Raw genomic sequence first — 115,343 nt, 5'->3', positions numbered from 1 at the left:
GACATTATCCCCGTCGAGATGCCGGAAGACATGGTCATGCGCGCCAATGGCGTGCCGGCCTTCAAGGTCAAGATGGGCTCTCACAAAGGCAACCTGGCGTTGCAGGTGATCGAGCCGATCGAACGCCGCTGAGCGGTGTCGAATTTTTAAGTTTGCGTTTTTAACTGATTTTTGCCCGCCGAGGACACATGATGGCTGACGATATGAATACCCAGGATGACCAGGCGCTGGCCGACGAATGGGCTGCGGCCCTGGAAGAAACCGGCGATGCCGGGCAAGCCGACATCGACGCCTTGCTGGCGGCCGACACTGGCGCCCATGCGTCCAGCCGTCTGCAGATGGAAGAATTTGGCAGCGTGCCGAAGAGTCATGAGCCGGTGACGCTCGATGGCCCGAACCTGGATGTGATTCTCGATATCCCGGTGTCGATTTCCATGGAAGTGGGCAGCACCGACATCAACATCCGCAACCTGCTGCAGCTCAACCAGGGCTCGGTGATCGAACTGGACCGCCTGGCCGGCGAGCCGCTTGATGTGCTGGTCAACGGCACCTTGATCGCCCATGGCGAAGTGGTGGTGGTCAACGAGAAGTTCGGCATTCGCTTGACGGACGTGATCAGCCCGAGCGAACGCATCAAGAAGTTGCGCTGAGTGAAAGGTTTCTTCGCTGTAGCCGCGATGCTGCCATTGAGTGTGCTGGCGGCCGAACCGGTTGCCACGGCCGCCGCTGCGCCGGCAGCAGGCAGTGGTGTCGCCGGGCAATTGGCGCAATTGGTGCTCGGTTTGCTGCTGGTGCTGGGCTTGATCTTCTTTCTCGCCTGGCTGTTGCGGCGTGTGCAGCAGGCGGGGCCGGCTGGCAAGGGGCAGGTCATCGACATCGTCGGTACCCGCGCGCTCGGGCCACGCGACCGGCTGGTGCTGGTGCAGGTCGGCAATGAGCAGATCCTGCTGGGCCTGAGCCCGGGCACCATCACCGCCTTGCACGTCCTCAAGGAGCCGGTGCAGGTGCCCTCCGCCGAGCAGGCCAGCCCCGAATTTGCCCAGCGTCTCATGGAACTGTTGGGTAAAGACCAGAAGGATAGAAAGTAATGCCGTTGCGCATTCTGTTGGCATTGGCCCTGATGCTGGCCGCACCGTTGGCGTTCGCCGCTGATCCGCTGTCGATCCCGGCGATCACCCTCGGAACCAACGCCGAAGGGGCCCAGGAATACTCGGTCAGCCTGCAGATCCTGCTGATCATGACCGCGCTGAGTTTCATACCGGCGTTCGTCATGCTGATGACCAGCTTCACTCGGATCATCATTGTCTTTTCGATCCTGCGCCAGGCCCTGGGCCTGCAACAGACGCCCTCGAACCAGATCCTCACCGGCATGGCGCTGTTCCTGACCATGTTCATCATGGCGCCGGTGTTCGACCGGGTGAACCAGGATGCGTTGCAACCTTACCTGGCCGAAAAAATCACCGCCCAGGACGCCGTGGCCAAGGCTGAAGTGCCGATCAAGGATTTCATGCTGGCCCAGACTCGCAGCAGCGACCTGGAGCTATTCATGCGCCTGTCCAAGCGCACCGATATCCCCAGTGCCGATCAGGCGCCGCTGACTATCCTGGTGCCGGCGTTCGTGACGTCCGAACTCAAGACAGCGTTCCAGATCGGCTTCATGATTTTCATCCCGTTCCTGATCATTGACCTGGTGGTCGCCAGTATCCTGATGGCCATGGGCATGATGATGCTCTCGCCGCTGATCATTTCCCTGCCGTTCAAGATCATGCTGTTTGTGCTGGTGGATGGCTGGGCGCTGATCATCGGTACCCTGGCGGGCAGTTTCGGCGGTGTTTAGGCCTTTTGTGCGGGTAGGACGATATGACGCCTGAAGTAGCGGTAGACCTGTTCCGTGAAGCGCTCTGGCTGACGACCATGATGGTTGCCATCCTGGTGATTCCCAGCCTGCTGGTGGGGTTGCTGGTGGCGATGTTCCAGGCCGCGACCCAGATCAACGAACAGACCTTGAGCTTCCTGCCGCGCCTTCTGGTGATGCTGGTGACGTTGATCGTTGCCGGCCCCTGGATGGTACAAACCTTCATGGAATACATCCTGCAGTTGTACGGCAGTATTCCGCAGTTGATCGGCTAACCTCATGTCGATGCTCGCGCTGACGGACACCCAGATCAGTTCCTGGGTGGCATCGTTCATCCTGCCGCTGTTTCGCGTCACCGCAGTGTTGATGAGCATGCCGGTCTTCGGCACGACCCTGGTGCCTCGGCGCGTGCGTTTGTATTTCGCCCTGGCGATCACGGTTGTCATCGCGCCTGGGCTACCACCGATGCCGCCGGTCAATGCCCTGGACCTCAGCGCGCTGATGTTGGTCGCGGAGCAGATTCTCATTGGTGTCTTGATGGGGTTCTCTTTGCAGCTGTTTTTTCAGGCATTCGTGGTCGCCGGACAAATCATTTCGGTCCAGATGGGCATGGCCTTCGCGTCCATGATCGACCCTACCAACGGCGTCAACACAGCGGTGATCGGTCAGTTCCTGACGATGCTGGTGACGCTTTTGTTCCTCGCCATGAACGGGCATCTGGTGGTGTTCGAGGTCTTGACCGAGAGCTTTACCACCATGCCGGTGGGCAGTGCGTTGCTGGTCAATCATTTCTGGGAAATCGCCGGCAAGTTGGGCTGGGTCCTGGGCGCGGCGATGTTGCTGGTATTGCCGGCGATCACCGCGTTGCTGGTGGTCAACATCGCGTTTGGCGTGATGACTCGCGCGGCGCCGCAGTTGAACATTTTCTCCATTGGCTTCCCGCTGACGCTCGTGCTGGGCATGGTGATCTTCTGGGTCAGCCTGGGGGATATCCTCAACCAGTATCAGCCGCTGGCGATTCAGGCCTTGCAGCTGCTGCGTGACATGGCGCAGGCGCGCTGAACCATGGCCGAGAGCGAGAGTGGTCAGGACAAGACAGAAGACCCCACGGAAAAGCGCCTGCGCGAGTCCCGGGAAAAGGGCGAGATCGCCCGCTCCAAAGAACTCAACACGCTGGCGGTGATGCTGGCCGGGGCGGGTGGGTTGCTGATTTATGGCGGCGGTCTGGCCCTGGACCTGCTGGAAATCATGCGCCTGAATTTCTCCCTGCCCCGTGAGGTGCTGCTGAGTCCTGGCGCCATGGCGCAGTATCTTTTGCATTCTGGCAAGATCGCGATCATTTCGTTGCAACCGATCCTGATTTTTTTGCTGCTGGCAGCTTGTCTGGGGCCGATTTCCTTGGGGGGGTGGTTGTTTTCCGGCAAGACCATGGCTCCGAAATTCAGCCGGATGAACCCTGCGGCGGGCCTCAAGCGGATGTTTTCCACCACTGCGGTGATGGAACTGCTGAAGGCGCTTGGGAAATTCTTCCTGATTCTCTTCGTCGCGTTGACGGTTTTACAAGCCGATATCGACGACCTGCTGCGCATCGCTCACGAGCCGCTTGAACAGGCGATCATCCACAGCGTGCAATTGGTTGGCTGGAGCACGTTGTGGATGGCTTGTGGCCTGATGCTGATCGCCGCTATCGACGTGCCGATCCAGCTGTATCAGAGCAAGCAGAAGCTGATGATGACCAAGCAGGAGATACGCGACGAGCACAAGGACCAGGAAGGCAAGCCGGAGGTCAAGCAGCGGATTCGCCAATTGCAGCGCGAAGTGTCCCAGCGGCGGATGATGGCAGCGATCCCAGACGCCGATGTGGTCATCACCAACCCGACCCACTATGCCGTGGCGCTCAAGTACGACCCCGAGAAAGGCAACGCTCCGGTGTTGCTGGCCAAGGGCAGTGACTTCCTGGCGCTGAAGATCCGTGAGATCGCCGTGGCCAATGAGGTGATGCTGCTCGAGTCCCCGGCGCTGGCACGGTCGATTTACTACTCCACTGAGCTCGACCAGGAAATCCCTGGCGGCCTGTACCTGGCCGTGGCCCAGGTGCTGGCCTACGTCTACCAGATCCGCCAGCACCGCGCCGGCAAGGGCAAGCGCCCCGAACCGCTCAAGGATCTGCCGATCCCGCCGGATTTGCGCCGCGATTCGTAGGAGCTGCCGAAGGCTGCGATCTCTTGATCTTGATATCTCGACTGCGAGGTGAAAGATCGCAGCCTTCGGCAGCTCCGACAAAAGTTGGAAGGCTTCTTGCAATACCCCGTCTGCGCCCCCTCCGGGCGTCAAAAGTTTGCTTCACAGGAACGGGGATTATTGGTGGATCGCTCTCAGTTACTCAACACCGCGCGCAGCAATGTAGCCGACCTCAGCCGGGGCAATCTGGGCGTGCCGGTGTTGCTGCTGGTCATGCTCGCCATGATGATGCTGCCGGTGCCGCCGTTCCTGCTGGACGTGTTCTTCACGTTCAACATCGCCCTGTCGATCGTCGTGCTGCTGGTGTGCGTCTACGCCCTGCGGCCGTTGGACTTTGCGGTGTTCCCGACCATTCTGCTGGTGGCGACGCTCATGCGTCTGGCGCTCAACGTGGCATCCACCCGGGTGGTCATGCTCCATGGCCAGGACGGGCACGCCGCCGCCGGTAAAGTGATCCAGGCCTTTGGTGAGGTGGTGATCGGCGGTAACTACGTGGTCGGTATCGTGGTCTTCGCCATCTTGATGATCATCAACTTCGTTGTAGTAACCAAGGGCGCCGGGCGGATTTCCGAGGTGAGCGCGCGTTTCACCCTCGATGCGATGCCCGGCAAGCAAATGGCGATCGACGCTGACCTCAACGCCGGCCTGATCGACCAAAGCCAGGCCAAGGCACGACGCCTTGAAGTCGCCCAGGAAGCCGAGTTCTACGGTTCCATGGACGGTGCCAGCAAATTCGTGCGCGGTGACGCCATCGCCGGTCTGCTGATTTTGTTCATCAACCTGATCGGCGGCATGGCCGTCGGTATCTTCCAGCACAACATGACGTTCGGCGACGCTGGCAAGGTCTACGCCTTGTTGACCATCGGTGACGGTTTGGTGGCGCAATTGCCATCACTGTTGTTATCCACAGCTGCCGCGATCATGGTGACCCGTGCTTCGGGCTCCGAAGACATGGGCAAGCAGATCGGCCGGCAAATGTTCGCCTCGCCCAAGGCCCTGGCGGTTGCCGCCGGCCTGATGGCAGTCATGGGCCTGGTGCCGGGGATGCCGCATTTTTCCTTCCTGAGCATGGCTGCCCTGGCTGGCGGCGGTGCCTACCTGTTCTGGAAGAAGCAGAACGTGCAAAAAATCCAGGCGCTGCAAGAGGTCAAGCGCCAGCAGGAACTGCTGCCGTCGCCGGCTCGCGCCATGGAAACCAAGGAGTTGGGCTGGGATGACGTGACGCCAATCGACATGATCGGCCTGGAAGTCGGTTACCGCCTTATTCCATTGGTCGACCGCAACCAGGGTGGTCAGTTGCTGGCGCGGATCAAGGGGGTGCGCAAGAAGCTGTCCCAGGACCTGGGCTTCCTGATGCCGACCGTGCATATCCGCGATAACCTCGACCTGGCGCCAAGCGCCTACCGCCTGACGCTGATGGGGGTGATCCTGGCCGAAGCCGAGATCTACCCCGACCGCGAACTGGCGATCAACCCCGGGCAGGTCTACGGCACCCTCAACGGCATCACCGCCAAGGATCCGGCTTTCGGCCTGGAGGCGGTGTGGATCGAAATCAGCCAGCGGGCCCAGGCCCAGTCCCTCGGCTATACCGTGGTGGACGCCAGTACGGTGGTGGCGACCCACTTGAACCAGATCCTGTACAAGCACTCCAGCGAGCTGATAGGCCACGAAGAAGTCCAGCAACTCCTGCAAGTACTGGCCAAAGGCTCGCCGAAGCTGGCCGAAGAGCTGGTGCCAGGTGTGGTTTCGTTGTCGCAGTTGCTCAAGGTGCTGCAGGCGCTGTTGGCCGAACAGGTGCCCGTGCGCGACATACGCAGTATTGCCGAGGCTATCGCCAACAACGCCTCCAAGAGTCAAGATACCGCCGCCTTGGTGGCTGCGGTTCGGGTCGGCGTGTCCCGCGCAATCGTCCAAAGCATTGTAGGCACTGAGTCTGAGCTGCCTGTGATCACCTTGGAGCCAAGGTTGGAACAGATATTGCTCAATAGTCTGCAGAAGGCAGGACAAGGCTCGGAAGAGGGTGTCCTGCTGGAGCCAAGCATGGCCGAGAAGCTGCAGCGTTCGCTGATCGAAGCAGCCCAACGGCAAGAGATGCAAGGCCAACCGGTGATCCTGCTGGTGGCCGGCCCGATTCGCGCGATGCTCTCGCGATTCGGTCGCCTCGCGGTCCCGGGGCTGCATGTGCTGGCGTACCAGGAAATACCGGACAACAAGCAAGTGACCATCGTTGCGACAGTAGGGCCCAACGGCTGAGGTAGTGGTTTATGCAAGTGAAGCGTTTTTTCGCCGCCGACATGCGTCAGGCCATGAAACTGGTTCGTGACGAGCTGGGCGCTGAAGCAGCCATCATTGGCAACCGTCGTATCGCCGGCGGTGTCGAGCTGACGGCGGCCCTGGATTACAAACTGTCTGCGCTGGCCCCGCGGGTTCCGAACATGGAACTCGAAGATGAGCTGCGCAAGACTCAATCGCGCATCGCCAGCGCCCAGGCCGAGCTGAGCCTGCGCAGCAGCGAAGGCGAGGCCGCGGCAGGCACCAATCGTCAACTGTTCGCCGGTCAGCCGCTGACGGCCGGGCTGCCGTTGACCGCTGCCGAACCACTGGTCGAGCAGGCCCACGCCGAACCGCGTCGTCCTGAGCCGGCGCCCGCAGCGCCTGCCCGGGGTGTCGATCCGCGCGCGCTGGACTCGATGCGTTTTGAACTCAACAGCCTGCGCGAGCTGATGGAAGTCCAGCTCGGCTCCCTGGCCTGGAACCAGCTGCAAGGCAGCCGTCCAGCCCAGGCTAACCTGTGGCGTCGCCTGCAACGCATCGGCCTGTCCGGCCCGTTGTCCCGGGACCTGCTGGCGCTGATCAATGGAATCGAAGAGCCTCGTCAGGCCTGGCGCATGTTGCTGGCGCACCTGGCACGAATGATCGCGACCCCGGAAGTCGAGCCACTGGAAGAAGGCGGGGTAATTGCCATGGTCGGTCCTGCCGGCATGGGCAAGACCACCACCTTGGCCAAGCTCGCCGCCCGTTATGTACTCAAGTACGGCGCCCAGAGCATTGCCCTGGTGAGCATGGACAGTTTCCGCATCGGTGCCCAGGAGCAACTCAAGACCCTCGGCCGGATCCTCAATGTGTCGGTGACCCATGTGGATCCCGGCCAGTCCCTGGCCCAGGCGCTGGAGCCGCTGCTGCGCAAACGCGTCGTGCTGATCGATACCGCAGGCCTGCAAGCCAGCGATCCAGCCCTGCGCATGCAGCTCGAAAGCCTGGCCGGACGCGGTATCAAGTCAAAAAATTATCTCGTGTTGGCAACCACCAGCCAGAAACAGGTTCTAACCGCCGCATACCACAGCTACAAACGCTGCGGGCTGGCCGGCTGCATCCTGACTAAGCTGGACGAAACGGCAAGCCTGGGCGAGGTGTTGAGCCTGGCGATCGGTCATGAATTACCGGTGGCCTACCTGACCGACGGGCCGCGGATCCCGGATGATTTGCATCTGCCGCGCCGTCATCAACTGGTCAGTCGTGCCGTGAGTGTGCAAATGCAGGAAGAACCCAGCGAAGAAGCCATGGCTGATATGTTCGCTGATATCTACCACAGCCCGACCAAGCAGGTCGGCTGAGGTAATCATGAATATTTTTTGTACCTACATCGATGGTCTGCCATGCATTAGTTCCGTATGCGAACGCGCAGCCAGTAATGTGGCCTCCGTCTAAGTAAGACAAGGTAAAGAACGAACATGGGCAGCATGCATCCCGTACAGGTGATCGCGGTGACCGGCGGCAAAGGTGGCGTCGGGAAGACTAACGTGTCAGTGAACTTGTCCCTGGCTCTGGCAGAGCTTGGCCGACGGGTCATGCTGCTGGACGCCGACCTGGGCCTGGCGAACGTCGACGTGTTGTTGGGGCTTACACCCAAACGCACGCTGGCGGACGTGATTGAAGGGCGCTGTGAGCTGCGTGACGTGTTGTTGCAGGGGCCGGGCGGGATTCGCATCGTGCCGGCTGCCTCAGGCACCCAGAGCATGGTTCACCTGACCCCGGCCCAGCACGCGGGCCTGATCCAGGCTTTCAGCGACATCGGCGACAACCTCGATGTGCTGGTGATCGACACCGCAGCCGGTATCGGTGACTCGGTCGTCAGTTTCGTCCGCGCGGCCCAGGAAGTGCTGCTGGTGGTCTGCGACGAACCGACGTCCATCACCGACGCCTATGCCCTGATCAAGTTGCTTAACCGCGACTATGGCATGAACCGCTTCCGCGTCCTGGCCAACATGGCCCAGAGCCCGCAGGAAGGACGCAACCTGTTCGCCAAGTTGACAAAGGTCACGGATCGCTTCCTGGACGTCGCCCTACAATACGTCGGCGCAGTGCCTTACGACGAAAGCGTACGCAAGGCCGTCCAGAAGCAACGTGCCGTTTATGAAGCTTTTCCACGTTCCAAATGCGCGCTGGCGTTCAAGGCCATCGCCCAGAAGGTCGATACCTGGCCACTGCCGGCCAACCCTCGCGGGCATCTGGAATTTTTCGTCGAGCGTCTTGTGCAACAAACAGCAGGGCCCGTGCTATGACAGCCAGCGGTTACAACCATCTCTACAAAAAATCGGCACGGGACGCCCAATACGAATTGATCGAGCGTTACGCGCCACTGGTCAAGCGTATCGCCTATCACTTGCTGGCGCGGTTGCCGGCCAGTGTCCAGGTTGAAGACTTGATCCAGGCGGGCATGATCGGCCTGCTCGAAGTGGCGAACAAATACGACGCGAGCAAAGGCGCGAGTTTCGAGACGTATGCCGGTATTCGCATTCGCGGTGCCATGCTCGATGAAGTCCGCAAGGGCGATTGGGCGCCGCGTTCGGTACACCGCAATACCCGCATGGTCAGTGATGCAATTCGGGCAATTGAAGCTAAAACCGGGCGTGACGCTAAAGATCACGAGGTTGCGGCCGAACTCCAGTTGAGTCTCGACGATTATTACGGGATTTTGAACGATACCTTGGGCAGCCGCCTGTTCAGTTTCGACGACCTGTTGCAGGACGGCGAACATGAAGGGCTGCACGAGGATAACGCGAGTGCTCACATGGAGCCGTCGCGTGACCTGGAAGATGAACGTTTCCAGAGCGCGCTGGCGGATGCGATTGCCAATTTGCCGGAGCGTGAGCGGCTGGTCTTGGCGCTGTACTACGACGAAGAGCTGAACCTCAAGGAAATCGGTGAGGTCCTGGGGGTCAGCGAATCGCGGGTCAGCCAGTTACACAGCCAGTGCGCGGCCCGTTTGCGGGGGCGTTTGGGGGAGTGGCGAGCGCGTTGACAGGCAGTGTGGGGACACTGCGAACGAGGCTGGACTGGCGAATGCTGTACCAGTCTCCATCCGTTGTGCTCCAGACCGTTGTCGAGTGTTGTGTCGGATTGATTGAAATGGCGCGTCCAGGTGCTGGGCGCGTTTAAGACTGCTTGGAGGTCGAATTGGACAAGAACATGAAAATCCTCATCGTTGATGACTTCTCAACGATGCGGCGGATCATAAAAAACCTGTTGCGTGACCTTGGGTTCACCAACACGGCCGAAGCAGATGACGGGACCACTGCGCTCCCGATGTTGCACAGTGGCAACTTCGATTTTCTGGTCACCGACTGGAACATGCCGGGCATGACTGGTATCGACCTGTTGCGCCAGGTGCGTGCCGACGAAAAACTCAAGCATCTTCCGGTGCTGATGGTTACTGCCGAAGCCAAGCGCGAGCAGATCATCGAAGCGGCCCAGGCCGGTGTAAACGGCTATGTGGTCAAACCCTTCACGGCCCAGGCGTTGAAAGAGAAGATTGAAAAAATCTTCGAACGCATCGGTTAACGGCGCCACGGGGGAGCTATGGATAACGAATCTTCAATGGGCGATTTCGAATCGACCCTGAAAAAACATGCCCGCGAACTGGTCGACAGCCTTGAAAAAGGTCGCTTTGGCGATGCGGTTCAAATGATCCATGAGCTCAACCAGACCCGTGACCGCGGTCTGTATCAGGAGGTGGGCAAGCTCACGCGTGAATTGCACAGCGCGATTGTCAATTTCCAGATCGACCCGAATATGCCGCAGGCCGAGGAAGTCTCGCAGATCACCGACGCCACCGAGCGTCTGGGTTATGTGGTCAAGCTGACCGAGGCCGCGGCCAACCGGACCATGGACCTGGTGGAAAGCGCAACGCCCCTGGTCAACGGCCTGAGCGACGAAGCCCAGGCCTTGAGTACCGACTGGGGTCGGTTCATGCGGCGCGAAGTCGGCGCCGAAGAGTTTCGGGAGCTGGCCCGTCGGGTCGACGGTTTCCTGACGCGCAGCAGCACCGAGAACCGCGCGGTGGCAAGCAACCTCAACGATATTCTGCTGGCTCAGGACTATCAGGACCTGACCGGCCAGGTGATCAAGCGTGTGACCCAGCTGGTCACCGAAGTGGAAAGTAACCTGCTCAAACTGGTGTTGATGGCCAGCCAGGTAGACCGCTTTGCAGGCATCGAACACGACCGTGAAGCGATGCTTGCTGAAAAAGATCCACAAAAACATCTCTCTCAGGGTGAAGGTCCGCAGATTCATGCCGATAAAAGAGAAGACGTTATGTCCGGTCAGGACGATGTGGACGATTTGCTGTCCAGCCTTGGATTTTGATTTAGCCCTATTTTAGGAGCAGCCATTAATGAGCTTCGGCGCCGATGAAGAGATCCTTCAGGATTTCCTGGTTGAGGCCGGCGAGATTCTAGAGCAACTGTCCGAACAGCTGGTCGAGCTGGAAAGCCGACCAGATGATGCGGATCTGCTCAATGCAATTTTTCGCGGTTTCCACACTGTAAAAGGAGGCGCCGGCTTCCTCCAGCTCAACGAGCTGGTGGAGTGCTGTCACATTGCCGAAAACGTGTTCGACATCCTGCGCAAGGGTGAGCGTCGCGTTGATTCGGAACTGATGGACGTGGTGCTTGAGGCGCTGGATGCGGTCAACAGCATGTTCAGCGAAGTGCGTGAGCGCTCGCCGATCACCGCTGCCACCCCCGAGCTGCTCGCTGCACTGGCGCGCCTGGCTGAGCCGCAATCGGCTGACGAAGCGGCTCCGGTTGCCGAGGCAGTGGCTGAAGAACCGGTCGCCGAAGAGTCGGGCGACATTACCGATAACGAATTTGAACAACTGCTGGATTCGCTGAACGCCGTCAAGGCCCAAGCCGAAGCCCCGGCGGCACCTGCTGCGCCGCCCGCCAATGCAACGGCTGACGCCAGTGATGAAATCACCGATGCCGAGTTCGAGTCACTGCTCGACCAGCTTCATGGCAAAGGCCAGTTCGCTCCCGATGCGGTCACGCCAGCGGCGACTCCGGCTGCCCCGAAAGCGGCGGGCGACAACTCCGACATCACCGACGACGAATTCGAAGCCTTGCTCGATCAGTTGCACGGCAAGGGCACGTTTGCCGTTGACGCGCTGGATTCAGCCATCGCTTCCGCGCCGACGCCAGCCAAGCCGGCTGCCGCGGCGGCTGGCAGCGACCTGATCAGCGATCACGAATTCGAATCGCTGCTCGACGAACTGCACGGCAAAGGCAAGTTCACAGAAGTCGGGAAGGCCGCGGCTGCTCCTGCTGCCGGCACTACCGCCACTGCTGTTCCAGCGGCCAAGGCTGCGCCCAAACCCGCTGCCAAGGCAGCGGAACCGAAGGCCGAACCCGCCAAGCCTGCTGCTGCCGCTGCTGCTCCGGCGCCAGCCCGTGCTGCGGCGGCTGCGCCTGCGGACAAACCGGCCAGCGAAGCCGAGACCACCGTTCGGGTCGATACCGCACGCCTGGACGAGATCATGAACATGGTCGGCGAACTGGTGCTGGTGCGTAACCGTCTGGTGCGCCTGGGTCTCAACAGCCAGGACGAAGCCATGTCCAAGGCCGTGTCGAACCTCGACGTGGTCACGGCGGACCTGCAGACCGCGGTCATGAAGACCCGGATGCAGCCGATCAAGAAAGTCTTCGGGCGCTTCCCGCGTCTGGTTCGAGACCTGGCTCGCCAGCTCAAGAAAGAAATCAACCTGGAACTGGTGGGTGAAGAGACCGACCTCGACAAGAACCTTGTCGAGGCCCTGGCCGACCCGCTGGTCCACTTGGTGCGCAACGCGGTCGACCACGGCATCGAGTCGCCGGAAGAACGCGAAGCCTCGGGCAAGGTCCGCAGCGGCAAGGTGATCCTGGCCGCCGAGCAAGAGGGCGACCACATCTTGCTGTCGATCTCCGACGACGGCAAAGGCATGGATCCGAACGTGCTGCGCTCCATCGCGGTGAAACGCGGGGTGATGGACAAGGATGCCGCCGACCGCCTGAGCGACACCGAGTGCTACAACCTGATCTTCGCCCCGGGTTTCTCGACCAAGACCGAGATTTCCGACGTGTCGGGCCGTGGCGTGGGCATGGACGTGGTGAAAACCAAGATTTCCCAGCTCAACGGTTCGATCAATATCTACTCGACCAAGGGCCTGGGCTCGAAGATCGTCATCAAGGTCCCGTTGACCCTGGCGATCATGCCGACCCTGATGGTGATGCTGGGCAACCAGGCCTTCGCCTTCCCGCTGGTCAACGTCAACGAGATCTTCCACCTCGACCTGTCGCGCACCAACGTGGTGGACGGCCAGGAAGTGGTGATCGTACGGGACAAGGCACTGCCACTGTTCTACCTCAAGCGATGGCTGGTCAGCTCCGCCGCTCATGTAGAGCAGGGCGAGGGCCATGTGGTGATCCTTTCGGTGGGCACCCAGCGGATCGGCTTCGTCGTCGACCAGTTGGTGGGCCAGGAAGAAGTGGTCATCAAGCCGTTGGGCAAGATGCTCCAGGGCACCCCGGGCATGTCCGGCGCCACCATCACCGGCGACGGCCGCATCGCGTTGATTCTCGATGTGCCAAGCATGCTCAAGCGTTACGCCGCCCGGCGTATTTGATTCTGGAGGGGCGTGGCCCAGGGCCGCGCCTCGTCTAACGGAGTGTTTATGGTAGTTAAAGTCCTGGTGGTGGACGATTCGGGGTTTTTCCGCCGCCGCGTCTCGGAAATTCTTTCGGCGGACACGAGTATTCAGGTCGTCGGTACCGCGACCAATGGCAAAGAGGCGATCGATCAGGCCCTGGCACTCAAGCCGGACGTGATCACCATGGACTACGAGATGCCGATGATGGACGGCATCACGGCCGTGCGGCATATCATGCAGCGCTGCCCGACGCCGGTATTGATGTTCTCGTCCCTGACCCATGAAGGCGCTCGGGTGACCCTCGATGCGCTGGACGCCGGGGCGGTGGATTTCCTGCCGAAGAATTTCGAAGACATTTCGCGCAACCCCGACAAAGTCCGGCAGCTGCTGTGCGAAAAGGTCCACAGCATTTCCCGCAGCAATCGCCGTGTCGGTGCCTACAGCGCACCGGCGCCAGCCCCTGTTGCGGCGCCAAGCCCGGCGCCGACTGCATCGAGCAGCTTCAATCCGGCACCGGTACGCAGTACACCGGCACCAGCCCCTGCGCCGGCTCGCCCAGTGCCCGCCAGTACGTCGTCGCCGGCGCCCAAGCGCAAAGCCTACAAGCTGGTCGCTATCGGCACGTCCACGGGTGGCCCGGTGGCGCTGCAACGGGTCCTGACCCAGTTGCCGGCCAACTTCCCAGCCCCCATCGTGCTGATCCAGCACATGCCGGCGGCGTTCACCAAGGCTTTCGCGGAGCGCCTGGACAAGCTGTGCAACATCAGCGTCAAGGAAGCCGAGGATGGCGACATCCTGCGTCCAGGCCTGGCGTTGCTGGCACCCGGTGGCAAGCAGATGATGATCGATGGCCGCGGCGCGGTGAAAATCCTGCCGGGTGACGAGCGTCTGAACTACAAGCCTTGCGTGGACATTACCTTCGGTTCCGCGGCCAAGTCCTACGGTGACAAAGTTCTGGCGGTGGTGCTCACCGGCATGGGCGCCGACGGTCGCGAAGGCGCGCGCCTGCTCAAGCAGGGTGGCAGTGCGATCTGGGCCCAGGACGAAGCCAGCTGCGTGATCTACGGCATGCCAATGGCCATCGTAAAAGCCGATCTTGCCGACGCGGTGTACGGATTGGACGACATTGGTAGACACCTGGTCGAGGCCTGCCTGTAATGGATGTGCTCAGCCTGATCGGCATCATCATGGCGTTCGTCGCCATCATTGGTGGCAACTATCTGGAAGGCGGTCATCTGGGTGCGCTGGCCAACGGCCCGGCGGCGTTGATCGTGCTCGGTGGCACCATTGGCGCGGCGCTGTTGCAGTCGCCCATGAGCGCTTTCAAGCGCGCCATGCAAGTGCTGATCTGGATTCTGTTCCCACCCCGTGTCGACCTGGCCGGTGGTATCGATCGGGTGGTGAACTGGAGCCTGACCGCTCGCAAGGAAGGCCTGCTGGGGCTGGAAGGGGTGGCCGATGCCGAGCCCGACAGCTACTCACGCAAAGGCCTGCAATTGCTGGTGGACGGTGCCGAGCCGGAAGCCATCCGCAGCATCCTGGAAGTGGATTTCTACACCCAGGAAAGCCGCGATATCGAGGCGGCCAAGGTGTTCGAAAGCATGGGCGGCTACGCGCCGACCATCGGCATCATCGGTGCGGTGATGGGCCTGATCCACGTGATGGGCAACCTTGCCGATCCATCGCAACTGGGCAGCGGCATCGCCGTGGCGTTCGTCGCCACGATCTACGGCGTGGCGAGTGCCAACCTGGTGCTGCTGCCCATCGCGGCCAAGCTCAAGTCCATCGCGTTGCGCCAGTCGCGCTATCGCGAAATGCTGCTGGAAGGGATCCTGTCGATCGCCGAAGGTGAAAACCCGCGCTCCATTGAGTTGAAGCTCCAGGGCTTCATGGACTGATGGGAGACAAGGAACATGGCACGTCGCAGGCACACCGAAGAACACGTCAACCATGAACGCTGGCTCGTTTCCTACGCCGACTTCATCACGCTGCTGTTCGCCTTTTTCGTGGTCATGTATTCGATCTCGTCGGTCAACGAAGGCAAGTACAAAGTCATTTCCGAGGCGTTGATCGGCGTCTTCACCGACTCCGACCGCGCGCTAAAACCGATTCCCATCGGCGATGAGCGCCCCAAGACCACCACGCCGGCCAAACCCTTGGTCAAGGACAGCGAGCAGGTCGATGCCGGTATCGCCGGCGGTAGCGATCCGTTGAAAAGCATCGCCGACGATATCAGCGCGGCGTTCGGTGACCTGATCAGCGCCAACCAGATGACCGTGCGCGGCAACGAGTTGTGGGTCGAGATCGAGCTCAATTCCAGCCTGTTGTTCGGCAGCGGCGATGCCATGCCCAGCGACATGGCGTTCAACATCATCGATAAGGTCGCGGCGATCCTCAAGCCCTTCGATAACCCGATCCATGTCGAAGGCTTCACGGACGACCAGCCGATCCGTACCGCGCAATACCCGACCAACTGGGAACTGTCCTCGGCCCGTTCGGCGAGCATCGTGCGCATGCTGGCGATGCAGGGTGTGAACCCCGGTCGCCTGGCCTCGGTGGGCTACGGCGAGTTCCAGCCGGTCGCCAACAACGCCACGGCCGAAGGGCGTGCGCGCAACCGCCGGGTGGTGCTGGTGGTGTCGCGCAACCTCGATGTGCGTCGCAGCCTGACCGGTACCGGTACGGCCAAAGCAACTCCGGATGCGGCATTGAAGCGGGCTGGCACACAAACTGCACCGGCTCCGGTCAAGTCGCCGGGAAGACAGAGTGCCGTCAATTCTCCGTCACCCGCTTTATAACCGAGCTATTTCTCGGTCGAGCCTGTTTCGGCCGGGAGGAACGATCCGAATGAGAGTCTGGGCAGTCGCCAATCAAAAAGGTGGTGTGGGCAAGACCACATCTTCCATCGCTTTAGCCGGGTTGCTGGCCGAGGCGGGCAAGCGCGTGGTCATCGTTGATCTGGATCCCCATGGCTCGATGACCAGCTATTTCGGCTACGATCCCGACAGCCTGGAGCACAGCAACTACGACCTGTTCCTGCACAAGGGCGTTGTGCCCGAGGGCCTGCCGGGGCAGTTGCTGTTGTCCACCAGCGACGAGCGGATTTCCCTGCTGCCATCGAGCACCGCCCTGGCCACCCTGGAGCGCCAGTCGCCGGGGCAGGGCGGGTTGGGCCTGGTGATTGCCAAGAGTCTGGCGCAGCTGTGGCAGGATTTCGATTACGCGATCATCGACAGCCCGCCGTTGCTGGGTCTGCTGATGGTCAATGCCTTGGCGGCCAGCCAGCAGTTGGTCATTCCGGTGCAGACCGAGCATCTGGCGGTCAAGGGCCTGGAGCGCATGGTCAATACACTGGCGATGGTCAACCGCTCGCGCAAGCAGACGCTGGCCTTCAACATCGTGCCAACCCTGTTCGATCGTCGTACCCAGGCCTCCCTGGGCACCTTGCGGGTGTTGCGGGACAAGTACCCGGAGGACATCTGGCAAGGCTATATCCCCGTTGATACTCGCTTGCGGGACGCCAGCCGCGCCGGTGTGACCCCGTCGCAGTTCGATGGCAAGAGCCGCGGCGTGCTGGCCTATCGGGCGCTGCTCAAGCACCTGTTGACCCAACAGCTTGTTCCGCAGCAGGTGGCTTAAGTGACGAGGCTTTCCACTGGCATCGTGTTCGCTTGCGAGCGCTCAAGTCCTGCCGCATTCATGCCGATAACCTCTTCAAGTGGCGCACTGTTCCTATGAGCCGCCCGATAAAGACAACCTCGCGTCCGCAAATGGCCCTGCAGTCCTATCTGGATGGGCTGCTGCAGGAAGCGACCGAAGAATTGCCACCACAGCCAAGCGTAATCGAGGCGTTGCCCGAGCACGTCGAAGCCAAGGGTGTGCTGGATGAATTTCAAGCGGCCGTGCTCGAAGAGCAGGCCCGTGACGCACAGAAAGCAGTAGTGGCAGCAGCGGTCGAGGCACCGTTTATCAAGCCTCAGGTGGCGGTCATGGACGCGCCTGCGCCGATCCTGGCGCCGGTCTCGACCGTTGCCCCGCTGCTGCAAGGCCTGGTGACGCCGGTGGTGGAAATCCACCTGCCACCGAGCAATCCGCCGCCACCGGTGCCGGGCGACGACCGTCCGGCCTGGGCTGCCGAGCCGTTCGAGTGTCTGTTGTTCGATGTGGCCGGGTTGACCCTGGCGGTGCCGCTGGTATGCCTGGGGTCGATTTATTCCCTGGCCGGGCAGGAATTGACGCCGTTGTTTGGCCAGCCGGAATGGTTCCTCGGAATCCTGCCGAGCCAGGCCGGCAACCTGAAGGTACTGGACACGGCACGCTGGGTCATGCCGGACCGTTATCGCGATGACTTTCGCCAAGGCTTGCAGTACGTGATTTCAGTGCAGGGTTACGAATGGGGTTTGGCGGTGCATCAGGTCAGCCGTTCGCTGCGTCTGGACCCGAACGAGATCAAGTGGCGCAGCCATCGAGGGCAACGGCCATGGCTGGCCGGTACGGTGATCGAGCATATGTGCGCCTTGCTGGACGTTTCCGAGCTGGCGGAGCTGATCGCCAGCGGCGGGGCAAAACACCTGGGCGGCAGCAAGACGCCGGTCCAGAAACCGAAATAAGACAACCGGCGGCGCACAGCGTCGCCGGACAGAATACACGCCGCCACAGGCGGTTTTTCGAGGGGTCAGGGTATGAATGATAAGGCGTCGTCTCAAAAGGGTTCTGAAGATCCGATTCTGCAATGGGTGACCTTCAAGCTCGATAACGAAACCTACGGCATCAACGTGATGCGCGTTCAGGAAGTGCTGCGCTATACCGAGATCGCCCCGGTACCGGGTGCACCGAGCTACGTGCTGGGCATCATCAACCTGCGTGGTAACGTGGTCACGGTGATCGATACCCGCCAGCGCTTCGGCCTGATGAATGCCGAGATCAGCGACAACACCCGGATCGTCATCATCGAAGCCGACAAGCAAGTGGTTGGCATCATGGTCGACAGCGTCGCCGAAGTGGTTTATCTGCGCCAGTCGGAAATCGAGACTGCGCCGAACGTGGGTAACGAGGAATCCGCCAAGTTCATTCAGGGCGTGTGCAACAAGAACAACGAGTTGCTGATTCTGGTTGAACTGGACAAGATGATGAGCGAAGAAGAGTGGTCGGAACTGGAGAGTATCTGATTTGATTCTTGAGGTAGCAGTCATTGTCCTGTTCCTTTTCTGGGCAGGCACGCTGGCGATGTTCTTGGCGTACATACGTGGCCAGCGGCAGATCGCCGCTCAGCAGGCCCAGGGCGATGCGCTGCGCGATCAGCGCATCAAGGACCTGGCCAAGCGTGTCGATGATTACCAGAACGGCACCGTGCGCATGGGCGAAGCGCTCCATGAGCTGCGTGCCGTGGTCGCGCCGTTGCCGGATAAACTCGCCCAGTTGGAACAGCGCGACCCCTCCAGCCTGTCCTTCGCCCAGGCCGCCCGCCTGGTGGGCATGGGCGCCAGTGTCGACGAACTGACCCAAGCCTGCGGCCTGACCCAGGCCGAGGCGGAGTTGATGAGTAAGCTGCACAAGGGCGGCTGATCGTCTTCACCCAGGTCCAATGTGGGAGCGAGCTTGCTCGCGATAGCGGTGTGACAGTCAATAGCGATGTTGAATGTGAGTCCGTCATCGCGAGCAGGCTCGCTCCCACAGGTTTTTCTGGCGCTTGCAGATTGATCATTTCCAACCCAAAACGCAGCCCAGGTGGCTAATACCTGTCAGTTAAACAGCAAACCCGTGGGAGCAAGCTTTGCTCCCACAGGATTATGCCGTTTGCTCCTAACTGACAGGCATTAGTCCAGATGGCTGTGATTAATAATCGTCGCCGCGGTCGGTTACATCCTTCTCGACACTCGGCGCATTCGGGTCGTAGCCCTGGGGGAACTTGCCCTTGAGGTTCCAGGCAAACGCGATGATCTCGGCAATCGTGCGGTACAGCTCTTCCGGGATGCTGTCACCCAACTCCATCCGTGCCAACAGCTTCACCAGCTCGGCATTTTCATAGATCGGTACTTCGCTTTCGCGGGCGATGCGCAGGATTTCCTCGGCCAGGGCTTCGTCGCCCTTGGCGGTGAGGGTCGGGGCGTGGTGGCCGTCGTACTTGAGGGCGATGGCCTGGCGGGGTTCGGTATGGGTTGTCATGCGGTTTCGTCTACCCAGCGTTGTTCCAGGCGAGTCTTGGGGCCTTGGGGCGGGGTGCCGAGGTGGCAGTCCAGCTCGCCGACGTTCAGGCCACAGGTCACCAGGCGTTCGCGCAATGCTGTCAGGTTGCTTTCAATCAAGCTCGCGGTGTATGGCCGTTCCGCCCACAACTGGCTGGACAGGCTGCCGCTGAGCAACTGGGCCTGAACCTGCAACGGTCCGAGCGGTTCCATGTCGAACGCCAATTCGACCCGCCAGAGCTGCTGTTTTGGCTCGCGTTCTTCCCGGCGCTCGTTGGGTTGCTCCCGGGGCGGGGTTTCCTCGCGCTGGAACTTGACCTGCAACGGCACGATGTCCTGCAGATTGCGCATCGGGATTTCCAATTGCCAGGTGCTCATCAGCCGACCGTCGTCGGTCAGGCCGGTCTGCTCCAGGCTCGACAACTGATGGCTTTGCAGGCGTGACACGGCGGCAGCGGCCAGGCGCAGCAGGTGTTCCAGGTCGCCTTCTTCGTCCTGGCCTTTCATCTGGCGCGAGGGCAGGGGGAAGCTGGTGGGTTGCGGTTTGGCGCTGACCTGGCCGAGGGTTCCCAGGGCGTTGCGGACAAAACTGGGCAGCACCTGGGCCAGGGTGTTGGCGGCAATGACGGCCGTGAGGTTGGTGGAGGCGGGCAGGGCTGGCGTCAGTTGGGCGATCAGCTTGAGCAGGTCGCCTTTGAGGTCCGGTGCCGGGCCCGGCGGCTGCCCGGCGAGCAACTTGCTTTCCAGGAACACACCGCTGGCGACCATGGCCTGGGCCAGCCCCTTGGGCGTGCTCAGTTGCTGGACATCCGGCAGGCTGGCCAACAGGCGTGTCACCGCGGCGCGCAGCTCGGAGCCGGTGTCGTCAGTGGCCGGCAGGTTTTGCAGGGCAGTAATCAGGCCGTCCAGCGAGCCCTGGCGACTCACTTGGGTGACCAGTTGCTGGCTCACCGCCAGTTGCTCCTGGCGGTTGCTCAGCGGAACGAATTTCAGTGTCTGGGCATCTTGCACCTGGGCACTCAACAGCGTGCCGATGCGCAGCGGCTGCGGGCTGTCGATGTCCAGGGTGCTGCCCGCCTGGGCGGTGTTGAGCAAGCTTACCAACGACCGATACACCGCCGGTTGCCCCGGCAACTGCGGCAACGCCTGGCTGGTCAGCACTTTGCCTTGCAGCAGGGTGCCGACCGGCAACTGCGCGGTGTCGATTCGGGTGAGGGTGGCGACGCTGGAGGCCACGGCCTGTTGCACGGCAATCGCCAGGTTGCTGGCGGACGGCTGGGTCACGGCCAGGCTGGTGCCTTGGGGCAACGGCTGGGTGCTGGTGGCCTGCACGGTGGTCTGGCGGCCGCTCTCCAGGGTGACCTTGAGCAACAGCTGGAAAGTCTGGTCAGCCTGCTTGAGCGACAGCACTTCGGCCTGGGCAATCTGGCCCGAGCTGATCAGGCCTTCGGTAGGCACCAGCAGTTTGAGCAGCTCGCCACTGACCGCCGGCATGCGCGGGGTTGCCGTGGGCTGGGGTAGCGGCAGGATGTTCATGTCGCCTGTCATTTGCAGTCTTACCTTGGGGAAATAAGCTCTCTTGAGAGTAGGTTAGGGCATGTATAATGCCGCCCGTCTTTCAGGGAGTGGCGAAAACCTTGCAATTGTTTGACGCAGCTCTGTGGAACAGGCCGTCAATGCATCTATGCTGCATCTCTTTAACGGCCGCAGCACCGCCGACTTGAACCGTATAAGGCCCGCGATCCCTTGACCAGTCCTCTCCTGCAAACCGTCGGCCTCGCCTGTGAGCGAGACTTGCGACTGCTTTTCGAAAATCTCGAATTGAGACTCTCGCGTGGCGATATGGTGCAAATCAGTGGTCCCAACGGCAGCGGCAAGACCAGCCTGCTGCGCCTGCTGGCCGGGTTGATGCAACCCACCGCAGGCCAAGTGTTGCTCAATGGCCAGCCCTTGCACAGCCAGCGCAGCGAACTGGCCCGCAACCTGCTCTGGATCGGCCATGCCGCCGGTATCAAGGATTTGCTGACCCCCGAAGAGAACCTCAGTTGGCTCTGCGCGTTGCATACGCCGGCCGGCCGCGAAGCGATCTGGCCGGCGTTGGCGGCGGTAGGGCTGCGCGGCTTCGAAGACGTGCCGAGCCACACCCTGTCTGCCGGCCAGCAACGCCGCGTGGCCCTGGCCCGGCTGTACCTGGACAGCCCGCCGCTGTGGATTCTCGACGAGCCATTCACCGCCCTGGACAAGCAGGGTGTCGCGCAGCTCGAGGAACACTTGGCCCAGCACTGTGAAAACGGTGGCATGGTGCTCTTGACCACCCACCACACGCTGGCGCGGATGCCGGCCGGTTATCGCAACATTGATCTGGGGAACTGGGCCGTATGAGTGTGTTTGGCCTGTTGCTTGCCCGCGAGGCGCGCCTGCTGTTCCGTCGTCCGGCCGAATTGGCCAATCCGCTGGTGTTCTTCGCGATTGTCATTGCATTGTTCCCGTTGGCGGTCGGGCCGGAGACTCAATTGTTGCAAACCTTGTCTCCGGGACTGGTCTGGGTTGCCGCGCTTTTATCGGTCCTGCTCTCGCTGGACGGGCTTTTCCGCAGTGATTTCGAAGACGGTTCACTGGAACAGTGGGTCCTTTCGTCGCACCCCCTGGCCCTTCTGGTTTTAGCCAAGGTACTGGCACACTGGGTTTTTTCCGGGCTGGCACTGGTATTGCTCTCGCCACTGCTGGCGATGATGCTGGGACTGCCCGGCGCGTGCATGCCGGTGCTGCTGGTGTCGCTGCTGCTGGGCACGCCGGTGCTGAGCTTGCTCGGTGCGGTGGGCGCGGCGTTGACGGTGGGGTTGAAGCGCGGCGGCCTGTTGTTGGCGCTGCTGATCCTGCCGTTATATATCCCGGTCCTGATCCTGGGCAGTGGTGCCTTGCAAGCGGCGCTGCAAGGCATGCCCGCGACCGGTTATCTGCTGTGGCTTGGGAGCCTGACCGCCCTGGCGATAACCCTGACACCCTTTGCAATAGCCGCTGGCCTGAAGATCAGCGTCGGCGAATAATAACGAGGCCTGGTCAAAAAACGACCACTTCTTTGGAAGTAAAGGCTGCCCCGGCGGTTCGTGACGGCGAGCCGCAACCGTGATGGAAACAGCAATGAACTGGACCTGGTTTCACAAGCTCGGCTCACCCAAATGGTTCTACGGCATCAGCGGCAAACTGCTCCCATGGTTGAGCATCGCTGCATTGTTGTTGATTGGTTCTGGCGTGGTCTGGGGCCTGGCCTTCGCACCGCCGGACTACCAGCAAGGCAACAGCTTCCGCATCATTTACATCCACGTGCCCACGGCGATGCTGGCCCAGTCCGTCTACGTGATGCTGGCGGTGTGCGGTGTGGTCGGGCTGGTGTGGAAGATGAAGCTGGCCGACGTGGCCCTGCAATGTGCCGCGCCCATCGGTGCCTGGATGACCGCCGTGGCGCTGGTCACCGGTGCGATCTGGGGCAAGCCGACCTGGGGTTCGTGGTGGGTCTGGGATGCGCGACTGACGTCGATGCTGATCCTGCTGTTCCTGTACTTCGGTCTTATTGCGCTGGGCAACGCCATCAGCAATCGTGACAGTGCCGCCAAGGCCTGCGCGGTACTGGCGATTGTCGGCGTGATCAACATCCCGATCATCAAGTACTCGGTGGAGTGGTGGAATACCTTGCACCAGGGCGCAACCTTCACCCTTACCGAAAAACCGGCGATGCCCGTCGAAATGTGGCTGCCGCTGTTGCTGACTGTGTTGGGTTTCTACTGTTTCTTCGGCGCGGTGCTGTTGCTGCGCATGCGCCTGGAAGTGCTCAAGCGCGAGTCCCGGGCCAGTTGGGTGAAGGCCGAAGTGCAGAACAGCCTGGAGGCCGCTCGATGAGTTTCGCTTCATTCGGCGATTTCCTCGCCATGGGCCATCATGGCCTGTATGTCTGGTCAGCCTATGGCATCTGCCTGGTAGTGCTGGCCCTCAACGTGGCGGTGCCGATCCTGGCCCGCAAGCGGTATCTGCAACAAGAGGCGCGTCGTCTGCGCCGGGAGAACGGTCAGTGAATCCGCTGCGCAAAAAACGTCTTGTCATCATTCTTGCGATCCTGGTGGGTGTCGGTGCCGCGGTCGCCCTGGCCCTGAGCGCCCTGCAGCAAAACATCAACCTGTTCTATACCCCGACCCAGATTGCCAACGGCGAAGCCCCCAAGGACACCCGCATCCGCGCTGGCGGCATGGTGGAAAAAGGCTCGCTGGTACGCTCCGGGGATTCGCTGGACGTGAAATTCAATGTCACCGACTTCAGCAAGACCGTGACCATCACCTATCGCGGCATTCTTCCGGACCTGTTCCGCGAAGGGCAGGGCATCGTCGCCCTCGGCAAGCTCAACGCCGACGGCGTGGTGGTGGCCGATGAGGTGCTGGCCAAGCACGACGAAAAATACATGCCGCCGGAAGTGACCAAGGCGCTGAAAGACAGCGGCCAGTCGGCGCCCGCTCCCGTGAAGGAGGGTTGATCGATGACTACCGGCATCTTTATTCCCGAGTTGGGCCACCTGGCGATGATCCTCGCCCTGTGTTTCTCCCTGGTACAGGCCGTGGTGCCCTTGCTCGGTGCCTGGCGCGGCGACCGCCTGTGGATGAGCCTGGCCCAGCCGGCGGCGTGGGGGCAGTTCGCCTTCATGCTGTTCGCCTTCGGTTGCCTGACCTATGCGTTCATGACCGATGACTTTTCCGTGGAATACGTCGCCAGCAACTCCAACAGCGCCTTGCCCTGGTACTACAAGTTCAGCGCCGTGTGGGGCGCCCACGAAGGCTCGCTGTTGCTTTGGGCGTTGATCCTGGCCGGCTGGACCTTCGCCGTCTCGGTGTTCTCCCGGCAGTTGCCCCAGGTGATGCTGGCCCGGGTGCTGGCAGTGATGGGCATGATCAGCACCGGTTTCCTGCTGTTCTTGATCGTCACCTCCAATCCGTTCGAGCGCATCCTGCCGCAGATGCCGACGGATGGCCGCGACCTCAACCCGCTGTTGCAAGACATCGGCCTGATCGTTCACCCGCCGATGCTCTACATGGGCTACGTCGGCTTCTCCGTGGCCTTCGCCTTCGCCATCGCCGCGTTGCTCGGTGGGCGCCTCGATGCTGCGTGGGCACGCTGGTCGCGTCCGTGGACCATCGTCGCCTGGGCCTTCCTCGGCATCGGCATCACCCTCGGTTCATGGTGGGCCTACTACGAACTCGGTTGGGGCGGCTGGTGGTTCTGGGACCCGGTGGAAAACGCCTCGTTCATGCCTTGGTTGGTGGGCACGGCGCTGATCCACTCCCTGGCGGTCACGGAAAAACGTGGTGTGTTCAAGAGCTGGACCGTGCTGCTGGCCATCGCGGCGTTCTCGCTGAGCTTGCTGGGGACGTTCCTGGTGCGCTCCGGCGTGTTGACGTCGGTGCATGCCTTCGCCTCGGACCCTGAGCGCGGCGTGTTCATCCTGATGTTCCTGCTATTCGTGGTCGGCGGTTCGCTGACGCTGTTCGCCCTGCGTGCGCCGGTGGTCAAGAGCCAGGTCGGCTTCAACCTTTGGTCGCGGGAAACCCTGCTGCTGGGCAACAACCTGGTGTTGGTGGTGGCCGCGTCGATGATCCTGCTGGGAACGTTGTACCCGCTGGTGCTCGACGCGCTGTCCGGCGCCAAGCTGTCGGTGGGGCCGCCGTACTTCAATGCGCTGTTCATCCCGCTGATGGCGATCTTGATGGTGGTGATGGCCATCGGCATGCTGGTGCGCTGGAAAGACACTCCGGTCAAGTGGCTGCTGGGCATGTTGACCCCGGTGCTGCTGGGCACCGCCGCCCTGGCCGTGGTGGCCGGCGTGGCGTATGGCGACTTCAACTGGGCGGTGCTGGCGACGTTCGTGCTGGCGGCCTGGGTGTTGCTGGCGGGGGTACGGGACATCTTCGACAAGACCCGGCACAAAGGCCTGATCAAGGGCCTGCCGACCCTGACCCGCAGTTACTGGGGCATGCAGATCGCCCACCTGGGCATCGCCGTCTGTGCCCTGGGCGTGGTGCTGTCCAGCCAGAACAGCGCCGAGCGCGACCTGCGCCTGGCGCCGGGTGAGTCCATGGACCTGGCCGGCTATCAGTTCGTTTTCGAGGGCGCGAAACATTTCGAGGGCCCGAACTTCACGTCCGACAAAGGCACCGTGCGAGTTCTTCGCAACGGCCAGGAAATCACCGTGCTGCACCCGGAAAAACGTCTCTACACCGTGCAGAACTCGGTGATGACCGAAGCCGGCATCGATGCCGGTTTCACCCGCGATCTCTACGTGGCGCTGGGCGAGTCCCTGGGCGACGGCGCGTGGGCGGTGCGGGTCCACGTCAAGCCGTTCGTACGCTGGATCTGGTTCGGTGGCTTGCTTACCGGCCTGGGTGGGGTACTGGCGGCGCTGGATCGGCGTTATCGAGTCAAGGTGAAAACCCGGGTGCGTGAAGCCCTGGGCGTGACGGGAGCCACTGCATGAAACGTTGGTTGATGTTGGTGCCGCTGGCGCTGTTCCTGTTGATGGCGGTGTTTTTGTACCGGGGGCTGTACCTGAATCCGACCGAGTTGCCCTCGGCGATGATCGGCAAGCCGTTCCCGGAGTTTTCCCTGCCCTCGGTGCAGGGCGATAAAACCTTGACCCGTGCCGACCTGCTGGGCAAGCCGGCGCTGGTCAACGTGTGGGGCACCTGGTGCATCTCCTGCCGGGTCGAACACCCGGTGCTGAACAAGCTGGCCCAGAACGGCGTGGTGATCTACGGCGTCAATTACAAGGACGTCAACGCCGATGCCTTGAAGTGGCTGGCCGAGTTCCACAATCCGTATCAACTGGACATTCGTGATGAAGACGGCTCCCTGGGCCTGAACCTGGGCGTCTACGGTGCGCCGGAAACGTTCTTCATCGATGCCAAGGGCGTTATCCGCGACAAGTTCGTCGGCGTGATCGATGAACAGGTCTGGCGCGAGAAACTGGCCGCCAAGTATCAGGCACTGGTGGACGAGGCCAAGCCATGAAGCGCTGGTTAGCCGCCGCCATCCTCGGCCTGAGCCTTGTCGGCGTGGCCCACGCCGCCATTGATACCTACGAATTCGCCAACGACGGCGAGCGCGAGCGGTTTCGCGAACTGACCAAGGAACTGCGCTGCCCCAAGTGCCAGAACCAGGACATCGCCGACTCCAACGCGCCGATTGCCGCCGACCTGCGCAAGGAAATCTTCCGCATGCTCGGCGAGGGCAAGGACAACCAGCAGATCATCGATTTCATGGTCGATCGCTACGGTGAGTTCGTGCGCTACAACCCCGCCCTGTCCTCCAAGACGGCGCTGCTCTGGTTCGGCCCCGCCGGGCTGCTGTTCGGTGGTTTCGTCGTCATTGCAGTGATCGTGCGCCGCCGTCGGGTCCAGCGCACGGCCGCCCCGGACACGCTTTCTGTCGAAGAGCGCCAGCGCCTCGACCAACTGTTGGATAAAACCAAGCATGATTGATTTCTGGCTCGCCGCAGGTCTGCTTCTTCTGGTTGCCCTGAGTTTTCTGTTGATCCCTGTACTGCGTGGTCGCCGCGCCCAGTTGGAGGAGGACCGTACCGCGCTCAACGTGGCGCTGTACCAGGAACGCGTCGCCGAGTTGCAGGTTGAGCGGGAGGAGGGCGTGCTCAACGCCGCGCAACTGGACACCGGTCGCGCCGAAGCCGCCCGTGAACTGCTCGCCGACACCGAGGGCGCCGATGCGCCGCGCGAATCCCGGTTGGGCAAGCCGTTGCCGTTGCTCGCCGCTGTGCTGGTGCCGGTGTTGGGCCTGGCGCTGTACCTGCATTTCGGTGCCAGCGACAAGGTCGAGCTGACCCGCGAATTCGCCCAGGCGCCGCAGTCGATGGAAGAGATGACCCTGCGCCTGGAACGTGCGGTGGCGGCGCAACCGGATAACGCCGAGGGCCTGTATTTTCTCGGGCGTACCTACATGGCGCAGGATCGGCCCGCAGACGCGGCGAAGGTCTTCGAGCGCACCGTGGCGGTGGCCGGTCGACAACCCGAACTGCTGGGCCAATGGGCCCAGGCGCAGTATTTTGCCGATGGCAAGAAATGGTCGGACAAGCTCCAGGCGCTGACCGACGAAGCGCTGAAACTCGATCCGAAGGAAGTCACCAGCCTCGGCCTGCTGGGTATTGCCGCTTTTGAGAGCGAGCGCTATCAGGACGCGATCGATTACTGGGGACGCCTGTTGGTGGAACTGCCGGAGGGCGACAAGTCCCGTGAAGCGCTGCAGGGCGGCATCACCCGTGCCACCGAGAAGCTGCAAGCCAGTGGCGGCAAGGTCGCCCAGGCGCCGGTGGCCAAGGTTGCGGCACTGCTCAAGGTGCGCGTCGACCTGGCGCCGGCCCTCAAGGCCAAGGTGCAGCCGGGCGACAGCGTGTTCATCTTCGCCCGCGCCGTTTCCGGCCCGCCCGCGCCGCTGGCCGCCAAGCGCCTGACGGTCGCCGATCTGCCGGTCACGGTAGAGCTGGGTGATGCGGACGCAATGATGCCGCAGTTGAAACTGTCGAACTTCCCCGAAGTCCAACTGGTGGCGCGCATCTCCCGGGCCGGTCAGCCGACCGCGGGTGAGTGGATCGGCCGCAGCCAGCCCCTGGCAAGCAGCACCACGGCGCAGCAACAATTGACCATCGACAGTCCGGACAAATAACAGGAATTCGCACCATGACCGCCATCGCTCGTATCACCCTGCTCACGCTCGTCATGGGCCTGAGCGCTTGTGCGGTCCAGCGTCCGTCGGAGCCCTCGGCACCGCTGCCACCGATCCCGCCGTCGACCCCGACCACCAAACCGGCCCCATCCACACCGCCGGGCAAACCTGTCATCCCGAACAAGCCGGCCAAACCGCTGCCGCGCACCTCCGCCAGCTTCGCCCCACCGCCGGGTGGCAACAGTCACTGGGACGCCAAGCTTGGGGTCTATGTGCTGGACAACCAGACGAACACGTTCTATCGCCAGCGAACCTATTACCGCTGGAACAACGGTTGGAGCCGTTCCGTCAGCCCGAATGGTCCCTGGGAAGACACCACCATCGAAGGCGTGCCGGCGGGCTTGGGGCGTCAGTTCCATTAAGCACCGGGAACCCCTGGAGCCAGGGGGCATCTGTGGGAGCAAGCTTTGCTCCCACAGATAAATCCCCTTGCTACCATAGCGTTCGGTTGAGCCGCATCGCCAGGCCGGGCTTTTTGTGTTTCTGAATATTCTTTGAACGAAATTTTCACCAAGTCTTGCGGACAATCCCCCGCGCTCATATCGCCGCCGGTTATTTAATGGCAATGCCATAGCCGTTCGTGCAACATTTGCGCACTCGCGCAAGCCCCGAGGCCAGGCTTTGGTCAACAGAGGGCGCGCCGTTGTTTCTTTTTGTCACTCCAATTCCGATAGGGTCCTTAAACGACATGGCAATCCCGGACGCCCTGAGTCAGCAGCGTACTACGCATCGCCTGCTGCAACCGACCGTCAAATCGCACCTGGCCTACACGTTGCTCTGTGCCCTGGTGATGATGGTCATGTTCAGCCTGCTGCGCGTGGCGCTGCTGGTCTATAACCGCGAAATGATCCTCGACACCCCGGCCTCGACCTTCGTTGAAGCCTTCGTCAATGGCTTGCGTTTCGACTTGCGCCTGGTGGTCTACCTCTGCATCCCGTTGTTGCTGGCGTTGTTCAGCGCCAGGGCCATGGCCGCCCGTGGGTTCTTTCGTTTATGGCTGACCGTCACTTCCAGCATCGCGCTGTTCCTCGGCTTGATGGAAATGGATTTCTACCGTGAATTTCACCAGCGCCTCAACGGCCTGGTCTTCCAGTATGTGAAGGAAGACCCGAAAACCGTGATGAGCATGCTCTGGTACGGTTTCCCGGTGGTGCGCTACCTGCTGGCCTGGGCCGGCGGCACCATCATCCTCAGCCTGGCGTTCAAGGGCGCCGACCGCGCCACGCGTCCCCGTGGGCCGTTCAGTGGCGGCACCATTGGCACCCGGCAGATCGCCCCGTGGTATGGGCGTGTCGCGGTGTTTGTCGTTTGCCTGCTGGTCGCCGTGACCGCCGCGCGCGGTACCTTGCGCCAAGGGCCGCCCCTGCGCTGGGGCGACGTCTACACCACCGATTCGAACTTCGCCAACCAGTTGGGCCTCAACGGCACCTTGTCGCTGGTGGCCGCGGCCAAGAGCCGGATGTCCGAAGACCGCGACAACATTTGGAAAGCCACCATCGAGCAACCGCTGGCGCAGCAGACCGTGCGCGACATGCTGGTGATGCCTGACGATAAACTGGTGGACACCGAGACAGCCGCCGTGCGCCGCGACTACACGCCGCCGGCGGACAAGACCCTGCCGATCAAGAACGTGGTCGTGATCCTCATGGAAAGCATGGCCGGTCACTCGGTGGGCGCCCTGGGTGCGCCGGGCAACATCACGCCTTACCTGGATAAACTGTCCAAGGAAGGCCTGTTGTTCGACCGTTTCTTCTCCAACGGTACCCATACCCACCAAGGCATGTTCGCCACCATGGCGTGCTTCCCGAACCTGCCCGGTTTCGAATACCTGATGCAGACGCCGGAGGGCAGCCACAAGCTGTCCGGCCTGCCGCAACTGCTCAGCGCCCGTAACTACGACGACGTGTATGTCTACAACGGCGATTTCGCCTGGGACAACCAGTCGGGTTTTTTCAGCAGTCAGGGCATGACCACGTTCATCGGGCGTAACGACTTCGTGAACCCGGTGTTCTCCGATCCGACCTGGGGCGTGTCCGACCAGGACATGTTCGACCGTGGCCTGATCGAGCTCAAGGCGCGGGAAAACGGCAAGCCGTTCTATGCCTTGCTGCAAACCCTGTCCAACCACACCCCTTATGCGTTGCCGACGCCGTTGCCGGTCGAGCGGGTCACCGACCGTGGCAGCCTGAACGAACACCTGACCGCCATGCGTTACTCCGACTGGGCGCTGGGCCAGTTCTTCGAGAAGGCCCGCAAGGAGCCTTACTTCAAGGAAACCCTGTTCGTCGTGGTCGGCGACCATGGCTTTGGCAACGAACGCCAGATCACCGAGATGGACTTGGGCCGTTTCAATGTGCCGATGCTGTTGATCGGCCCGGGCGTCCAGGAAAAATTCGGCCAACTTGACCACACCGTGGGTACCCAGGTCGACATCGTGCCGACCATCATGGGTCGGATCGGTGGGCAAGTGCGTAACCAGTGCTGGGGCCGTGACCTGTTGAACCTGCCGCAAGGCGATCCCGGTTTTGGTGTGATCAAGCCGTCAGGCAGTGATCAGACCACCGCGATCATCCGGGGTGACACCGTCCTGATGCTTCCGAAGGAAAAGGAAATGGCGCCGAAGATGTATCGCTATGAGCTGGGCGCCAATCCGCGTGCGCAAATCATCCAGGATGCACCTGACGCTGCCGAGATGAAGCTCAAGCTCGAATCCTTCCTGCAAACCGCGACCAAGAGCCTGCTGGATAACACCGCCGGCGTCGTTGACGGCAAGCCGGACTGATAAACGGCGCACATAAAAAAGAGGCCTGCGAAGGCCTCTTTTTTTTTGCGCTTACTTAATGGTTTATATCTTGCCCAGTAGTAGCAGGACCAACAGCACCACCAACACCACACCGATGATACCGGACGGGCCGTAACCCCAACTTCTGGAGTGCGGGAAGACTGGGAGACCACCGATCAGCAGGAGGATCAGGATAATGATAAGTATTGTGCCCATTGTAGATTTCCTTATTGGTCAGTTCTGGAGTGATGCAACTTCCAACTACCAGCGCGCATGCGTTAAATCCGGGCGGCTTAATAAGTCCGACCGTGGCGCCTTGTAGAAAATTCAAAGTTTTTGTAGCGCCTACGGTTTGCCCTCGCCATTCAGCAATCTGATGGAGCGTGGGTCCGCCGAACGCCTTCGCTACACTCGGCCTATCTCTCCCGGAACAACAAGGCTGTCTGCTATGCAAAATCGCATGATGATCACTGGTGCCGGCTCCGGCCTGGGTCGCGAAATCGCGCTGCGCTGGGCCCGCGAAGGATGGCGCCTGGCCCTATCGGATGTCAGCGAGCCGGGCCTCGTGGAAACCCTCAAGCTAGTGCGTGATGCCGGTGGCGACGGCTTCATCCAGCGCTGCGATGTGCGCGACTACAGCCAATTGACTGCGCTCGCCCAGGCCTGCGAAGAGAAGTTCGGCGGTATCGATATCATCGTCAATAATGCCGGCGTGGCCTCGGGCGGCTTCTTCAGCGAGCTTTCCCTGGAGGATTGGGACTGGCAGATCGCGATCAACCTCATGGGCGTGGTCAAGGGCTGCAAGGCGTTCCTGCCGCTATTGGAAAAAAGCCGCGGCAAGATCATCAACATCGCCTCCATGGCAGCCCTGATGCAGGGCCCGGCCATGAGCAACTACAACGTAGCCAAGGCGGGCGTCGTGGCGTTGTCGGAAAGCCTGCTGGTGGAACTGGCGCAACAGGAAGTTGGTGTACACGTGGTGTGCCCGTCGTTCTTCCAGACCAATCTGCTGGACTCCTTCCGCGGCCCGACCCCGGCCATGAAAGCCCAGGTTGGCAAGTTGCTGGAAAGCTCACCGATCAGCGCCACGGACATTGCCGACTACATCTACCAGCAGGTCGCCCAGGGCCAGTTCATGATCCTGCCCCACGAACAGGGACGCATGGCTTGGGCCCTCAAGCAGAAGAACCCACAGTTGCTGTACGACGAAATGACCGTCATGGCCGACAAGATGCGCGCCAAGGCCCGGCAAAACCTCAATTGACCTGGATGCCCGATGTCCTCAGGATGGCGCCATTCGGCCTTCCTGATGGACATCTGCATGCTCAATTACCTGTGGTTCTTTCTCGCCGCGCTGTTTGAGATCGCGGGCTGCTACGCCTTCTGGATGTGGTTGCGCCAGGGCAAGAGCGCCTGGTGGATCGCCCCGGCGTTGCTCAGCCTCACCTTGTTCGCCCTGTTGCTGACCCGTGTCGAAGCGACGTACGCCGGGCGTGCCTACGCTGCCTATGGCGGCCTCTATATCGTTGCCTCGATCGGTTGGCTAGCGGTGGTTGAGCGGGTGCGGCCACTGGGGTCCGACTGGATTGGCGTGGCGCTCTGCGTGTTGGGGGCGAGTGTGATTCTATTCGGCCCGCGGTTCTCGGCGCCCTGAAATACCGGCGGTCCGACAGGGTTTTGCAGGAAATTTCCGTCAGTCACAGGAGCTTTGCTTGTAGGGCCTTACTGAATTCTCGTGGGTGTCTTGAGAACGGGAAACAGGCCGGGCATGGTCAGGGTCCAGACATTCTTAAGGACAAGAACCATGCTTGTATTAAGCCGCGCTGTAGGTGAGTTGATTTCCATCGGTGACGATATTTCCGTCCGTGTGCTGTCGGTCAGCGGCGGCACGGTGCGTTTTGGCGTGGAAGCGCCACGGCACGTCGACGTCCATCGTTCCGAAATCTACGACAAGATCCAGAAGAGAAAGGCCCAGGCCACTCGCAAGGCCTGTTCAGTCGAATAGGTGTTTGGGCACGTCGTGCTTGAGCATCAGTTGACACTGTTCACTTTCGGGGTCGAAGACGATCAACGCCTGGCCTTTGGTCAGGGCTTGCCTGACCCGCAGAACCCGCGTTTCCAGGGGGGTGTCGTCACCATTGTCGGTGCCGTCGCGGGTCACGAAATCCTCGATCAGGCGGGTGAGCGTGTCGACTTCGAGTTGGTCGTGGGGGATGAGCATGGGGTACCTCGGCTAGACAATAGGGCGATGCTACGGCCAATGGGCTTTTGCGGCTAGCCTTGGGTTTTGCGGCGTTTGTTCAGACCTCATCGCGAGCAGGCTCGCTCCCACATTGGTTCTGCGTCGAGCACAAAGTTCAAGCCCAATGAAGATCAACCTGTGGGAGCGAGCCTGCTCGCGATGGCGATATGCCTGGCAATGAAAATGCTGGGTCAGTTATCGGAGCGCTGCCCCACCAGGCTATCCACCGACGGCACCCGGGTATCGCTTTCCATTTGTGCATCGTGCTCGATCTGGTGACTGAAGCGGTCCAGCGAACCCTGGGCCGGTTGCGCGTCGCTGGCGAACACCGGCGGGCTGAGGATGTAGGCGCCGAGCAGGCGACTGAGGGCGGCCAGGCTGTCGATGTGGGTGCGTTCGTAGCCATGGGTGGCGTCGCAGCCGAAGGCGAGCAGGGCGGTACGGATATCATGGCCGGCGGTGATGGCCGAATGAGCGTCGCTGAAGTAGTAGCGGAACAGGTCGCGGCGTGCCGGTACCTCGTTCTCCTTGGCCAGTTTCAGCAAGTGTCGCGACAGGTGATAGTCGTAGGGGCCCCCGGAGTCCTGCATGGCCACGCTGACTGTGTGTTCGCTGGAATGCTGGCCAGGCGCGACAGGCGCGATGTCGATGCCGACGAATTCGCTGACATCCCAGGGCAGTGCGGCCGCCGCGCCACTGCCGGTTTCCTCGGTGATGGTGAACAGCGGGTGACAATCGATCAGCAGTTCTTCGCCGCTGTCGACAATCGCCTTGAGCGCCGCCAGCAGCGCCGCGACCCCGGCCTTGTCGTCCAGGTGCCGGGCGCTGATGTGGCCGCTTTCGGTGAATTCCGGCAGGGGATCGAAGGCGACGTAATCGCCGATGCCCACCCCCAGGGTTTCGCAATCGGCGCGGGTGGCGCAATAAGCGTCCAGGCGCAGCTCGATATGGTCCCAACTGATAGGCAATTCATCCACGGCGGTGTTGAACGCGTGTCCGGACGCCATCAACGGCAGCACGCTGCCACGGATCACGCCGGTGTCGGTAAACAAGCTGACCCGGCTGCCTTCGGCAAATCGGCTGGACCAGCAACCCACCGGTGCCAGGGTCAGGCGGCCGTTGTCCTTGATGGCCCGCACCGAGGCACCGATGGTATCCAAGTGCGCCGACACGGCCCGGTCGGGGCTGCTCTTGCGCCCCTTGAGCGTGGCGCGGATGGTGCCACGGCGGGTCATTTCAAAAGCGATACCCAGCTCTTCGAGCCGCTCGGCGACATAACGCACGATGGTGTCGGTAAAGCCGGTAGGGCTGGGAATGGCGAGCATCTCCAGCAGGACCTTTTGCAGGTATTCGAGATCCGGTTCGGGAATTTTGCTGATCATGGAAACTCCTCACGGAACATTAAGTTGAATTAGGGGAACCTTGTGGCGAGGGAGCTTGCTCGCGCTGGACTCTGTAGGAGCTGTCTTTCGCTTGAGATTCAAGTGTCTGGGGAAAGATCGCAGCCTCGTTGCACTCGACAGCTCCTACACAGCTCCTACACAGCTCCTACACAGCTCCTACACAGCTCCTACACAGCTCCTACACAGCTCCTACACAGCTCCTACACAGCTCCTGCAAGTCCAGCGCGAGCACGTCCCCTCGCCATAGAAGCAGGGCTAAGCCACCGGCTGGCTATGGGGAAACAACAAGTCCACAAAGCGCTCGGCGGTGGGTTGTGGTTCGTGGTTGGCCAGGCCTGCGCGTTCGTTGGCTTCGATGAACACGTACTCGGGTTGATCGGCCGCTGGCACCAGCAGGTCGAGGCCGACCATGGGGATGTCCAGCGCCCGCGCGGCGCGCACCGCCGCATCGACAAGGGTCGGATGCAGGATGCCGGTGACATCCTCCAGCACCCCGCCGGTATGCAGGTTCGCCGTACGCCGGACGAACAGGTGCTCCCCGGCGGGCAGCACGCTGTCGTAGTCGAACCCCGCCGCGCTGAGCGTGCGCAGGGTCTCGGCATCCATCGGGATTTTGCTTTCGCCGCCCGTGGCCGCTTGGCGTCGGCGGCTCTGGGCTTCGATCAACGCACCGATGGTGTGCCGGCCATCGCCGATCACCTCCGCGGGGCGCCGGATCGCCGCCGCCACCACTTCAAAGCCGATCACCAGGATGCGCAGGTCCAGTCCCTCGTGGAAGCTTTCCAGCAAGACCTGGCTATCGAACTGTCGGGCCGCTTCGATGGCGCTCTGCACCTCCTCAATGGTGCGCAAATCCACCGCCACGCCTTGGCCCTGTTCACCGTCCAGCGGCTTGACCACCACCCGTTCGTGCTCGTCGAGAAACGCCAGGTTGTCATCGGCATTGCCCGCCAACTGTTGGGCCGGCAGGTTCAGGCCGGCGTTTTTCAGCACTTTGTGGGTCAGGCTTTTGTTCTGGCACAGCGTCATGCTGATGGCGCTGGTCAGGTCGCTCAAGGATTCTCGGCATCGGATCCTGCGGCTGCCGTGGACCAGGGTGAACAAGCCGGCCTCGGCATCGTCCACCTGTACGTCGATGCCTCGGCGGTGAGCTTCTTCGACAATGATTCGCGCATAAGGATTGAATTGCGCTTCGGGGCCTGGCCCCAGGAACAACGGCTGGTTGATGCCGTTCTTGCGTTTGATGGCAAAGGTCGAGAGATTGCGAAAGCCGAGTTTGGCGTAGAGGTTTTTCGCCAGGCGATTGTCGTGCAACACCGACAGGTCGAGGTAACTCAAGCCACGGCTCATGAAATGCTCGATGAGGTGACGCACCAGCACTTCGCCAACACCGGGTCGCGGACATTGCGGGTCCACGGCCAGGCACCAGAGGCTGCAGCCGTTTTCCGGATCGTTGAAGGCTTTCTGGTGATTCAGGCCCATGACGCTGCCGATCACCGCACCGGTGTCGTCATCTTCGGCCAGCCAGTACACCGGGCCGCCCTCATGGCGCGGGGTCAGGCGTAGCGGGTCGATGGGCAACATGCCCCGGGCCTGGTAGAGCTGGTTGATGGCCTGCCAGTCGGTCTCGCTCTGGGCCCGGCGAATCCGGAAACCGCGAAACACCCGGGTGGACTGGCGATAGTCGCTGAACCACAAGCGCAAGGTGTCGGACGGATCGAGGAACAGTTGTGCCGGCTCCAGCCCCAGCACTTGCTGGGGCGCAGCCACGTACAAGGCAATGTCGCGTTCGCCGGGTTGTTCGTTGAGCAGTTCCTGGGCCAGGCTTGCCGGGTCCGGGAAGGTGTGGCCGATCAACAGTCGGCCCCAGCCGCAATGCACTGCGATCGGGTCGGCACCCAACTCGCTGCCGTCTTCGGCCAGGCGTGCCTGCAGGCGTTCGTAGGAGGGCGCCTGGCCGCGCAAGAGGCGTTGGTTGTGAACCGTTGCATGAGGTTTCATCGATCAGATTCCTTGCTCGCTGAGCCACAGGTTCAGCGCCGCCAGTTGCCACAGTCGCGAGCCGCGCAACGGCGTGAGCTGGCCGTTGGGGTCGGTCAGCAGGCGGTCGAGCATGGCCGGGTTGAACAAGCCGCGGTCCTGGCTCGGATCCAGCAGCAGCTCGCGAACCCAGGCCAGCGTATTGCCTTCCAGGTGCTTGAGGCCTGGCACCGGGAAATAGCCTTTCTTGCGGTCGATCACCTCGCCGGGGATCACCCGCCGGGCGGCTTCCTTGAGCACCTGCTTGCCGCCATCGGGCAGCTTGAACTTCGCCGGGACTCGGGCCGAGAGTTCCACCAACCGGTAGTCCAGGAACGGCGTGCGCGCTTCCAGGCCCCAGGCCATGGTCATGTTGTCGACGCGCTTGACCGGGTCATCCACCAACATCACCGTGCTGTCCAGGCGCAGGGCCTTGTCCACCGCGGCATCGGCGCCGGGTTGGGCGAAATGTTCTTTGACGAAGTCACCGGCCGCGTCGTTGGCCAGCAGCCATTTGGGCTGCACGGTGGCGGCATATTCTTCGTAGCTGCGGTCGAAGAACGCGGCGCGATAGGCCGCGTAGGGATCGCTGGCGCCATCGACTTGCGGGTACCAGTGGTAACCGGCAAACAGCTCGTCGGCACCCTGGCCGCTTTGCACCACTTTGCAGTGCTTGGCCACTTCCCGCGACAGCAGGTAGAAGGCGATGCAGTCGTGGCTGACCATCGGCTCGCTCATGGCACGGAACGCTGCCGGCAGTTGCTCGATGATCTCTTTCTCGTCGATGCGCAGTTGGTGGTGGCGGGTGCCGTAGTGCTTGGCGATCAGATCCGAATACTGGAACTCGTCACCGCGCTCGCCGCCGGCATCCTGGAAACCGATAGAGAAGGTCGACAGGTCTTCCACGCCGACTTCCCGCAGCAAGCCCACGAGCATGCTCGAATCCACGCCACCGGAAAGCAGCACGCCAACATCCACGGCAGCACGTTGGCGAATGGCGACCGCTTCACGGGTGCTGTCGAGCACGCGGTCGATCCAGTCTTCCAGGTTCAGGTGCTGTTCGTCGGCCCGTGGGCCGTAGGGCAGGGTCCACCAGGTTTTCTGTTCGGTGCTGCCGTCGGCTTCGATGCGCATCCAGGTGGCGGGCGGCAGTTTTTCAACACCCGCCAGCAAGGTACGGGGCGCCGGGACCACCGCGTGGAAATTCAGGTAATGGTTGAGAGCCACCGGGTCGAGCATCGGGTTGATATCGCCGCCCTTGAGCAGCGCCGGCAACGCCGAGGCGAAACGTAGCCGTTGGCCGGTGCGCGACAGGTACAGCGGCTTCACGCCGAGGCGGTCGCGGGCGATGAACAGGCGCTTGGCGTCGCGTTCCCAGATGGCGAAGGCGAACATGCCGTTGAGCTTGGGCAGCAGCGCTTCGCCCCAGGCGTGGTAGCCCTTGAGCAGCACTTCGGTGTCGCCACCGGAATAGAAGGTGTAGCCCAGGCCTTCGAGCTCGCTGCGCAGTTCCGGGTAGTTGTAGATCGCGCCGTTGAAGGCCAGGGACAGGCCTAGCTGATTGTCGATCATCGGCTGGGCCGAGCCGTCCGACAGGTCCATGATTTTCAGGCGCCGATGGCCCAGGGCAATTGGCCCTTGGCTATGAAAGCCCCAGGCGTCGGGGCCACGAGGGGCCAGGTGATGGGTGATTCGCTCTACGGCCGCAAGGTCCGCAGGTTGTTGATCGAAACGTAACTCTCCAGCTAATCCGCACATAAGTCCTTACCGGTTTTTCCGTTGGGGAGGGGTCAAGCCGCACCCGCCAAAAGGGCGGGTACCCTGAAACTGACCGGAGGGATTGCTGTGAGTTTTAGATCGATGCGTTATAAGCCGGCGGGGTGGGCCCCGTTTGGTCGGATGTTGCAGGGTTCCTTGTGGGAGCGAGCCTGCTCGCGATAGCGGTAGGTCAGTTGGCATCTAAGCGACTGACACACTGCAATCGCGAGCAGGCTCGCTCCCACAGCAATTGTGGTGGGCCAGTGCACTAGTGCACTGTGTTAGGCCTTGCCTCGAATCAATGCCCGCAACGCGAACCGGTTCGGATGGCAGGCCTCGGCCACGCTGCGAGGCAGTGGCAGGGGTTCGTTGTCCAGCCAGGCGGCGATCAGTTCGCCCGACAGCGGGGCGGTGATCAGGCCGCGGGAGCCGTGGCCGCTGTTGATGTACAGGCCATCGAGCCACGGGCAGGGAGCGTCTGGCACCTGGCGGGCGTCCTTGCCCAGGGCCGCATAGGTCTCGGTAAAGGCCTGGCGGTCCGCCAATGGGCCGACAATCGGCAGGTAATCCGGGCTGGTGCAACGGAACGCCGCGCGACCTTCGAGGCGTTCCGGGGCCAGGCTGCCGGCGTTCAGGCGGTCCACCAGGTCTTGGGAGATTTCTTCGAGCATCTGCAGGTTGCCGGCGTGCTCGGCGGCGGTGGGCGTCAGGTCGTCACTGTTGAAATCGAAACTGGCGCCCAGGGTGTGCTCGCCCAGCCGCGGCGGGACCACATAACCTTCGGCACAAACCACGGTGGTCAGGCTCTGGCTGCGGGTGGTTTGTGGCAACCGGGTGATTTGCCCACGAATGCGCTTGAGCGGCAAGTCGGCGGCCGGTTCGAAACGTTTGATCTCGGCGGCGCTGGCGAGGATCGCCACCGGCGCGCTGGCCAGGCAACGTTCGCCGTCCCACGCCTGCCACTGGCCGTCCACGCGGCGCAGTTGCAGCACTTCATGATGGGGCTGCACATCAATCGCCGACCCCGATGCCTGCCAGCGACACAACGCCGGCGGATGCACCCAACCGCCTTCGGGATAAAACAGACCACCACAGGCCAGGCCGATGCCGGACCGCACCTGCGCCTCGGACTGATCGAGGGGGTGCAGCAAATCCCTTGGGAACGCTTCGGTCAGTTGCGCCTGACGCTCGGCCTCCTTGCTGTTGAAGGCCAGTTGCAAGACGCCGCAGGCGTCCCAGTCAACGCCGCGTTGCAACTGCTCCAGCACGCGTCGGGTGTAACCGAAGCCGCTGAGGATCATCTGCGACAACGCCGTGCCGTGGGCCGACAGCTTGAGGTACAGCACGCCCTGGGGGTTGCCGGAAGCTTCCTCGGCCAACCCGGCATGACGCTCCAGCAGCGTCACCTGCCAGCCACGCGCGGCGAGGCTGGCAGCGCTGGCACAACCGGCCAGGCCGCCGCCGATCACCAGTGCCCGGCGTTCGCCGGTCAGCGCGGTGGGGCGGGCGTACCAAGGTTTTGCCGGGGACGGCGCCGGTGTCTGCTCCGGCCAGCCGAGAAACACACCGCGCAGGATTTCCCACTTATGGCCGATGCCCGGCGTGCGCTTCATCTTGAAGCCCGCCGCGTTCAACAACCGCCGAACCCAGCCGGTGCTGGTGAAGGTGCTGAGGGTGGCGTCGGGTGCGGCCAGCCGGGCCAGTTCGGCGAACAGCTCGGCGGTCCACATCTCGGGATTCCTGGCCGGCGCGAAGCCGTCGAGGAACCAGGCGTCGATCTGCCCGTCCAGCTGCGGCAACTGCTCCAGGGCATCACCGATCAACAGGGTTAGCGTCACCCGTCCGTTCGCCAGGACCAGGCGCTGGAAACCCTGGTGGATCGCCACGTACTGCTCAAGCAATTGCTCCGCCTGAAGGCTCAGTTGCGGCCACAAGGCCAAGGCCCGGCGCAGGTCTTCGGGGCTCAAGGGGTACTTCTCGACACTGACGAAATGCAGCCGGGCGCCTGCCGGTGCGCACTGTTCGAACAGTTGCCAGGCGCAGAGGAAATTCAAGCCGGTGCCAAATCCGGTTTCGCCGATCACCAGCCGCCCGTCATCGGCCAGGGCCGCGAAACGCTCGGCCAGGTTGTTCTGCTCAAGGAACACATAACGGGTTTCTTCCAGCCCCGACTGGTCGGAAAAATACACATCGTCGAACACCCGCGAACGCGGGCGACCCTGATCATCCCAGTCGAGTTGGGCGTGTTGCTGGATGGGCGTCATGGCTGGCTCGGTCAAAACTGAGGGGCCATTCTAGCCGATCGATCGCCAATTGCTCCGGTGCATACGCATCTGTAGGAGCTGTCGAGTGCAACGAGGCTGCGATCTTGTCCCAAACAATTGAGTCGAAAGCGAACGGTCAAGATCAAAAGATCGCAGCCTCGCTTCGCTCGGCAGCTCCTACACACAATCACACGGGCCGCGTCCAATCCGCTAGTCTTGGCCCATCCCCGGAAGGAGCTGCCCATGTTTGAATCCGCTGAAATCGGTCATGTCATCGATAAAGACACCTTTGAGGCCGAGGTGCCGGCCCTGCGTGAAGCGCTGCTGGAGGCGCAATTCGAGTTGCAGCAGCAGGGCCGGTTTCCGGTCATCGTGCTGATCAACGGCATCGAAGGTGCGGGCAAGGGCGAGACGGTGAAATTGCTCAACGAGTGGATGGACCCGCGGCTGATCGAGGTGCGCACCTTCGACCAACAGACCGACGAGGAACTGGCGCGGCCTCCGGCCTGGCGCTACTGGCGGATGCTGCCGGCCAAGGGGCGCATGGGGATTTTCTTCGGCAACTGGTACAGCCAGATGCTGCAGGGCCGGGTCCATGGCGAGATCAAGGACCCGCGGCTCGACCAGGCGATTGCCGGTGCCGAGCGCCTGGAGAAAATGCTTTGCGATGAAGGCGCGCTGATTTTCAAATTCTGGTTCCACCTGTCCAAGAAACAAATGAAGGCCCGGCTCAAGGGGCTCAAGGATGACCCGTTGCACAGCTGGCGCATCAGCCCGCTGGACTGGCAGCAGTCCCAGACCTACGACAAGTTCGTCAAATACGGCGAGCGTGTGTTGCGCCGCACCAGTCGCGATTACGCGCCTTGGCATGTAATCGAAGGCATGGACAGCTGTTATCGCAGCCTCACCGTCGGGCGGATCCTGCTCGACGGCTTGCGCCAGGCCCTGGACCGGTCGAAGATCAGGCCGCAAAAGGTCAACGTGGCGCCGTTGCCTGCGCTGGACGGCCAGATCACGCTGCTCGACAGCCTGGACATGACCCGGCGCCTGGACAAGGCCGACTACGAAGAACAACTGATCACCGAGCAGGCCCGGTTCGCCGGCCTGCTGCGGGATAAACGCATGCGCCAGCATGCCTTGGTGGCGGTGTTCGAAGGCAATGACGCGGCAGGCAAGGGCGGGGCGATCCGACGGGTTGCGGCGGCCCTGGACCCGCGCCAATACAGCATCGTGCCGATTGCCGCGCCCACTGAAGAAGAGCGCGCCCACCCCTACATGTGGCGCTTCTGGCGGCATATTCCCGCGCGAGGCAAGTTCACCATGTTCGACCGCTCCTGGTACGGCCGGGTGTTGGTGGAGCGGGTCGAAGGGTTTTGCAGCCAGGCCGACTGGCTGCGGGCCTACGGAGAAATCAACGACTTCGAGGAGCAGGTCGCCGATGCCGGCTTGGTGGTGGTCAAGTTCTGGCTGGCCATCGACAAGGAAACCCAGCTGGAGCGTTTCCAGGAGCGCGAGGACATTCCGTTCAAGCGCTTCAAGATCACCGAGGATGATTGGCGCAACCGCGACAAGTGGGGCGCTTACCGCGCGGCCGTGTGCGACATGGTCGACCGCACCAGCACCGAGATTTCTCCTTGGACATTGGTGGAAGCCAACGACAAGCGCTGGGCGCGGGTCAAGGTGTTGCGCACCCTCAACCAGGCGCTGGAGGCGGCTTTCGAGCGCAGCGCAAAACAGGCTCGCAAGAAGAAGCGCTAGCCCGATGGGCACGCATACGCGGGGTGAATGATTGTCGCGGTCGGTTATGCAGTGGATTTATGCTCGATCCACTCTCAACCGACTACAACAATGAGGTACAGCCATGCGTGAAGTGGTGATCGTCGACAGCGTACGGACCGGCCTGGCCAAGTCCTTTCGCGGCAAGTTCAACATGACCCGTCCGGATGACATGGCGGCCCATTGTGTCGATGCCTTGCTGGCGCGCAACGACATCAACCCGGCCAGTGTCGAGGACTGCATCGTCGGGGCCGGCTCCAATGAAGGTGCCCAGGGCTACAACATCGGGCGTAACGTGGCGGTGCTCTCGCAATTGGGCACCGGCACCGCCGGCATGACCCTCAACCGTTTCTGCTCCTCGGGCCTGCAAGCCATTGCCATCGCCGCCAACCAGATCGCTTCCGGTTGCAGCGACATCATTGTGGCGGGCGGCGTGGAATCCATCAGCCTGACGATGAAAAGCGTCAACACTGACAACCTGATCAACCCGCTGCTCAAGGAACAGGTGCCCGGGATCTATTTCCCCATGGGCCAGACGGCCGAGATCGTTGCCCGTCGTTACCAGGTCAGCCGTGAGGAGCAGGACCGCTACGCCTTGCAAAGCCAGCAACGCACCGCCAAGGCCCAGGCGGCGGGGTTGTTCGATGACGAAATCATCCCGATGGCGGTCAAGTACCGGGTCGAGGACAAGAACACTGGCGCTGTGCAGGTCCTCGACGGTGTGGTCGATCGCGACGATTGCAACCGCCCTGACACCACGTACGAAAGCCTGGCCGGCCTGAAACCGGTGTTTGCCGAAGACGGTTCGGTGACGGCGGGCAACTCGTCGCAGTTGTCCGACGGGGCCTCGATGACCTTGGTGATGAGCCTGGAAAAAGCCCTGGCGCTGGGGCTCAAGCCCAAGGCGTTTTTTCGCGGCTTCACCGTGGCCGGTTGCGAGCCGGACGAGATGGGCATCGGCCCGGTGTTTTCAGTGCCCAAGTTGCTCAAGGCGAAGGGCTTGCAGATCGCCGATATCGATCTGTGGGAACTCAACGAGGCCTTTGCTTCCCAGTGCCTGTACAGCCGCAACCGACTGGAAATCGATCCTGAGAAATACAACGTCAACGGCGGCTCGATCTCCATCGGCCATCCGTTCGGCATGACCGGCTCGCGGCAAGTGGGGCATCTGGTGCGCGAGCTGCAACGACGCAACCTGCGCTACGGCGTCGTGACCATGTGCGTGGGCGGCGGGATGGGGGCTACGGGGTTGTTTGAGGCGGTGAGGTAACCACGAGCTTATGGCGTCAGAGGCTTTTGTGGCCAGAGATTGCTCCCGCTTGGCTCTGTAGGAGCTGGCGAAGCCTGCGATCTTTTGATCTTTCGCTTGGGATTCAAGTGTCTTTGGAAAGATCGCAGCCTCGTTGCACTCGACAGCTCCTACGGGGCTGTCGATGAACAATGCTTAGCTGGCAACCTGAGTCAACTGCTGCATCCGCTGGATATACGCTTCTATCTCCACTTCTGCCGCTTCGCGGGTGGCGAACGGACCCTCTTGGGTGCCCTCACGTGTATTGAAATAAAACTCGCCGTTAACCCGGCAGATCCGGTCACTGCGAAAAATAGTCGTAGGGGCGGGATCCAAGGCGCGTTTTCCAAGCATGTCGGGTCTCCAGAGTGCAGCGAGGTCTGTTTCAAATGAGCATATGTGTTGTCCCAGATTCCCGCCTGTCCAGCCGATCGACGGCTACGACCCATACAATCCCATGGGCGGCCTCTGCCCAACTGTCCCTGTGTCGTGACGCAATAGACGCCTAGAATGGATGTCCTTTGTCTTGGGCTTCGAGGGTTGCATGCACATATCGTCCGGTCGCTGGGTCTACGGCCTGTTCCTCGCCCTGTTGACTGCCCTGCTCTGGGGAATCCTGCCGATCAAGCTCAAGCAAGTGCTGCAAGTGATGGACCCGGTCACCGTGACCTGGTTTCGCTTGCTGGTGTCCGGCGGTTTGCTGTTCATCTATTTGGCCGCCACCCGGCGCTTGCCTAGTCGCAAGGTCCTTGGCCCACGCGGCGGCTGGCTGGTGGCGATGGCAGTGCTCGGGCTGGTGGGCAACTACGTGTTGTACCTGATGGGCCTGAATCGCTTGAGCCCCGGCACCGCGCAATTGGTGGTGCAGATGGGGCCGATCATGTTGCTGGTCGCCAGCCTGTTCGTGTTCAAGGAGCGGTTCAGTGTGGGGCAGGGCATCGGCCTGCTGGTGTTGCTGATCGGTTTCGCGCTGTTCTTCAACCAGCGCCTGGGCGAGTTGCTGACGTCCCTGAGCGACTACACCGCCGGCGTGCTGATGGTGTTGCTGGCGTCGACGGTCTGGACGTTTTATGCCCTGGGCCAGAAGCAATTGTTGACGGTGTGGAATTCGTTGCAGGTGATGATGGTGATCTACCTGTTCTGCGCGTTGCTGCTCACGCCCTGGGTGCATCCGTTGGAGGCGCTGCAATTGAGCCCGTTGCAAGGCTGGCTGTTGCTCGCATGCTGCCTCAACACGCTGATTGCCTATGGCGCGTTTGCCGAAGCCTTGGCTCATTGGGAGGCGTCGCGGGTCAGCGCGACGCTGGCGATCACGCCGCTGGTGACGTTCGCCGCAGTGGCGATGGCGGCTTGGTGGTGGCCTGATTATGTCCATGCCGAGCAGATCAATCTGCTGGGGTATGGCGGGGCGGTGCTGGTGGTGCTGGGGTCGGCGCTGGTTGCCCTGGGCCCGTCGCTGATCGCCGGGCTCAGGGCCCGGCGCGAGCGTTTGGCTGTCGGGCGTTAGCCCGCTGTGGGAGCGAGCTTGCTCGCGATAGCGGCCTATCGATCAACGCAAGACTCAGCCCTGGCTACCGGCCTCCAGCATATTTTCCGGCCGCACCCAGGCATCGAACTCTTCATCGGTCAGGTACCCCAGTTGCAGCGCCGCCTCACGCAGGGTCAACCCTTCGCCGTAGGCTTTCTTGGCGATTTCCGCCGACTTGTCGTAGCCGATGTGCGGGTTCAGCGCGGTCACCAGCATCAACCCACGCTCCAGGTGCGCGGCCATCTGCTCGGCATCCGGCTCGAGCCCGGCGATGCAGTGCTGCTGGAAGTTGCTGCAGCCATCGGCCAGCAGGCGAATCGATTGCAGCAGGTTGTGGATGATCACCGGTTTGAACACGTTCAGCTGCAAATGCCCCTGGCTGGCGGCAAAACCGACGGTCACGTCGTTGCCCATGACCTGGCAGGCCAGCATCGACAAGGCCTCGCACTGGGTCGGGTTGACCTTGCCGGGCATGATGGAACTGCCCGGTTCGTTGGCCGGCAGTTTCACCTCGGCGAACCCGGCCCGGGGGCCGGAGCCCAGCAGGCGCAGGTCGTTGGCAATCTTCATCAAGGTCACGGCGAGGGTTTTCAGTGCGCCGGACAGGGACGTCAGAGGTTCATGTCCGGCCAGCGCGGCAAACTTGTTCGGCGCGGTGACGAACGGCAGGCCCGACAGCGCCGCCAGTTCAGCGGCAATCGCTTCGCCGAAACCATGGGGTGAATTGAGCCCGGTGCCGACCGCCGTGCCGCCCTGGGCCAGTTCGCAGACCGCCGGTAGCGCGGCGCGGATCGCCCGTTCGGCGTAATCGAGTTGGGCAATGAATGCCGACAGTTCCTGGCCAAAGGTGATTGGCGTGGCATCCATCATGTGGGTACGGCCGGTCTTGACCAGTTTCATGTGGCGCGCCGCCAGTTCCGCCAGGCCGCCGGACAGCTCACTGATGGCTGGGAGCAATTGCTGGTGGACAGCCTGGGCGGCGGCAATGTGCATCGCGGTGGGGAAGCAGTCGTTGGAGCTCTGCGAACGGTTGACGTGGTCGTTGGGGTGCACGGGGCTCTTGCCGCCGCGGGGGTTGCCGGCCAGTTCGTTGGCGCGCCCGGCGATCACCTCGTTGACGTTCATGTTGCTCTGGGTTCCGCTGCCGGTCTGCCAGACCACCAGTGGAAACTGGTCGTCATGCTGGCCGGCCAGCACTTCGTCGGCAGCCTGTTCGATCAGGCGGGCGATATCGGCGGGGAGATCGCCATTGCGATCATTGACCCGCGCGGCGGCTTTCTTGATCAGTGCCAGGGCATGCAGCACCGACAGCGGCATGCGTTCGTTGCCAATGGCGAAGTTGATCATGGAACGCTGCGTCTGGGCGCCCCAGTAGGCGTCGTCCGGGACTTCAACCTGGCCAAGGCTGTCGGTTTCGATACGGCTCATCGGGTCAAACTCCTTAAGGGCTGAATGCGCAGTTTAGGCCCAGATGGGCGGCACCGGTTCCCTCAATCATCCTTCAATCCAGGGACGGCGGGTTCGGCCCGTCAATCGGACCTGGCAAGCATCGGGGTTGAGGCCCAGCGTTTTTTAGGCGCAGAATGGTCGCCCTTGGGGTTTTACCTCGCCTGTAATGAAAGGAAACTCGATGACCCGTCTTCGTGCCATCTGTACCGCAGTTGCTCTGGTGTGTGCCAGCGGCCCTGTTTTCGCCGATACCGCCAGCCACAACGCCAGCGCCGAAGCGTTCCTGACCCTGGCGCACGCTGACAAACTGGGCACTCCGGTATACATGCAAGTGCAGCAGATGTTTGCCCAGCGCTTTGAACAGACCAAGGCCCCTGAGTCGAAAAAAGCCACCCTGGAAACCTACCAGGCCAAAGCCAATGCCGCGCTGGACCAAGCCATCGGCTGGAACAAGCTCAAGCCGGACATGGTCAAGCTCTACACCAGCAACTTCAGCGAATCGGAGCTCAAGGACCTGGTCGCTTTCTACCAATCGCCATTGGGCAAGAAAGTCCTCGAGAAAATGCCGCAGTTGACCCAGCAATCGGCCCAACTGACCCAGGCCAAGCTTGAAAGCGCGGTCCCGGTGGTCAACAAACTGCTTGCGGACATGACGGCCGAGCTCGAGCCAAAAGCCGCCCCAGCCAAGAAAAAGCCGTAAGCGGAGCCCGGTATGAGCATGCAACAACGCATCGAATCGACACTCGGGCTCCTGCAGCCCGAGCACTTGCAAGTGCTGGATGAAAGCCACATGCACAGCCGTGGCCTGCAGACCCACTTCAAGGCCGTGGTGGTCAGCCAGCAGTTCGAAGGGCTCAATCGCGTCAAGCGTCACCAGAAGGTCTACGGCACGCTGGGCGAGCTGATGGGTGAGTTCCATGCGTTGGCGCTGCACACCTATACCCCCGAAGAATGGGCGCAGATCGAAGCGGCCCCGGCTTCGCCGACGTGTGCCGGTGGCAGCAAGCACTGATCGATAGGGCGATGAGGCTTTTTGTGGCGGGCTGTAGGAGCTGTCGAGTGCAACGAGGCTGCGATCTTCTCCTTACACTTGAATCTCAAGCGAAAGATTAAAAGATCGCAGGCTTCGCCAGCTCCTACAGAGCAGCCGGGAGCAAGCTCCCTCGCCACGATAAGCGCTTCGCTCCAGGGCACTTTGCTCCTAAAGCCACATTGTTTTTGTTAGAATCCGCAACGCGCCTTCCCGGGCGCGTTTTTTTTCGCATCCGGTTCACCCTTTACGAGGGTAGCCACCTGGAGAAACACCCATGACACAACCCATTGTCGTGGCGGCACTGTATAAGTTCGTCACCCTTGAAGATTACGTCGAGCTGCGTGAGCCCTTGCTCAAGGCCATGCTCGACAACAGCATCAAAGGCACGTTGCTGATCGCCGAAGAAGGCATCAACGGCACGGTCTCCGGCACTCGCGAAGGCATCGACGGCCTGCTGGCCTGGCTCAAGAACGATCCACGCATGATCGACATCGACCATAAAGAGTCGTACTGCGATGAGCAGCCGTTCTACCGCACCAAGGTCAAGCTCAAGAAAGAAATCGTCACCCTCGGCGTCGAAGGCGTGGACCCTAACAAGCAGGTCGGCACCTATGTCGAACCGCAGGACTGGAACGCGCTGATCAGCGATCCGGAAGTGTTGTTGATCGACACCCGTAACGATTACGAAGTGTCCATCGGCACCTTCGAGGGCGCCATCGACCCCAAGACCACCAGCTTTCGTGAATTCCCTGAGTACATCAAGGCCAACTTCGACCCGGCCAGGCACAAGAAAGTCGCGATGTTCTGCACTGGCGGCATTCGTTGTGAAAAGGCCTCCAGCTACATGCTCGGCCAGGGTTTCGACGAGGTTTATCACCTCAAGGGCGGCATCCTGAAATACCTCGAAGAGGTCCCCCAGGAAGAAACCAAGTGGCGCGGTGACTGCTTCGTGTTCGACAACCGCGTGACCGTTCGCCACGACCTCAGCGAAGGGGACTACGATCAATGTCATGCTTGTCGTACCCCGGTAAGCGTAGAAGACCGCGCCTCGGAGCACTATGTGCCTGGCATCAGTTGCCCGCACTGCTGGGATAAACTGAGCGAGAAAACCCGTCGCAGCGCCATCGATCGGCAGAAGCAGATCGAGTTGGCTAAGGCTCGCAACATGCCGCATCCGATCGGCTACAACTACAAGCAAACATCTTCCGAGGCTTGAACCATGGCGTCGCGCCTGCTCTATGTGATGGACCCGATGTGTTCCTGGTGCTGGGGCTTTGCGCCGGTGGCCGAGGCGTTGGTAGAGCAGGCGCATGCCGCGGGGGTGGAGTTGCACCTGGTGGTGGGCGGTTTGCGCACCGGCAGCGGTTCGGCGCTGGAGCCGACCACCCGGCGCTACATTCTTGAACACTGGCAGGCCGTTACCCAGACCACCGGCCAGCCCTTCAAGCTTGAAGGCGCATTGCCGGACGGTTTCGTCTACGACACCGAGCCTGCCTGCCGGGCACTGGTCACGGCTCGCAGCCTGGCCCCGGACCTGGCCTGGAAGTTGGTGAAGCTGATCCAGCAGGCTTTTTATGTGCAAGGCCGCGACGTGACCCATGCCAGCGTGCTGGTGGAACTGGCCGAACAGGCCGGGTTGCCACGCATCGAATTCGCCGCGGCCTTCGACCGCGCCGACCAACATGCGGCCACCGCTGCGGATTTCACCTGGGTACAGGACTTGGGTATTGCCGGGTTCCCCACACTGTTGGCCGAGCGTGATGGCCAGTTGGCCTTGCTGACCAACGGTTACCAGCCCCTCAGCCAACTGTCGCCTTTGCTTGGCCGCTGGCTGGAGCGCGCGACCTGTGCCTGACCGGCCACCAGATACATCGGCCTCGCAGCGCATCGACCGGTTGAGTTGGGCCGAAATCCGTCGTCTGGCCCTCAAGCATAAAAAAGCCCTGTGGATTGCTAACGGCGTGGCCGTGCTGGCGACGCTGTGCAGCGTACCGATCCCGTTGCTGTTGCCGTTACTGGTGGATGAAGTCCTGCTGGGGCATGGCGATGCGGCCCTGAAAGTCATGAACCAGGCGCTGCCCATAGGCTGGCAGCGCGCGGCCGGCTACATCGGGCTGATGTTGCTGGTAACCCTGGCCCTGCGCTGTGGCGCATTGCTGTTCAACGTGGTGCAGGCGCGCTTGTTCGCCCGCTTGGCCAAGGACATCGTCTATCGCATTCGCATCCGCTTGATCGAACGTCTCAAGCGAATTTCCCTGGGCGAATACGAAAGCCTGGGCAGTGGCACCGTGGCGGCCCACCTGGTCACCGACCTCGACACCCTGGACAAATTCATTGGCGAAACCCTCAGCCGTTTCCTGGTGGCGATGTTGACCCTGGTGGGCACCGCCGGGATCCTGGTGTGGATGCACTGGGAGCTGGCGCTGCTGATCCTGCTGTTCAACCCGCTGGTGATCTACGCCACGGTGCAGTTGGGCAAGCGGGTCAAGCACCTCAAGAAACTGGAGAACGACAGCACCTCGCGCTTCACCCAGGCCTTGACCGAAACCCTGGATGCCATCCAGGAAGTGCGCGCCGGTAACCGCCAGGGTTATTTCCTTGGCCGCTTGGGAATGCGCGCCAAGGAGGTGCGTGATTACGCCGTGAGTTCGCAGTGGAAAACCGACGCCTCGAACCGCGCCAGTGGTTTGCTGTTCCAGTTCGGCATCGATATTTTCCGCGCGGCGGCGATGCTCACCGTGGTGTTTTCCGACCTGTCCATCGGCCAGATGCTGGCGGTGTTCAGCTACCTCTGGTTCATGATCGGTCCGGTCGAGCAACTGTTGAACCTGCAGTACGCCTATTACGCCGCTGGCGGTGCCTTGAACCGGATCAATGAACTGCTGGCCCGGGCCGACGAGCCCCAGTACACGGGCGTCGTCGATCCGTTCAAGGGCCGTGACACGGTGGGCATCGAGATCCAGGGGTTGAGTTTCGGCTACGGCGAGGAGCTGGTGCTCAACCAGTTGAACCTGTCCATCTCGCCGGGCGAGAAAGTCGCTATCGTCGGGGCCAGCGGCGGCGGCAAGAGCACCCTGGTGCAGTTGTTACTGGGGCTGTACACGCCACAATCGGGCAGCATTCGTTTTGGTGGCGCCACGCAACAGGAGATCGGCCTGGAGACCATCCGGGAGAATGTTGCAGTGGTGTTGCAACATCCGGCGCTGTTCAACGACTCGGTACGGGCCAACCTCGCCATGGGCCGAGAGTGCAGTGACGACGACTGCTGGCGGGCACTTGAAATCGCCCAGCTCGATGCTACCGTACGGGCGCTGCCCCAGGGCCTGGAGAGCGTCGTTGGACGTTCCGGGGTGCGGCTGTCGGGCGGGCAGCGTCAACGGCTGGCCATCGCCCGCATGGTACTGGCCGACCCACGGGTGGTGATTCTCGACGAAGCCACTTCGGCACTGGACGCTGCCACCGAGTACAACCTTCACCAGGCACTGGCGCGCTTTTTGAGCGCACGCACCACGCTGATCATCGCCCACCGGCTCTCGGCGGTGAAGCAGGCCGATCGGGTATTGGTGTTCGACGGTGGGCAAATCGCCGAAGACGGAGACCATTTGCAACTGATTGCCGAAGGTGGCCTGTACGCCCGACTCTATGGTCATTTGCAACAGATTCAGCAGCCTTGAGTTTCCCGAGTTTTTCTGCGCTTAGTATCGGAAAAAAAGCAGGCAAACACGCCGATTTTTCTGAATTCCACGCAAAGTCTGTCGATCTGTTCATCCATTCATTCGAAGGGTCGAAAACTAGCCTAGGCTATTGAGTCAGGAGCGGAATTCTGGCGGGTGTTCATCCGGCAATACCTGTGCAAGGGACCTCATGAAGCAAAAGCAGACTCTCGGAACACCACGGCTGCTGGGCATCGTCTGGCCCTTTATCGCCGTCGTGCTATTTCAGGCATTGCTTGGCGGCGTCAGCCTTTACGTGCTGTCCGCCGTTCGCGGCTATGTGGCGGGGGAGAGTCTCTGGTCCAAGGGCCAGAAAGACGCCATCTATTACCTCAATCTCTACGCCGACAGCCGAGACGAGGCGATTTTCCGCAAATACCAGCAAGCCATCGCCGTCCCCGAGGGCGGCCATAAGTTGCGGGTGGCGCTGGACCGCGAACCGCCGGATCTCGAAGCCGCACGGGCTGGGATTCTCCAAGGTGGCAACCATCCTGATGACGTGTCCAGCGTGATCTGGTTGTACCTCAATTTTCGCCACTTCAGTTATCTGGAAGAAGCCATCGATCTCTGGACGGTGGGCGACGGCTACCTGATCGAGCTGGATAACGTCGCCCGGCAGATGCACAGCAGCATTACCGCAGGGCAGGCGTCGGAGGTGGATGTCCGCGGCTGGAAGGCGCAGATATTTGCGATCAACGATTCCGTGACCCCGGCTGCCAAGGCATTCAGCGATGCACTGGGGGAGGGCTCGCGTTTCATCCTGCGGCTCTTGTTGGTGACCAATTTTGCCACCGCCCTGGGGTTGATCGTCCTGGCGTTGTTGCGAACCCATAAATTGCTCACTCAGCGGCAGGTGTTCGCCAATGCGTTGCAGATGGAGAAAGAGCGGGCGCAGATCACCCTGCAATCCATTGGAGACGGGGTCATCACCACCGACGTCGAGGGCGCCATCGCCTACATGAACCCCGCTGCCGAAGCGATGACCCATTGGAAAGCCGAACACGCCACGGGCTTGCCCCTGGCCGCGTTGTTCAATTTGCTCGATGACAATGCCCAGACCGAGGGGCTGACCCTGATAGAGCACATCCTCAGCGGCCGGCTCAGCGGTGCCAGCGAGCATTCGAAACTGATCCAGCGCCTGGATGGCAGCACCGTGTCGGTCACCCTGGTGGGCGCGCCAATCCGTCATGCGGGCAAGGTCAGCGGCGCCGTGTTGGTGTTGCATGACATGACCCAGGAACGCCAATACATCGCCAACCTGTCGTGGCAGGCCACCCATGACGCCCTGACTGGCCTGGCGAACCGCCGGGAATTCGAATATCGCCTCGAGCAGGCCTTGCACAACCTCACTCGCCAGGTCGGGCGTCATGCCTTGATGTTTCTCGACCTGGATCAGTTCAAGCTGGTCAACGACACCTGCGGCCATGCAGCGGGTGACGAATTGTTGCGTCATATCTGCGCCTTGCTGCAATCAGGGTTGCGGGAAAACGACACCTTGGCCCGGCTGGGCGGGGATGAGTTCGGGATCTTGCTGGAGAACTGTTCGCCGGAAGCGGCGGAAAAGATTGCCGAAGGGCTGCGCCAGACCGTGCAGAACCTGCACTTTGTCTGGAAGGGCCGGCCGTTCGTGACCACCGTGAGTATCGGCCTGGTGCATATCGCCCAGACGCCGACGACCCTCGAGGCGTCCCTGCGGGCTGCCGACATGGCCTGCTACATGGCCAAGGAAAAGGGCCGCAACCGGGTCCAGGTCTATCATGCCGACGACTCGGAGCTGTCCCTGCGTTTTGGCGAAATGGCCTGGGTCCAGCGCTTGCACATGGCCTTGGAGGAAAATCGCTTCTGCCTCTACGCCCAGGAAATCGCCGCGTTGGGCCCAGGCGAACATGGCGGCGGGCACATTGAGATCCTGTTGCGCCTGCATGACGAAGCCGGGCGGATGATCCTGCCGGACAGCTTCATTCCCGCGGCGGAGCGCTATGGCCTGATGACCTCCCTGGACCGTTGGGTGGTGGAGAATGTCTTCAAGATCATCCGCCAGTGCCTGAATGATTCACGACAGGGGCCCATGGCGATGTGTGCGATCAATCTGTCAGGCACAACGATCGGAGATCAAGCATTTCTCGACTTTTTGCGTAAACAGTTCGCGGCTTATTCGATTCCGCCAGAAATGATTTGTTTTGAAATTACAGAAACCAGCGCTATTTCGAATTTGGGCAGTGCGATTCGCTTTATCAATGAACTCAAGAGCTTGGGATGCTACTTCTCGCTGGATGACTTTTGCGCCGGAATGTCTTCATTCGCTTACCTGAAACATTTACCTGTAGACTTCCTGAAGATCGACGGGAGTTTCGTAAAGGATATGCTGGACGACCCGATTAACCGTGCAATGGTCGAAGTGATCAATCACATCGGTCACGTCATGGGTAAGCGCACGATTGCCGAGTTTGTTGAAACCGCCCAGATCGAGCAGGCATTGCTGGAAATAGGGGTGGATTACGCTCAGGGGTATGTGATCGAACGCCCGCAATTGTTTACCTGTGACACGTTGCAATGTCGGCCGGCCCGGCCCCAGCCGTTGTTATTCAAGGCCCCCGGCACGTTCCGCTGAACCTCTTGTTGATCCGGAAAATCACAATCAAAAGGAGCCCGACAGTGATCGACACATTCAACCGAACAGGCCCGCTCATGGACGCCACGAGCTATCCGAAATGGGCACAGCAGCTCATTACCGATTGCAGCGAGAGCAAGCGCCGGGTTGTCGAACACGAACTGTATCAGCGCATGCGCGACAACAAGCTCAGCGCCAGGACCATGCGCCACTACCTCATTGGTGGTTGGCCGGTCGTCGAACAGTTCGCTTTATACATGGCACAGAACCTCACCAAGACCCGCTTTGCCCGCCACCCCGGCGAGGACATGGCGCGTCGCTGGCTGATGCGCAACATTCGTGTCGAACTCAACCATGCCGACTACTGGGTCAACTGGAGCGCCGCCCATGGCGTGACCCTGGAAGACCTGCAAGCCCAGCATGTGCCGCCTGAGCTGCATGCCTTGAGCCACTGGTGCTGGCACACCAGTTCCTCGGATTCGCTGATCGTGGCCATCGCCGCGACCAACTATGCCATTGAGGGGGCCACGGGAGAGTGGTCTGCGCTGGTGTGTTCCAGCGGTGTCTACGCGGCCGCTTTCGCCGAGGAAGACCGCAAGCGGGCCATGAAATGGCTGAAGATGCATGCCCAGTACGACGATGCCCATCCTTGGGAAGCCCTGGAAATCATCTGTACGCTGGCGGGGATGAACCCAAGCAAAGCCCTGCAAACGGAGCTGCGCCAGGCCGTGTGCAAGAGCTATGACTACATGTACCTGTTCCTGGAGCGTTGCATGCAACTGGAGCACTCGGAGACGGTGAGCAAGTCTTCATCCACCCGCGAGCGCCTGGCACTGGCGGAAAGCTGATTTCTACCCCAACAGATAGCCACAACCCATGTGGGAGCGAGCCTGCTCGCGAAGCGGTCTGACAGTCGACGGGGAGGTTGACTGCCAGACCGCTTTCGCGAGCAAGCCCGCTCCCACAGTTGTTTTTCAGCCTGCCATTGCCAGTCGATTACGTCCTTCGCGTTTGGCCACGTACAGTGCGCTGTCAGCCCTGCGCAGCAGGCTTTCCGATGATTCCCCTGGTAGCAGGGTGGCGCAACCCAGGCTGACCGTCAGCTCGATCCTTGTGCCTGCGGCGAAATAATCCTGGGTCTGGGCGGCATAACGCAGCCGTTCACCGACCATGGCCGCAGCGTCCCGGCTGGTATTGGCCAGCAGGATCAGAAACTCTTCGCCGCCGAACCTGAACACCATGTCCACGTTGCGCAGCTGGCTCTTGATCGACTCGGCCACGGCCTTGAGCACTTCGTCGCCAACGCCGTGACCATGGCTGTCGTTGATGCGCTTGAAATGGTCGATGTCGAGCATCAGCACCGACAAGGGTTGCGAATGACGCTTGGCCATGTCGATCTCACGCATCAGCGTCTGGTCCATGGCAATGCGGTTGCCGGTACCGGTCAGCGGATCGCGCAGGGCGCTCTGGGTGGCGGCGCGATAGAGCAATGCGTTGCGCAGTGGGTACAGCAGCGTCGACATGATGGATTCAAGGTCGCTCTGTTCCGCTTCAGTGAAGCGCTGGTTGCGACGGAATACCAGTTCACCCAGGTGTTCGCCTTCATGGCTGAGGTTATAGCTGAGGGTGTGATGCCCGCGTTGTCCGAACTCCAGGCGCAGATCACTGGCTTTGTGCTGGTAGGCCAACGCATCCAGGGGCACCAGCCGCTGGATTTCCCGGAAAAACAGGCCGAGGATTCGCTGTGGCTCCAGGCTGGTCTGCAGCTGCTGGCTCAGTTGCTGGCGCAATTGCGAAAGACTGACGGAGCGTGCCGCGAGCGGCGATGGCTGGCCAAGACCCAGACGCTGCAATTTGGCGCTGTCGAAGTCAATCGCGTTGATCTGGGTGGGCGTTTTCATATGGCGTTAGCCCCTGAGCTAAATCTGTCCTGGCAGGTTGGGTGTGGCGGCTTTGGGCTGCGCGTCGTACTAGTCCTTCAGTCCCGTAGGACAATTGATCCAAGTTTAGTCCGCTTTCCCTGTCAGGCATCAATCTCGTCTCAACGTCCGTTACCCGCCGAACATGGCGTGTTTGAGGATATTTAGAGCGAAAGTCGTGCCATTCGGTTCATTTCAATAAAAACCGATTGAAAATCAATGGATTGGCAGAAAGGTACGGCAGTCCTGGCGACGTGGACTTGGCGGTTCGTCTCGCTGGGCATCGACCCAAGGCCCGTACCGCGACGGTAAATCGTCGCGACACGGGCCGGGCTCACTATTGCGCGTTGAGCGCCTGGCCGTTGACGCCGGAGCTGTCCGGGCCCATGAGGTACAGGTAGACCGGCATGATCTCCTCGGGCGTCGGATTGTTGAGCGGGTTTTCCCCCGGGTAGGCCTGGGCGCGCATGCTGGTACGGGTGGCGCCGGGGTTGATGCTGTTGGCGCGCACGGCGGCAACGGTGTCGACTTCGTCGGCCAGGGTTTGCATCAGCCCCTCGGTGGCGAACTTGGACACGCCATAGGCGCCCCAGTACGCCCGGCCCTTGCGCCCGACGCTGCTGGAGGTGAACACCACGGACGCATCCTTGGACAGCTTGAGCAGGGGCAGCAAGGTGCTGGTGAGCATGAACATCGCGTTGACGTTGACGTGCATCACCCGCATGAAGTTCTCACCGGACAACTGTTCCAGGGGGGTACGCGGGCCGATGATCGAGGCGTTGTGCAGCAGACCGTCCAGATGACCGAACTCGGTTTCGATCATCGCCGCCAGTTCATCGTACTGATGAGGCAGCGCGGTTTCGAGGTTGAACGGGATCACCGCCGGCTGCGGATGACCGGCCGCTTCGATTTCATCGTAGACCTGGGTCAGGTTGGCTTCGGTCTTGCCCAGCAGCAGCACGGTGGCGCCATGGGCGGCGTAGGCTTTCGCCGCAGCGGCACCGATACCGCGACCGGCGCCGGTGACCAGAATCACCCGGCCATTGAGCAGGTCAGGGCGGGCGGAATAATCAAACATAAAAAAACCTCAACAAATCAATCTGTTGGCAGAAGCTGTAGTGTCAGGGGATTGAGCCCCGCCATTGGAAGCAGGCTGTGGGAGCAAAGCTTGCTCGCGAAACAGGCGCCTCGATTTCTGGACGACCGCATCGCCTTCATCGCGGGCAAGCCTTGCTCCCACATAAATTCCTTCATCACAAGACAGTCACATCAGCAACTGCACAACGCGTTATCCAGCACCTCGCGCAGCGCCGATGGGTGATCGATCACTACATCCGCGCCCCAGTGCCTGGGGTTGTCGTCCGGGTGGATGTAGCCATAGGTCACCGCGCAGGTCTTGGTGCCGGCGCTGCGACCGGACTCGATGTCCCGCAGGTCATCACCCACGAACAGCACGCTGGCCGGGTCCAGGTCGAGCAGCTTGCACGCCAGGGTCAGCGGTTCCGGGTCCGGCTTGCTGTTTTTCACGTGGTCCGGGCAGATCAGCACTTTCGAGCGTTCGGCCAGGCCCAGTTGCTGCATGATCGGTTCGGCGAAGCGCACCGGCTTGTTGGTGACCACGCCCCAGATCAGGTTGGCCGCTTCGATATCGGCCAGCACCTCGGCCATGCCGTCGAACAAATGGCTGTGGACCGCGCAACCCTTGAGGTAGCGGTCCAGGAACTCCTGGCGCAGTTCCTCGAACCCCGGTGATTCCGGGTCCATGGAAAAGGTCACCGCGACCATCGCCCGGGCGCCGCCGGAAATCTCGTCGCGAATGTGCTGCGTGTTCATCGGTGGCAAGCCACGGTCGGCGCGCATGGCCTGGCAGATGGCGATGAAATCCGGCGCGGTGTCGAGCAGCGTGCCGTCCATGTCGAAGAGAACCGCTTTGAGACGCATCGACTTACTCCTCGCGCAGGGTTTGGATCATGTAGTTGACGTCAACGTCGGCGGCCAGCTTGTAGTGCTTGGTCAGCGGATTGTAGGTCAGGCCAATGATGTCCTTGACGGTGAGCCCGGCCGCACGGCTCCAGGCGCCCAGTTCGGAAGGGCGGATGAATTTCTTGAAGTCGTGAGTGCCGCGAGGCAGCAGCTTCATGATGTATTCGGCGCCGACGATGGCGAACAGGTAGGCCTTCGGGTTGCGGTTGATGGTGGAGAAAAACACCTGGCCGCCCGGCTTGACCATGCGGAAGCAGGCGCGGATGACCGATGACGGGTCTGGCACGTGCTCAAGCATTTCCAGGCAGGTGACCACGTCGAATTGGCCGGGCATTTCTTCGGCCAGGGCCTCGGCGGTGATCTGCCGGTATTCCACGCTGACGCCCGACTCCAACTGATGCAGTTGTGCAACCGCCAGTGGTGCTTCGCCCATGTCGATGCCCATCACCGTCGCCCCGCGCTGGGCCATGGCTTCGCTGAGGATACCGCCGCCACAACCGACGTCGAGCACCTTCTTGCCAGCCAGGTTGACCCGTTCGTCAATCCAGTTGACCCGCAGCGGGTTGATGTCGTGCAGCGGCTTGAATTCACTTTCGCGGTCCCACCAGCGATGGGCCAGGGCTTCGAATTTGGCGATTTCGGCGTGGTCGACGTTGCTCATGTGCAGATCCTCGAAAAGCTTGAAAAATCAGGTGCCCCGAGCCGTGGCTCAAGGGGCGTGGTTATTCGTTGTGGCCGCTGATGCGGCGACCCCAGGCCTGGGCCGTGGCGATCAGTCTTGATTCGTCCATGCGGGTCAGTCGGCCATCTTCCAATAGCGGCTTGCCGCCCACCCACAGGTGTTTTACGCAATCGCGCCCGGTGGCATAAATCAGTTGCGACACCGGGTCGTAGATCGGCTGCTGGGCCAGGCCCGACAGATCGAAGGCCACCAGGTCGGCGGCCTTGCCCACTTCCAGCGAACCGACTGTCGCTTCGATGCCCAGCGCCCGGGCACCATTGAGCGTGGCCATGCGCAGTGCCCGATGAGCATCCAGGGCCGTGGCCGAGCCGGCGACGGCCTTGGCCAGCAGGGCGGCGGTGCGGGTTTCGCCGAGCAGATCCAGGTCGTTGTTGCTCGCCGCGCCGTCGGTGCCGAGGGCGACATTGACACCGGCCTGCCACAGGCGCTCCACCGGGCAGAAACCACTGGCCAGTTTCAGGTTCGATTCCGGGCAGTGGATCACGCTGCAATTGCTTTCTACCAGCAAGGCCTGGTCTTCGTCGCTGATTTGAGTCATGTGCACGGCCTGAAAGCGTGGCCCCAGCAGGCCAAGTCGTCCCAGGCGCGCCAGCGGTCGCTCCGCGGTGTTATCCACAGCCTGCTGCACTTCGAAGGCGGTTTCGTGAACATGCATATGAATGGCCGCGTCCAGTTCCTCGGCGATCACGCGGATTTTCTCCAGGTTCTCGTCGCCTACGGTGTAGGGCGCGTGCGGGCCGAATGCGACTTTGATCCGTGGGTGGTGCTTGAGGTCGCCAAACAACTCGATGCCCTGACGAATGGCTTCGTCGGCGCTGGCGGCGCCGGGGATCGGGAAATCGAGGATTGGAATCGCGATTTGCGCACGAATACCACTGTCGTGAACACACTCGCTGGCGATCTTGGGGTAGAAATACATGTCGGAGAAGCAGGTGATGCCGCCCTTGATCTGCTCGGCGATGGCCAGGTCGGTGCCATCGCGCACGAAATCTTCATCGACCCATTTGGCTTCCGCCGGCCAGATATGCTGTTCGAGCCAGCTCATCAAGGGCAGGTCGTCGGCCAGGCCGCGGAACAGGGTCATGGCTGCGTGGCCATGGGCATTGATCAGGCCGGGGCTGAGCAGCATGCCGGGCAGCTCACGGACCTGGGCGGCGTTACACTTGAGGGCTTCTGCCCGTGGACCGATGAACACGATGCAGCCGTCGCGAATGCCCAGGCCATGATCCTTGAGTACTACACCGGCGGGTTCGACAGGCACCAACCAGGTCGGCAGCAATAATAAGTCGAGCGCAACGGCAGGCTTGGGCATCGTGGAACGGTTCCATGGGGTATAAAGGATGGCGAAGTATACCCGAGCGTCTTCGCGGAGGGATCGCTATAATCGGCGGCTTTTGTTCATGAGTGCGGGGTGAAGGATGCGCGATCGACTATTGGCTGCGGAGAAGGTGAAGGCCATCGATTGGCGTGATGGCGTCCTGTACCTGTTGGACCTGCGTGTCTTGCCGTTCGAGGAAAACTGGATCGCCTGCACCCGTGTCGCCGATGTGGCCGAGGCCATTGGCTCGCTGGTGGTGCGCGGCGCGCCGGCCATCGGCATCAGCGCGGCTTATGGTGTCGTGCTGGCGGCGCGAGCCAGGAAGGCCGAGGGCGGTGACTGGCAAGCGGCGCTGGAGGCTGATTTTGCCTTGCTGGCCGAGGCTCGGCCGACGGCGGCGAACCTCTTCTGGGCGCTGGATCGGATGCGCGACCGGTTGGGGCGCTTGAAAGAGCACGCCGAGCCGCTGGCGGTGCTTGAGGCCGAAGCCATCGCGATCCACGAAAGTGACCGCGAAGCCAACCTGACCATGGCCCAGCTCGGTGTCGACCTGATCCGCAAGCACCAGGGCAACGCCCAGGCCATCCTCACCCACGGCAACACCGGTGCCCTGGCGACTGGCGGCTTCGGTACGGCCTTGGGGGTCGTCCGTGGCGCGTACATCGAAGGCATGGTGGAGCGCGTCTATGCCGACGAAACCCGTCCATCGCAGCAAGGCTCGCGCCTGACGGCGTGGGAGCTGGCCCGTGAGGGCATCCCAGTGACCCTCAACGCCGATTCCGCCGCTGCCCATATCATGAAGACGAAAGGTGTGACCTGGGTGATCGTCGGTGCCGACTGCATCGCCGCCAATGGCGACGTGGCGAACAAGATCGGTACCTATCAACTGGCGGTCTGTGCCATGCACCATGGCGTGCGCTTCATGGTCGTGGCACCGAGTTCGACCATCGACATGAGCCTGGCCAGCGGTGATGACATTCCGCTCGAGGAGCGCGATGGGCGTGAACTGCTGGAAATCGGCGGCAAGAGGCTCGGCGCGGAGGTGGATGCCTTCAACCCGACGTTCGATGTCACCCCGGCGGATTTGATCGATGTCATCGTCACGGAGAAGGGCATCATCGAGCGCCCGGACACCGCCAAGCTGGCGCAGTTGATGTGTCGCAAGCGGTTGCACTGAAGATTTTCAGGGTTTGATCTGTCGCCATCGCGAGCAGGCTCGCTCCCACAGTGGATAGGAGGTGTGTCTGAAATTTCAGACACAAAAGATCCTTGTGGGAGCGAGCCTGCTCGCGATGAGGCCCTTAACGGCAACAAATACCTTGCATTTGCCCCCTGAATCTCCTTCCGCAGCGCTTCTAAGCCCCTCTGGTCCCATATCAGCCTGTCACCGGTCAACTAACTACGCACCATGCGCATCTGGGGGATAGGTGCGTGGCGGCTCTTGTGATAACATCCGGCGGTTTCCAAGGCTGCCTCGCGAGGTGGCCTTTACTGCGCAGATCCATGGCATAACTCGTTGATTTGTCGTAAGTCGCTGCATGGCACTTGTTCTGCAGCGGCGAGCTTCGTTCGTCCCATCTGGATGTGACGAGGTTTCACCAGAAAAAGGAATCAGGCTTCTCATGGGCGAACTGGCCAAAGAAATCCTCCCGGTCAATATCGAAGACGAGCTGAAACAGTCCTACCTCGACTACGCAATGAGCGTAATCGTCGGGCGGGCGCTGCCGGATGCGCGCGATGGCTTGAAGCCCGTGCACCGGCGCGTGCTGTTCGCGATGAGCGAGCTGGGCAACGACTTCAACAAGCCGTACAAGAAATCTGCCCGTGTCGTCGGCGACGTGATCGGTAAGTATCACCCCCACGGCGACACTGCCGTGTACGACACCATCGTTCGTATGGCGCAGCCATTCTCCTTGCGCTACCTGCTGGTAGACGGCCAGGGCAACTTCGGTTCCGTGGACGGCGACAACGCCGCGGCCATGCGATACACCGAAGTGCGCATGACCAAGCTGGCCCACGAACTGCTGGCCGACCTGCACAAGGAAACCGTGGACTGGGTGCCGAACTACGACGGCACCGAAATGATCCCGGCGGTCATGCCGACCCGTATCCCGAACCTGCTCGTCAACGGCTCCAGCGGTATTGCCGTGGGCATGGCGACCAACATCCCGCCGCACAACCTCGGTGAAGTCATCGACGGTTGCCTGGCCCTCATCGACAATCCCGAGCTGACCGTCGATGAGCTGATGCAATACATCCCGGGTCCGGACTTCCCGACCGCCGCGATCATCAACGGTCGCGCCGGTATCATCGAAGCCTACCGCACCGGCCGTGGCCGCATTTACATGCGCGCCCGCTCCACCGTCGAAGACATCGACAAGGTTGGCGGCCGCCAGCAGATCGTCATCACCGAACTGCCGTACCAGCTGAACAAGGCTCGCCTGATCGAGAAGATCGCCGAGCTGGTGAAAGAGAAGAAGCTCGAAGGCATCACCGAGCTGCGTGACGAGTCCGACAAGGACGGCATGCGCGTCGTGATCGAGTTGCGTCGTGGTGAAGTGCCTGAGGTGATCCTCAACAACCTCTACGCCCAGACCCAACTGCAAAGCGTGTTCGGCATCAACATCGTTGCGCTGATCGACGGCCGTCCGCGGATCCTGAACCTCAAGGACCTGCTGGAAGCCTTTGTGCGTCACCGTCGCGAAGTGGTCACCCGCCGCACCGTGTTCGAACTGCGCAAGGCTCGCGAGCGTGGTCACATTCTCGAAGGCCAGGCCGTTGCCCTGTCGAACATCGACCCGGTGATCGCCTTGATCAAGGCTTCGCCAACGCCATCGGAAGCCAAGGAAGCGCTGATCAGTACCCCTTGGGAGTCCTCCGCGGTGGTGGCAATGGTCGAGCGCGCTGGCGCCGACTCGTGCCGCCCGGAGAACCTCGACCCGCAGTACGGCCTGCGCGAAGGCAAGTACTTCCTGTCCCCGGAACAGGCGCAAGCCATCCTGGAACTGCGCCTGCACCGCCTGACCGGCCTGGAGCACGAGAAGCTGCTGGCCGAGTACCAGGAAATCCTCAACCAGATCGGCGAGCTGATCCGCATCCTCAACAGCGCCACGCGCCTGATGGAAGTGATCCGCGAAGAGCTGGAAGTGATCCGCGCCGAGTACGGCGACGTGCGCCGCACCGAGATTCTCGATGCGCGCCTGGACCTGACCCTGGGTGACATGATCCCGGAAGAAGAGCGCGTGGTGACCATTTCCCACGGTGGCTACGCCAAGACCCAGCCGCTGGCCGCCTATCAGGCCCAGCGTCGCGGCGGCAAAGGCAAGTCGGCGACCGGCGTCAAGGACGAGGACTACATCGCTCACCTGCTGGTCGCCAACAGCCACACCACGCTGCTGCTGTTCTCCAGCAAAGGCAAGGTGTACTGGCTCAAGACCTACGAAATCCCGGAAGCGTCCCGTGCCGCACGTGGCCGTCCGCTGGTCAACCTGTTGCCGCTGGACGATGGTGAATACATCACCACCATGCTGCCGGTGGAGGAATACACCGAAGGTCACTACATCTTCATGGCTACCGCCAACGGCACCGTGAAGAAGACCCCGCTGGAATCCTTCAGCCGCCAGCGCAGTGTCGGCCTGATCGCCCTGGAACTGGACGAGGGCGACGTGCTGATTTCCGCCGCCATCACCGACGGTGAGCGTGAGGTCATGCTGTTCTCCGACGGTGGCAAGGTCACTCGCTTCAAGGAATCCGACGTGCGCGCCATGGGCCGTACCGCCCGCGGTGTGCGCGGCATGCGCCTGCCGGAAGGGCAGAAGCTGATCTCCATGCTGATCCCCGAAGAAGGCAGCCAGATCCTCACCGCTTCGGCGCGTGGTTATGGCAAGCGCACGGCCATCAGCGAATTCCCTGAGTACAAGCGTGGTGGCCAGGGTGTGATCGCCATGGTCAGCAACGACCGTAATGGTCGTCTGGTTGGCGCTGTCCAGGTGCTCGATGGCGAGGAGATCATGTTGATCTCCGACCAGGGCACCCTGGTGCGTACGCGAGTCGCCGAAGTGTCGAGCCTGGGTCGTAACACCCAGGGCGTGACGCTGATCAAGCTGGCCAGCGACGAAACGCTGGTAGGGCTTGAGCGGGTGCAGGAGCCATCGGAAGTCGAAGGCGAAGAGCTGGAAGGCGAGGAAGGCGTGGCGTTCGAGGGCGCCCTGGGTGCCGATGTCGACGACGTGACCGGCGACCAACCGCTCGACGCTGCCGCAGACGAAGAAGAACCGCAGGACTAAGCGGACACGCGGGGGGCGGATGAAGATTCGCCCCTTGTTGTTTGTCTCGTTTGAAAATTTGCGACACTGCACATTAGGATCGTTCCCACGCTCCGCGTGGGAATGCCGCTCGGGACGCTCCGCGTCCCATGACGCAGAGCGTCATTGGATGCATTCCCACGCAGAGCGTGGGAACGATCAGTGTTGAACAAGATTTATGTGACCACCAGATCAGAGCGAGATTGGATGTGAGCAAGAGAGCCTATAACTTCTGTGCCGGCCCGGCGGCGCTTCCTGAGGCGGTCCTGACGCGTGCCCAGGGTGAACTTCTCGACTGGCACGGCAAGGGCCTGTCGGTCATGGAAATGAGCCATCGCAGCGATGAGTTCGTATCCATTGCCACCAAGGCCGAGCAGGACCTGCGTGATCTGCTGAACATCCCATCCAATTACAAAGTGCTGTTCCTGCAGGGCGGCGCGAGCCAGCAGTTCGCCCAGATCCCGTTGAACCTGCTGCCGGAAAGTGGCAAGGCCGACTACATCGATACCGGTATCTGGTCGCAGAAAGCCATCGAAGAAGCTTCGCGCTACGGTCACGTCAACGTGGCTGCCACCGCCAAGCCCTACGATTATTTCGCGATTCCCGGCCAGAACGAATGGAACCTGTCCAAGGATGCGGCCTACGTTCACTACGCGCCGAACGAAACCATCGGTGGCCTGGAATTCAACTGGATCCCGGAAACCGGCGACGTGCCATTGGTGGCCGACATGTCCTCGGACATTCTCTCGCGCCCTGTGGATATCTCCCGTTTCGGCATGATCTACGCCGGCGCCCAGAAAAACATCGGCCCTAGTGGCATCCTGGTCAGCATCATTCGTGAAGACCTGCTGGGGCGTGCCCGTTCCCTGTGCCCGACCATGCTCAACTACAAGGTCGCGGCCGACAACGGCTCGATGTACAACACCCCGCCGACCCTGGCCTGGTACCTCTCCGGCCTGGTGTTCGAATGGCTGAAGGAGCAGGGCGGTGTCGAAGCCATCGGCAAGCTCAACGAAGTCAAGCAGCGCACGCTGTATGACTTCATCGACGCCAGCGGTCTCTACAGCAACCCGATCAACAAGACCGATCGTTCGTGGATGAACGTGCCGTTCCGCCTGGCCGACGACCGTCTGGACAAACCGTTCCTGGCCGGCGCCGACGAGCGTGGCCTGCTGAACCTCAAGGGCCACCGTTCGGTCGGTGGCATGCGTGCCTCCATCTACAACGCCGTCGACATCAACGCCGTCAATGCGTTGATCGCCTACATGGCAGAGTTCGAGAAGGAACATGGCTGATGTCTGAGCAAGAACTCAAGGCGCTGCGCCTGCGCATCGATGCCCTGGACGAAAAGGTCCTGGAGCTGATCAGCGAGCGTGCGCGCTGCGCCCAGGAAGTCGCCCGGGTGAAGATGGCCTCCCTGGCCGAAGGCGAAGTGCCGGTGTTCTATCGTCCTGAGCGTGAAGCTCAGGTGCTCAAGCGTGTCATGGAGCGCAACAAGGGGCCGCTGGGCAACGAAGAGATGGCGCGGTTGTTCCGCGAAATCATGTCCTCGTGCCTGGCGCTCGAGCAGCCGCTGAAAGTCGCCTACCTGGGCCCGGAAGGCACCTTCACCCAGGCTGCCGCCATGAAGCACTTCGGTCACGCCGTGATCAGCAAACCAATGGCGGCCATCGACGAAGTCTTCCGTGAAGTGGCGGCCGGCGCGGTGAATTTCGGCGTGGTGCCGGTGGAAAACTCCACCGAAGGCGCGGTCAACCACACGCTGGACAGCTTCCTCGAGCATGACATGGTGATCTGCGGCGAAGTCGAGCTGCGCATTCACCATCACCTGCTGGTCGGCGAGAACACCAAGACCGACAGCATCAGCCGGATCTATTCCCACGCCCAGTCGTTGGCCCAGTGCCGCAAGTGGCTGGACGCCCATTATCCGAACGTCGAGCGCGTGGCGGTATCGAGCAACGCCGAAGCGGCCAAGCGGGTCAAGGGTGAGTGGAACTCGGCGGCGATTGCTGGCGATATGGCGGCCGGCCTCTACGGGCTGACTCGCCTGGCCGAGAAAATCGAGGATCGCCCGGACAACTCCACGCGGTTCCTGATGATTGGCAGCCAGGAAGTACCGCCGACCGGCGACGACAAGACGTCGATCATCGTCTCCATGAGCAACAAGCCCGGCGCGCTCCATGAACTGCTGGTGCCGTTCCACGACAACGGTATCGACCTGACGCGGATCGAGACCCGTCCGTCGCGCAGCGGTAAATGGACCTACGTGTTCTTCATCGATTTTGTCGGCCACCACCGCGATCCGCTGGTAAAAGGTGTGCTGGAGAAAATCAGTCAGGAAGCAGTGGCACTCAAGGTGCTGGGTTCCTACCCCAAGGCAGTTCTTTAAGGGCGGATAGCAAATGAGTGGCAACTTCCTCGCTCTGGCTCAGCCAGGCGTGCAACAACTCTCGCCTTACGTTCCGGGCAAGCCCGTGGATGAACTGGCCCGCGAGCTGGACCTGGATCCGGCCAGCATCGTCAAGTTGGCGAGCAACGAAAACCCGTTGGGCGCGAGCCCCAAGGCACTGGCGGCGATCCGCGACGAACTGGCCGAGCTGACCCGTTACCCCGACGGCAATGGGTTTGCATTGAAAAGCCTGTTGGCCGAGCGCTGTGGCGTCGAGCTGAACCAAGTGACGCTGGGCAACGGCTCCAACGACATTCTTGAGTTGGTCGCCCGTGCGTACCTGGCACCAGGTCTCAACGCCGTGTTCAGCGAGCACGCGTTTGCGGTCTACCCGATCGCGACCCAGGCCGTGGGCGCGGATGCCCATGTGGTCCCGGCCAAAAACTGGGGACACGATCTGCCGGCCATGCTGGCTGCCATCGACGCCAACACGCGGGTGGTCTTCATTGCCAACCCGAACAACCCGACCGGCACCTGGTTTGATGCCCAGGCCCTGGACGACTTCCTGCAAGACGTGCCCGCGCACGTGCTTGTGGTGTTGGACGAGGCCTACATCGAATACGCCGAAGGCAGCGATTTGCCCGATGGCCTGGATTTCCTCGCGGCCTACCCGAACCTGCTGGTTTCGCGCACGTTCTCGAAAGCCTACGGCCTGGCCTCGCTACGGGTTGGCTACGGCTTGTCCACCGCCGTGGTGGCCGATGTGTTGAACCGCGTGCGCCAGCCGTTCAACGTCAACAGCTTCGCCCTGGCAGCCGCCTGTGCCGCATTGCAGGATGAGGCTTACCTGGCCGAAAGCCGTCGCCTCAACGCGGCCGGCATGCAGCAGTTGGAAGCGGGGTTCCGGGAACTGGGTCTGAGCTGGATTCCATCCAAAGGCAACTTCATCTGCGTCGACCTGGGGCGTGTCGCCGCGCCGGTGTACCAGGGGCTGTTGCGCGAGGGCGTGATCGTGCGTCCGGTGGCCAACTACGGCATGCCGAACCATTTGCGCATCACCATCGGCCTGCCAGCGGAGAACAGCCGTTTCCTTGAGGCGTTGAGCAAGGTTCTGGCTCGTGGTTGATGTCACTTCTCTGCAACCTGCTGCCCCTATGATCGGTCGCCTGGTGGTGGTCGGCCTGGGGTTGATTGGCGGTTCGTTTGCCAAGGGCTTGCGTGAAAGCGGTCTGTGCCGCGAGGTGGTCGGTGTCGACCTGGATCCGCAGTCGCGCAAGCTGGCCGTGGAGCTGGGGGTGGTTGATCGCTGCGAGGATGACCTGGCGATCGCTTGCCAAGGCGCGGACGTGATCCAGTTGGCGGTGCCGATCCTGGCCATGGAAAAACTGCTGGCGCGTCTGGCGACCATGAACCTGGGGCAAGCGATCCTGACCGACGTCGGCAGCGCCAAGGGCAACGTCGTGCGAGCGGCCACCGAGGCCTTCGGTGGAATGCCGGCTCGCTTCGTGCCCGGCCATCCGATTGCCGGCTCCGAGCAGAGCGGGGTGGAAGCCTCCAACGCCGAGCTGTTTCGTCGCCACAAAGTGATCCTCACGCCGCTGGACCAGACGGATCCAGCCGCGCTGGCGGTGGTGGACCGTTTGTGGCGGGAACTGGGCGCCGATGTCGAGCACATGCAGGTCGAGCGTCACGATGAAGTGTTGGCTGCCACCAGCCACTTGCCGCACCTGTTGGCGTTCGGCCTGGTGGATTCGTTGGCCAAACGCAATGAAAATCTTGAGATCTTCCGTTACGCTGCCGGCGGTTTCCGCGATTTCACGAGAATCGCTGGAAGCGACCCGGTCATGTGGCACGACATCTTCCTCGCCAACCGCGAAGCTGTCCTGCGCACACTCGATACATTTCGCAGCGATCTCGACGCCTTGCGCGACGCGGTCGATGCAGGGGACGGGCACCAATTGCTGGGCGTTTTCACGCGCGCCAGGGTGGCCCGCGAGCATTTCAGTAAAATCCTGGCCCGTCGGGCCTATGTGGACGCTATGAACTCCAACGATCTGATTTTCCTGGCACAACCTGGTGGCTCCCTGAGCGGGCGTATTCGTGTACCGGGCGATAAATCGATTTCCCACCGTTCGATCATGCTCGGCTCCCTGGCCGAAGGCGTGACCGAGGTGGAAGGCTTCCTCGAGGGCGAAGACGCCCTGGCGACGCTGCAAGCGTTTCGCGACATGGGGGTGGTCATCGAAGGTCCGCACCACGGTCGCGTGACCATCCATGGTGTCGGCCTGCATGGTCTCAAGCCGGCCCCGGGTCCGATCTACTTGGGTAACTCCGGGACCTCGATGCGCCTGTTGTCCGGCCTGCTGGCCGCGCAGGACTTCGACAGCACCTTGACCGGTGACGCCTCGCTGTCCAAGCGCCCGATGAATCGCGTCGCCAACCCGTTGCGGGAAATGGGCGCGGTCATCGAGACTGCCGCCGACGGTCGTCCGCCGATGATCATCCGCGGTGGCAACAAGCTCAAGGGCCTGACCTACACCATGCCGATGGCCAGCGCCCAGGTGAAATCCTGCCTGCTGCTGGCGGGTCTCTACGCCGAAGGCAAGACCACCGTCACCGAACCGGCTCCGACCCGCGATCATACCGAGCGCATGCTGCGCGGCTTCGGCTACCCGGTCACGGTCGATGGCGCCACGGCGTCCGTCGAGTCTGGCAGCAAGCTGACCGCGACCCACATCGAAGTGCCGGGCGACATCTCGTCGTCGGCATTCTTCCTGGTGGCCGCCTCGATCGCCGAAGGCTCCGACCTGGTGCTCGAGCACGTCGGCATCAACCCGACCCGTACCGGCGTGATCGACATCCTGCGCCTGATGGGCGCTGACATCACTCTGGAAAACCAGCGTGAAGTCGGCGGCGAACCCGTGGCGGACCTGCGCGTACGAGCAGCTAAACTCAAGGGTATCGAGATTCCGGAGGCGCTGGTTCCGCTGGCCATCGACGAGTTCCCGGTGCTGTTCGTGGCGGCCGCCTGTGCAGAAGGGCGCACCGTATTGACGGGCGCTGAGGAGCTGCGGGTCAAGGAATCGGATCGCATCCAGGTGATGGCTGATGGCTTGCTCGCCCTTGGCGTCAAGTGCCAGCCAACGCCGGACGGCATCATCATCGACGGCGGCCAGATCGGTGGCGGCGAAGTCCATGGTCACGGTGACCATCGTATCGCCATGGCCTTCAGTGTTGCGTCTTTGCGCGCCAGCGCGCCGATTCGCATCCATGATTGCGCCAACGTCGCGACGTCGTTCCCGAACTTCCTGGCGCTGTGCGCACAGGTCGGTATTCGAGTGGCACAAGAGGCACAGTCGTGAACATCAAGGCACCGGTCATCACCATCGACGGTCCGAGCGGTTCGGGCAAGGGGACCGTCGCCGGGATCCTGGCCAGGCAGTTGGGCTGGAACCTGCTCGATTCGGGTGCCTTGTATCGTCTATTGGCGTTCGCTGCCGCGAACCATGGCGTCGACCTGACCAACGAAGAGTTGCTCAAGGCGCTGGCTGCTCATCTGGACGTGCAATTCATTGCCGCGACCGACGGTCAGCTCCAGCGCATCATTCTGGAAGGTGACGAAGTCAGCGACGTCATTCGTACTGAAAGCGTCGGTGCCGGGGCCTCCCAGGTCGCCGCGCTGCCGGCGGTGCGCGAAGCCTTGCTGCAGCGCCAGCGCGCGTTCCAGGAGCCGCCGGGGCTGGTGGCGGACGGTCGCGACATGGGCACGGTGGTTTTTCCCGATGCACCGCTGAAGATTTTCCTCACCGCCAGTGCGGAGGAGAGGGCGCGTCGCCGATATTTGCAGTTGAAGGGCAAAGGCGAGGATGTTAGTCTGTCGAGTCTGCTAGATGAGATCCGTGCACGCGATGAGCGTGACACCCAGCGCGCAGTAGCCCCGCTCAAGCCGGCGGCCGACGCGATACAGCTGGATTCCACGGAGTTGTCCATCGATCAGGTGTTGCAACGCATCATGAGCGAGATCGCCATTCGCGATATCGCCGGGTGACCAGGAAGCTTCGCAGGGGACCAGTCATAGTCCTGCGATGCTTCTTTTATATGAAACTAACCCACATCGTCTGGGATGTGGAGGCGGGCGTATTCTTCGCCCTAATCAACAGGAATTAAAATGAGCGAAAGCTTTGCGGAACTCTTTGAAGAAAGCCTGAAAACCCTGAACCTTCAGGCAGGCTCCATCATCACCGGTGTTATCGTTGATATCGATTACCAAGCTCGCTGGGTAACCGTTCACGCTGGTCTGAAGTCTGAAGCACTCATCCCGCTTGAGCAGTTCTACAACGACGCTGGCGAACTGAACATCAACGTCGGTGACGAAGTTCACGTTGCGCTGGACTCGGTTGAAGATGGCTTTGGTGAAACCAAGCTGTCCCGTGAAAAAGCCAAGCGCGCTGAATGCTGGATCGTTCTGGAAGCGGCTTTCGCAGCTGAGGAAGTGGTCAAGGGCGTTATCAACGGTAAGGTTAAAGGCGGCTTCACTGTCGACGTTAACGGCATCCGTGCGTTCCTGCCAGGTTCCCTGGTTGACGTCCGTCCAGTGCGCGATACCACGCACCTGGAAGGCAAAGAGCTGGAATTCAAGGTCATCAAGCTGGACCAGAAGCGCAACAACGTTGTCGTTTCCCGTCGCAGTGTCCTGGAAGCCGAGAACTCCGCCGAGCGTGAAGCTCTGCTGGAATCGCTGCAGGAAGGCCAGCAGGTCAAGGGTATCGTCAAGAACCTCACCGATTACGGCGCATTCGTCGATCTGGGTGGCGTCGATGGCCTGCTGCACATCACCGACATGGCCTGGAAGCGTATCAAGCATCCTTCGGAAATCGTCAACGTTGGCGACGAGATCGATGTCAAGGTTCTGAAGTACGATCGCGAGCGCAATCGTGTTTCCCTGGGCCTCAAGCAACTGGGTGAAGATCCATGGGTCGCTATCAAAGCCCGTTACCCAGAAAGCACCCGCGTCACTGCTCGTGTTACCAACCTCACTGACTACGGCTGCTTCGCTGAGCTGGAAGAAGGCGTTGAAGGCCTGGTACACGTTTCCGAAATGGACTGGACCAACAAGAACATCCACCCTTCGAAAGTCGTACAAGTCGGCGACGAAGTGGAAGTCATGGTTCTGGACATCGACGAAGAGCGTCGTCGTATCTCCCTCGGCATCAAGCAGTGCAAGTCCAACCCATGGGAAGACTTCTCTGGCCAGTTCAACAAGGGCGATAAAATCTCCGGCACCATCAAGTCGATCACCGATTTCGGTATCTTCATTGGTCTGGACGGCGGCATCGACGGTCTGGTTCACCTGTCCGACATCTCCTGGAACGAAGTGGGCGAAGAAGCCGTACGCCGTTTCAAGAAGGGCGACGAGCTGGACACCGTTATCCTGTCGGTTGACCCAGAGCGCGAGCGTATCTCCCTGGGTATCAAGCAACTGGAAAGCGATCCGTTCTCCGAGTACGTTCAAGAGAACGACAAAGGCGCAATCGTTAAGGGCATCGTGAAAGAAGTTGACGCTAAAGGCGCCATCATCACTCTGGCCGACGATATCGAAGCGACTCTGAAAGCCTCCGAAATCAGCCGTGACCGCGTTGAAGACGCGCGCAACGTTCTGAAAGAAGGCGAAGAAGTAGAAGCCAAGATCATCAGCGTTGACCGCAAGAGCCGCGTAATCCAGCTCTCCATCAAGTCGAAAGACGATGCTGAAGAGAAAGAAGCAATCCAGAGCCTGCGCGAGAAGCCAGCTACTGATGCTCCTGGTCCTACCACTCTGGGCGACCTGCTGCGTGCACAAATGGAAAAACAGAACTGAGTTCTGTCAGACCATAAAAAAAGGGCGACTTCGGTCGCCCTTTTTTGTGCCTGCGAAATTTCAAAATTCTCTGCCCGAGCCGATGACGGTGTTCATTCGGGACGCTGCGAAACCAACCCATCACCCCAGCTGTCTCTTTTATGAAGCGGATCAATAATCTATTCAGTGCGTGGCTCCGACTTGTATAAATGATCGATCTGGACCTCTGTCTAAAGGAACTGAATGAACAAGCTCTTTCTGATGTTGAGTGTCTTGGCGCTGGCGGCTTGTTCTACGAACGCCAAGACCCACGCAGTGCGTGGTGTCAGTGGTATCGAGGTCGACTGCTCGGGGTTGGGTTCCGGCTGGGAGAAGTGCCACAAGAGAGCTGCAAGAGAGTGCAAGGGGGCTGGCTACAAGGTGATTACCCGATCCGACGACGCGAAGGATGAGGATCAGTACCCCTTTGGTTTCAATCCGGCTGGCTATCTGACTCGCACGATGCTGATCATCTGTCGATAGCATCTCCCTGCTTGCGCGGAAAGAGGCGGTAGGGGAGTCAGGAAGAATGTCAATACTTGGGCTGTTCAAATCCCTCCGGTCATGCTAAAACCTTTTCAAGCGATTTTCCTAGCTGCTTGAAAAAGAAGGGAAAAATATGACGAAGTCGGAGTTGATCGAACGAATTGTCACCCATCAAGGGCTACTCTCATCCAAGGATGTGGAGCTAGCCATCAAGACCATGCTTGAACAGATGTCCCAGTGTTTGGCTACGGGGGATCGTATTGAAATCCGTGGTTTCGGCAGCTTTTCTCTGCATTACCGCGCTCCGCGGGTTGGGCGCAATCCGAAAACCGGTCAATCCGTCAGCCTTGATGGAAAGTTCGTCCCTCATTTCAAGCCAGGCAAAGAGCTTAGGGATCGTGTGAATGAGGAGGAGGGGGATGAGCTCTGACGCAGAGCCAAAACAAAGGAGTTTTCATGCGCAACTTTAAACGCTTAGTCCTTGCCGTACTTGCGCTGCTTGTGGTCTCAGCTATCGTCCTGTTCGTGCTTGAAAACAACCAGCCGGTTGCACTCCTGTTTCTGGGATGGGCAGCTCCGCAGCTTCCTGTTTCGGTTTTCGTGATCCTGGCGCTTCTCGCTGGTATGATGTTAGGGCCGTTGCTCGCTTGGTTCATGGGGGCGCGTCGACGATTGAAATAATGGATGTGTGAGCCCAGTAGTCTTGGTAAGGATCACCGTCTGCAAATTTTCTGACTTTGGGTGCGTTTTGTTCTTATTAAATATAATTCAGTTTACAGCTGTATTCGTAGGGGCTTCGTTCGTTATGTCTTTCGATGCATTCAGCGCGTCTGCAACTGCAGTCTCACAAAAGGAAGGCGAGACGATACATGAAAAATGACATTGAAATGCTCGGTGGTGATGAAGTTGACCTAAACGCGCTGGTGCATGGATTATGGGCCCAAAAATGGTTGATATTCGCCGTCGCTCTTCTAGTTGTTATCGGTGCAACTGCATATGCATTTTTAAGTAAGCCGATATATGAGGCTAAACTATATATTATGCCTCCAACTCAGAATGGTATTGCTGAGTTGAATTATGGTCGTGGTAAAAGTACCGAGTTGGATCCTTATTCAATTAAAGATGTCTATGATGTTTTTATTCGAAATCTTCAGGGGGAGTCCCTCCGTCAAACGTTCTTTAATGAGGTCTATCTTCCTTCACTTAGTGAGTCTCAGCGAGAGGGACCAATTGACCGCCTTTATGAGCGTTTTTCAAGAGAGTTGGTCATTAGAGTGGCAGGTAAAGATACGCCAGATCGTTTTTCAATAACTGTGCAAGGCGATGACGCAACCAGGACGACTGAATGGGCGAAAGCCTATGTTCAGCGCGCAAATGATTCAGCCGAGAGTGAACTGATAAAAAACGTAACGACTGAAGCCCAAGTTAGAGCTCGTAACCTCGAGCAGCGGATTATCAGCATGCGCGCAAATGCACAGCGTGTGCGAGAGGACCGTATCCAGCAGTTGCGTGAAGCACTTAAGGTCGCGGAATCCATTGGTTTGAAAACTCCCGTTGTCAACTCTACCGCTGCAGTAGATATAACAGTGGAAACAGGTAACAGGTTGGATTATCAGCGGGGGAGTAAAGCGCTAACGGCAGAGGTGCAAGCATTAGAGTCCAGATCCTCGGATGACGCGTTTATAGAAGATCTGCGGCCTTTACAGATGAGGTACAGCTTTTATAGGCAACTTAACATTGATCCGGCAAGAATCAATATTTATCGGCAGGATGGTAGCGTAGAAGTGCCGGAGAGTCCTATAAAGCCAAGAAGAACAATGATTATCGTTTTGGGGATTTTGGCGGGTCTATGTTTAGGTGGGTTTATCGCCTTGATCCGGTTTGTTTTTGCTCGGGGCGAAGAAGGTCGAAAACGTAGGCAAATGGCTCGGGGCTGAAGAGATAATATTCAATCTGAGGGCTTGACGGTTTCGATGATCGAGATGGGCCTTTATGTCCTAAATGAAGCCCGTCAGTGTTGGGGACCCCCGACCCTGGTGGGCTTTTTATATGGGATGATGTAGATTGAGGCCGGGTGTGCGGGCCCTTTAGGGCTGGTAAAGGCAATTCTCACCTGAAGCGTCCAAATCCTGCCTTCGGCGCCGGCGCTGAGTCAACGCATGTCTCGCCATAAGGAGCAAATGTCGGTTAAGCTTGCATGGGCGGGGCATCACTCCGATGGACTGAACCTCATCCGAATCGAATGCATAGATGTATCAAGCTGATGAGATGTGAGCTTTTCATACAAGGGCCTCTGGGGGCTTTCGGTAAGCCTTTGGTATGATTTTTAAGGCTTTAAATGCTCGCCCGTAGGAATATGCGTAACAAGTTGGCTTTAGATGATCTATCTAAATTTTATGAATTGCAAGGGAAAACAATGCTTAAACTCGAAGATGTAAAGTTGGCCATCGTCGGTCTAGGTTATGTGGGCTTGCCGTTGGCGGTTGAGTTTGGCAAGAAAGTGCAAGTTGTTGGTTTTGATATAAATCATCAACGAGTAGCAGCGCTCAAGGACGGACACGATGTTACGTTAGAAGTTTCTGATGAAGAGCTGCAGCTAGCGTCAAAGTTGACCTACAGCACATCCTTGGATGATTTAAAGGATGTTAACGTTTTTATTGTTACGGTACCAACTCCGATTGATGAGCACAAGAGGCCGGATCTTACGCCTCTAATTAAAGCAAGTGAGTCTATCGGAAAGGTTCTAAAAAAAGGTTGTGTTGTCATATACGAATCCACCGTATACCCGGGTGCAACGGAGGAGGATTGCGTTCCTATATTAGAAAAGGTTTCGGGGCTTAAGTATAATGTAGACTTTTTTGCTGGGTATAGTCCAGAAAGGATAAATCCTGGAGACAAGGCTCATCGTGTCACTACAATAAAAAAAGTGACCTCTGGTTCCAATCCAGAAGTCGCGGATTTGGTAGATGATCTGTACAAAACAATTATTCTGGCCGGCACTCATAAAGCAAAGAGCATCAAGGTTGCCGAGGCTGCAAAGGTCATCGAGAATACCCAGCGTGATCTTAATATTGCCTTGATCAATGAATTGGCTCTGATTTTCAATAAAATGGGCATCGATACCGAGGCTGTATTAGAAGCAGCAGGAACTAAATGGAACTTTTTACCCTTTCGTCCCGGTTTGGTCGGTGGGCATTGCATCGGCGTTGATCCTTATTACTTGACTCATAAAGCCCAATCTATTGGTTATCATCCCGAAATTATTCTGGCGGGTCGCCGTTTGAATGACAGTATGGGTAGTTACGTTGTTTCTCAGCTTGTCAAGGCGATGCTTAAACGCAGGATTCATGTCGACGGAGCTCGTGTCTTAATAATGGGCTTCACGTTCAAGGAAAACTGCCCGGATTTACGGAACACCAAAATCATCGATATAGTAAATGAGTTGGCGGAGTTTAATATATCAGTTGATGTCTATGACCCTTGGGTAGATGCATCTGAGGCTATGCATGAGTACGGTATTGCGCCTGTAGTGGAGCTTCAAAATAATACCTATGATGGAATTGTACTGGCTGTAGCGCATCAAGAATTTCTTGCCATGGGCGCTGAGAATATCAGAGCACTGGGTAAGGTTGAGCATGTTCTCTATGACTTGAAATATTTATTGGACGCCTCTCAGTCGGATCTCCGCCTTTAGTTGTATGTGAAGCTCCATTGTTTCCATTTGGTTTAGAATCCGTTCGAGAGTAATATGATTAAATTTGAAAGTCTAAAAGATACACTCCGTCAGTCACCTAAGGTCTGGTTGGTTACCGGTGTGGCTGGATTCATTGGTTCTAACTTGCTTGAGACGTTGCTCAGATTAAACCAACGGGTTGTAGGTTTAGATAATTTTTCTACAGGGTATCAACATAATCTTGACGAAGTAAAGTCATTGGTCAGTCCAGAGCAATGGGCGCGGTTCCTGTTTGTAAATGGCGATATAAGAAATATCGAAGATTGCAAACAGGCGATGACTTTTTATGCTCAACAAGATGTTGAGCATACTGAACGGTCCAGTGTTCAAGTTGACTACGTTTTGCACCAGGCTGCGCTTGGGTCTGTACCTCGTTCTATAAATGATCCAATTACTACGAATGCTACTAATATTGATGGCTTTCTCAATATGTTGGTGGCCGCGAAGGATGCTGGCGTAAAAAGCTTTACATACGCGGCCTCAAGCTCTACCTATGGTGACCATCCAGCGTTACCCAAAGTTGAAGATGTCATTGGCAAGCCACTTTCCCCCTATGCCGTTACAAAGTATGTTAATGAGCTCTATGCTGACGTTTTTTCTAAAACATACGGTTTCAAGTCAATCGGTTTAAGATATTTTAATGTTTTTGGTCAACGGCAGGATCCAGATGGAGCCTATGCGGCCGTCATTCCTAAATGGACCGCAGCCATGATCAATAATGAAGAGGTTTTTATTAATGGCGACGGTGAAACCAGTCGCGATTTTTGCTTTATAGATAATGCGGTACAGGCAAATTTGTTGGCTGCTTGTGCAAATGAAGAAGCAAAAAATAATATTTATAATGTTGCGGTGGGAGATCGAACGACTTTAAACCAGCTATTTGAGTGTGTTAAGGCCGCATTGGCTCGCTCGGGTGTTGAGTCAACCTCTAAGATGGTCTATCGGGATTTCAGGGCTGGTGATGTGCGTCACTCCCAAGCTGATATTAGCAAGGCAGCTAAATTTCTTGGATATAACCCGTTATTTACCGTTGGCGATGGAATGTTAAAAGCCGCCGATTGGTATGTTTCCTATTTTTCTAGACGTTAATCTTGTGATTAGGGAAATTAGCGCACTTATCGTACTGCTAAACAAATTATGCATGTTCTTATTGCTGTTTAGTCTAGCCCGTATTTTAGGTGTCGAATTATACGGAGTATTTTCTTACCATTATGCGATTGTGACGGGTATCGCTACGGTTGTGGGGGAGTGCCTGAGTATCGCGCTAAGTAGATATGCTGTCATCAATCCAGAGAAAGTTGATATAAAAACCTCCTTTGGCCTTATGCTTTGGGGGGGGATTTTGGTGGGCATGCTATCTGTCATCATATTTTCTATATTTCCCGCGCCAGCGACAGCTCAACAACTCAATGTCTATGGTCTCTTAATAGGTGTGTTTCTGTTGGGAGTTGCTTGTGTCTGCAACTTAACTGTTACGGGGCTAATGTTCGCTTTAGATGTTTCAAGGCGGTGGGTCGCCGCGTTAGCTATACACGGGATTTTAGGTTTAATAATTGTAGTCGGCCTCGTATGGATCTATAAAAGGGTTGAAGGTGCTGTATTTGGTTTGGCCATTTGTACCTTGGTTGCGCCCGTTTCGGGGGTGTTGATAATAAGGGGGTTTAAACTTATTAGTCACCAAGGTGAGCAGTTTTTCTCGCTGCAAAAAATGAAGGATCTGCTTAAATCGTCAGGTGCTCCATCCATTGCTGGAAGCATGCTCTTAGGTGGGCCGATTCATATTATTTGCTTGATGATATTCGCCAGAGCAAGTTCGAGTGTATCGGAGGTTGGCTATTTCAACCTCTTCTTTCTTTTTTATATTTTGGTTACCGTCCTGCCCAGTGCGTTGGCCTCCTATGCAATAGTCAAATTGGCGGGAAGCGCCCACGCCAGTAAGTTGTACCTTTTATTAGGTGTCATTATCTCCGTTATTTTGCCATCTTTATTGATTGTGTCCAAAAGTTATTGGCTGTGTTTATTAGGTGCCGATTACTGCGATAAAGGTGAGCTTCTTCTTTATGCGGTTCTAGCGGGGGGCGTCGGACTCGTAACTACAATTGTCACGCAAATACTTCATAGCGCTAATTCAAGTAGGGTTGTATTTTTAGCTGGTTGCGTATATGCATCAATTTATTTACTTGGGACGATATTTATGGCTGTAAGAAACCATATGTCGGCCACCGATCTGTTTAAGGTGTTTTTGTTGGCTTTAGTGTCTCAAATATTGGTGCTGGCGATATTAGGGGGGCGTAAAATTGCACGCTAGGCGCAACTCCCAGGTAAAACGTACTTATGCTGCGGTGGGGCATGAGACGGGTAGCTCGTCCATCCTACTTATTTTATTTTCTGGTCTAAGCTGATGGTTATACTGCTCGTTTCTCTGTCGCTACTGATATTGTTGCTGTCGGGTTGTTTGTGTTTGATGGCCAGGCGCTATTTGGTTGCCTTATACACGGTTTGTTACTCGGTGCCATTTTTGGGGCTTACGAGTTGTTTCTGGAGCGAAACCGTGATTTTGTGGCCCATTGGTGGGTATGAGTTTTATCTGGACGATCCCTTGGTTTTTAGGCTAGCGCTGGTTTGGTTTCTGGGGGTGACCGGTGCCTTCGTCGCTTATTTGTTCTCACTATTAATGCCTGCCTATAAAACTACAACGGGGCGGACTTCTTTTTTCTCACCAATGGATTTCAAGTTGGCGGGTATCTTGTTTTTTGGGGTATCTATATTTTTCATATTGTTCAGGTTGCTCAATTCAGATGCGATGCTCGCCACATTTGCGGGTGTTGAGTCAGTAGTTGTTTTCTCTATCATAATGGTTTCGGCCCTGGCGCTTGCTTATCCGTCGCGGTCTATGTTTTTGATTTCTGCGATGCTGGTAATTTCCTATTGTGTCGCTAATGCAATGACAGGTGATCGTGATTTTGTTGTATTGGTTGTCGCTTACATACTTGGGATGATGTTTAGATATCGACATCTTATTGAGCTGAAAATTCTGGCGATAGTCACTTGCCTGATGCTTTTTCTCCTCGCAACAGGGGTGATTGTTTCGATGAGTCGCATGGATGTAGAGTTGACATCAGCCAACATTGCTCAGTATTTTTTATTTAATTCGTGGAATGCAATTATACTGCCCTTGGTTGAACAACTTACAGACTTCTGGGGGGGAGAGCATTTACGTTACGGACAAACTTACCTCGATATGTTTCTTTCGCTTGCGCCGTCACCCATTTATTCGGCGTTAGGTGTGGATAAGCCCATTGTGGTTGATAACCCTGCTCTTTGGTACTATATTACTGGGCTCGGTGGTATTCACGTGGCTGGTGTTGCGTTTGAAAATTTTGGTCTGTTGGGTGTATTCCTGAACGGTTTTATCAGTATTTGCTTTCTGCGTTTGATAGACGCCCAGTGTCGAAATGACGATTTTTTACGTTTTTTTCTATATATGCTTTGTAGCGCCTCGGTTATGCACTGGGTCTGGTACGGCGAAATATACTTGTTGAACGCATTGGTGTTCTATGTGATGGCGTTAGGATTGTTTCTAGCTATGAAGCTCTTCCGGGCCGTGCGATAAAGTGATTTTATAAGGATTGAGAGAGTCAGTATGTGCGGAATTGCTGGAGTTGTTGGGTGGAAGCAGGATCAATACGTTGCCGCCACCGTTGCCGAAATGGTAGAGGCGCTGTTGCACCGTGGGCCTGATGATGGAGCAGTTTGGACAGATACTGAGAATGGGGTATCGTTAGGTCATCGACGCCTTTCTATTCTGGAGTTATCGGCCCATGGCAGTCAGCCTATGGTGTCCAATAGCGAGCGTTTTGTTATTGTCTATAACGGTGAAATCTATAATTTTAACGAGTTACGTCACCAACTGGAGTTAGAAGGACATAATTGCGTTTGGCGGGGGCATTCGGATACGGAAGTATTGCTTGCTGCCATTGAGGCCTGGGGGCTCCAAACAGTTCTAGATAAGCTCGTAGGAATGTTTGCATTTGCGATTTGGGACAAGCTAACCAAGTCTATAACAATTGCTCGGGACCGAATGGGTGAAAAGCCTCTCTATTATGGATTTATCGGTCATCGTTTTGTTTTTTCCTCCGAATTGAAAGCGATCAAAGCCGCTTTTGGTGGTGAGTTGAATATCGATCGCTACGCGCTTACAAAATTTGTTCGATATGGGTATGTTCCTGCTCCGGAATCGATATACGAAGGAATTAAGAAACTAAAGCCAGCGCATTATTTGGTTATTGACTCGTCTGCGGGCTTAACTAAGCCAGTTCGGTACTGGGCGTTACAACAGAATAGTGAGTTGAAAGCGGAGTTGACCCGGGCCTCCGACAAAGAAGTGGTAGATATGGTTGGCAACCGCTTATCTACCGCCGTAAAGTCACAGATGGTCTCTGATGTTCCGCTGGGCGCTTTTCTATCGGGTGGCGTCGACTCTAGTCTGATCGTTTCTTTGATGCAGGCGCAAAGTACGTCGAGTATCAACACATATACAATTGGTTTCAATGAGCCGGAATTTGATGAGGCACCCTATGCTAAAGCGATCGCCAAGCATCTGGGGACAAATCATACTGAGTTTTACCTCGGTTCTGATGACGCCTTATCTATAATCCCCAGCCTGCCTGAGGTTTATGATGAGCCATTTGCCGATTCATCCCAGATCCCTACTATATTGATTTCCAGGATGACAAAGCAGCATGTCTCTGTTGCTCTCTCAGGTGATGGCGGTGACGAACTATTCGCTGGGTATCCACGTTATCAAATTACCGCTGAGTTATGGAGCAAAATAGAAAAGCTTCCATTAATTGTTCGTCAAAGCCTGGCTTATCCACTTAGATCCCTCTCTTCCAAAGGGTGGGATAATGTATGCGCTGTTTTACCTGAGGCGCTGCGATCAAAGATCAATGGCCGTCGAATTTATAAAATGTCAGAGCTGCTGGGCTCTGAAAGTTTAGCTCAAATGTACACCGGATTGATGTCGCAGTGGCAATCTATGGATAAAGTGGTTTTGGGTTGTGACACAATGGAACGTGAGATTGAGATGTGGGAGTCTGCCGACAATTCCATCGAGGAAATGCGTCGGTGGGATGTTTCTCAATATTTACCTGATGATTTGCTAGTTAAGGTTGACCGCGGTTCGATGAGTGCTAGCTTGGAAACACGAGCACCTTTGCTCGACCACCGAGTTGCTGAGCTAGCGTTCTCTTTGCCAACGCACCAGTTGATTAAGGATGGGAAGGGCAAGTGGCCGTTGCGTGAGCTGCTCGGTCGGTATGTACCAACTTCATTATTCGAAAGACCGAAGGCGGGATTCTCTATTCCGCTAGCACAGTGGCTGAGAGGACCCTTGAAAAATTGGGCGGGGGATCTTTTATCCGAAGATAGGCTTCGACGAGAGGGCTACTTTGATACTCAGAAAGTACGAACCGCCTGGCTTCAACATCAGAATGGAACCTATGACCGAAGTCTTCATTTATGGAATATTTTAATGTTTCAATCATGGCTTGATAAAAACACTCACGTTTGACTGGCGAAGACGCAAAATGAAAATAGTAATTAACGCTCTTTCTGCCCGTCTTGGCGGTGGCCAGACTTATCTAATTAATCTTTTTCAGTTTGTTCCTGCTCACGAAGACCTGGAAATCCTGGTATTTGCGCCGAAGTCGCTCAAGCTTCCGTCTCATCCAAAGGTTCGTCGTGTTGAGCCTACCTGGCCTACAGAAAATCCTCTAGTAAGGGCTCTCTGGGAAAAGTGGGTACTACCGAGTATTTTGAAACTTGAACAAGCCGACGTGCTTTTCTGTCCTGGAGGAGTAGTGAGCACGCGCCCACCCTCGACTTGTAAAGTCGCGACGATGTTTCGGAATATGATTCCGTTCGACATGCGGGTGCGTAAAACAGTTCCATTAGGTTTGCAGCGTTTGAGGAACTGGTTGTTAAATCGGATAATGCTCAAAAGTATGAGCGAGGCTGATTTGACAATTTTTATCTCTAATTACGCTCGCGACGTAATAGAGAGTCTGGTTAGTATTAAAAAGCCTATCACTATTCCTCATGGCATCGGGTCGCTTTTTAAAACTCATGGCAAAGTGATGAGTCGTCCCGATTTTTTACCGTCGAATGAATACATTCTCTATGTTTCTAGGTTCGATGTATATAAACATCATTATGAGGTCGTTGACGCTTACGGTAAACTTCCCCAAGCGTTGCGTGAAAAATTTACACTGGTTCTTGTAGGCGAAACTCATTCGTCTGAGGCGGATCGAGTCAAGGCCTTGATTTCTACATTGGGACTAGAGGGTCAGGTCGTGTTGCTTGGCGCTATTCCATATCATGATCTTCCGCCGCTGTACCATCACGCATATCTCAACCTCTTTGCTTCTTCGTGTGAAAATTGCCCGAATATCATGCTTGAGGCCCTTGCTTCCGGTAGGCCTATGATCTGTTCCAATGTAATGCCTATGCCGGAGTTTGGTGCGGATGCAGCGTTATACTTCTCTCCTTTTGACTCGCTTGATATACTACGAGTTTTAAGCGAGGCGTTAAGTCAGCCGGATGTATTAAAGGATTTGTCACTTGCTGCAATCAGGCAGAGTAGTAAATATGACTGGGAAAATACTTCGAGACGAACTTGGAGCGAGTTATTGGCTTTAACTGGCCGTCTTTAAGGGGTGCTTGATAGATGAAGATCTTAGTCGTTTCGCAGTATTTTTGGCCTGAGTCGTTCATTATAAATGACCTTGTTAAAAATCTGTCTGTACAGGGCCATGACATAAAAGTTCTTACGGGCAAACCAAACTATCCGGATGGAGCCATTTTTGACGGCTATGCTGCTTCGGGGTGCACCGAGGAAAATTATGAGTCTTTGGTTCGAGTTTATCGTGCACCCCTTCGGCCTCGAGGTTCGTCAGGTGCGAAAAACTTGATCTTAAACTACCTTTCCTTTGTAGCGAATGGTCTAAGATTTTACCCTGGTGCCGTAAAGAACGAAGGTTTTGATGCCATTCTTGTCTTTGCTCCGTCACCCATCACCTCTGTTATTCCAGCTATTTATTTGAAGTGGAAACTAAAAAGCCATTTGGCTGTATGGGTTCAAGATCTTTGGCCGGAGAGTTTGAGTGCGACCGGATTTATCAAGAATAAATCAGTGCTGCGCGTTGTGGGGTGGTTGGTAAAAGGCATTTACGCATTCGTGGACACGCTTCTCGTTCAGTCAAGGGCATTTAGTGAGCCGGTATCCCGTTATGCCGATCCTCACAAAGTTGTGTATTACCCTAACTCGTTTCAGGACGCACCTCCGAATCTCGAAGCTACTCAGATTCCTGCGCAGCTGTTGGCAGAGCTTCAAAGCAATTTTTGTCTTGTCTTCGCGGGGAACCTAGGGACAGCGCAGTCGGTCGAGACCCTCGTCGAGGTGGCAGACAAGCTTCGCCATCTGTCCGGACTCAGAATCGTTCTGGTCGGCAGCGGCAGTATGTTGAGTTGGATCGAGGGGCAGAAACAATCCAGGCAGTTGGATAACCTTATCCTTGCCGGTCGTTTTCCCGCGTGCGAAATGCCACAGTTTTTCAGCCGTGCGGCGGGATTGTTGGTGACCTTGAAGCAGGATGAGACGTTCTCCTATACCATCCCCAGTAAAGTTCAGGCTTACCTGGCGGCAGGGCGGCCGATCATCGCGGGGCTGGATGGAGAGGGGGCCCGCGTGATCCGGGAGGCGAACGCCGGCCTAACGAGTCCAGCGCAGGATGCCGAGGGCATGGCGAGCAACATTGAGCAACTTTTCCGCATGACTTCTGATGAACGGGAGTCGCTGGGATCGTCAGGGCGGGCGTACTACCTCGAGCATTTCGAAATGGAGCGGCAAAGCCAGCGCCTGGTTGAAATTCTCGATGCAAGAATCAACGAATTGAAAGGTAGGTTGAAATGAAAATTCTTGTGTTAGGCGTTACCGGAATGCTGGGGAGCACGGTGTTCCGGCAATTCCAGGGAAACCCGCACTATGAGGTGTGGGGCACTTTGCGTAACCCAAGTGGCGCAAAACATTTTTCTGCGGACACTCATGATTCGTTAATCAGTAATGTTGACGTACTTGATCAAGATTGCCTGGTTTCGGTGTTGATGCAGGTTAAACCGGACGTTGTCGTCAACTGTGTCGGGTTGATTAAGCAGCTGTCAGATGCCAAGGATCCGCTTTCAGCTCTCCCTATCAACGCGATGCTGCCGCATCGCATTGCAAAATTGTGTGCGCTTTCCGGCGCTCGCTTGATCCATATCAGCACTGATTGCGTGTTTTCTGGCCGCAAGGGCTTGTACACTGAAGAGGATGTCTCCGATGCGGAGGATCTCTACGGTAAATCGAAGTACATAGGTGAACTTCACTCTGAACCGAATGCGGTCACCCTCCGGACCTCTATCATTGGCCACGAGCTGGGAAGCCAATATTCGCTGGTAGACTGGTTCCTTTCCCAGAACGGGTCTGTCAAGGGCTACGAAAAGGCCATTTTTTCGGGACTCCCTACGGTGGAGTTGGCTCGCGTTATTCGCGATTACGTGATTCCCAACCCGCAGCTCCAGGGGCTATACCACGTTTCCGTCGCACCCATTGATAAGCTGTCTCTGCTGCAGCTGGTGGCGGAGGTATACGAAAAGGAAATCGATATCGTCGCTGATAGTAATGTTTCTATAGATCGCTCGCTGAACTCATCAAAATTCCAGTCTGCGACCGGTTACGTTCCACCTTCATGGTTGGAATTGGTCAAGTCGATGCATGCTCTGCGTTGATCATTAAATTCAATCAAGTTTTGGAAGGTGGTTATGTTCGATAATAAAGTTTTGATGATCACAGGCGGGACGGGTTCGTTTGGCCATACAGTATTGAAGCGTTTTCTTGATACCGATGTAAAAGAAATTCGCGTATTTAGTCGCGATGAGAAAAAGCAGGAGGATATGCGAATTGCCTTGTCGAACGACAAAGTCAAGTTCTATATTGGCGATGTGCGTGATCGCGACAGTCTGACCCAAGCCATGGTGGGTGTGGATTACATCTTCCATGCGGCTGCATTGAAGCAGGTTCCTTCCTGTGAGTTTTATCCCATGGAGGCGGTGCGTACTAACGTTATAGGCACTGAAAATGTTCTGAACGCCGCCATTGCTTCAGGTGTAAAGCGCGTTGTCGTGCTCAGCACCGACAAAGCTGTTTATCCAATTAACGCCATGGGTATTTCCAAGGCCATGGCTGAAAAGCTGATGGTTGCCAAGTCACGGATGATTCCGGCTGCGGGCCCTGTAATCTGTGCAACCCGTTACGGTAACGTCATGGCATCGCGTGGTTCGGTAATCCCGCTGTTCATCAATCAGTTACAGAGTGGCGAGCCGTTGACTGTCACTGACCCGAACATGACGCGTTTCCTGATGTCGCTGGAAGACTCCGTCGATTTGGTACTGCACGCCTTCGAGCATGCAGAACAAGGTGATATCTTCGTTCAGAAAGCACCAGCTTCGACGGTTGCCGATCTTGCCCAAGCGCTCAAGGAACTGTTCTCTCGCGACAATGCAGTCAAAGTCATTGGTACCCGTCACGGCGAAAAACTGTACGAGTCGCTGATCTCGCGTGAAGAAATGGCCAAGGCCCAGGACATGGGGCGTTACTATCGAATTCCATCCGATAATCGCGACCTGAACTACAAGAAATTTTTTGTTGAAGGCGAACAAGAGATTTCTGATCTGGACGACTACACCTCGCATAATACAGAGCGTCTCGATGTTGAGAGCGTGAAGAAGGTTCTTTTGAGTCTGGATTATATTCAGGAGAAGCTTGATGCTTAAAGTTATGACGTTGGTCGGTACGCGACCAGAACTGATCAAGATGAGTCGTGTTATTGCTGAACTTGATAAACAAGTTGATCATGTGCTGGTTCATTCGGGGCAAAACTATGACTTCGAGTTGAATCAGGTATTTTTCGACGAGTTGGACATCCGCAAGCCCGATTACTTCCTGGGGGCCGCTGGCGATACCGCAGCAAAGACCATTGCCGAAGTGATTTCCAAGGCTGACGAGGTATTTGAGGCCGAAAAGCCTGATGCTCTTTTGCTCTATGGTGATACTAATACTTGCCTCGCTGTCATTGCTGCTAAGCGTCGCAAGATTCCAGTATTTCACATGGAAGCTGGCAATCGCTGTTTTGACCAGCGTGTACCCGAGGAGTTGAATCGCAAGGTGCTTGATCACTTGAGCGATATCAATATGGTACTGACCGAGCACGCTCGGCGTTACCTAATCGCCGAAGGGATCCGTCCTGAAACCATTATCAAGACCGGTTCGCACATGGAGGAGGTGCTCGACTACTACATGCCGAAAATCCTTACCTCCGACGTGCTCGTTCGAGAGGGGCTGGAGCAGGATAAATTCTTCATCGTCAGTGCTCACCGCGAGGAAAACGTAGATACTCCCGAGAACCTTCGGGATATGCTCAAGACGCTACGTGCCCTGGCCGATAAGTATCAGTTTCCGATCATCGTTTCCACGCATCCCCGTACTCGCAAACGTCTGGAGCTGATAGGAGAATCGTTGGATCACCCACTGATTCGCTTCTCGAAGCCGTTTGGTTTACTTGATTACATCAAGCTGCAGATGTCGGCTTTCTGTGTCCTATCCGATAGCGGCACCATTACTGAGGAGGCCTCTCTTCTGAACTTGCCGGCTATCACCATCCGTAATGCGCATGAGCGCCCAGAGGGGATGGACGAGGGGACGCTCATTATGAGCGGGCTGAAAGAGGAAGGCGTTCTGGATGCCGTTCGTGTGGTGACCAGTCAGCATGATCGTAATCAGCGCGTTATCCCTGTCGTACGCGATTACCAGGCAGGTCCGGTGTCGAAGCAGGTAGTCCGGGTAGTGCTGAGTTACACCGACTACATCAATCGTACCGTCTGGTCGAAATCCTGAGTAGGATGAGGTTTGAAATGCGTGTTTTATTAACAGGTGCTACCGGTTTCGTTGGTCGTGCGGTATTGAGCCGGTTGGTGGCTTCTGACGATCTCCAGCCAGTGGCAGCCATTCGTGGACACGCCTCGCCTGATTATCCGCAGGATATTGCAATCGTTCGTACCCCTGGGCTTGAGAGCGATACCGATTGGTCGCAAGCCCTGGATCAAGTGGAGGTTGTCATTCATAGCGCCGCCCGTGTCCATGTGATGAATGACACGGAGTCCGATCCGTTGGAGGCGTTCCGCAAAGTGAATGTCGAGGGTACGCTGAGTCTCGCTCGGCAGGCCGCGAGTCTTGGGGTTCGTCGCTTTGTTTTCGTCAGTTCCATCAAAGTGAATGGTGAGGGTACACCGCTCAATGAGCCTTATCTCGCTGACGCTGTCCCCGCACCGGTGGACCCATATGGAATTTCGAAAATGGAGGCTGAGCGAGGACTGCGTAAGATCGCGACTGATTCCGGAATGGAAGTGGTGATCATCCGTCCTGTGCTTGTTTACGGCCCAGGTGTAAAAGCCAATTTCCTGAACATGATGCGCTGGCTGGACAAGGGCGTACCGCTGCCATTTGGTGCTATCCATAATCGACGTAGCCTGGTCGCCCTCGATAATCTTGCCGATTTGATCGTGATCTGTACTCGTCATCCGGCTGCGGCAAATCAGACCTTCCTCGTCAGTGATGGAGAAGATCTGTCCACGACGCAATTGTTGGTACGGATGGGAAAAGCCTTAGGCAAACCTGCTCGCTTGTTGCCGGTGCCGAGTGTGTTGCTGGAACGAGGTGCGCAGATTCTAGGCAAGCAGGCCTTGTCCCAGCGGCTGTGCGGATCGTTGCAAGTCGATATAAGCAAAACGCGAGAGTTGTTAGGTTGGAAGCCGCCGGTCAGCGTCGACGAGGCGCTTTTATCGGCTGCCAACTACTACAAGGAAAGGCAGCGATAAGCTGGCTAATGACAGTGCTGGTTCAATTGCAAAATTGATTTTGGCTGCTTCAGGAAGTGGACCTTTGAACACAATATGGTTGTTGGCAGTAGTGGTAGGTGTTTCGTTGTTGGCCACGGGCGCATTGCGTAAATATGCGTTGGTACGCAGCTTGATAGATGTCCCCAATGCGCGAAGTTCGCATTCCGTTCCGACCCCTCGGGGTGGTGGCGTTGCCATTGTTCTGAGCTTCCTTATCGCGCTTCCGATCCTGGCCTGGACTGATGCCATCGCTTGGCCCGTGGCGACGACATTGCTTGGCGCCGGTGGCTGGATCGCGGTAATAGGTTTTCTAGACGACCATGGTCACATCGCCGCTCGTTGGCGTTTGCTGGCGCATTTCGGCGGGGCTATCTGGGCATTGTTTTGGATTGGCGGAATGGCTCCGATCATAGTCTTGGGTCACGAGTTCAATCTCGGCTGGTTTGGTTATGTGATCGGCGCCTTCTATCTGGTCTGGATGCTTAATCTTTACAATTTCATGGATGGTATTGATGGTTTGGCTAGCGTAGAGGCTATTTGCGCCTGTGTCGGTGCCTGCCTTGCCTACTGGATTGCAGGGTACGCCAGTCTTGCCATTGCCCCTCTTGTGCTGGCAATGGCCGTTCTGGGGTTCTTGGTCTGGAATTTTCCTCCAGCAAAGATCTTCATGGGCGATGCCGGGAGTGGTTTTCTGGGTATCGTGTTGGCGGTGCTGTCGCTTCATGCCGCCTGGACTGATCCGGTATTACTTTGGGGGTGGCTCATCTTGCTAGGTGTTTTTATTGTCGACGCCACCTTCACCCTGATACGACGTCTGTTGCGTGGGGATAAGGTATATGAGGCTCATCGCAGTCATGGATACCAGTACGCCTCACGAAAACTCGGTAATCATCGAATCGTCACGCTGTCGATAGCCGCGATTAATTTGTTGTGGTTAGTGCCGATCAGCATATTGGTAACAATGCAATATATCGATGGCTTCTTAGGGCTCGTACTGGCCTATGTGCCGTTGGTATGGCTGGCTTTCAAGTTTCATGCAGGCGAGTTAGAAATCGCGGAGAATGCTTGATGATCCTACGGCCGATGAGTATTGCTTCTTCTGGAAAGTGAGATGTCGGAAGCGGTAGCAGCTGTATTAATGCTAGGAGCTTGGAGAGGTGTTTAGAGGGGTTATGGATAAGATTCGGGCGAAATTATTAAGTCTGCCAAGACGGTATAAACGAATTTTGCAGGTACTGACTGATATCTCTTTGGTCTGGCTCGCCTTGTGGATGGCGTTTGTAGTGCGTCTGGGGGTGGACGATATGGTCAATCCTCTCATTCAGCATCTCTGGCTTTTTGTCAGCGCGCCTGTCGTGGCAATTCCTCTTTTCATTCGCTTTGGCATGTACCGTGCGGTCATGCGCTATTTTGGCAATGATGCCCTCATCGCCATTATCAAGGCTGTCACCCTGTCTTCCTTGATATTGGGCGTGGTGGTGTATTGGTACAGTAATCACCAGAACGTCGTTCCTCGTTCGATCATTTTCAACTATTGGTGGTTGAGTCTGATCATGATTGGCGGATTACGCCTGGCGATGCGTCAGTATTTTTTAGGCGACTGGTTCAGTGCCGCTCAGCACGTCCCGTTTACCAATAGAGATGACGGTTTGCCGAAAGTTGCCATCTACGGTGCGGGTGCAGCAGGCAATCAACTTGTTGCAGCACTGCGGATGGGGCGAGTCATGCGCCCGGTCGCCTTTATCGATGATGACAGTGGAATTGCCGACAGGATCATTTCAGGCTTGCAGGTGTATAAGCCCAAGCACATTCAGCAAATGATTGATAACACTGGCGCTCAGGAAATTCTCCTTGCCATTCCGTCATCCAACCGCGGCCGTCGTCGAGAAATTCTTGGCTTCCTGGAAGGTTTCCCGCTGCACGTTCGAAGCGTCCCGGGTTTCATGGATCTGGCCAGCGGTCGGGTCAAGGTCGACGACATCCAGGAAGTAGACATCGCTGATTTGCTTGGCCGTGATGCGGTTCCGGCCCAAGCTGATTTGCTTGAGCACTGCATCAAGGGGCTATCCGTGTTGGTTACCGGGGCCGGAGGATCCATCGGATCTGAACTCTGCCGTCAGATCCTGGCGCTGCGTCCCACTACGCTCCTGCTGTTTGAACACAGCGAGTTCAATCTCTATAGCATTCTGTCTGAACTGGAGCAGCGGATAGCTCGCGAGTCTTTGTCTATTCGTCTTTTGCCGATTCTTGGGTCTGTACGCAATCAGGACAAATTGTTGGATGTGATGAAGTCCTGGCAGGTGGACACGGTGTATCACGCGGCGGCGTATAAGCATGTACCGATGGTCGAACACAACATCGCCGAAGGCGTGCTCAATAATGTGATTGGTACGCTTAATACGGCTCAAGCAGCACTTCAGGCAGGTGTTGCCAACTTCGTATTAATTTCGACCGACAAGGCAGTACGTCCGACCAATGTGATGGGCAGTACCAAGCGTCTTGCCGAATTGACCTTGCAGGCGCTCAGTCGAGAGTTGGCTCCGGTGTTATTCGGCGACACGACCAACGTTTCTCGTGTGAACAAGACTCGTTTCACGATGGTTCGATTCGGTAATGTTCTGGGATCTTCCGGCTCGGTTATCCCTTTGTTTCACAAGCAGATCAAATCAGGCGGTCCGCTGACGGTCACACATCCCAAAATCACGCGATACTTCATGACCATTCCTGAGGCCGCACAGTTAGTAATTCAGGCGGGGTCCATGGGGCAGGGCGGGGATGTTTTTGTTCTGGATATGGGGGAGCCTGTAAAGATCGTCGAGCTTGCCGAGAAAATGATTCATCTTTCCGGTTTAAGTGTCCGTTCGGAAAGGAACCCACATGGAGACATTTCTATAGAGTTTACCGGTCTGCGTCCCGGGGAAAAACTTTATGAAGAGTTGTTGATTGGTGACAATGTGGCAGCCACTCAACATCCGATGATCATGAGCGCCAGCGAGGATTATCTACCTTGGGATGTGCTGAAGCTCAAGCTGACTGAGTTACTCAGTGCAGTCGCTCTGGATGACTATGCACGTGTTCGCCAACTATTGCGCGACACTGTCAGCGGCTATATCCCGGATGGGGAAATCGTCGACTGGATCTACCAGCAGCGTCGCCAGGAACCATGATCGTTTTTCATATCCTGTTACGCAGGAGTTTTTGACAGATCTATGTCATGACCTAGGTTTAAGGAGCAGCTTAGGAAAGCTGCTTTCTCAAACACTGTCATGGAGCATCACAATATGCGTATAGGTTACTTTTACTCTCTGGCCTTTGCTCTTCTCACCGGAGCATCAATTGCGGTTGGGGCGGCTGTAGCAGCGACAAACCCGGAGACTGTCAATACAGCGCTGGTGCAGGAAGCGAGTGTCAAGTCGAAAATTGAAACCGGCAAAGTTGACTTGAATAGCGCTGATGCGCTGACGCTGCAGCGCGAACTGACGGGCGTGGGGGAGGCCAAGGCTAAAGCGATTGTTGCTTATCGTGAAAGCAATGGGGCGTTTGCATCGGTGGACGAATTGTTGGAAGTGAAGGGTATTGGCAAGTCGATCCTAGAAACAAATCGTGAGAAAATCGAAGTAAGCAATTAACTGTTTATTGAAGAAAGGCAATTGTTGCAGGTTGTGTGAAAGCGTGGCCTGTCGAGGCTAGAAATAAATGCCCCGATATATGGGGCATTTATTCATGGGTTATTGGTTAAAAGGCTTAGCCAAAGTATAAGTCCGAGTTGGTCAACAATGTCGTCTGGCCAAGCAGCGTGATATTGCCGCCATGGGCTCCGTCCCCAGCAGTGTCGAACGTCACCACTAATCCATCTGTTTGCAGCGTTTGGTTCACCATTGGATTTGCGGTCGTCCAGCCATAAACGTATAAGGTGTCTTCCCCTGATACAAAATCTCGAATGGTGTCTGAACCCGTGCCAGCCGTGAATACGAAAACGTCTCGTCCTTCATTACCAACCAAAAGATCATTATTTCCGCCGCCGACGATAAAATCGTCACCGCCGCCCCCAACCAATACGTCATTTCCATCGTGACCGTACAACGAGCAATTTGCATCCGAATGAGACTGGATAACGTCGTTACCACTGTTTTGTCCGGAAATGCTGCCGGACAGTTCGGCGCCCAGTGTACCGGTATAGATAATCTTGTCTGGTGCGCTGCTACCGGCAATTTTTTCTGCGTATCCGGATCCAGAGGGGGCGGCAACGGCTGTTGTATTAAAACCGTTGAGCGGAGCGGTGTTGAACGAAAAGGTGGCATTACTGGCGGTGAGCAAGGATGTTTGTCCCTCTAACCACATCCCACCATCAAAACGAGCATCGCCATCAACGTCATATTGAAGATAGACGCCATCCTCGGTCAATTGCTGATCGATTCGGAAATTAAATTCTTTTTCCGACAGTTGTGTAGAGCCCGTCCCACCGGTACCAGTAACTCCGAGAAAAACAAGTTTGTCTTCACCTATGCCAAAGCTGTCGATGGTATCGTTGAAGCCGTCGCCCTTTGAAAACGCATACTGGTCTGTGCCACCTCCACCTGACAGGTAGTCGTCCCCCGTTCCACCTACCAAAAGATCGGTATATTGCCCGCCAATTAATACATCATTGCCTTCATTACCGTATAACTGCCCAGCGGAAAGCCGCAGGGCGAGGACATCATCACCCGCTGCACCTATGAGTTTGGCGAAAATCGGAAGGTTGGTACTACCGTCGTATGAAATAAAGTCCGCACCGGCCGTCCCTGTCGTCATGGCTCTTCCGTTGGCGGTAACGGCGTCACTATCCGTAAATTGGGTAAGTTCAGGATCGCCGGCAATATTCTCGACCGAATAGTCGTAGACACCATTCAGTGAGTTGGCAATGCTGTCGAGCAAGGTATCGCTCAGACTGTTGCTACTGGTATAAAGCATGTTATCCGAGGTGATCATCTGAGCCGCATAGAGATTGGCTTGGCGTAAGGCATCTGCACCGGTCTCAGCCCACCCACTTTCTTGTGAATTGTGAGGAATGAAAAATTCCACATCATCCGCATTCATCATGTCCATGACACCGATGCGTTCACCTGTCCGAACATCGGTGTAATATACGTTATAATCGGCGTCCTGAATTTCCCATTTGTTGGTCGTGGTATTAAAAATTTCCAAGTAGGTGTGACCTTGGAAAAAACCTTGGGTGTCTGAATAAGTCCAAATAGTACGTTTCTGCAGGCCCAGTTCCGCGCAGACGCCGCTGAATACGTCGACCATGTTGCCACACAATAACTCTACGTTCTCGGCGGTTGGGTCGCCAATGACGGTTTTATAGATTTGTTCGGCTGTATAGTAGGGGTCGTTAGCATGAGCGGCCCACCATTCACCGTCCGAGTGAATTGTATTGGTGGCGAGTAATTCACGAGCGGTATCTTGAAGTAGCATGCCATTCGCAGCTGACTCTTCCCGAATAATGTCCGCAAGTAAAGCAAAGTAATTTGTCATCAATGACCCCACGAATTAAGTGACTTGTCCATAAATAGTAGTCTTTAGGGTTGTTAGCTGAGTTGCTATCATTTTAGCGTTTTCCAGCCTCTACAAGGAAGAGTAGTATTCTAAAGCCCAGTCGCAAGAGCATGCACCGATATATAGGTAATCCGACAGAAGGTAGGCAGCTTTTAGCTGATGGGTTGGAAGCTGCTCGATAAACGATTACTCCACTGATCAAGGACCCGCGCCATGTACAAAGACTACCCAGCCGCCTACCAGGTCAGCAAAGGTTCCGCCCTGCAAGTGGACAAACCCTTCTACGACCGCATCCGCGCCCAGCAGGACAAGCGCACCCTGATGGAACAGTTCGAGGTGCCGATCCGCACCGGACGCGCTTGGCACGTACCTGCCGGTCATGTGTTCCGCGTCACGACCCCGGTGGGCCCGCAGGTGGGGGACTTCAACGTCTGGAATGCCCACGATCCACGGGAACGCCTGTGGGCGGCGCGCACTCGCCAGCTTCAGGGCGCCCATGTCAGCACCCATGATCGGTTGTGGTCGAACCTGCCATTCCTGCGGCCCTTGGTGACCATCACCGATGACAGCCTGGCTGGTTATGGTATCGATGAGCATGGTGGACGACTCCATGATCTGTTGGGTACACGCTGTGATCCCTATGTGAACAAGATGCTGACCGGCGAGGATTTCCATCATCACTGCCACTCGAACCTGACCCGTGCGGTATTGCCCCACGGCCTGACGGAGTTCGATGTGCATGACGTGCTAAATATCTTCCAGTGCACGGGGCTTAATCATGACGACATGTACTTCATGAAGGCCTGTCCGGCGCAGAAGGGCGATTACCTGGAGTTTTTTGCCGAGATCGATCTGTTGTGCGCCCTGTCCACCTGCCCGGGTGGTGACTTGTCGCTGGCGATGTGGGGGCCGGATGCGCAGGATCCCCTTAGCGTCTGCCGCCCGCTGGGGGTTGAGATCTATCGGTTGGAGGATTCATTGCTGCAGGGTTGGAGCCAGCCTGAGCGGGCGGCATACAACGGGTTGCATGGCTTGCACATTGCCAAGGCGGATTGGGAAAGGTGATGCAGTTGGCGCTGGTTTTGTAGGAGCTGGCGAAGCCTGCGATCTTTTGATCTTCGCTCCAGACTCAATTGATAGGGGAAAGATCGCAGCCTCGTTGCACTCGACAGCTCCTACAGACCCAGCGGGAGCAAGCTCCCTCGCCACACAAGCAATCAGCGATCCTTGGCCTCCTTCGCATCCATTTCCGCATTGCGCTCGGCAACGCGCTTGCGTTGCTCATCGGTCAACTCGACCTTGTGGGCGGTGTCGCGCAGCATCATCAGACCACCAACGATCGAGCCGATTGCGACAATCAGAATCAACCAGGCATACCAGGGCATAGGGCTCTCCTTGAGGGGGCGATGGACGGACGAACATTTCGCCGATCCATCGCACCTACCACTTATGAGCGAAGGTTGCTCGCAGTGGTTCAATACTACGCCCGTTCGGCCAGCTTCACCTCAAAGCCCGGTCAGCATCGCATCGACGGGAGCGTCTGCACGCAGCTGTGCGGTGAGGATGAAGTAGACGAAACCCACCGCCATGAAGCCGAGGAAGATCAGCCCGATCAGCGCGTTGAACCAGGCCATCGCCACCAGGCACACCACTGCCAGGACTAGGGCGATGCCCGGCACGATCGGATAGCCCGGGGCGCGGAAAGTACGTTCCAGGTTGGGTTCGGTTTTACGCAATTTGAACAGGCTGAGCATGCTCATGATGTACATGACGATGGCACCGAACACGGCCATGGTGATCATCGCCGCAGTCAGGGTCATGCCGCCGAGGTTGATCAGGCCGTCGCTGTAGATCGCCGCGATGCCGATCAGCCCACCGGCGATGATCGCCCGGTGCGGCGTCTGGAAGCGTGACAGTTTGGCCAGGGAGGCGGGCAGGTAACCGGCGCGGGCCAGGGCGAAGAACTGCCGCGAGTAGCCAAGGATGATGCCGTGGAAGCTCGCCACCAGGCCGAACAGGCCGATCCACACCAGCATGTGCAGCCAGCCGGAGCTTTCGCCAACCACGGTTTTCATGGCTTGGGGCAGGGGATCGTTGATGTTCGACAGGGTGCGCCAGTCGCCGACGCCGCCGGCGAAGAACATCACGCCCATCGCCAGGATCACCAAAGTCAGGATGCCGCTGATGTAAGCCTTGGGAATCGTGCGTTTCGGGTCCTTGGCTTCTTCGGCGGCCATGGCCGCGCCTTCGATGGCCAGGAAGAACCAGATGGCGAAGGGAATCGCGGCGAACATGCCGGCAATGGCCGGTGCGCCGAACACATCGGAACCGGCCCAGCCGTTCAGGGCAAAGCTGCTGAAACTGAACGCCGGGGCCACGACGCCCATGAACACCAGCAGTTCGGCCACCGCCAAGACGCAGACGATCAGCTCGAACGTCGCGGCCAGCTTGACCCCGAGGATGTTCAGGCCCATGAACACGATATAGGCACCGACCGCTGCGTGTTTCGGGTCCAGGGCCGGGAACTGCACGTTCAGGTAGGCGCCGATGGCCAGGGCAATGGCCGGCGGGGCGAAGACAAATTCGATCAGCGTCGCCAGGCCGGCAATCAACCCGCCTTTCTCGCCGAAGGCGCGACGGCTGTAGGCAAACGGTCCGCCGGCATGGGGAATGGCGGTGGTCAGTTCGGTGAAGCTGAAAATGAAGCAGGTGTACATGGCCGCCACCATGAAGGACGTCACCAAAAAGCCCAGTGTGCCGGCCACGCCCCAGCCGTAGCTCCAGCCGAAATACTCGCCGGAAATCACCAGGCCGACGGCAATACCCCATAAATGCAGGGTGCCCAGGGTGGGTTTGAGTTGTGTGTTCATCGGTGGCTCCCCTCGATCCATAGCAAAAGCGCTGGGGAGGGGCAGTGCAGTGGACGTGCCAGTGTGGCGAGGGCAGTCGTAATGGGTGAAATCGTGTCGTATCGGGGATGTTCGCTGCCGGATGGCTTGGTTTTGTGCCCCAGTTGAGGGCGACGTTGCCTGTTCTGGCGTCATCGCGAGCAGGCTCGCTCCCACAATGGTTCTGTTGTGAATCCAAAATCCGTGTTCGCAGAAGATCTCCTGTGGGAGCTTGCTCGCGATGAGGCCAGCCCAGCCAACACTTTTTACGGATTCTTTACCCCCCAGACCCGCTCTCGATCTCGTTCCTTTACAGCCTCCCTGCCGACAATCACTCCACACACGGCACGACGCCGTACTACGGAGAAATCCCATGAGTGTTCTGGACGGGGTGTCGCTGCTGCTGGCAGGGGCGCTGTTCATTTATCTGCTGGTTGCGCTATTGCGCGCAGATCGGAACTAGGAGCGGCTATGCACGGTTATGACTATGGGCTGATCCTCGCCTTTTTCGCCCTGGTGCTGATTCCGGCACCGTTTCTGGGGCGTTTTTACTACCGGGTGATGGAAGGCCAGCGCACTTGGCTTTCACCGATCCTCGGCCCGGTGGAGCGCGGTTGCTATCGCCTGGCCGGTGTCGACGCCACTGCTGAGCAGAGCTGGCAGAAATACACCCTGGCCTTGCTCGCGTTCAACCTGGCGGGTTTTGTCTTGCTGTTCGCCATTCTGCTGCTGCAGGGATATCTGCCGCTCAATACCGAACAACTGCCCGGCATGGAGTGGACCCAGGCTTTCAACACGGCCGTGAGTTTCATGACCAACACCAACTGGCAGTCCTACAGCGGTGAAGCGTCCCTGAGCTACCTGAGCCAGATGGTCGGCCTGACTGTGCAGAACTTTGTCAGCGCCGCCACCGGCCTGGCCGTGCTCGTGGCACTGTGTCGCGGCATCGGGCGCAAGTCCGCCGCAACGCTGGGTAACTTCTGGGTCGACATGACCCGCGCCACCCTCTACGGGCTGTTGCCGCTGTGCCTGCTGCTGGCGTTGTTCCTGGTCTGGCAGGGCGTGCCGCAGACCTTTGCGCACTATGTGCACGGGGTCACGCTGCAGGGCGTCGACCAGGTCATCCCGCTGGGGCCCGCCGCCAGCCAGATCGCGATCAAGCAACTGGGCACCAACGGTGGCGGTTTCTTCGGCGTCAACTCGGCGCATCCGTTCGAAAACCCGACGGCCTGGAGCAACCTGTTCGAAGTCGCTTCGATCATCCTGATTCCCGCCGCGCTGGTGTTCACCTTCGGCCATTACGTCAAGGACCTGCGCCAGAGCCGGGCGATCATCGCCTGCATGCTTGCCCTGTTCCTGATCGGCGGTGCCACGTCGCTGTGGGCCGAATACCAGCCCAACCCGGCCCTGAACAACCCGGTCGTCGAGCAAGCTGCACCGCTGGAAGGCAAGGAAGCGCGCTTCGGCACCACCGCCACGGTGCTGTGGTCGGTGACCACCACGGCAGCGTCCAACGGTTCGGTCAACGGCATGCACGACAGTCTCAACCCGCTCAGTGGCATGGTGTCGCTGGTGAACATGATGGTCGGCGAGGTGATCTTCGGCGGCGTCGGGGCCGGGCTCTACGGGATGCTGTTGAACGTGCTGATCGCGGTGTTCCTGGCCGGCTTGATGATCGGTCGTACCCCGGAATACCTGGGCAAGAAGCTGGGAGCCCGGGAAGTGCAACTGTTGGTGGCAACCCTGCTGGTGATGCCCGTGAGTGTGCTGGTGCTGGGTGCCGTCGCCGCCAGCCTGCCCGGCCCGGCCGCAGCGGTGAGCAATCCGGGTGCCCATGGTTTCAGCCAGTTGTTGTACGCCTACACCTCGGCGGGAGCGAACAACGGTTCGGCATTTGCCGGGTTCGGCGCCAACACACCTTTCCACAACCTGATGCTGGGCCTGGGCATGTTGATCGGCCGGTTCGGCTACATCCTGCCAGTGCTGGCGTTGGCCGGCAGCCTGGCCTTGAAGAAGACCGCGCCGATTGGCCAGAACAGCTTCCCCACCCACGGTCCGTTGTTTGTGACCTTGTTGACCGTGACCATCCTGTTGGTGGGCGGCTTGACCTTCCTGCCGACCCTGGCCCTGGGGCCGATTGCTGAACACTTGAGCCTGGGCTTCTGAGGGATATGAAAATGAATATGCCGATGAGCAAAACCGTCGTCGCCAAGGCGCCGGAGCAACCGAAAACCGCAATCTCGGCCCTGTGGCGGCCAGCGCTGGTGCAAGCTTTCGTCAAGCTCGACCCGCGTCAATTGCACCGCGCCCCGGTGATGCTGGTGGTGGAACTGACCGCGATCCTCACCACCGTGCTGTGCTTCATTCCCGACAACGCCGTGCCGACCTTTGTCGCCGCGCAAATCGCGCTGTGGCTGTGGTTCACCGTGCTGTTCGCCAACTTCGCCGAAGCGTTGGCCGAAGGCCGCGGCAAGGCCCGGGCCGACAGCCTCAAGGCCGGCAGCGAGGGCCTCAACGCACGTCGCCAGACCGCCAACGGTTTTGAAATCATCCCCGCCACCCGTCTGCGCAAAGGCGATGTGGTGCGCGTCGAGGCCGGCGACATGATCCCCGGCGACGGTGAAGTGATCGAAGGCATCGCCGCGGTCAACGAGGCTGCGATCACCGGCGAATCGGCGCCGGTCATCCGCGAGTCCGGCGGTGATCGTTCGGCCGTCACCGGCAATACGCGGCTGGTCTCCGACTGGCTGCTGGTGCGCATTACCAGCAATCCCGGTGAGTCCACCCTGGACCGCATGATCGCCCTGGTCGAAGGCGCCAAGCGCCAGAAAACGCCGAACGAGGTGGCGCTGGATATCCTGTTGATCGGCCTGACGCTGATCTTCCTGTTGGTGGTGGTGACGCTGCAACCGTTCGCCCATTTCGCCAACGCCAGCCTGCCGCTGGTGTTTCTGGTGGCGCTGCTGGTCACCTTGATTCCCACCACCATTGGCGGGCTGCTGTCGGCCATCGGCATCGCCGGGATGGATCGGTTGGTGCGCCTGAACGTGATCGCCAAATCCGGCCGTGCGGTCGAGGCGGCGGGGGACGTGCATGTGCTGATGCTGGACAAGACCGGCACCATCACCTTTGGCAATCGTCGTTGTACAGCGGTCTATACCGCCCCTGGAGTGAGCACCAAGGAACTGGCCGAAGGCGCGCTGTTCGCCTCGTTGGCTGACGAGACGGCCGAGGGCAAGTCCATTGTCGAGTACCTGCGGGGTTTGCATCCACAGTCTGAGCCTGGCGTCGAAGCGCTGACGGTCGTGCCGTTCAGTGCTGAAACCCGTTTGTCCGGCGTCGACTATCAGGGCCGCATCTACCGCAAGGGCGCCGTGGACTCGTTGCTGGACTTCATCGGCCTTGCACGCAATGAGTTGCCGCAGGCACTGGCGCGGGAGGTCGACAAGATCGCCCAGAGTGGCGGCACGCCGTTGCTGGTGTGCGTGGACGGCAAGCTGCTCGGCGCTATCCACCTCAAGGACGTGGTCAAACCTGGCATTCGCGAGCGCTTTGCCGAGCTGCGCAAGCTGGGGATCCGCACGGTGATGGTCACTGGCGACAACCCGCTGACCGCCGCCGCGATTGCCGCCGAGGCCGGTGTCGATGACGTGCTGGCCGAGGCCACGCCGGAGAAAAAACTGGCGCGTATCCGTCATGAGCAAAATGACGGTCGGCTGGTGGCCATGTGCGGCGACGGTGCCAACGATGCCCCAGCCCTGGCCCAGGCCGATGTCGGCATGGCGATGAACGACGGCACCCAGGCCGCGCGGGAGGCGGCCAACATGGTCGACCTCGACAGCGACCCGACCAAGTTGCTGGACGTGGTGCAGATCGGCAAGGAACTGCTGGTGACCCGTGGGGCGCTGACCACCTTTTCCATCGCCAATGACATCGCCAAGTACTTCGCGATCCTGCCGGCGCTGTTCGCCTCGATTTATCCACAGCTCGGCGTGTTGAACGTGATGCACCTGAGCAGCCCGCAGAGCGCGATCCTGTCGGCCATCGTCTTCAACGCCTTGATCATCGTCGTGCTGATCCCCCTGGCCCTGCGTGGCGTGCGAGTGCAAGCGGCAAGTGCGGCGGCGCTGTTGCGACGCAATCTGCTGATCTATGGCCTGGGCGGGATCGTGGTGCCGTTCGTGGGGATCAAAGCGATCGATATGCTGCTGACGGCGTTGCACCTGGTTTGAGCCTGACGTGCGGTGAACCAATTTTTGTTGCAGGAAGATTGCTCCCGCCGGGCTGTGTAGGAGCTGTGTAGGAGCTGTGTAGGAGCTGTCGAGTGCAACGAGGCTGCGATCTTTCCCCTGCCACTTGAGCCTCAAGCGAAAGATCAAGATCAAGATCAAGATCAAGATCAAAAGATCGCAGGCTTCGCCAGCTCCTACAGAGCCCCGCGGGAGCAAGCTCCTTGCCTGGAAGTTAGCTGTTTCTTATTCGAGGATTTTGAAATGTCCACTCTGATTCGCCCGGCCTTGAGCCTGTTACTACTGATGACCCTGATCACCGGTGTCGCGTACCCACTGGTGGTCACTGGCGTGGCGCAAGTCGCCTTTCCCGCCCAGGCCAATGGCAGCCTGATCGTCGATGCGGCCGGCAAGGTCCGTGGCTCGACGCTGATCGCCCAGGATTTCACCGGCGATGCCTGGTTTCATCCACGGCCATCGGCCGGTGCCTTCGCCACGGTCGCCAGCGGTGCCAGCAACTTTTCCCCGAGCAATCCGGCCTTGGCCTCGCGGGTGATCGATGACGCCCAAAAACTCCAGGTGCCCGGCCAGGGCCCGGTGCCGCTGGCCTTGCTGACCACCTCCGCCAGCGGGCTGGATCCGCACTTGCCTCCGGCGGCGATTGCCTATCAACTGGCGCGTGTCGCCGCAGCGCGCAACCTGCCGGCCTCGACCTTGCAGCAACTGCTCGACGACAACACCGAGCAATCCTTGGTGGGCCCGCCAGTGGTGAATGTACTGGCGCTGAACTTGGCCCTGGAAAAACTGTAAAACCTGTGGGAGTGGCGCCTGTGGGAGCAAAGCTTGCTGCAGCAAAAGCCTGCTGTAGCAAAGCCTGTGGGAGCAAAGCTTGCTCGCGATGAACGATAACGCGGTCCATCCGTTGAACTGTGTCGCCTTGATCGCGAGCAAGCTTTGCTCCCACAGGTCCACTTCCCATAAGCTTTGCTCCCACAGGTCCGACTCCCCACAGGGTGTTTGATCAATATTTGAAAGAGATTTCCACGCCATGAGCGACTCCGGCCGCGCCGACGCACTGTTAGCCAATCTGCCCCGCAACGACCGTGGCCGGCTCAAGGTCTTCCTGGGGGCGGCGCCCGGTGTCGGCAAGACCTACGCGATGCTGCAAGCAGCCCACATCCAACTGCGTCAAGGCGTGAAAGTCGTCGCCGGAGTGGTGGAAACCCATGGTCGTGCCGAAACCGAAGCACTGCTCGGCGGCCTGGTGCAGCAACCGCTGGTGCGTTCGGAATATCGCGGCGTCATGCTCGAAGAAATGGACCTCGACGGCCTGCTCGCGGCCCGCCCGGCCCTGGTGCTGGTGGACGAACTGGCCCACAGCAACGCCCCCGGCAGCCGTCATGCCAAACGCTGGCAAGACATTCAGGAACTGCTCGCCGCGGGCATCGATGTCTACACCACCGTCAATGTCCAGCACCTGGAAAGCCTCAACGACCAGGTGCGCGGCATCACCGGTGTGCAGGTGCGCGAGACACTGCCGGACTGGGTCTTGCAGGAAGCCGATGAACTGCTGTTGATCGACCTGCCATCGCGCGAGCTGCTGGAGCGCCTGCGTGATGGCAAGGTCTATGTGCCGGAGCAGGCGCGAGCGGCGATCGATGCGTTTTTCACCCAGACCAACCTGACCGCGCTGCGTGAACTGGCCATGCAGACCGCCGCCGCCCAGGTTGACAACGACCTGGCCCAGGGTTATCGGCAACTGGGCCAGGCCGCGCCGGCGGTGCGCGGACGCTTGCTGGTGGGGGTGGGCGCCGATGTGCAGGCCGAGCGTCTGGTGCGCCACGCCAGCCGCGTCGCCCAGCGCCGGCATCTGCCGTGGAGCCTGGTCCACGTAGACAGCGGCGTCGCGCACGACGAGTCATCGCGACAGTATCTGCAAAATGCCCAGCAGTTGGCTGAACGTCTCGGCGGCGAAGTGGTGCTGTTGCGGGCCGGCGAAGTCGCCAAGACCTTGATCCAGCACGCCACCGAACGTCGCGCCACGCTACTGCTGGTGGGCCAGTCCCGGCCGCGTTTGCGGCGACGGTTGTTCGGCGGTGGCTTGGCTTCACGCTTGTTGCGCGATGCCCGGGGACTGGAAATCAACGTGCTGGACAGCGATGAACAGCCCCGTCCCGCCCGCGTTCGTTCGAGCGCGGTCCAGACCGGGTTCGACTACATGCTGGCGCTGCTGGCGACCGTGGCGGCCAGCGCATTGGCCTGGGTGATCTCGGGGTGGCTGGCGCTGCCCAATATCTCCCTGGTGTTCCTGATGGCGGTGTTGCTGGTGGCGGTACGCAGCAGCCTTGGCCCGGCGCTGGCCTGCGCGGCGCTGTCGTTCCTGGCCTATGACTTCCTGTTCATCCCGCCGAATTTTTCCTTCACCATCCAGCGCGAAGAAGACGTGCTGACGCTGGTGTTTTTCCTGCTGATGGCGGCCCTGACCGGCAACCTTGCCGCTCGCCAGCGTCGCCAGTTGCAGGCCCTGCGCGACACCCAGCAGGAAACCGGCGAACTGCTCGACCTGTCGCGCAAACTCACTGCCGCCACCGACCGCCAGGCGGTGATCAGCGCCGCCGCGCAGCACCTCAACGGCTTGCACGACTTGCAGCTCTGCCTGCTCAATCGCGACGGCCAGAGCGATTGGAAGGTCGAGACCGGCGAGCCGTTGACATTCACCGAGGCCGAACGTGCGGCGGCCGACTGGGCCTGGCAGCACGACCAGCCCGCCGGTGCCGGCACCGGGACGCTACCATCCGGACGCTGGTGGTGGTGGCCGCTGTCAGCGGAAGGCGGGCCACTGGGATTGCTGGGTGTGTGCCCGAACGAAGGCAAGCCGTTGAGCGGCCAGCGTCGCCGTTTGCTGGCGGCCCTCAGTCAACCATTGGCCCAGGCGTTGGCCCGGGCGCAACTGGCCCAGGACCTGGAAGCGGCGCGCCTGCACGGTGAAACCGAGCAACTGCGCAGCGCCTTGCTGGCTTCGGTGTCCCATGACTTGCGCACGCCGCTGACGTCCATGCGCGGCAGCATCGACAGCCTGCTGGCGCTGGGGGAGGCGATCCCCCTGGCCGATCGCCGCGAACTGCTCGAAGGCACCCGCGATGAGGCCGAGCGGCTGGATCGCTACATCCAGAACCTGCTGGACATGACCCGTCTTGGCCACGGCGCCCTGAAGCTGGCGCGGGACTGGGTGTCGCCGGCCGATATCGTCGGCAGCGCATTGAACCGCTTGCGGGCGGTGTTGGCACCGCTGGCGGTCGGCGTCGAGGTGCCTGCTGATCTGCCCTTGTTGTATGTCCATGCGGCGTTGATCGAACAGGCCCTGGTGAACGTGCTGGAGAACGCTGCGCGATTCTCGCCGGCCCACGGGCGGCTGCTGCTGAGCGCCGGGGCGACCGACAGCGAAGTGTTTTTTGCGGTGGCTGACGAGGGGCCCGGGATCCCTGAACAAGAGCGAGAGAAAATCTTCGACATGTTCTATACCGCCGCGCGCGGTGACCGGGGCGGGCAGGGCACGGGGTTGGGATTGGCCATCTGCCAGGGCATGGTCGGTGCCCATGGTGGGCGAATCAGCGTGGCCGATGGCCTCGACGGACGCGGCACCTGCATCACGTTGCACCTGCCCTTGCAGGCACAACCGGGCATGGACGATGAAGCTTGAGCGGCGCTGGGTTACTCTCGTCCTATCTGCTTGCCTTTTCACCTGATTGCAACGAACGAGCGCCATGAGCCAGACCGCGACCCTTTTGGTCATCGATGACGAACCACAAATCCGCAAATTCCTGCGCATCAGCCTGAGTTCCCAAGGCTACAAGGTGCTGGAAGCCGGCACTGGCACTGAAGGGCTTGCCCAAGCGGCGCTGAACAAACCCGATCTGCTGGTGCTCGACCTTGGCCTGCCGGACATGGACGGCCAGCAGGTGTTACGCGAGTTTCGCCAATGGTCGACGGTGCCGGTGCTGGTGCTCTCGGTGCGGGCCAGTGAAGCGCAGAAGGTCGAGGCGCTGGATAACGGTGCCAACGATTACGTGACCAAGCCGTTCGGCATCCAGGAATTTCTCGCCCGCATCCGCGCCTTGTTGCGCCAGGCCCCGGCGGGCGAGCCACAGGAAGCCGCGCTGAAGTTCGGCCCGCTGACGGTGGACCTGGCGTATCGACGGGTGCTGCTGGACGGCACCGAAGTGGCCCTGACCCGCAAGGAGTACGCCGTGCTGGCGCAACTGGCGCGGCACCCGGGGCGGGTCATTACCCAGCAGCAACTGCTCAAGGACATCTGGGGCCCGACCCACACCGACGACAGTCACTACCTGCGGATCGTGGTCGGCCACCTGCGCCAGAAACTGGCCGACGACCCGACCCGACCGCGGTTCATTATGACCGAGGCGGGGGTGGGGTATCGGTTGTTGGGGGAGGGTGCTGTTTAGCCACAAAGTTTCAAGCCAAGCACTGTTGTGGCGAGGGGATAAATCCCCTCGCCACAGGAGGCCTGCGATCACATTCAGTTCTGGTCGCTCTCATACCGATCCAAAGTATCGCTGGCAATCTCTCGCCCCAACGCGATCAGCTCCGGCGCCTTGTAGAACTCGAAGAACCGGCACACCCGTTTCGGCACGTTGATCAGCACATCCGGCGGGTAACCGGCAATCTTGTACTGGGCCAGCGAGGTCTGCATTACTTCGAAACTCTGGTTGATCAAATCCAGCAACGACGCCGGGCCGACGTTATCGATGATGAACGAGCCGGTGGCGGATTTCGGTGCGCCTTCGTTCTCTGGCGCGGCGGCCGGTTGTTGGCCTTCGGGCTCGGCCGAGTCGATCCACGGGTTGATGTCAGCGGCTTCGGCCTTCAAGGCTTCCTGCTCCAGCAGCAACAGCTGCTCGGCCTGTTTGCGGCGAAACGGCAGGCGCGAACCCAGGGAGCTGACCAGGGTGTCGAAGCGCCGCCGGAACGCGGCGGGGCGCGGGATCACCGGTAACCGATACTGTTTCTGATTGGTGGCGTTGAGGTTGACCGCGATGATCAGGTCGCAGTGGCTCGACACCACCGGCACGATCGGCAATGGATTGAGCAGGCCGCCATCCACCAACATGCGGTTGCCTTGCATCACGGGCGTGAACAGGCTGGGAATCGCTGCCGAGGCGCGCATTGCCTGATGCAGGCAACCTTCCTGGAACCAGATTTCCTGCTGGTTGGTCAGGTCTGTCGCGACCGCGGTGTAGGGGATGCGCAATTGTTCAATGTTGATTTCGCCGACGATCTTGCGGATCTGCCCGAAGACCTTTTCGCCACGGATCGCCCCCAGGCGAAAACTGACGTCTACCAGGCGCAGGACGTCCAGATAATCCAGGCTTTCGATCCAGTTGCGGTACTCCTCAAGCTTGCCTGCCGCATAAATCCCCCCCACGACCGCGCCCATGGAACAACCGGCGATGCAGGCAATGTCGTAGCCACGTCGTTCGATTTCTTCGATCACCCCGATATGGGCATAGCCCCGGGCGCCACCCGAACCCAATACCAATGCGACACGTTTTGTCATGACCCGGCCTCTTGTCGAACAGACTTCAACAATGCACCCATCGACGACTTGGCTCAATCGTTGTGGCGCACGCGTCGTTTTTTGACACGCCATGGCGGCATTTGCGTATGCTCGCCCACACTTGAATTTACGCGGTCAAGCAAGGCACTTTTCGCCGTTGCCACCGTCTTAATAGCACGACTGTTGACCTGACTTGAGGTGTTATTGATGAAAGCCCGGATCCGCCTGCCCTTGGTGGCTTCTTTGATGGTTTTGGCCTTGGCCGGTTGCGCAGGCAAAACCGCTTACCGCGACAGTTGTGGCAGCCAGCTCGACAGCGCCTGGCGTGAACTGGACCTGGCCAAGGCCGAAGGTTTTGCCGGCACCGTCAGCTACTCCAAGGCCCTGTCCCTGCTGACGGGCGCCAAGACCCAGCAGCAATTCGAAGCGTTCGAAGGCTGCGCCAAGAAAGCCGAGAAGGCGCGTTTCTACATTCGCGAGTCCCGCGCCGGACGATAAAGGCAGCGACAAGCACTCAACTGCAAGCTACAAGGGAAGGACGCAGAATCGTTTTTCACTGGTAGCTTGCGGCTTGATGCTCAACGCTGTGTACGGAGTACGTCCATGATTGATCGGCTGGTGGCCCGGATACTGGGCCTGGAAGTCCGCCTGTTGGCCTGTCAGGCCCGCTTGAATGCCCATACCGACAGCGAAGCGCTGCATGACCTGCGGACCACGGTTCGCCGTTTGCGCAGCCTGCTGCGTCCATTGCGTGGGTTGCCCGGCGTCGAACAGCTGGAAACGGCTGCGGCGGCGGTCGGCACCCTGACCACGCCCTTGCGCGACCGGGAGGTGTTGGCCGCTTACCTGGAGCAGCATGGCCAGGCCGAGGCGGCGCGGCGGCGCCAGTTGCAAATGGCCGAGGCTTATCCCGCCGTGGCCGCGAGTGATGAACTGGCGCAGTTGTTGATGATCCTCGATGCCTTCCCGCGCTTCATTCGCGCCGCCCAGCGTGAGAGGCTGCTGAAGGGCTTGCGCAAACGCATCGAAAAGCGCCTGGACAAACAGTGGGGAAAACTCGGCGAAGCCCTGCGCGATCCGGCCCATGACCGCCATCGATTGCGCCTGCTGATCAAGCGAGTGCGCTACGCCATCGAAGCCTACCCTGAACTCGACCGCCTGCCCGAAGCGGCCATGCCCCGGCTCAAGTCCGCCCAGGCCACGCTGGGTGACTGGCACGATTGCTGGCAATGGCTGGCAAGGGCCAAGGAAGAAACCGATCTGCACGCCTGTGTGCCAACCTGGCACGCTGCGATGGATAAGGCCGAGGCCAAGTCCGACAAGGTGCTCGACAAGCTGATTGCCAGTTGCTTCGAAAAATCCTGAACCCAGCACATCCCCCTCTGTGGGAGCGAGCTTGCTCATTGGTTTGGGGGAATTCAAAGACTGCGGCTTTTCTGTCAGTCTCTTTGGCCGGAATGAGCCCTGTGCCACCAGCCCGGGCTGGTTAAGATCCCTTCATCCTTTTCGCTGTTTTCGAGGTCGTCATGCGCTTTTCCGATTTGATCGATGCCGTGCGCCGGCAGCCAGGTGCGGTGACCATCGCGCCTGAATGGGGCCAGGGTCGGGCCAGTTTTGGCGGGTTGGTGGCGGCACTGCAATATGAGGCGATGCGTGCCCAAGTGCCGGCGGACCGCCCGGTGCGCTCGCTGGCGATCACCTTTGTCGGCCCGGTCGAACCCGATGTTCCTGTCAGTTTCGAAGTCGACGTATTGCGTGAAGGCAAGGCAGTCAGCCAGGTGTTGGGGCGCGCGGTACAGAACGGCCAGGTGGTGACCGTGGTGCAAGGCAGTTTCGGCGCATCGCGCTCTTCCGTAGTGGCGGTGCAGGCCGACCCCGCGCCTGAATTCAAAGACGTGGAACAATGCCAGGAGCTGCCTTACATCAAGGGCGGTACGCCGGAATTCATGCGGCACCTGGCAATGTGCTGGAGTGTCGGTGGCCTGCCATTCACGGGCAATAAGTCCCGGAGCATGGGCGGCTGGGTGCGTTTGCGCGGGGACGTGAAAGAGGAGCCGCTGAACGAAAGCCACATCCTGGCCTTGGTCGATGCCTGGCCTCCAGCCCTATTGCCTCACCTCACGCAAATGGCCCCGGGCAGTACGCTCACGTGGACCATCGAGTTCGTCCAGCCGCTGCTGGAACTCACGACACTGGACTGGTGCAAGTACCTGGCCGAGATTGAGCACGCCCAAGACGGCTACGGCCATGTCGCCGCGAAGTTCTGGAGCGCCGATGGCCGCTTGATCGCCCTGAGTCGGCAGACGGTCACTATCTTTGGTTAAGACTTGCTTCGGTCAAGGCTTGCGGTGGTGACGGTGGCGCTCCCGCCAGGCGCGCCACCAGCCACCGCTGAGAAAGAACCGCGGGAAAGTCAGGAACTGTTCCACCAGCAGGCGTGACACGGCATCCTTGTGATCGCTGAACGGCTCGGAGGCCTGGGCCTCCAGGCTGTGTCCGTGACGTTGCAAGCCGAGCGCCGCGAGCAGGCCGATGATGCCGATGGCGACATCGCCCAGGCTCAAGCTGAACACCCCCGACACAATCAGCAGAAACGCGATGATGAACAGCGGCACGGCAATCAGGTGCAACACCAGGTTGGTGGGGTGCCGATGATTGTCTGGGTAGGCGCGCCATTGCCAGGCCGGAAGATTGGGGTGACGTTTGCCCATGATGCTGTTCCTTGATTGAAGCTGAATAATCCAAGGATAGGTCCGGTCGGGTGAGGCGGCGAATGGCGGTTGGCTATCGAAGCGATAGGTGGCCATACAGTTTGCTGTTGTGGCAAGGGGATTTATCTGTGGGAGCAAGGCTTGCCCGCGATGGAGGCACCTCGGTTCACCAAAGACCGCATTGCGCCCATCGCGGGCAAGCCTTGCTCCCACAGAGGGAATCCCCTCACCACAGGGAAACTCGGGCAAGCCAGTGTTCTACAGTTTCAACTGCCCGATCGCCTTGCTCAACTCGCCCGCCAACGTCGCCAATTCGTGGCTGGTGGTGGCTGAGTCGACGGTTTGGCGCACGGTGTTTTCGGTCACGTCGCGAATACTCACCACCGCTCGGTTCATTTCCTCGGCGACGTGGCTTTGCTGCTCGGCCGCGACAGCGATCTGGGTGTTGCTCTCGCGCATTTGCGCAACGGCTGCGGTGATCTGTGCCAACGCGTCGCCGGCCTCCCGGGCCTGTTGCACGCAATCGTCGGCCTTGAGCGAACTCTCCTGCATGAAGTCCACCGCGTCCCGGGTCCCGGCTTGCAGGGCCGAAACCATGGTGGTGATTTCGTCCGTGGAGGTCTGTACCCGCTTGGCCAGGTTGCGCACTTCGTCGGCCACCACGGCAAAACCCCGGCCCATTTCCCCGGCCCGTGCCGCCTCAATGGCCGCGTTCAGGGCCAGCAGATTGGTCTGTTCGGCGATGCTGTGGATCACACTGACCACACCATTGATCTTCTGGCTGTCCTCGGCCAGGCGCTGGATCATTTCGGCGGTCTGTTGCACACCCGAAGACAACCCGGTGATCGACTGTTGCACCCGGGCGACCACTTCGTGACCGTTGCCGGCCAGGGTGTCGGCGGTTTTCGACAGGTCGCGGGTGGCGCCGGCATGCTGGGCGATGTGATAGACCGTGGCGGACATTTCGTTGATCGCCGTGGCCGCCTGGTCGGTTTCGCTTTGCTGGCCGAGCATACCGTGGCGAACATCGTTCATGCTCGACGCCAGGCGCGCTGCACCACTGTCCAACTGCCGGGCGGTGCTGGCAACGGTGTCGACCACCCGTTGATAACCGGCCTGCATGGCGTTGAACGCTGCCGCCATCTGGCCCACTTCGTCCTTGCAGGCCAGGGGCACGCGTGCGGACAGGTCGCCGGTTTTTTCCACGTGCAGCATCACGTCTTTGAGCGTGTTGAGTTGGCTGAGCAGAAAACGGATCAACAGCTGCGAGGCGCCCAGCATCGCCAGCATCAACACGAACACGGCTGCGGCGTATTGGCTGAAGCGTTCACCGAACACTTGGCTCAGGCTCACACCTTGGGCCAGCACGGCGAGTTGTTGGCCGTCACCTCGACGGATCACTTGGGCGCCCAGCAGTGGGTCGTCGCCAAACAGCAACCCGGCCTCGAGTTCGACCCAGCCGTTGGCCTGCGCCAGCGAAGGCAACGGTTGTTCGTTGAGAACGGGGACCTGGTCGCGCTGGAATGCCAGGAGATAGTCGACCTTGGGCAAGGGCGTTCCGGCAGGCCAGGCGTCAAGCAGGTGTGCCTGGGCCTGGGCGTTCGCCTGGGCCGCGTGGTTGCGCGCCTGCTGTTCGAGGTGCACCGCGTAGAGCACCAGCAGCAAGGTGGTGACAAAGGCGACCGCATTGACCGCCCAGAATTTGTATTTCAACGAGATATTGCTAAGCCAGGCACCCATGGAAGGTCTTCTCTGATAGCGGAAACAGCATTGGCAAGGTGCCATTATTCTGCCGCTACTCAGGTGACGGGATTTTGATGTGGGTCAACAGACAACATCGACCCCAGGGTTTTGATGTGGGCCCACAGGGATCTGCAGGGTTCAGGATATTGTGGGTAAACCAAAAAACGCCCGGGCGCAGGCGGTGCTGTGGGCTGCCAGGTCTTCCTGGGTTTCGCCCCGGTGCAAGGCCACTTCACGCAGGACCTCCGTCAGGTAGGCCGGTTCGTTGCGGCCATTCTTGGGTTTGGGCCGCAGCGTGCGGGGCAGCAGGTACGGTGCGTCGCTTTCGAGCATCAGCCGACCGCGGGGAATTTCGCGCACCAACGGGTGCAGGTGCGTGCCCCGGCGTTCGTCACAGATCCAGCCAGTGATGCCGATGTGCAGGTCCAGGTCGAGGTAGCTGAACAGCGCCTTTTTTTCACCGGTAAAGCAATGCACCACGGCCGCCGGCAACTGATCGCGAAAATCCCGGAGGATGTCCAGCAAGCGCTGGTCGGCATCGCGTTCATGCAGGAACACCGGCAATTGCAATTGGACCGCCAAGGCCAGGTGTTCTTCCAGGACCTTTTCCTGTTGCGGTCGGGGAGAGAAGTCCCGGTTGAAATCCAGTCCGCATTCACCCACCGCGCGCACGCGGCTGTGCATCAGCAGATCCTTGAGGTGCCGGGCGCTGTCGGCGGTCCAGTCGCTGGCGCTGTGGGGGTGAATGCCGGCGGTGGAAAACAGTCGCTCGCCCGTGTCGTCGAGGTGTTGACACAGTTCCAGGGCCTGTTCGCTGCCCTCGATACTGGTGCCGGTCAAGATCAGTTGGCAGACCCCTGATTCATAGGCGCGCTCGAGCACCGCCTGATGTTTGTCGGCGAAACTGGGGTTGGTCAGGTTGACGCCGATATCGATGAGTTGCATGGTGCTACCTCGGCCCAAAGGCTGGAAAGCATATCAGAGCTGTAGATTTATAAGAAAAGCCAAGAACTACAACGAGTTGAGGTTGTCTGTTAAGGCCGCGAGACACATCGGGTTGGTATAAAAGCCATCACTGTGCCAGTCTTCCGCACTTTTTCAGCGCCCCAGGCGCTCTGTTTCTGTCGACTCAGCCTCGTTTTCAAGGGAGGCGGTCCGCAGTATTCCTTCCGGAGAGTGGATGACACGTCCCCAGGTATTGCTACTGTTGTGTTGTTCGCTGTTGTTGCCAATGCCGGCCGAGGCGCGGCTGCCCGGGCCGGTGCAGGCGGTGGCGCCGGGCACGGTGCGCGACCTGGCGCAAATCCGCAGCAGCCGTGTGTTGAAGGTTTTGGTCAACCAGAGCCGCAACAGCTCCGGTGAAGTCCAGGGCCAACCCATTGGCGTCGAATACCATCGGCTGCGAGCCTTCGAGCAATACCTCAACGGCCACGCCCGGGATGGCCAGGAAATCACCCTCAAGATCATCCCCATGGCCAAGGACCAGTTGCTCGGCGCGTTGCAGCGCGGGGAGGGCGACCTGGTAGCGCCGGGTGAGTTGCTCGAGCTGCAGGCCGGCCATGCGGTCAGCGCCAGCGATCCGATCCGTACCGACGTGCCGTTGCTGCTGGTGGGTATCAAGGGCGAGAAGCGCTACACCCGCGTGGAGCAACTTTCCGGCAAGACCCTGGCCCTGCCCACCGGCAGCGCGGCGGGGGACGCGGTGAGCCAGATCAACCAGAAACTGGCGCTGCTCAAACTGCCGCCGGTGAAGGTCGAATGGGTCGATCCCACCCTGGCGGTGGAGGATGTCCTGGAAATGGTCCAGGGTGGGATTTTCCATTTGACCATCGTCGAGCAGCCCATCGCCGAGCGCTGGAGCAAGATCCTGCCCAAGTTGCGCTTCGACCGTCAGGTGCTGATCGGCGAGCCGAGTGACGAGTATTGGTTCGTTCGCCGTGACGCCGCCATGCTGCGGGCGAGCATCGATCGATTCCTGGCGACCTACAAGGTGCCCGCCAACGAGGACGCGGCATTCCTGCGCATCTACCGTCGTTTGTACCAGGTCCACTATCCGCTGGCCCGGGCTGATCGCCAACGCCTGGAGAAACTGCGTCCGGTGCTGCAAAAACATGCCGATGCCCAAGGCATGGACTGGCTCAACCTGGCGGCCCTGGCTTTCAAGGAGTCAGCCCTGCAACCCAACGCCCGCAGCGGCACAGGCCCCACCGGCCTGATGCAGATCACTCCATCGGCGGCTCAGCGCGTCGGAGTCGATAACATCCAGAACCTGGATGCCAATGTGCAGGCTGGCGCCAAGTACCTGGCCCTCATCCGCCGCAAGTTCTTTGCCAGCCCCAAGCTCAACGAGCGCGAGCGCATGGCCTTCGTCCTGGCCGCCTATAACATGGGCCCCGAGCGCGTCCAAGGTATGCGAGCCGAGGCCCGGCGGCGGGGCCTGAACCCCAACCAGTGGTTTTTCCAGGTCGAGCGTATTGCGATGGAGCAGGTGGGAATGGGCGCCGTCAGCTACGTTAATAGTGTCAATAAGTACTACTTGGCGTTTGATCGTGAGCGAGAGTCGCTGGAACCTGGAAATCAAAAGGTCGCCCAGCGAAAATAATCGATAAATTCGATTTGTATCTCGCATTTTTTGCGTTTTTTGTACAAGTTTTTTTGATTAATATAGCGACCAACAACCACATACCTAGGGATGAACCCGCATGAGCTCGTTGATCAATAAAGTCTTGTTTACCCGCGCTGGCTACGGCCTGACTGTCCTGCGCATCGCCGTTGGTGTCATATTCGCTGCCCACGGCTCGCAGAAACTCTTCGGCCTGTTCGGTGGCTACGGCTTGGCAGGCACCGCGCAGTGGATGGAAAGCATCGGCCTGACCCCGGGCTACGTGATGGCGACACTGGCGGGCGGTACCGAGTTTTTCGCCGGGCTGGCGCTGATCATCGGTCTGCTGGCGCGTCCTGCCGCACTGGGCCTGGCCTTTCTGTCGCTGGTGGCGATTTTCTCCGTGCACATCGGTAACGGCTTGTTCATGGCCAACAACGGTTATGAATTTGCCCTGGCGTTGCTAGCGGGCAGTATTGCGGTGCTGATCGAAGGTGCGGGCAAGCTGTCGGTCGATCGCGCCATTGCGGGTTGAGTGCACGATTTGAACCCGTCTTGTACGTGATGCTGTTCACTTCGGAAAAACGGCGCTTCTTCCAGAAATGGGAAAGCGCCGTTTTTTTGGTTTTGTTGTTTTGGCTGTGGGAGCAAAGCTTGCTCGCGAAGGCGGTGTGTCAGTTTGCGGTGATGTTGGATGTGCCGGCCTCATCGCGAGCAAGCTCGCTCCCACAGTGTTTTTGTGTCGGACATAATTTTGTGTTCACTGGAGATTCTGTGTGGGAGCGAGCTTGCTCGCGATAGCGGTGGCTCAGCCCCAAAGATGCTGGCATGTGTCCCCCGGTCTTGCTCTTGCTCTTGCTCTTGCTTTAGATCTTGATCTGGACGCCCCGTTAAACCACGCTGGCCGAACGCAGGCATTGCGTAGTGGGCATCCCGGCATGGATGCCGGGATAGCCGCGCTGGGCCCAGAGTGTGTAAAAACCGATAAAAACATCGTCGGCACGTAGTGCCGACAGGTGTTAGCCAACTGATTAAAACCTGAAGCGCTCTTGTGGCTCCAAACGGCCCCTACAAGCGCTAGCAAGGCTCCGTAGGCTTGATTAACGGGGCAAAACGGCAGTGGGCATCCCGGCATGGATGCCGGGATAGCCGCGCTGGGCCCAGAGTGTGTAAAAACCGATAAAAACATCGTCGGCACGTAGTGCCGACAGGTGTTGGCCAACTGATTAAAACCTGAAGCGTTCCTGTAGCTCCAAGCGCCCCCTACAAGCGCTAGCAAGGCTYCRTAGCTTGATTAACGGGGCAAAACGGCAGGYTYTCAGGCCGCCAGCGCTTYCATCARACCCTGCGCACCAAGGATTTTCATCACCCTTTTCAAATTGTAAGCGAGCACATTCAAGCTCATTTCGGTGCTCACCCCAGCCAGCCGCCGCGTCAGA

105 protein-coding genes (1 of these 105 running past the window's edge) are annotated in these 115,343 nt (G+C 59.1%); 83 read left to right on the top strand and 22 right to left on the bottom strand.

Features of this window, described 5'->3' with window-relative positions:
• The 21 genes from fliM to ASC85_RS05060 form a co-directional block, all read left to right on the top strand.
• Positions 1-132, top strand: the 3' portion of a protein-coding gene (gene fliM / locus ASC85_RS05160; RefSeq protein ID WP_003199105.1) for a flagellar motor switch protein FliM. Its footprint begins 837 nt before the window's first position; only the last 132 of its 969 coding nucleotides appear in the window; its start codon lies beyond the left edge, outside the window; its stop codon occupies positions 130-132.
• 59 nt (positions 133-191) lie between these two features.
• Positions 192-650 carry a flagellar motor switch protein FliN gene (fliN, locus tag ASC85_RS05155; RefSeq protein ID WP_003199107.1) on the top strand — a complete coding sequence of 153 codons (459 nt, stop codon included), beginning with the start codon at positions 192-194 and terminating at the stop codon, positions 648-650.
• Positions 651-1,088, top strand: a complete 438-nt coding sequence (fliO, locus tag ASC85_RS05150) for a flagellar biosynthetic protein FliO (protein ID WP_057448516.1) — start codon at positions 651-653, stop codon at positions 1,086-1,088. It begins immediately after the preceding gene.
• Positions 1,088-1,837, top strand: a complete 750-nt coding sequence (gene fliP, locus ASC85_RS05145) for a flagellar type III secretion system pore protein FliP (protein WP_003199111.1) — start codon at positions 1,088-1,090, stop codon at positions 1,835-1,837. The genes fliO and fliP overlap by 1 nt, the downstream gene beginning before the upstream one ends.
• Before the next feature lie 23 nt (positions 1,838-1,860).
• Positions 1,861-2,130 carry a flagellar biosynthesis protein FliQ gene (gene fliQ / locus ASC85_RS05140; RefSeq protein ID WP_038858957.1) on the top strand — a complete coding sequence of 90 codons (270 nt, stop codon included), beginning with the start codon at positions 1,861-1,863 and terminating at the stop codon, positions 2,128-2,130.
• A gap of 4 nt (positions 2,131-2,134) precedes the next feature.
• Entirely contained in the window at positions 2,135-2,917 is a 783-nt protein-coding gene (gene fliR / locus ASC85_RS05135) for a flagellar biosynthetic protein FliR (RefSeq protein WP_057448515.1), read from the top strand.
• 3 nt (positions 2,918-2,920) lie between these two features.
• Positions 2,921-4,057 (top strand): flagellar biosynthesis protein FlhB, encoded by a 1,137-nt coding sequence (gene flhB / locus ASC85_RS05130; protein ID WP_057448514.1) that lies wholly within the window; start codon positions 2,921-2,923, stop codon positions 4,055-4,057.
• Between the two features lie 162 nt (positions 4,058-4,219).
• Positions 4,220-6,349: a flagellar biosynthesis protein FlhA gene (gene flhA / locus ASC85_RS05125; RefSeq protein ID WP_057448566.1), complete on the top strand. Its 2,130-nt coding sequence runs from the start codon at positions 4,220-4,222 to the stop codon at positions 6,347-6,349.
• 11 nt (positions 6,350-6,360) lie between these two features.
• Positions 6,361-7,710, top strand: coding sequence for a flagellar biosynthesis protein FlhF (gene flhF, locus ASC85_RS05120; protein WP_057448513.1), 1,350 nt, complete (start codon positions 6,361-6,363; stop codon positions 7,708-7,710).
• Between the two features lie 117 nt (positions 7,711-7,827).
• On the top strand, positions 7,828-8,658 hold the full coding sequence (gene fleN, locus ASC85_RS05115) for a flagellar synthesis regulator FleN (protein WP_003184001.1): 831 nt from the start codon (positions 7,828-7,830) through the stop codon (positions 8,656-8,658).
• Positions 8,655-9,398 carry an RNA polymerase sigma factor FliA gene (fliA, locus tag ASC85_RS05110; protein WP_057448512.1) on the top strand — a complete coding sequence of 248 codons (744 nt, stop codon included), beginning with the start codon at positions 8,655-8,657 and terminating at the stop codon, positions 9,396-9,398. The genes fleN and fliA overlap by 4 nt, the downstream gene beginning before the upstream one ends.
• Before the next feature lie 167 nt (positions 9,399-9,565).
• Positions 9,566-9,937: a chemotaxis response regulator CheY gene (locus tag ASC85_RS05105; RefSeq protein WP_003199125.1), complete on the top strand. Its 372-nt coding sequence runs from the start codon at positions 9,566-9,568 to the stop codon at positions 9,935-9,937.
• A gap of 18 nt (positions 9,938-9,955) precedes the next feature.
• On the top strand, positions 9,956-10,741 hold the full coding sequence (locus ASC85_RS05100; RefSeq protein ID WP_057448511.1) for a protein phosphatase CheZ: 786 nt from the start codon (positions 9,956-9,958) through the stop codon (positions 10,739-10,741).
• Between the two features lie 28 nt (positions 10,742-10,769).
• Entirely contained in the window at positions 10,770-13,034 is a 2,265-nt protein-coding gene (locus ASC85_RS05095) for a chemotaxis protein CheA (protein ID WP_057448510.1), read from the top strand.
• Positions 13,035-13,082: 48 nt separating this feature from the next.
• Positions 13,083-14,216, top strand: a complete 1,134-nt coding sequence (locus ASC85_RS05090; RefSeq protein ID WP_057448509.1) for a protein-glutamate methylesterase/protein-glutamine glutaminase — start codon at positions 13,083-13,085, stop codon at positions 14,214-14,216.
• A complete protein-coding gene (locus ASC85_RS05085; protein ID WP_003199135.1) occupies positions 14,216-14,956 on the top strand; it encodes a flagellar motor protein in 741 nt (246 codons plus the stop codon). Before ASC85_RS05090 ends, ASC85_RS05085 begins: the two co-directional genes overlap by 1 nt.
• A gap of 15 nt (positions 14,957-14,971) precedes the next feature.
• Positions 14,972-15,856, top strand: a complete 885-nt coding sequence (gene motD, locus ASC85_RS05080; RefSeq protein ID WP_057448508.1) for a flagellar motor protein MotD — start codon at positions 14,972-14,974, stop codon at positions 15,854-15,856.
• A gap of 49 nt (positions 15,857-15,905) precedes the next feature.
• On the top strand, positions 15,906-16,697 hold the full coding sequence (locus ASC85_RS05075) for a ParA family protein (RefSeq protein ID WP_003199140.1): 792 nt from the start codon (positions 15,906-15,908) through the stop codon (positions 16,695-16,697).
• A gap of 95 nt (positions 16,698-16,792) precedes the next feature.
• Positions 16,793-17,668: a CheW domain-containing protein gene (locus tag ASC85_RS05070; RefSeq protein WP_057448507.1), complete on the top strand. Its 876-nt coding sequence runs from the start codon at positions 16,793-16,795 to the stop codon at positions 17,666-17,668.
• A 72-nt stretch (positions 17,669-17,740) separates the two neighbouring features.
• Positions 17,741-18,226, top strand: a complete 486-nt coding sequence (locus tag ASC85_RS05065) for a chemotaxis protein CheW (protein ID WP_003199144.1) — start codon at positions 17,741-17,743, stop codon at positions 18,224-18,226.
• Between the two features lies 1 nt (position 18,227).
• Positions 18,228-18,623 (top strand): DUF2802 domain-containing protein, encoded by a 396-nt coding sequence (locus ASC85_RS05060; RefSeq protein ID WP_003183966.1) that lies wholly within the window; start codon positions 18,228-18,230, stop codon positions 18,621-18,623.
• A 270-nt stretch (positions 18,624-18,893) separates the two neighbouring features.
• Here the strand turns inward: ASC85_RS05060 and ASC85_RS05055 are convergent, their stop codons facing one another.
• Both ASC85_RS05055 and fliK read right to left on the bottom strand, forming a co-directional pair.
• The gene (locus tag ASC85_RS05055) at positions 18,894-19,223 is read right to left on the bottom strand and encodes an EscU/YscU/HrcU family type III secretion system export apparatus switch protein (RefSeq protein WP_003199146.1); all 330 of its coding nucleotides are present in this window, start codon (positions 19,221-19,223) and stop codon (positions 18,894-18,896) included.
• Positions 19,220-20,791, bottom strand: a complete 1,572-nt coding sequence (gene fliK, locus ASC85_RS05050) for a flagellar hook-length control protein FliK (RefSeq protein ID WP_057448506.1) — start codon at positions 20,789-20,791, stop codon at positions 19,220-19,222. Before fliK ends, ASC85_RS05055 begins: the two co-directional genes overlap by 4 nt.
• A 198-nt stretch (positions 20,792-20,989) precedes the next feature.
• On the opposite strand from fliK, the gene ccmA reads away from it, so the two are divergent.
• The 11 genes from ccmA (at position 20,990) to ASC85_RS04995 (ending at position 30,797) form a co-directional block, all read left to right on the top strand.
• The gene (gene ccmA / locus ASC85_RS05045) at positions 20,990-21,625 is read left to right on the top strand and encodes a cytochrome c biogenesis heme-transporting ATPase CcmA (protein ID WP_057448505.1); all 636 of its coding nucleotides are present in this window, start codon (positions 20,990-20,992) and stop codon (positions 21,623-21,625) included.
• Positions 21,622-22,290, top strand: coding sequence for a heme exporter protein CcmB (ccmB, locus tag ASC85_RS05040; RefSeq protein WP_003199151.1), 669 nt, complete (start codon positions 21,622-21,624; stop codon positions 22,288-22,290). Before ccmA ends, ccmB begins: the two co-directional genes overlap by 4 nt.
• Positions 22,291-22,384: 94 nt before the next feature.
• Positions 22,385-23,140, top strand: coding sequence for a heme ABC transporter permease (locus ASC85_RS05035; RefSeq protein WP_003199153.1), 756 nt, complete (start codon positions 22,385-22,387; stop codon positions 23,138-23,140).
• Entirely contained in the window at positions 23,137-23,313 is a 177-nt protein-coding gene (ccmD, locus tag ASC85_RS05030; RefSeq protein WP_003199159.1) for a heme exporter protein CcmD, read from the top strand. Before ASC85_RS05035 ends, ccmD begins: the two co-directional genes overlap by 4 nt.
• Entirely contained in the window at positions 23,310-23,765 is a 456-nt protein-coding gene (gene ccmE / locus ASC85_RS05025; protein WP_057448504.1) for a cytochrome c maturation protein CcmE, read from the top strand. Before ccmD ends, ccmE begins: the two co-directional genes overlap by 4 nt.
• A gap of 3 nt (positions 23,766-23,768) precedes the next feature.
• Entirely contained in the window at positions 23,769-25,757 is a 1,989-nt protein-coding gene (locus ASC85_RS05020) for a heme lyase CcmF/NrfE family subunit (protein ID WP_057448503.1), read from the top strand.
• Positions 25,754-26,290 carry a DsbE family thiol:disulfide interchange protein gene (locus tag ASC85_RS05015; protein ID WP_057448502.1) on the top strand — a complete coding sequence of 179 codons (537 nt, stop codon included), beginning with the start codon at positions 25,754-25,756 and terminating at the stop codon, positions 26,288-26,290. Before ASC85_RS05020 ends, ASC85_RS05015 begins: the two co-directional genes overlap by 4 nt.
• Positions 26,287-26,760 (top strand): cytochrome c-type biogenesis protein, encoded by a 474-nt coding sequence (locus ASC85_RS05010; protein WP_057448501.1) that lies wholly within the window; start codon positions 26,287-26,289, stop codon positions 26,758-26,760. The genes ASC85_RS05015 and ASC85_RS05010 overlap by 4 nt, the downstream gene beginning before the upstream one ends.
• Positions 26,753-27,955 (top strand): c-type cytochrome biogenesis protein CcmI, encoded by a 1,203-nt coding sequence (gene ccmI / locus ASC85_RS05005; RefSeq protein WP_057448500.1) that lies wholly within the window; start codon positions 26,753-26,755, stop codon positions 27,953-27,955. The genes ASC85_RS05010 and ccmI overlap by 8 nt, the downstream gene beginning before the upstream one ends.
• 14 nt (positions 27,956-27,969) lie before the next feature.
• The gene (locus tag ASC85_RS05000; protein ID WP_057448499.1) at positions 27,970-28,377 is read left to right on the top strand and encodes a hypothetical protein; all 408 of its coding nucleotides are present in this window, start codon (positions 27,970-27,972) and stop codon (positions 28,375-28,377) included.
• Between the two features lie 326 nt (positions 28,378-28,703).
• Entirely contained in the window at positions 28,704-30,797 is a 2,094-nt protein-coding gene (locus tag ASC85_RS04995; protein WP_057448498.1) for an LTA synthase family protein, read from the top strand.
• A 63-nt stretch (positions 30,798-30,860) separates the two neighbouring features.
• Here ASC85_RS04995 and ASC85_RS30830 read toward each other — a convergent pair whose 3' ends face one another.
• Positions 30,861-31,013 carry a DUF3309 family protein gene (locus tag ASC85_RS30830; protein WP_003183939.1) on the bottom strand — a complete coding sequence of 51 codons (153 nt, stop codon included), beginning with the start codon at positions 31,011-31,013 and terminating at the stop codon, positions 30,861-30,863.
• A gap of 232 nt (positions 31,014-31,245) precedes the next feature.
• Here ASC85_RS30830 and ASC85_RS04990 point away from each other — a divergent pair, with 232 nt between their 5' ends.
• The 3 genes from ASC85_RS04990 to csrA all read left to right on the top strand — a co-directional run bounded on the left by ASC85_RS04990 (position 31,246) and on the right by csrA (position 32,802).
• Positions 31,246-32,061 carry an SDR family oxidoreductase gene (locus ASC85_RS04990; RefSeq protein WP_057448497.1) on the top strand — a complete coding sequence of 272 codons (816 nt, stop codon included), beginning with the start codon at positions 31,246-31,248 and terminating at the stop codon, positions 32,059-32,061.
• 57 nt (positions 32,062-32,118) lie between these two features.
• Positions 32,119-32,451, top strand: coding sequence for a YnfA family protein (locus ASC85_RS04985; RefSeq protein WP_057448565.1), 333 nt, complete (start codon positions 32,119-32,121; stop codon positions 32,449-32,451).
• A 150-nt stretch (positions 32,452-32,601) separates the two neighbouring features.
• Complete coding sequence (gene csrA / locus ASC85_RS04980; RefSeq protein WP_057448496.1) at positions 32,602-32,802, top strand: carbon storage regulator CsrA; 201 nt, start codon at positions 32,602-32,604, stop codon at positions 32,800-32,802.
• Here the strand turns inward: csrA and ASC85_RS04975 are convergent.
• The 5 genes from ASC85_RS04975 to mnmC form a co-directional block, all read right to left on the bottom strand.
• Positions 32,791-33,018 carry a YheU family protein gene (locus ASC85_RS04975; protein ID WP_003199186.1) on the bottom strand — a complete coding sequence of 76 codons (228 nt, stop codon included), beginning with the start codon at positions 33,016-33,018 and terminating at the stop codon, positions 32,791-32,793. The two genes, csrA and ASC85_RS04975, sit on opposite strands and share 12 nt — an antisense overlap.
• A gap of 212 nt (positions 33,019-33,230) precedes the next feature.
• Positions 33,231-34,421, bottom strand: coding sequence for an osmoprotectant NAGGN system M42 family peptidase (locus ASC85_RS04970; protein ID WP_057448495.1), 1,191 nt, complete (start codon positions 34,419-34,421; stop codon positions 33,231-33,233).
• A gap of 276 nt (positions 34,422-34,697) precedes the next feature.
• Entirely contained in the window at positions 34,698-36,443 is a 1,746-nt protein-coding gene (gene ngg, locus ASC85_RS04965; protein WP_057448494.1) for an N-acetylglutaminylglutamine synthetase, read from the bottom strand.
• A gap of 3 nt (positions 36,444-36,446) precedes the next feature.
• Positions 36,447-38,219: an N-acetylglutaminylglutamine amidotransferase gene (locus tag ASC85_RS04960; RefSeq protein WP_057448493.1), complete on the bottom strand. Its 1,773-nt coding sequence runs from the start codon at positions 38,217-38,219 to the stop codon at positions 36,447-36,449.
• Positions 38,220-38,500: 281 nt separating this feature from the next.
• A complete protein-coding gene (gene mnmC / locus ASC85_RS04955) occupies positions 38,501-40,483 on the bottom strand; it encodes a bifunctional tRNA (5-methylaminomethyl-2-thiouridine)(34)-methyltransferase MnmD/FAD-dependent 5-carboxymethylaminomethyl-2-thiouridine(34) oxidoreductase MnmC (RefSeq protein ID WP_057448492.1) in 1,983 nt (660 codons plus the stop codon).
• A 243-nt stretch (positions 40,484-40,726) separates the two neighbouring features.
• On the opposite strand from mnmC, the gene pap reads away from it, so the two are divergent.
• Both pap and ASC85_RS04945 read left to right on the top strand, forming a co-directional pair.
• Entirely contained in the window at positions 40,727-42,241 is a 1,515-nt protein-coding gene (pap, locus tag ASC85_RS04950) for a polyphosphate:AMP phosphotransferase (RefSeq protein ID WP_057448491.1), read from the top strand.
• A gap of 103 nt (positions 42,242-42,344) precedes the next feature.
• Positions 42,345-43,529, top strand: a complete 1,185-nt coding sequence (locus tag ASC85_RS04945; protein WP_057448490.1) for a thiolase family protein — start codon at positions 42,345-42,347, stop codon at positions 43,527-43,529.
• A 174-nt stretch (positions 43,530-43,703) separates the two neighbouring features.
• On the opposite strand, the gene ASC85_RS04940 is transcribed toward ASC85_RS04945, so the two are convergent.
• The gene (locus tag ASC85_RS04940; protein ID WP_003199200.1) at positions 43,704-43,901 is read right to left on the bottom strand and encodes a DUF6316 family protein; all 198 of its coding nucleotides are present in this window, start codon (positions 43,899-43,901) and stop codon (positions 43,704-43,706) included.
• A gap of 190 nt (positions 43,902-44,091) precedes the next feature.
• On the opposite strand from ASC85_RS04940, the gene ASC85_RS04935 reads away from it, so the two are divergent.
• Entirely contained in the window at positions 44,092-45,054 is a 963-nt protein-coding gene (locus ASC85_RS04935) for a DMT family transporter (RefSeq protein ID WP_057448564.1), read from the top strand.
• A gap of 54 nt (positions 45,055-45,108) precedes the next feature.
• Here ASC85_RS04935 and ASC85_RS04930 read toward each other — a convergent pair whose 3' ends face one another.
• The gene (locus ASC85_RS04930; protein WP_057448489.1) at positions 45,109-46,503 is read right to left on the bottom strand and encodes a class II fumarate hydratase; all 1,395 of its coding nucleotides are present in this window, start codon (positions 46,501-46,503) and stop codon (positions 45,109-45,111) included.
• A gap of 202 nt (positions 46,504-46,705) precedes the next feature.
• On the opposite strand from ASC85_RS04930, the gene ASC85_RS04925 reads away from it, so the two are divergent.
• From ASC85_RS04925 to ASC85_RS04895, 7 genes are all read left to right on the top strand, one after another.
• A complete protein-coding gene (locus ASC85_RS04925; RefSeq protein ID WP_018602923.1) occupies positions 46,706-47,224 on the top strand; it encodes a DUF2059 domain-containing protein in 519 nt (172 codons plus the stop codon).
• 12 nt (positions 47,225-47,236) lie between these two features.
• Positions 47,237-47,536, top strand: a complete 300-nt coding sequence (locus ASC85_RS04920; RefSeq protein WP_057448488.1) for a BolA family protein — start codon at positions 47,237-47,239, stop codon at positions 47,534-47,536.
• Positions 47,537-47,831: 295 nt separating this feature from the next.
• Positions 47,832-48,773 (top strand): oxygen-dependent tRNA uridine(34) hydroxylase TrhO, encoded by a 942-nt coding sequence (gene trhO, locus ASC85_RS04915; protein ID WP_057448487.1) that lies wholly within the window; start codon positions 47,832-47,834, stop codon positions 48,771-48,773.
• A 36-nt stretch (positions 48,774-48,809) separates the two neighbouring features.
• The gene (locus tag ASC85_RS04910) at positions 48,810-49,412 is read left to right on the top strand and encodes a DsbA family protein (RefSeq protein ID WP_177343158.1); all 603 of its coding nucleotides are present in this window, start codon (positions 48,810-48,812) and stop codon (positions 49,410-49,412) included.
• Entirely contained in the window at positions 49,405-51,231 is a 1,827-nt protein-coding gene (locus ASC85_RS04905; protein WP_057448485.1) for an ABC transporter ATP-binding protein, read from the top strand. Before ASC85_RS04910 ends, ASC85_RS04905 begins: the two co-directional genes overlap by 8 nt.
• Positions 51,232-51,421: 190 nt before the next feature.
• Complete coding sequence (locus tag ASC85_RS04900; RefSeq protein WP_057448484.1) at positions 51,422-53,881, top strand: EAL domain-containing protein; 2,460 nt, start codon at positions 51,422-51,424, stop codon at positions 53,879-53,881.
• A 77-nt stretch (positions 53,882-53,958) separates the two neighbouring features.
• On the top strand, positions 53,959-54,729 hold the full coding sequence (locus tag ASC85_RS04895; protein ID WP_414706002.1) for a TenA family transcriptional regulator: 771 nt from the start codon (positions 53,959-53,961) through the stop codon (positions 54,727-54,729).
• Positions 54,730-54,855: 126 nt separating this feature from the next.
• Here the strand turns inward: ASC85_RS04895 and ASC85_RS04890 are convergent, their stop codons facing one another.
• From ASC85_RS04890 to ASC85_RS04870, 5 genes are all read right to left on the bottom strand, one after another.
• Positions 54,856-55,782, bottom strand: coding sequence for a GGDEF domain-containing protein (locus ASC85_RS04890; protein ID WP_057448482.1), 927 nt, complete (start codon positions 55,780-55,782; stop codon positions 54,856-54,858).
• A gap of 355 nt (positions 55,783-56,137) precedes the next feature.
• Positions 56,138-56,878, bottom strand: a complete 741-nt coding sequence (locus tag ASC85_RS04885; protein ID WP_057448481.1) for a YciK family oxidoreductase — start codon at positions 56,876-56,878, stop codon at positions 56,138-56,140.
• 191 nt (positions 56,879-57,069) lie between these two features.
• Positions 57,070-57,741, bottom strand: a complete 672-nt coding sequence (gene mupP, locus ASC85_RS04880) for an N-acetylmuramic acid 6-phosphate phosphatase MupP (RefSeq protein ID WP_057448480.1) — start codon at positions 57,739-57,741, stop codon at positions 57,070-57,072.
• Positions 57,742-57,745: 4 nt separating this feature from the next.
• On the bottom strand, positions 57,746-58,444 hold the full coding sequence (gene ubiG, locus ASC85_RS04875) for a bifunctional 2-polyprenyl-6-hydroxyphenol methylase/3-demethylubiquinol 3-O-methyltransferase UbiG (RefSeq protein WP_003199224.1): 699 nt from the start codon (positions 58,442-58,444) through the stop codon (positions 57,746-57,748).
• A gap of 61 nt (positions 58,445-58,505) precedes the next feature.
• Positions 58,506-59,837 carry a TRZ/ATZ family hydrolase gene (locus ASC85_RS04870; RefSeq protein ID WP_057448479.1) on the bottom strand — a complete coding sequence of 444 codons (1,332 nt, stop codon included), beginning with the start codon at positions 59,835-59,837 and terminating at the stop codon, positions 58,506-58,508.
• Between the two features lie 106 nt (positions 59,838-59,943).
• Between ASC85_RS04870 and mtnA the strand changes: the two genes are divergently transcribed.
• From mtnA to ASC85_RS04750, 26 genes are all read left to right on the top strand, one after another.
• Positions 59,944-61,020 carry an S-methyl-5-thioribose-1-phosphate isomerase gene (mtnA, locus tag ASC85_RS04865; RefSeq protein ID WP_057448478.1) on the top strand — a complete coding sequence of 359 codons (1,077 nt, stop codon included), beginning with the start codon at positions 59,944-59,946 and terminating at the stop codon, positions 61,018-61,020.
• A 445-nt stretch (positions 61,021-61,465) separates the two neighbouring features.
• Complete coding sequence (gene gyrA, locus ASC85_RS04860) at positions 61,466-64,129, top strand: DNA gyrase subunit A (RefSeq protein ID WP_057448477.1); 2,664 nt, start codon at positions 61,466-61,468, stop codon at positions 64,127-64,129.
• 227 nt (positions 64,130-64,356) lie between these two features.
• On the top strand, positions 64,357-65,442 hold the full coding sequence (serC, locus tag ASC85_RS04855) for a 3-phosphoserine/phosphohydroxythreonine transaminase (protein WP_057448476.1): 1,086 nt from the start codon (positions 64,357-64,359) through the stop codon (positions 65,440-65,442).
• A complete protein-coding gene (pheA, locus tag ASC85_RS04850) occupies positions 65,442-66,536 on the top strand; it encodes a prephenate dehydratase (protein WP_003199233.1) in 1,095 nt (364 codons plus the stop codon). Before serC ends, pheA begins: the two co-directional genes overlap by 1 nt.
• A gap of 13 nt (positions 66,537-66,549) precedes the next feature.
• Complete coding sequence (hisC, locus tag ASC85_RS04845) at positions 66,550-67,662, top strand: histidinol-phosphate transaminase (protein ID WP_024619546.1); 1,113 nt, start codon at positions 66,550-66,552, stop codon at positions 67,660-67,662.
• A gap of 28 nt (positions 67,663-67,690) precedes the next feature.
• Positions 67,691-69,898, top strand: coding sequence for a bifunctional prephenate dehydrogenase/3-phosphoshikimate 1-carboxyvinyltransferase (locus ASC85_RS04840; RefSeq protein WP_057448475.1), 2,208 nt, complete (start codon positions 67,691-67,693; stop codon positions 69,896-69,898).
• Positions 69,895-70,584 (top strand): (d)CMP kinase, encoded by a 690-nt coding sequence (gene cmk, locus ASC85_RS04835; protein ID WP_014337227.1) that lies wholly within the window; start codon positions 69,895-69,897, stop codon positions 70,582-70,584. Before ASC85_RS04840 ends, cmk begins: the two co-directional genes overlap by 4 nt.
• Before the next feature lie 120 nt (positions 70,585-70,704).
• Entirely contained in the window at positions 70,705-72,393 is a 1,689-nt protein-coding gene (gene rpsA, locus ASC85_RS04830; protein WP_057448474.1) for a 30S ribosomal protein S1, read from the top strand.
• Between the two features lie 222 nt (positions 72,394-72,615).
• A complete protein-coding gene (locus ASC85_RS04825) occupies positions 72,616-72,894 on the top strand; it encodes a hypothetical protein (RefSeq protein ID WP_057448473.1) in 279 nt (92 codons plus the stop codon).
• 136 nt (positions 72,895-73,030) lie between these two features.
• Entirely contained in the window at positions 73,031-73,327 is a 297-nt protein-coding gene (gene ihfB / locus ASC85_RS04820; protein ID WP_003199243.1) for an integration host factor subunit beta, read from the top strand.
• Between the two features lie 26 nt (positions 73,328-73,353).
• Positions 73,354-73,578, top strand: a complete 225-nt coding sequence (locus ASC85_RS04815) for a lipopolysaccharide assembly protein LapA domain-containing protein (RefSeq protein WP_057448472.1) — start codon at positions 73,354-73,356, stop codon at positions 73,576-73,578.
• Positions 73,579-73,766: 188 nt separating this feature from the next.
• The gene (locus tag ASC85_RS04810; protein WP_057448471.1) at positions 73,767-74,834 is read left to right on the top strand and encodes an LPS O-antigen chain length determinant protein WzzB; all 1,068 of its coding nucleotides are present in this window, start codon (positions 73,767-73,769) and stop codon (positions 74,832-74,834) included.
• Between the two features lie 479 nt (positions 74,835-75,313).
• Complete coding sequence (tviB, locus tag ASC85_RS04805) at positions 75,314-76,591, top strand: Vi polysaccharide biosynthesis UDP-N-acetylglucosamine C-6 dehydrogenase TviB (RefSeq protein ID WP_057448563.1); 1,278 nt, start codon at positions 75,314-75,316, stop codon at positions 76,589-76,591.
• Between the two features lie 54 nt (positions 76,592-76,645).
• Positions 76,646-77,719 (top strand): NAD-dependent epimerase/dehydratase family protein, encoded by a 1,074-nt coding sequence (locus ASC85_RS30820; protein WP_082534319.1) that lies wholly within the window; start codon positions 76,646-76,648, stop codon positions 77,717-77,719.
• A complete protein-coding gene (locus ASC85_RS04800) occupies positions 77,694-78,938 on the top strand; it encodes an oligosaccharide flippase family protein (RefSeq protein WP_057448470.1) in 1,245 nt (414 codons plus the stop codon). The genes ASC85_RS30820 and ASC85_RS04800 overlap by 26 nt, the downstream gene beginning before the upstream one ends.
• Before the next feature lie 243 nt (positions 78,939-79,181).
• On the top strand, positions 79,182-80,243 hold the full coding sequence (locus ASC85_RS04795; protein WP_057448469.1) for a hypothetical protein: 1,062 nt from the start codon (positions 79,182-79,184) through the stop codon (positions 80,241-80,243).
• 30 nt (positions 80,244-80,273) lie between these two features.
• On the top strand, positions 80,274-82,202 hold the full coding sequence (gene asnB / locus ASC85_RS04790; RefSeq protein WP_057448468.1) for an asparagine synthase (glutamine-hydrolyzing): 1,929 nt from the start codon (positions 80,274-80,276) through the stop codon (positions 82,200-82,202).
• Between the two features lie 16 nt (positions 82,203-82,218).
• Positions 82,219-83,343, top strand: coding sequence for a glycosyltransferase family 4 protein (locus ASC85_RS30815; RefSeq protein WP_082534318.1), 1,125 nt, complete (start codon positions 82,219-82,221; stop codon positions 83,341-83,343).
• A gap of 14 nt (positions 83,344-83,357) precedes the next feature.
• Positions 83,358-84,602 carry a glycosyltransferase family 4 protein gene (locus ASC85_RS04785; RefSeq protein ID WP_057448467.1) on the top strand — a complete coding sequence of 415 codons (1,245 nt, stop codon included), beginning with the start codon at positions 83,358-83,360 and terminating at the stop codon, positions 84,600-84,602.
• A complete protein-coding gene (locus ASC85_RS04780; protein ID WP_057448466.1) occupies positions 84,599-85,456 on the top strand; it encodes a dTDP-4-dehydrorhamnose reductase family protein in 858 nt (285 codons plus the stop codon). Before ASC85_RS04785 ends, ASC85_RS04780 begins: the two co-directional genes overlap by 4 nt.
• 33 nt (positions 85,457-85,489) lie before the next feature.
• Complete coding sequence (locus ASC85_RS04775) at positions 85,490-86,500, top strand: polysaccharide biosynthesis protein (protein ID WP_057448465.1); 1,011 nt, start codon at positions 85,490-85,492, stop codon at positions 86,498-86,500.
• Positions 86,493-87,620 carry a non-hydrolyzing UDP-N-acetylglucosamine 2-epimerase gene (gene wecB / locus ASC85_RS04770; protein ID WP_057448464.1) on the top strand — a complete coding sequence of 376 codons (1,128 nt, stop codon included), beginning with the start codon at positions 86,493-86,495 and terminating at the stop codon, positions 87,618-87,620. The genes ASC85_RS04775 and wecB overlap by 8 nt, the downstream gene beginning before the upstream one ends.
• A gap of 17 nt (positions 87,621-87,637) precedes the next feature.
• Complete coding sequence (locus ASC85_RS04765; RefSeq protein ID WP_057448463.1) at positions 87,638-88,600, top strand: UDP-glucose 4-epimerase family protein; 963 nt, start codon at positions 87,638-87,640, stop codon at positions 88,598-88,600.
• A gap of 64 nt (positions 88,601-88,664) precedes the next feature.
• Positions 88,665-89,690: an MraY family glycosyltransferase gene (locus ASC85_RS04760; protein WP_057448462.1), complete on the top strand. Its 1,026-nt coding sequence runs from the start codon at positions 88,665-88,667 to the stop codon at positions 89,688-89,690.
• 103 nt (positions 89,691-89,793) lie between these two features.
• Complete coding sequence (locus ASC85_RS04755; protein WP_057448461.1) at positions 89,794-91,788, top strand: polysaccharide biosynthesis protein; 1,995 nt, start codon at positions 89,794-89,796, stop codon at positions 91,786-91,788.
• A gap of 114 nt (positions 91,789-91,902) precedes the next feature.
• Positions 91,903-92,250, top strand: coding sequence for a ComEA family DNA-binding protein (locus tag ASC85_RS04750; RefSeq protein WP_057448562.1), 348 nt, complete (start codon positions 91,903-91,905; stop codon positions 92,248-92,250).
• 115 nt (positions 92,251-92,365) lie between these two features.
• Here the strand turns inward: ASC85_RS04750 and ASC85_RS04745 are convergent, their stop codons facing one another.
• A complete protein-coding gene (locus ASC85_RS04745; protein WP_057448460.1) occupies positions 92,366-94,135 on the bottom strand; it encodes a calcium-binding protein in 1,770 nt (589 codons plus the stop codon).
• A gap of 234 nt (positions 94,136-94,369) precedes the next feature.
• Here ASC85_RS04745 and ASC85_RS04740 point away from each other — a divergent pair, with 234 nt between their 5' ends.
• Entirely contained in the window at positions 94,370-95,221 is an 852-nt protein-coding gene (locus ASC85_RS04740) for an urea carboxylase-associated family protein (protein WP_057448459.1), read from the top strand.
• 152 nt (positions 95,222-95,373) lie between these two features.
• Here the strand turns inward: ASC85_RS04740 and ASC85_RS30810 are convergent, their stop codons facing one another.
• Both ASC85_RS30810 and eat read right to left on the bottom strand, forming a co-directional pair.
• Entirely contained in the window at positions 95,374-95,541 is a 168-nt protein-coding gene (locus ASC85_RS30810) for a DUF2897 family protein (protein ID WP_014337248.1), read from the bottom strand.
• 120 nt (positions 95,542-95,661) lie between these two features.
• A complete protein-coding gene (gene eat, locus ASC85_RS04735) occupies positions 95,662-97,026 on the bottom strand; it encodes an ethanolamine permease (RefSeq protein ID WP_057448458.1) in 1,365 nt (454 codons plus the stop codon).
• A gap of 391 nt (positions 97,027-97,417) precedes the next feature.
• Here eat and kdpF point away from each other — a divergent pair, with 391 nt between their 5' ends.
• From kdpF to ASC85_RS04705, 6 genes are all read left to right on the top strand, one after another.
• The gene (kdpF, locus tag ASC85_RS04730) at positions 97,418-97,507 is read left to right on the top strand and encodes a K(+)-transporting ATPase subunit F (protein ID WP_032833236.1); all 90 of its coding nucleotides are present in this window, start codon (positions 97,418-97,420) and stop codon (positions 97,505-97,507) included.
• 8 nt (positions 97,508-97,515) lie between these two features.
• Positions 97,516-99,210: a potassium-transporting ATPase subunit KdpA gene (gene kdpA / locus ASC85_RS04725; RefSeq protein WP_057448457.1), complete on the top strand. Its 1,695-nt coding sequence runs from the start codon at positions 97,516-97,518 to the stop codon at positions 99,208-99,210.
• Between the two features lie 11 nt (positions 99,211-99,221).
• Complete coding sequence (gene kdpB, locus ASC85_RS04720; RefSeq protein WP_156395613.1) at positions 99,222-101,276, top strand: potassium-transporting ATPase subunit KdpB; 2,055 nt, start codon at positions 99,222-99,224, stop codon at positions 101,274-101,276.
• Between the two features lie 261 nt (positions 101,277-101,537).
• Positions 101,538-102,083 carry a potassium-transporting ATPase subunit KdpC gene (gene kdpC / locus ASC85_RS04715; RefSeq protein ID WP_057448455.1) on the top strand — a complete coding sequence of 182 codons (546 nt, stop codon included), beginning with the start codon at positions 101,538-101,540 and terminating at the stop codon, positions 102,081-102,083.
• A gap of 238 nt (positions 102,084-102,321) precedes the next feature.
• Positions 102,322-104,973, top strand: coding sequence for a sensor histidine kinase (locus ASC85_RS04710; protein ID WP_057448454.1), 2,652 nt, complete (start codon positions 102,322-102,324; stop codon positions 104,971-104,973).
• A 64-nt stretch (positions 104,974-105,037) separates the two neighbouring features.
• The gene (locus ASC85_RS04705; RefSeq protein WP_057448453.1) at positions 105,038-105,736 is read left to right on the top strand and encodes a response regulator; all 699 of its coding nucleotides are present in this window, start codon (positions 105,038-105,040) and stop codon (positions 105,734-105,736) included.
• 74 nt (positions 105,737-105,810) lie between these two features.
• Here ASC85_RS04705 and ASC85_RS04700 read toward each other — a convergent pair whose 3' ends face one another.
• A complete protein-coding gene (locus ASC85_RS04700; RefSeq protein WP_003199314.1) occupies positions 105,811-106,848 on the bottom strand; it encodes a patatin-like phospholipase family protein in 1,038 nt (345 codons plus the stop codon).
• A gap of 207 nt (positions 106,849-107,055) precedes the next feature.
• Here ASC85_RS04700 and ASC85_RS04695 point away from each other — a divergent pair, with 207 nt between their 5' ends.
• From ASC85_RS04695 to ASC85_RS04685, 3 genes are all read left to right on the top strand, one after another.
• Positions 107,056-107,346 (top strand): hypothetical protein, encoded by a 291-nt coding sequence (locus ASC85_RS04695; protein ID WP_057448452.1) that lies wholly within the window; start codon positions 107,056-107,058, stop codon positions 107,344-107,346.
• Positions 107,347-107,451: 105 nt separating this feature from the next.
• The gene (locus ASC85_RS04690; protein WP_057448451.1) at positions 107,452-108,213 is read left to right on the top strand and encodes a CHAD domain-containing protein; all 762 of its coding nucleotides are present in this window, start codon (positions 107,452-107,454) and stop codon (positions 108,211-108,213) included.
• Between the two features lie 161 nt (positions 108,214-108,374).
• Positions 108,375-109,172, top strand: a complete 798-nt coding sequence (locus ASC85_RS04685) for an acyl-CoA thioesterase (protein WP_057448450.1) — start codon at positions 108,375-108,377, stop codon at positions 109,170-109,172.
• 12 nt (positions 109,173-109,184) lie between these two features.
• Here ASC85_RS04685 and ASC85_RS04680 read toward each other — a convergent pair whose 3' ends face one another.
• The 3 genes from ASC85_RS04680 to ASC85_RS04670 form a co-directional block, all read right to left on the bottom strand.
• Positions 109,185-109,559, bottom strand: a complete 375-nt coding sequence (locus tag ASC85_RS04680; RefSeq protein ID WP_057448449.1) for a hypothetical protein — start codon at positions 109,557-109,559, stop codon at positions 109,185-109,187.
• Positions 109,560-109,817: 258 nt separating this feature from the next.
• Entirely contained in the window at positions 109,818-111,299 is a 1,482-nt protein-coding gene (locus tag ASC85_RS04675; RefSeq protein WP_057448448.1) for a methyl-accepting chemotaxis protein, read from the bottom strand.
• 141 nt (positions 111,300-111,440) lie between these two features.
• The gene (locus tag ASC85_RS04670; protein WP_057448447.1) at positions 111,441-112,247 is read right to left on the bottom strand and encodes a TatD family hydrolase; all 807 of its coding nucleotides are present in this window, start codon (positions 112,245-112,247) and stop codon (positions 111,441-111,443) included.
• 235 nt (positions 112,248-112,482) lie between these two features.
• Here ASC85_RS04670 and ASC85_RS04665 point away from each other — a divergent pair, with 235 nt between their 5' ends.
• Positions 112,483-113,904, top strand: a complete 1,422-nt coding sequence (locus ASC85_RS04665; protein ID WP_057448446.1) for a transglycosylase SLT domain-containing protein — start codon at positions 112,483-112,485, stop codon at positions 113,902-113,904.
• 100 nt (positions 113,905-114,004) lie between these two features.
• A complete protein-coding gene (locus ASC85_RS04660; RefSeq protein ID WP_057448445.1) occupies positions 114,005-114,439 on the top strand; it encodes a DoxX family protein in 435 nt (144 codons plus the stop codon).
• The last annotated feature ends 904 nt before the right edge of the window (positions 114,440-115,343 follow it).

The sequence above is a fragment of the Pseudomonas sp. Root401 genome, from assembly GCF_001425105.1.
Classification (GTDB): Bacteria; Pseudomonadota; Gammaproteobacteria; order Pseudomonadales; family Pseudomonadaceae; genus Aquipseudomonas; species Aquipseudomonas brassicacearum.
This window is presented reverse-complemented; position numbering and strand designations above follow the sequence as displayed.

Bases quoted from the DNA above. Each gene is read 5' to 3' on its own strand.
- fliN (WP_003199107.1), top strand. From the start codon at position 192: ATGGCTGACGATATGAATACCCAGGATGACCAGGCGCTGGCCGACGAA.
- fliP (WP_003199111.1), top strand. From the start codon at position 1,088: ATGCCGTTGCGCATTCTGTTGGCATTGGCCCTGATGCTGGCCGCACCG.
- fliQ (WP_038858957.1), top strand. From the start codon at position 1,861: ATGACGCCTGAAGTAGCGGTAGACCTGTTCCGTGAAGCGCTCTGGCTG.
- fliR (WP_057448515.1), top strand. From the start codon at position 2,135: ATGTCGATGCTCGCGCTGACGGACACCCAGATCAGTTCCTGGGTGGCA.
- flhB (WP_057448514.1), top strand. From the start codon at position 2,921: ATGGCCGAGAGCGAGAGTGGTCAGGACAAGACAGAAGACCCCACGGAA.
- flhF (WP_057448513.1), top strand. From the start codon at position 6,361: ATGCAAGTGAAGCGTTTTTTCGCCGCCGACATGCGTCAGGCCATGAAA.
- fleN (WP_003184001.1), top strand. From the start codon at position 7,828: ATGGGCAGCATGCATCCCGTACAGGTGATCGCGGTGACCGGCGGCAAA.
- fliA (WP_057448512.1), top strand. From the start codon at position 8,655: ATGACAGCCAGCGGTTACAACCATCTCTACAAAAAATCGGCACGGGAC.
- ASC85_RS05105 (WP_003199125.1), top strand. From the start codon at position 9,566: ATGAAAATCCTCATCGTTGATGACTTCTCAACGATGCGGCGGATCATA.
- ASC85_RS05100 (WP_057448511.1), top strand. From the start codon at position 9,956: ATGGATAACGAATCTTCAATGGGCGATTTCGAATCGACCCTGAAAAAA.
- ASC85_RS05095 (WP_057448510.1), top strand. From the start codon at position 10,770: ATGAGCTTCGGCGCCGATGAAGAGATCCTTCAGGATTTCCTGGTTGAG.
- ASC85_RS05090 (WP_057448509.1), top strand. From the start codon at position 13,083: ATGGTAGTTAAAGTCCTGGTGGTGGACGATTCGGGGTTTTTCCGCCGC.
- ASC85_RS05085 (WP_003199135.1), top strand. From the start codon at position 14,216: ATGGATGTGCTCAGCCTGATCGGCATCATCATGGCGTTCGTCGCCATC.
- motD (WP_057448508.1), top strand. From the start codon at position 14,972: ATGGCACGTCGCAGGCACACCGAAGAACACGTCAACCATGAACGCTGG.
- ASC85_RS05075 (WP_003199140.1), top strand. From the start codon at position 15,906: ATGAGAGTCTGGGCAGTCGCCAATCAAAAAGGTGGTGTGGGCAAGACC.
- ASC85_RS05070 (WP_057448507.1), top strand. From the start codon at position 16,793: ATGAGCCGCCCGATAAAGACAACCTCGCGTCCGCAAATGGCCCTGCAG.
- ASC85_RS05065 (WP_003199144.1), top strand. From the start codon at position 17,741: ATGAATGATAAGGCGTCGTCTCAAAAGGGTTCTGAAGATCCGATTCTG.
- ASC85_RS05055 (WP_003199146.1), bottom strand. From the start codon at position 19,223: ATGACAACCCATACCGAACCCCGCCAGGCCATCGCCCTCAAGTACGAC.
- fliK (WP_057448506.1), bottom strand. From the start codon at position 20,791: ATGACAGGCGACATGAACATCCTGCCGCTACCCCAGCCCACGGCAACC.
- ccmB (WP_003199151.1), top strand. From the start codon at position 21,622: ATGAGTGTGTTTGGCCTGTTGCTTGCCCGCGAGGCGCGCCTGCTGTTC.
- ASC85_RS05035 (WP_003199153.1), top strand. From the start codon at position 22,385: ATGAACTGGACCTGGTTTCACAAGCTCGGCTCACCCAAATGGTTCTAC.
- ccmD (WP_003199159.1), top strand. From the start codon at position 23,137: ATGAGTTTCGCTTCATTCGGCGATTTCCTCGCCATGGGCCATCATGGC.
- ASC85_RS05020 (WP_057448503.1), top strand. From the start codon at position 23,769: ATGACTACCGGCATCTTTATTCCCGAGTTGGGCCACCTGGCGATGATC.
- ASC85_RS05015 (WP_057448502.1), top strand. From the start codon at position 25,754: ATGAAACGTTGGTTGATGTTGGTGCCGCTGGCGCTGTTCCTGTTGATG.
- ASC85_RS05010 (WP_057448501.1), top strand. From the start codon at position 26,287: ATGAAGCGCTGGTTAGCCGCCGCCATCCTCGGCCTGAGCCTTGTCGGC.
- ccmI (WP_057448500.1), top strand. From the start codon at position 26,753: ATGATTGATTTCTGGCTCGCCGCAGGTCTGCTTCTTCTGGTTGCCCTG.
- ASC85_RS05000 (WP_057448499.1), top strand. From the start codon at position 27,970: ATGACCGCCATCGCTCGTATCACCCTGCTCACGCTCGTCATGGGCCTG.
- ASC85_RS04995 (WP_057448498.1), top strand. From the start codon at position 28,704: ATGGCAATCCCGGACGCCCTGAGTCAGCAGCGTACTACGCATCGCCTG.
- ASC85_RS30830 (WP_003183939.1), bottom strand. From the start codon at position 31,013: ATGGGCACAATACTTATCATTATCCTGATCCTCCTGCTGATCGGTGGT.
- ASC85_RS04990 (WP_057448497.1), top strand. From the start codon at position 31,246: ATGCAAAATCGCATGATGATCACTGGTGCCGGCTCCGGCCTGGGTCGC.
- ASC85_RS04985 (WP_057448565.1), top strand. From the start codon at position 32,119: ATGCTCAATTACCTGTGGTTCTTTCTCGCCGCGCTGTTTGAGATCGCG.
- csrA (WP_057448496.1), top strand. From the start codon at position 32,602: ATGCTTGTATTAAGCCGCGCTGTAGGTGAGTTGATTTCCATCGGTGAC.
- ASC85_RS04975 (WP_003199186.1), bottom strand. From the start codon at position 33,018: ATGCTCATCCCCCACGACCAACTCGAAGTCGACACGCTCACCCGCCTG.
- ASC85_RS04970 (WP_057448495.1), bottom strand. From the start codon at position 34,421: ATGATCAGCAAAATTCCCGAACCGGATCTCGAATACCTGCAAAAGGTC.
- ngg (WP_057448494.1), bottom strand. From the start codon at position 36,443: ATGAAACCTCATGCAACGGTTCACAACCAACGCCTCTTGCGCGGCCAG.
- ASC85_RS04960 (WP_057448493.1), bottom strand. From the start codon at position 38,219: ATGTGCGGATTAGCTGGAGAGTTACGTTTCGATCAACAACCTGCGGAC.
- mnmC (WP_057448492.1), bottom strand. From the start codon at position 40,483: ATGACGCCCATCCAGCAACACGCCCAACTCGACTGGGATGATCAGGGT.
- pap (WP_057448491.1), top strand. From the start codon at position 40,727: ATGTTTGAATCCGCTGAAATCGGTCATGTCATCGATAAAGACACCTTT.
- ASC85_RS04945 (WP_057448490.1), top strand. From the start codon at position 42,345: ATGCGTGAAGTGGTGATCGTCGACAGCGTACGGACCGGCCTGGCCAAG.
- ASC85_RS04940 (WP_003199200.1), bottom strand. From the start codon at position 43,901: ATGCTTGGAAAACGCGCCTTGGATCCCGCCCCTACGACTATTTTTCGC.
- ASC85_RS04935 (WP_057448564.1), top strand. From the start codon at position 44,092: ATGCACATATCGTCCGGTCGCTGGGTCTACGGCCTGTTCCTCGCCCTG.
- ASC85_RS04930 (WP_057448489.1), bottom strand. From the start codon at position 46,503: ATGAGCCGTATCGAAACCGACAGCCTTGGCCAGGTTGAAGTCCCGGAC.
- ASC85_RS04925 (WP_018602923.1), top strand. From the start codon at position 46,706: ATGACCCGTCTTCGTGCCATCTGTACCGCAGTTGCTCTGGTGTGTGCC.
- ASC85_RS04920 (WP_057448488.1), top strand. From the start codon at position 47,237: ATGAGCATGCAACAACGCATCGAATCGACACTCGGGCTCCTGCAGCCC.
- trhO (WP_057448487.1), top strand. From the start codon at position 47,832: ATGACACAACCCATTGTCGTGGCGGCACTGTATAAGTTCGTCACCCTT.
- ASC85_RS04910 (WP_177343158.1), top strand. From the start codon at position 48,810: ATGTGTTCCTGGTGCTGGGGCTTTGCGCCGGTGGCCGAGGCGTTGGTA.
- ASC85_RS04900 (WP_057448484.1), top strand. From the start codon at position 51,422: ATGAAGCAAAAGCAGACTCTCGGAACACCACGGCTGCTGGGCATCGTC.
- ASC85_RS04895 (WP_414706002.1), top strand. From the start codon at position 53,959: ATGGACGCCACGAGCTATCCGAAATGGGCACAGCAGCTCATTACCGAT.
- ASC85_RS04890 (WP_057448482.1), bottom strand. From the start codon at position 55,782: ATGAAAACGCCCACCCAGATCAACGCGATTGACTTCGACAGCGCCAAA.
- ASC85_RS04885 (WP_057448481.1), bottom strand. From the start codon at position 56,878: ATGTTTGATTATTCCGCCCGCCCTGACCTGCTCAATGGCCGGGTGATT.
- mupP (WP_057448480.1), bottom strand. From the start codon at position 57,741: ATGCGTCTCAAAGCGGTTCTCTTCGACATGGACGGCACGCTGCTCGAC.
- ubiG (WP_003199224.1), bottom strand. From the start codon at position 58,444: ATGAGCAACGTCGACCACGCCGAAATCGCCAAATTCGAAGCCCTGGCC.
- ASC85_RS04870 (WP_057448479.1), bottom strand. From the start codon at position 59,837: ATGCCCAAGCCTGCCGTTGCGCTCGACTTATTATTGCTGCCGACCTGG.
- mtnA (WP_057448478.1), top strand. From the start codon at position 59,944: ATGCGCGATCGACTATTGGCTGCGGAGAAGGTGAAGGCCATCGATTGG.
- gyrA (WP_057448477.1), top strand. From the start codon at position 61,466: ATGGGCGAACTGGCCAAAGAAATCCTCCCGGTCAATATCGAAGACGAG.
- pheA (WP_003199233.1), top strand. From the start codon at position 65,442: ATGTCTGAGCAAGAACTCAAGGCGCTGCGCCTGCGCATCGATGCCCTG.
- hisC (WP_024619546.1), top strand. From the start codon at position 66,550: ATGAGTGGCAACTTCCTCGCTCTGGCTCAGCCAGGCGTGCAACAACTC.
- ASC85_RS04840 (WP_057448475.1), top strand. From the start codon at position 67,691: ATGATCGGTCGCCTGGTGGTGGTCGGCCTGGGGTTGATTGGCGGTTCG.
- rpsA (WP_057448474.1), top strand. From the start codon at position 70,705: ATGAGCGAAAGCTTTGCGGAACTCTTTGAAGAAAGCCTGAAAACCCTG.
- ASC85_RS04825 (WP_057448473.1), top strand. From the start codon at position 72,616: ATGAACAAGCTCTTTCTGATGTTGAGTGTCTTGGCGCTGGCGGCTTGT.
- ihfB (WP_003199243.1), top strand. From the start codon at position 73,031: ATGACGAAGTCGGAGTTGATCGAACGAATTGTCACCCATCAAGGGCTA.
- ASC85_RS04815 (WP_057448472.1), top strand. From the start codon at position 73,354: ATGCGCAACTTTAAACGCTTAGTCCTTGCCGTACTTGCGCTGCTTGTG.
- ASC85_RS04810 (WP_057448471.1), top strand. From the start codon at position 73,767: ATGAAAAATGACATTGAAATGCTCGGTGGTGATGAAGTTGACCTAAAC.
- tviB (WP_057448563.1), top strand. From the start codon at position 75,314: ATGCTTAAACTCGAAGATGTAAAGTTGGCCATCGTCGGTCTAGGTTAT.
- ASC85_RS30820 (WP_082534319.1), top strand. From the start codon at position 76,646: ATGATTAAATTTGAAAGTCTAAAAGATACACTCCGTCAGTCACCTAAG.
- ASC85_RS04800 (WP_057448470.1), top strand. From the start codon at position 77,694: ATGTTTCCTATTTTTCTAGACGTTAATCTTGTGATTAGGGAAATTAGC.
- asnB (WP_057448468.1), top strand. From the start codon at position 80,274: ATGTGCGGAATTGCTGGAGTTGTTGGGTGGAAGCAGGATCAATACGTT.
- ASC85_RS30815 (WP_082534318.1), top strand. From the start codon at position 82,219: ATGAAAATAGTAATTAACGCTCTTTCTGCCCGTCTTGGCGGTGGCCAG.
- ASC85_RS04785 (WP_057448467.1), top strand. From the start codon at position 83,358: ATGAAGATCTTAGTCGTTTCGCAGTATTTTTGGCCTGAGTCGTTCATT.
- ASC85_RS04780 (WP_057448466.1), top strand. From the start codon at position 84,599: ATGAAAATTCTTGTGTTAGGCGTTACCGGAATGCTGGGGAGCACGGTG.
- ASC85_RS04775 (WP_057448465.1), top strand. From the start codon at position 85,490: ATGTTCGATAATAAAGTTTTGATGATCACAGGCGGGACGGGTTCGTTT.
- wecB (WP_057448464.1), top strand. From the start codon at position 86,493: ATGCTTAAAGTTATGACGTTGGTCGGTACGCGACCAGAACTGATCAAG.
- ASC85_RS04765 (WP_057448463.1), top strand. From the start codon at position 87,638: ATGCGTGTTTTATTAACAGGTGCTACCGGTTTCGTTGGTCGTGCGGTA.
- ASC85_RS04755 (WP_057448461.1), top strand. From the start codon at position 89,794: ATGGATAAGATTCGGGCGAAATTATTAAGTCTGCCAAGACGGTATAAA.
- ASC85_RS04750 (WP_057448562.1), top strand. From the start codon at position 91,903: ATGCGTATAGGTTACTTTTACTCTCTGGCCTTTGCTCTTCTCACCGGA.
- ASC85_RS04745 (WP_057448460.1), bottom strand. From the start codon at position 94,135: ATGACAAATTACTTTGCTTTACTTGCGGACATTATTCGGGAAGAGTCA.
- ASC85_RS04740 (WP_057448459.1), top strand. From the start codon at position 94,370: ATGTACAAAGACTACCCAGCCGCCTACCAGGTCAGCAAAGGTTCCGCC.
- ASC85_RS30810 (WP_014337248.1), bottom strand. From the start codon at position 95,541: ATGCCCTGGTATGCCTGGTTGATTCTGATTGTCGCAATCGGCTCGATC.
- eat (WP_057448458.1), bottom strand. From the start codon at position 97,026: ATGAACACACAACTCAAACCCACCCTGGGCACCCTGCATTTATGGGGT.
- kdpF (WP_032833236.1), top strand. From the start codon at position 97,418: ATGAGTGTTCTGGACGGGGTGTCGCTGCTGCTGGCAGGGGCGCTGTTC.
- kdpA (WP_057448457.1), top strand. From the start codon at position 97,516: ATGCACGGTTATGACTATGGGCTGATCCTCGCCTTTTTCGCCCTGGTG.
- kdpB (WP_156395613.1), top strand. From the start codon at position 99,222: ATGAATATGCCGATGAGCAAAACCGTCGTCGCCAAGGCGCCGGAGCAA.
- kdpC (WP_057448455.1), top strand. From the start codon at position 101,538: ATGTCCACTCTGATTCGCCCGGCCTTGAGCCTGTTACTACTGATGACC.
- ASC85_RS04710 (WP_057448454.1), top strand. From the start codon at position 102,322: ATGAGCGACTCCGGCCGCGCCGACGCACTGTTAGCCAATCTGCCCCGC.
- ASC85_RS04705 (WP_057448453.1), top strand. From the start codon at position 105,038: ATGAGCCAGACCGCGACCCTTTTGGTCATCGATGACGAACCACAAATC.
- ASC85_RS04700 (WP_003199314.1), bottom strand. From the start codon at position 106,848: ATGACAAAACGTGTCGCATTGGTATTGGGTTCGGGTGGCGCCCGGGGC.
- ASC85_RS04695 (WP_057448452.1), top strand. From the start codon at position 107,056: ATGAAAGCCCGGATCCGCCTGCCCTTGGTGGCTTCTTTGATGGTTTTG.
- ASC85_RS04690 (WP_057448451.1), top strand. From the start codon at position 107,452: ATGATTGATCGGCTGGTGGCCCGGATACTGGGCCTGGAAGTCCGCCTG.
- ASC85_RS04685 (WP_057448450.1), top strand. From the start codon at position 108,375: ATGCGCTTTTCCGATTTGATCGATGCCGTGCGCCGGCAGCCAGGTGCG.
- ASC85_RS04680 (WP_057448449.1), bottom strand. From the start codon at position 109,559: ATGGGCAAACGTCACCCCAATCTTCCGGCCTGGCAATGGCGCGCCTAC.
- ASC85_RS04675 (WP_057448448.1), bottom strand. From the start codon at position 111,299: ATGGGTGCCTGGCTTAGCAATATCTCGTTGAAATACAAATTCTGGGCG.
- ASC85_RS04670 (WP_057448447.1), bottom strand. From the start codon at position 112,247: ATGCAACTCATCGATATCGGCGTCAACCTGACCAACCCCAGTTTCGCC.
- ASC85_RS04665 (WP_057448446.1), top strand. From the start codon at position 112,483: ATGACACGTCCCCAGGTATTGCTACTGTTGTGTTGTTCGCTGTTGTTG.
- ASC85_RS04660 (WP_057448445.1), top strand. From the start codon at position 114,005: ATGAGCTCGTTGATCAATAAAGTCTTGTTTACCCGCGCTGGCTACGGC.